Source organism: Mesobacillus foraminis (assembly GCF_004340465.1).
GTDB classification, from domain to species: domain Bacteria; phylum Bacillota; class Bacilli; order Bacillales; family Cytobacillaceae; genus Mesobacillus_B; species Mesobacillus_B foraminis.
In genome coordinates, this window is record NZ_SLVV01000012.1 from 112,843 (window position 1) to 212,464 (window position 99,622).

Genomic DNA, 99,622 nt, shown 5'->3' on the forward strand with positions numbered 1-99,622 from the left:
ATGAAATCATCAGTTATGCGAAAAAGGCTTTGGGGAGAAAGCTGAATGAAAGCATCTATGTGTCCCTTACCGACCATATCCATTTCGCAGTTGAAAGGCATCAGAAAGGCCTTGATATTAAGAATGCGCTTTTATGGGAAATTAAGCGGCTGTACAAGGAAGAGTATGAGGTTGGGGTCAAGGCGCTCCAAAGAATTAAGGAGAAGCTGAATATCTCACTGCCGGAGGATGAGGCTGGATTCATTGCTCTCCATATTGTAAATGCGGAATTGAATGATGAAATGACCAATATTGTGAATATCACAAAAGTCATGCAGGAAATTTTAAATATTGTCAAGTATCACTTTAAAATTGATTTTGATGAGGAATCATTGAATTATTATCGTTTCATTACCCACCTGAAGTTTTTTGCTCAACGATTATTTAACAAAACTTATATGGACAATGAGGACGATTTCCTTTATGACGTGATAAAAGAAAAATATCGTGAAGCATACCGGTGTACGGAAAAAATAAGGGAGTTTATATCTAAGAAATATAACTACGATATAAATGCGGAAGAAATGGTTTATTTGACTATTCACATTGCCCGTGTTGTAACGAGAAACTGACTAAGCTGAAATGAATTGAACTGAAAGCGTTGACAGCATTTTATGTTAATGTTACTATACCAATATAAATTAATACCTGATTTTTTAGGATTGTTACTGATCAGCAGGCAAAACCTAAATTGTCACTCTTATTTGCAGAATGAGGGCGTCAATTTAGGTTTTTTTATTTTATAAAACTCTGCAGCAGTGGCGGAAATACTGATCCGGACAGAAAATGCCGTTCCAATGCAGCCTAAAATAATCAGGGGAATGAAAATTCAATAAACATTAACAGGATTGTTACTGGTCAAGCAGGCAAAACCTGAGCAAAAGGATGAGGGTCTATTCCCTGTTCCTGTGCTCAGGTTATTTTTTTGCCAACAGGGAGACCATTAAGCCAGAAAAAGAGGGCAAAATAGACACCGGGGACGCATTCCTGATCCTGGTGTAGGTTTGGGGAAAAGTTACTATATGTCTGCGGGCAGAGGCAAGGTAACCCTGCCGGCAGACAGTTTTTAAATCGAACTATGATACTGTTAATACCATTTATGGAGGGATACATAATGAAGCATGCAAAGCTAAAGGATTTTCCAGATAACTTTTTATGGGGAGCATCAACATCCGCCTATCAGGTAGAGGGAGCCTGGAACGAGGATGGCAAAGGTCCTTCTGTGATTGACATGGCTAACCACACAGAGGGGGTTACGGACTTCAAGGTGACCAGCGACCATTACCATCATTATAAAGAAGATATTTCGTTAATGGCTGAGATGGGCTTTAAAACCTACCGTTTTTCGATTGCCTGGACCAGGATATACCCGGCTGGCTCTGGTGAATTAAATCCAAAAGGAATTGAATTTTACAACAACCTGATTGATGAACTGATTGATAAAGGAATTGAACCGCTAGTAACGATGTATCATTTTGATTTGCCCTATACCCTTCAGGAAAAGGGCGGCTGGTCGAGTCGTGAAACGGTTGACGCATTTGAAAACTACGCGAGAACGCTTTTTGAGAACTTTGGAGACCGTGTAAAATACTGGCTGACCATCAATGAACAAAATATGATGATCCTGCATGGAGATGCGATTGGAACAGTGGATCCGAATCTTGAAAATCCTAAAAAGGAACTGTATCAGCAAAATCATCACATGCTGGTTGCCCAGGCAAAAGCAATGAATTTGTGCCATCAGATGCTCCCTGGCGCGAAGATTGGCCCCGCTCCTAATATCGCCAATATTTATCCGGCAAGCTCAAGCCCGGAAGATATGATTGCGGCTGACAACTATGCCGCCATCCGAAACTGGCTTTATCTGGATATGGCTGTATATGGCCGCTATAATACAATCGCATGGAACTATATGGAGGAAAAAGGTTATATCCCTGTGATCCAGGAGGGGGATATGGAAATCCTCAAGAGTGCAAAGCCGGATTTCATTGCTTTTAACTACTATACTTCCCAGACAGTAGAAGCAAGCAGGGATAACGGTGAAGAAGCGGGTCATACAGGAGACCAGCAAATTTCGGTCGGAGAGCCTGGCGTTTATAAAGGGGCTAAAAACCCGAACCTAAAAGTAAATGAGTTCGGCTGGGAGATTGACCCTGCAGGTTTCAGGACAACGTTCCGACAAATTTATGACCGCTATCAGCTGCCTTTAATTGTTACCGAGAACGGGCTGGGGGCATTTGACAAACTGGAGGAAGGAGACATCATCAATGATTCCTACAGGATTGATTATTTAAGGCAGCACATTGAACAAATCCAGCTGGCAATCACGGATGGCGTAGAGGTATTCGGTTATTGCCCATGGTCTGCGATTGATCTGGTTTCTACTCATCAAGGTTCTAGCAAACGCTATGGGTTTATCTATGTAAACCGCGATGAATTTGACTTAAAAGACCTTCGCCGCATCCGGAAACAAAGCTTCTATTGGTATAAAGATGTGATTGCAACTAACGGAGCGAACCTTTAAGGGCCAGGAACCAAAGACAAGTAAAGCTTCTTGCGTAAAAATAGAAATGCCATTTGTGCAGCTGCTGCATGAATGGCATTTTTGTTGGGGGATGGGATGTGGTTTTGAATCCCTTCTATTGAAACCACTCTAATTAGGGCAGCATGGGTGGCAGGGGGGAAATAAATCGACTGCAATGCTTTATTCCCCAGAGAAAAGGCAATGTGACAACCTCTACAGTTAAGGAAGTTAAGCTTCTCAATGCCCGATGTTGAGGGTTTTCTTCTCTCGTACTCACAGGAAAGTTCATATGTAAAGCTGGTCTTTTTTATTGTTTCACAAGCAGGACACAGGTTTTTCAATAAACGGAAAGAATCGATGCATAAACAAAATTAATCGATGCATAACCGGGAAATCATCAATCGATAAATTGAAGGAACCGATGCATAATCGATGAGAAGGGTCTTTTTCCTCAGGTTATCTAGCTAAAATCAGATGGCAGGAGCATACTTATTCGAGTAACTGTTACCTTTTTAGTTGATAAACATAGTTTCTCGTTCCTTTTAAAAAAAGAAGCTTGTTTTTCCCTGCTTTCACAAGCAGGACACAGGTTTTTCAATAAAACAAGAGGTACCTTACATAACCCAAAATATTCGTTCGGCACCTGAGGATAATGGGAACAATATTTTGCAGGAAGGCTCCAGAAACGAATCAAGTCTGCCCCTTTGTAATAATCTATCGTAATTCCTATATTTGCTGCATAATCTTTTTCAAAACCTCTCCCCTTTGGATGAGATACCCTTTTAATTGGGGGATTTAAAATGGTAAGGTCCCCCAGCTAGTCATGTTAAGATATACCAGCAGGCTAAAATTTGTTATGATGGTTGGAGAAGATTATTAAACGGATTATTTGGAGGGACTATGAACGACTGGATTTTATCATTTATGGAAGAGTTCGGATATATTGGAATTATGCTTATCATCGCTTTGGAAAACCTTTTTCCGCCGATTCCTTCGGAGCTTGTGCTGCCGTTTGGCGGATTCATGACGACAACAACTAATTTGTCGGTTCCGGGTGTCATTATTGCCGCAACAATTGGATCGGTGCTAGGGGCCATCATCCTGTACTGGATCGGCAGACTGATTGATGTTGAGGTGCTGGAAAAATTCATTGACCGCTGGGGGCATATCCTTAGGATCACCAAAGAGGATATCCGATCCGCAGATAAATGGTTTTTAAAATACGGAAGCTGGACTGTTTTCTTTTGCAGGCTGATTCCGGTGGTGCGAAGCCTCATTTCCATACCAGCCGGGATGGCTAAAATGAAGTTCGGAACTTTTATCTTTTTTTCAACGCTGGGAACGATTATCTGGAATACGATTTTAGTGAGTTTAGGAGCAGCATTGGGTGCTTCCTGGGAGAATATCCTTGAATATATCGAGGTGTATAAATCGATTGTCTATGTCCTGATCGCCGCAATCGGCATCATTGTGATTGTCTGGTACATCAAGCGGAGACGAAGCTACCGTTAAGACCCGGGATTTGACATTTCAGATCTTCTGTTCTACAGTTAATGGTAGTAGATTTTTTTGTTTTTTAAAGGGGAGTAGCTATACAGTGAAGTCGTCATCCCGAGACTTGTTCTCCGGCTTTACTGGCAACAATTCCTGTTGTTTGCAAGACCTTTACTTTTTGGTAAAGGTCTTTTTTGCGTAGGGGCCTTTATTTTGGCAAGGCCCTATTATTTTTTAGACCTTTGCCTGACAGGTAAAGGTCTATTTATCGTTTTAGGGTGATGAGAATAGGAGGAAGCTAAAATGGAGGTTTCAATTTTGCTGGAATATGGGTGGGTACTGCTCGTCCTCATTGCTATGGAGGGTCTTTTGGCGGCTGATAATGCGCTTGTACTCGCCATAATGGTGAAACATCTTCCGGAGGACAAGAGGAAAAAAGCATTATTCTACGGACTGGCCGGAGCCTTTGTCCTTCGCTTTGGGGCACTGTTCATTATCTCATTCCTGGCAGATGTATGGCAGGTCCAGGCGATTGGTGCCCTTTATCTCTTGTTTATGTCAATCAATCATATTTTTCGGAAGTTCGTTATGGGGAATGGGATAAAGGGAACGAAGAAAAAAAAGGGCACGGACACAAGAAAGTCTGGCGGTTTTTGGCTGACTGTTTTTAAAGTGGAAATTGCGGATATTGCGTTTGCCGTAGATTCCATTTTAGCTGCAGTTGCACTGGCTGTAACCCTTCCCAATACAGATATGCTCCGGATTGGCGGGCTGGACGGCGGGAAATTCCTTGTGATTTTTGCAGGAGGGTTCATTGGCTTGCTGATCATGCGCTTTGCCGCCAGTGCTTTTGTGAAGATTTTGGAGAAGCGCCCGGGATTGGAATTGGCCGCTTTCATTATCGTAGGCTGGGTAGGGGTTAAACTGGCCGTCTATACACTGGCGCACCCCGCTTTAGGGATTCTGCCTGAATCCTTTGCCCATTCAACTGTGTGGAAAACAACTTTTTATATCGTTTTGATTCTAATCGCTTTAGGAGGCTGGGTCTTTTCCTCCAAGGAGAATACAAAACGTCTGAAAAACAACTCAAAGGCATCATGATTGGATAAACCGCCAGCTGGCGGGCATGGCGGTTTTACCTTCCTTTATGTTGGAAGGAAAAACCTTAGTGAAATAACGGTCAATAACATACTCTATGTTTGTGCAGACTGAATGAATGTATGTCCTCCCATGATTTATTTCCACCCGTTGAGGGTAGACAATTAATTACATATGACTTTTTATTAATTGGAGGTGTAGGCCCATTTGATGCGGGCTGCCGATTGATTATTACAAATCTGATATTAGTCGCCATTCTCATAGCAGTTACCGGTTTTTTTGTAGCGACTGAATTTGCAATCGTAAAAGTTAGAACATCGAGGATTGAACAGCTGTTAGCCGAAGGGAGAAGCGGGGCTGAGGCCGCCAAGCAAGTAACCACACATCTTGATGAGTATTTGTCAGCCTGTCAGCTTGGTATCACGATTACCGCGCTGGGACTCGGCTGGCTGGGGGAACCGACAGTAGAAGACATTCTTAATCCTTTATTTGTGAAATGGAATTTGAATCCCTCAATTTCCCATATCCTGTCGTTCGGCATTGCCTTTGCGTCAGTCACCTTCTTGCACGTGGTTGTTGGGGAGCTTGCCCCTAAAACCGTAGCAATACAAAAAGCGGAAGAGGTTACCCTGGCTTTTTCACGCCCTATTATCTTGTTTTATAAAATTATGTATCCTTTTATCTGGGTCCTTAATAATTCCGCACGCCTTCTCGCCGGCATGTTTGGCCTCAAGCCCGCTTCAGAGCATGAACTGGCACACTCCGAGGAAGAGCTTAGAATCCTTCTGTCGGAGAGCTTTGAAAGCGGAGAAATCAATCAAAATGAATTGACGTACGTTAACAATATTTTTGAGTTTGATGAACGGATAGCCAAGGAGATCATGGTTCCAAGAACTGAAATAACATCCCTTGATATTTCTGATAACCTCGAAATCGTGCTTGAAACCATACAAATGGAGAAGTACACCCGTTATCCTGTAGTGGAAGGAGACAAGGATAATATTCTTGGAATGGTTAATATAAAAGAAATCCTCACGGCTAAAATTACCAGAGAGGAAATTAATAGTGAAAAGCCATTAGAGGATTATGTCAAGCCCGTCATCCGGGTGATTGAAACCATCCCGATCCATGATTTATTGGTTAAAATGCAAAAGGAACGGATTCACATGGCGATTCTTCTTGATGAATATGGAGGGACTTCTGGATTGGTTACTGTTGAAGACATCCTGGAGGAGATTGTTGGTGAAATCCGTGATGAATTTGACGCAGATGAAGTGGCGGACGTCCGAAAAATAGGCACAGATCAATATGTGTTAAGTTCAAAAGTACTTGTGGAAGAAGTAAATGACCTTCTTGGTACCGAGCTATCTGATGAAGAAGTCGATACAATCGGCGGCTGGTTCATGACCAGGAATATCGATGCCAAACCAGGTGACAAAATTGAGGAACAAGGCTATATTTTTAAAATAAAGGAGATTGAAGGCCACCACATCCTTTTCCTGGAAGTGGCAAAAAAATCACTTTAAAAGCCCTTAGCCAGGGCTTTTTTTATGTAGATTCTATTATTTGTTAGACCTTATAAAATTACACCGGAAGAAGGATGACTCTGCAGAGTCAGGGAATTGCTGCATCATTTCAGGTTTTAAATGTATTGGCGCCAACAGGAAGGATTTCGCCCCATATGTTAAAAAAACAGTTGAAGTTCCATTAAAAAACAGAGTCCTTTCATTTATTATGACTATTTACCCTGAACAATTCAAAATAGTAAAACTATAATGGTTTCGAGATATGGAAGGGTTTACAAAAAAGAGAGAGGTGCATATTATATGTTTGCGAAGGGAAAACCTGCTTTTGCAAGGAAAGCATTAACCGCCGCACTGGCACTGCCAATGCTCCTGACCGGAATAAGCGGTGCATCTGCTGCTGATGTGAAAAACCAGGCACCGCGACACAGCAAGGAAGTGCAGCTTGAGTACTTGGACAGAGGGCTGGCGGCAACGAAGACATCTGAAGGAATATTCCTCAGCTGGAGATTAAAAGGGAATGAGGTTACTGGGTTCTCTGAAAAAGGAATGACAGGTTCAAGCTTTAATGTCTACCGTGATGGCAAAAAAATAGCAACCGTCACGGACAGCACCAACTTCCTGGATAAAGAAGGGACAGTAGCTTCGGGGTACCATGTAAGTGCGGTAGTGGATGGAAAAGAAGTGGATCAAAGTTCTACCATCAGTCCATGGGCGAATTCATATTATGACCTGCCGCTTAAAAAGCCGGCAGATGGTGTTACGCCTGCAGGTGAAGCTTACACTTATTCAGCCAATGACATGAGTGTCGGCGATGTAGACGGTGACGGACAGTATGAGTATTTTGTGAAATGGGACCCTTCCAATTCAAAGGATGTCTCGCAAAAAGGGTATACAGGGAATGTATATATCGACTGTTATAAGATGGATGGAACACTCCTCTACAGAATTGATCTTGGAGTGAATATCCGGGCAGGGGCCCACTATACCCAGATGATGGTTTACGACTTCGACGGCGATGGAAAGGCCGAATCGATGTTTAAGACCGCACCGGGGACAAAAATCATCAAATATGATAAAAACGGCAATATTGCATCTGAAAAATACATAACCATGCCGAAGGAAGATTTAAAAGCAGGATACAGTCATGAAGATGACTACAGGATGAGCGCGGAAGATTATTATGACCATTTAGTGGAAATGTTCATGAGCTGGCATGAGCATGAAGAAGTGGTAAACGGCAATTGGCCCGAGTCCCTGGAGGAAGCATTTGGGATCGATAAGAAGTACAGTTATCCGCTCTCAAAGGAGGATGCTGAAAGCCTTGCCGACTATTTCATCGACGTTTATGCACCAGGACGGAGCTCCCGTAATGATTTGAGGACGTTCGAGGGCTTTATCGTGGACGGGCCTGAATACTTGACTGTGTTTGAAGGAGCTACAGGAAACGAACTGGAAACCATCCATTATAAAGAGGAGCGCCATGATGATGGGTTAATGTGGGGCGACTACGCGATGTCCAGGATTGAGCCTGGCAACCGTGTTGACCGTTTCCTTGCCGGTGTTGCCTATCTTGACGGAAAAAAACCATATGCTGTTTTTGCCAGAGGATATTATACAAGGGCAACGCTTGTTACGTACAGCTGGGACGGCAAGCATCTGAAGGAAAACTGGAGTGTGGACAGCGGCTGGACGCCAATGACGAACCCATTCAATGACAGCCCCCATGGAAGGGATGGCACGGATAAAGAATTTGGAACACTGACAACACAAGGGGCTCATTCATTGAGCACAGCAGATGTTGATGGAGACGGGAAACAGGAAATTGTCTATGGAGGAGCAACGATTGACCATGATGGGTCCTTGCTGTACAGCTCAAAGGGTACACTTCCTGAAGGCAGTTCAGCTCCCGGGACCATTGCTAGAATCGGGCATGGGGACATGCTGCATGTAACGGATATCGACCCTGACAGGGAAGGTCTTGAAATCTTTATGGTGCACGAAGGTGCATCAGGTGCTCCTTATGGATATACTTTGCGTGATGCCAAGACAGGCGAAACGATTTATGGCGGGTATACAGGAAAAGATACAGGCCGGGGCATGATTGGCGATGTGGATCCTGCACGCAGAGGGCTGGAGACATGGGCAGTAGGTCTATGGACCGCCCAAGGAGAGAAAATCAGCGATAAGGCCCCTGGGACGAATATGAATATAAAGTGGTCAGCTGATATGACTACCCAGATTGTCAACGGATCAGGAAATAGTACACCTTCCATCGATGATTGGAACAAGGGCAGAGTTTTGACGGCTGCGGATACAAGAACGAATAATGGAACGAAGGGCAACCCTTCTTTGGTGGCTGATATCTTCGGAGACTGGCGTGAAGAACTGCTTGTCCGGAAAGCAGACAGTTCAGCCATCAGAATCTATCTTAGTACTGAAGTAACGGACCGTAAATTATATACATTGATGCATGATGTTCAGTACCGCACGGGAATTGCCTGGCAGAACACTACCTATAACCAGGCAGCCTATCCGAGCTTCTATTTTGCTTCCGATACAGACTGGTCAAAGGTTCCGGTTCCTGAATTCTGGGCACCCCGCTCCTTATTCTTGCTTGAGGATCACATCAGCCAGTATCAGGAAAGCGGGGAATTGTCAGGAGCTTTATCCGCTCAATTGGCAAATACCCTGAAGCAGGCTCAGCACCAATTAGAAAAGGGATCCAATCAGCAGGCAGTAAAATTCCTGGAAAAATTCATAAGCCAGCTAAATTCCGGCAGTAAACAGGATGATCTTTCAGCAGAAGCAAAGGAAAAACTGACAGAAACCGTTCAAGGTTTCACTCAACAGCTGAAAGAGTAGAGAAAAGCAGGGAAGATTGTCACCAAAATAAATACGTTAGAGCCGTCCTGGACTTTTAGTTCAGGCGGCTTTATTTAGTTTTGTTTGGAATGTATTTATGTTGAAAATTTTTTAAAAAATGTTTGAATTTATGTATTCAAAAACAAACAAACATAGTATATAATAAAACACAGGTAAACAAATAAAAATTTACATAAAAGCAATACGGAGGGGAATTTTATGGTTAAGAATTTATGGGATAATGAAACCGCTTCACAGGTTTCCAAAGGGGTAGAGGAGTTAGTTTATCGTTCCAACCTAATTGGGTCTGACCGTGCAGTCTGCAACTGGGGCGGCGGAAATACATCAATGAAAACGATCGAAAAGGACTTCCGCGGCCGTGATGTTGAGGTTATGTGGGTAAAAGGAAGTGGCTCGGACCTCGCGACAATGAAAGCACATAATTTCACAGGTCTAAATCTCGAGGATATCCGTCCATTAATTGAACGTGATGAAATGTCCGATGAAGATATGGTTGCCTACCTTTCACACTGCATGATCGACAGCAAGCATCCACGTGCTTCCATTGAAACCCTGTTACACGCATTCCTGCCATTCAAGCATGTTGACCACACACACCCGGATGCTATCATCTCGATCTGCTGTGCGGACAACGGCAGACAAATTGCAGAAGAGATTTTCGGTAACCGCTATGTTTGGGTTCCTTATGTACGCCCTGGATTCACCCTTTCTAAAATGATTGCTGAAGGTGTAAAAAACAACCCTAATGCAGAGCTGGTCCTCATGGAAAAACACGGATTGGTCGTTTGGGGAGAAACTGCGGAAGAAAGCTACAATAAAACAATTGATATCATCAATGAAGCAGAACAATACATCAATGCAAAAATTAAGCCAGAAGCCGTTTTTGGCGGTCAAAAATACCAATCTCTTTCCGACGAGGAAGCAGCGTCTATTCTAGCCAAAGTCTTGCCGGTCATCCGTGGAGCTGTCAGCGATGATAAGAAAATGATCCTGACTTACGACCGCGGTGAAGACGTACTTGAATTCGTAAACAGCGAGGACGCCCCTGTCCTTTCACAGGTGGGAGCTGCATGCCCGGATCATCTTGTGCATACAAAGCGCGTTCCTTTATATATCAACTGGGATCCACAAACAAAGGATGCTGATGCTTTAATTGAAAGCATTAAAGAAGGAATTGAAAGCTTCAAGCAAGAATACAAGGCCTATTTTGAAAAAAATAAAAATGAAGGCGACAAAATGTTCGAGCCTGCTCCAAGGGTGATCCTGATTCCAGGTCTTGGCATGGTCAACACCGGGAAGGATACAGCTAACTCAAGAGTGAGCGGAGCGCTATACCACCGTGCAATCGCGGTTATGAAAGGCTCTACAGCACTTGGCCAGTTTGTTTCCCTAAATGAAAATGAGTCCTATAATATTGAATATTGGCCGCTTGAGCTTTATAAATTGAGCCTTGCTCCAGCAGAAGCGGAGTTTTCACGAAAAGTAGCGTTTGTTACAGGAGGCGCTGGCGGAATCGGAAGTGAAACCTGCCGCCGCTTTGTATCAGAAGGAGCGCATGTCGTTGTTGCTGACCTTAATCTTGAAGGCGCAGAGAAAGTGGCTGCTGAAATCAATGAAAAATATGGTGAAGGCCGTGCCATTGCTGTAAAAATGGATGTAACCAAGGAAGAACAGGTACAAGCTGCCTTTGACCAAACAGCGCTAACGTTTGGTGGAGTGGATATCATCGTAAATAATGCGGGACTTGCAACATCGAGCCCGATTGATGAAACCACACTGCAGGAGTGGAATCTAAACATGAATGTTCTGGGAACAGGCTATTTCCTTGTTGCCCGTGAAGCATTCAAGCAAATGAAACAGCAGGGGACCGGCGGAAATATGGTCTTCATCGGCTCAAAGAACTCTGTTTACGCTGGGAAAAATGCCGCAGCCTACAGCTCTGTCAAAGCGCTTGAAACGCATCTTGCCAGATGTATCGCTGCTGAAGGCGGCGAATATGGAATTCGTGTCAACTCAGTCCTTCCGGATGCCGTCCTTCAAGGTTCTGCCATCTGGGGATCAAGATGGCGTGAAGAACGTGCTGCAGCTTACGGAATCGAGCCAGATCAGCTGGAAGAGCATTACCGCATGCGCACCACATTGCGAGTTAATATCTATCCAAGTGATATTGCAGAGTCAATTGCATTCTTCGCATCCTCAAAATCAGATCGGACAACTGGCTGCATGTTAACAGTAGACGGTGGAGTACCTGCCGCGTTTACAAGGTAAGTTTCCATGCAGGACAGATAGCTCTAAAAAGACAGTGCAATCCGCGCGGGGATTGCGCTGTCTTTTTATGTTTAAGCGGAAGCCTCTGGTTAACGGATTTATGTTATAATGGCGGGAAAAGTAAGGTATCCCAGCATAAAAAAAAGGCCTAGGAGTTTTATATGGAAGACAAACTGTTAACTGAATTGATGAAGCTCAACGAAGAGGAGAGTTCCATTCTTCAGCAAGAGAAGGAAATAAAAAAGGATCTCTACACCAGCCAGGCGAGCTTTGTAATTGAAAGCGAAAAGTTCCTCGGCAAAGACAGGATGATCATGCTCAGAAAGCATACCAGGTTCATCGATTTTCCCAGGCATCGTCATAATTATATTGAAATCAACTATGTCTATAACGGCAAATTAAAGCAAAGAGTGGGGAACGAATCCATTTGTTTGCAGCAAGGTGAGCTTTTATTCCTCAACCAGCATATTGACCATGAAATTGAGGCATGTGCAAAAGAAGATATAGTTATTAATTTCATCATTCAGCCGAAGTTCTTTGAATTCATCTTCTCCTATTTATCATCCGACAATTTGATGAGTAATTTTATCATCAACAGCCTTTACAATAATACACAGGACGGTCAGTTTCTCTATTATGCTGTTTCAGGAGTTTCCAGTATCCAGGAGCTTATCGGAAAAATGATTGACGAAATCATGGCTCCATCCCTTCTGTCCGAATCAACCCTCAAACTTTACATGGGGCTGCTGATGATTGAACTTATCAAGCACTCGGACAAACTGGGACAGAAACAGGAAAATTCCTCACGCCAGTTTTTGATCGTAGAAGCAATGAAATATATCGATGAGCATTATCAGAATGGTTCTCTGTATGAATTGGCAGAGAAATTGAACCAGCCTCATTATTCGGTAAGCAAACAGATCAAAAGAGCAACTAATTATACATTTAAAGAGCTGGTGCAGGAGAAACGTCTGACTAAAGCCAAGCAGCTGCTTGAAAGTACAGATATTTCAATAACAGAAATCGTCGAACTGGTTGGCTATGATAATATCAGCTATTTTTACCGCATCTTTAAAACCAAATATGGGTATACCCCTAAAAAATTCAGAGAGCAGGCTGCAGAATGATTTTTGCAGCTGCTTTTTCTATTTGGCAAATAAGGACAATAAAAAGTCGAATGCCGATATTTTTTTCTTCGGTATTTGCAAGTATTATAGAGATATAGGTAAACGCTTTCAGATAAGAGGGTGGTAAAGATGACAAAAAGCTGCATCGCAGTGGATATCGGTGCTTCCAGCGGAAGGTTAATCGCCGGAACTCTTGAAGAGGGAAAATTAAAGTTAAATGAAATCTATCGTTTTGAAAACAAAATTGTTAAAAAAGGCGAAAATTTTTGCTGGGAAGCGGATCGCCTATTTGAAGAAATAAAGACAGGAATCCATAAATGCCGGGAGATGGGCATCCAGCCGGAAAGCATCGGGATTGATACCTGGGCAGTGGACTTTTTGCTATTGGACGAAGAAGACAAGCCGTTGACGGAAGCTGTCTCCTACCGGGATCCAAGAACCGATGGAATGATGGAGGAAGTTTTTGACCTGATTTCAAAGGAACGGCTTTATCTTGAAACAGGGATTCAGTTTCAGAAGTTCAATACCATCTACCAGCTCTATTCATTAAAGAAGAATCAGCCTGAATTATTGAAGAAGGCAAAGTCCTTCCTGATGATCCCGGATTACTTCAACTATCTTCTGACAGGTCAAAAGGCAAACGAGTATACGAATGCGACCTCAACCCAGCTTGTAAATGCCTTCACTAAAAAGTGGGATAAAGAGCTCCTGGATATCCTTGGGATCAACAAGGAAATGTTCCATGAGATAAAAACACCCAAAACCGTACTGGGCACTTTATCAGAGGAGCTAGTTTCAGAGTTTGGGTTTGATATGAAGGTTATCCTGCCGGCAACCCACGATACAGGGTCGGCTGTGATTTCTGTACCTGAACAGGACAAAACCATTTATATAAGTTCGGGGACATGGTCTTTGATAGGAGTAGAGAATCGTTTTCCTATTTGTATCACGAAAGCGCTTGATTATAATTTTACAAATGAAGGCGGGATTGATTATCAATACCGTTTCCTGAAAAATATTATGGGGCTTTGGATGATCCAGGAAGTAAAGCGGAACTACAACGATGCATATTCGTTTTCAAAGCTGGTCGAGCTGGCCAGGGAGGCAACTGGTTTCAATGCGATTGTGAATGTCAACGACGACAGATTTCTGAAGCCGGAAAATATGATTAGGGAAATTGAGAACTACTGTGTTGAAACAGGCCAGCCGGTACCAGCAACTCCAGGGGAAGTGGCGAAGTGTGTGTTTGACAGTCTTGCATCGAGCTATAAGGAGGCAGTCGATCAAATTGAGGAAATCTTTGAGCAGAATTTTGATCGAATCAATGTGATTGGGGGCGGCTGCCAAAATGAAATGCTGAATCAGCTCATTGCCAATGTGACAAATAAAGAAGTATTTGCAGGTCCTGTGGAGGCGACGGCAATTGGGAATATTGCTGCCCAATTCCTGGCCCTTCGTGAGATTGAGGATATCAGGGAAGCAAGAAATATGATCAAGAACTCATTTGAAGTAAAAAGATATTTTCCAGAACAGCAGCTGGTGAAATAAAAAAGGAGCGAGTAGAATGACAGTTCAAGAAGGATACCAATACGCAAAGAAGGCTTATGAAAAATGGGGTATCAATGTTGATGAAGTACTGAACAAACTAAAGCAGGTGCCTATCTCCATCCATTGCTGGCAGGGGGATGATGTGGGGGGATTTGAGGTTAATGCAAGCGAACTTTCAGGAGGGATTGATGTTACTGGCAATTATCCTGGAAAGGCCAGGACTCCGGAAGAATTGCGCCAGGATCTCGAGAAAGCTTTAAGCCTTATCCCTGGAAAGCATCGTGTGAACCTTCATGCCATTTATGCTGAAACAGGCGGAGAAGCGGTTGACCGTGACCAGCTCGAACCGAAGCATTTTGAAAACTGGGTAAAATGGGCGAAGGACAATGGGCTGGGGCTAGATTTCAATCCAACTGTCTTCTCTCATCCAAAAGCGGAGGATGGCCTGACTCTCTCTCACCCGGATCCGGAAATCAGGGAATTTTGGATCAACCACTGTATCGCAAGCCGTAAAATCGGAGAGTACTTTGGTAAAGAACTTGGATCTGCGTGCCTTACAAATATCTGGGTTCCAGATGGATATAAGGATGTTCCCAGCGACAGGTTGACTCCGAGAATCAGATTAAAAGATTCATTGGATAGGATTTTTGCCGAGGAAATCGATGAAGCTTACAATATAGATGCTGTTGAAAGCAAGTTATTTGGAATTGGTTCGGAATCTTATGTAGTCGGGTCCCATGAGTTTTATCTGGGTTATGCTTTAAAAAATAATAAACTATGCCTACTGGATACTGGCCATTATCATCCAACTGAAACGGTATCAAACAAAATTTCAGCGATGCTGCTGTACAGCGACAAGCTTGCCTTGCATGTGTCACGTCCTGTAAGGTGGGACAGTGACCATGTAGTAACTTTGGATGATGAATTAAGGGAGATTGCCCTGGAAATTGTCCGCAATGACGCTCTTGATAAGGTGATGATCGGGCTCGATTTCTTTGATGCCAGCATTAACCGGGTTGCAGCCTGGACAATTGGCACAAGGAATATGATTAAAGCCCTTCTATACGCGATGCTTGTTCCGAATGATCATTTGAAGAAGCTTCAGGAAGAAGGAAACTTTACAGACAGACTGGCTTTGATTGAAGAATTTAAAACCTATCCTTTTGGAGCTGTATGGGATTACTACTGCGATCAGATGGGCGTCCCTGTGAAGGAAGGCTGGTTGGAAGATGTTAAGGCCTATGAACAGAGTGCGCTTGCTAACCGATAATCTTTAGAATGACAGATTCCCGTTGTTGGGAATCTGTTTTTTTTTCATAAAAAAAGATAAATCAAAGAATTGTGTTTTGGAATTTCAAAAATATGATATAATTTCAGTATCTATTCATTGTTCAAGTAAAAATAAACAGACATAAATAAAAGATCTAATTAAAAGGAAGGTGCCAAACGTGCTTGTAGCAGAAAGACAGCGGAAGCTGCTGGAACTGGTAAATGAACGATTAAGTATCAGGGTCTCCGAACTGAGCAAAATTTTTTCGGTGACAGAGGAAACAATCAGAAGGGATCTTGAGAAGCTTGAAAAGGAAGATTTGCTTCGCCGAAGCCACGGCGGTGCTGTGAGCATACAAAAGGAACAATCAGAGGTATCCTACCTCGAGCGCGAAATTACAAATGCAGCGGACAAGAAACAAATTGCGATGGAAGCGATCCTCCATATTGAAGCAGGGGACCAAATTGTGCTGGATGCAAGCACGACCGCCTGGTATATGGCAAAGGAACTGCCAGATATGCCCTTGACAGTCCTGACAAACTCCATAAAAGTCGCCGTAGAGCTCAGCAAGAAGGAGCAGGTTAAAGTCATTTCCACTGGAGGTCTCCTTCTGCCCCAATCACTGTCTTTTGTCGGTCCGCTTGCGGAACGGTCATTAAGTGCCTACCACGTAAACAAAGCCTTTCTTTCTTGTAAGGGTGTACATTTTGAAAGAGGGCTGACAGATGCCAACGAATTTCAGGCACTGCTGAAAAAGCAGATGATGGAGATTGCCGATAAAACCATTCTATTAGCCGATGCGAGCAAATTCGGGGTCCGAACATTTGTCCATGTTTCGAATATTGATCAGGTTGATCTGGTTATTACGAACGAAAGCATCGATGGTATCTTCGTTGATGGACTTAAGGACAGGAATATCGATGTGATTACCGTCTAGCCATTTTTGCTTAATAGGTCCTTTTATAAATAAAATTATAATGATTTAAAGCGTGTGAATTTCACACGCTTTTTGTTCGTATAAAACGATATTTAATGCTGCATTTTGTGTGGATAACAAAGCGCCCTGCATTCAGTCGGAGTCAGTGCTGCATACTTGAACTCGGGAAAACTGGCTTCTTCCTAATTTTTATCAGTTCTGTTCATATTCTCCTCAATTTACACGCTTATTTTCATCTTCCTAAAAAACTGCACTACTGCCGCCGGTCGTTTCCAATATATACAGCATGTACAATTGGTTGTTTTTTTGTTTTGTGAACAAATAGCGAATAAACAAAAATAAACAAAATATAATTCCCTTATAAATGTTGATTATCTTTTGTTTTGGAGTTAATATAAGGGTGTAAACAAAGAAGTTCAAAACTAAAACAATTACCCTTAAGAAAAGGTGATAATCATGAAACAAGATATTTTTAAATCAAAGTTTGTTATAGAGATGAAAGAGGCTACAGCCAATTTGTACCGACTGGGATGGGACGAACGGAATGGGGGGAATATCAGCTGCCTATTAACGACGGATGAGGTATATCCGTATCTGGATGGATGCCGGGAAACCAGAGTGGTTCCCATGACCTTCGATGCATCCCCTTTGGCAGGAAGGTATTTTATTGTGACTGGGTCAGGCAAATATTTTAAAAATGTCTGTCAGGATCCTGCAGTGAACCTGGGGCTGATTCGGATTGCAGAGGATGGACGAAGCTATGAAATCCTTTGGGGATTTGAAGACGGAGGGGTAGCTACAAGTGAACTGCCTACCCACTTGATGAACCATATTAAACGCTTATCCATAGACCCCGGCCACCGCGTCATTATGCACTGCCACGCCACTCATTTGCTCGGCATGACGTTCACCCACAGTCTGGATGAGATTAATTTCACCAAAACGCTATGGGAAATGTGCACGGAATGCATTGTTGTCTTTCCGGATGGAATTGGGATTATTCCCTGGATGGTCCCGGGGACAGATGCAATCGGTGAGGCAACTGCGGAGAAAATGGAGAAGGTCCGGCTTGTCCTTTGGCCGCATCATGGGATTTTCGGGGCTGGGGCTACGATTGATGAGACTTTTGGATTAATCGAGACTGCCGAAAAAGCCGCTGAGGTTTATACTATTGTTTGTTCCCAGGGGGGCAAAAGACAAAGTATTACAGACCAGCAGCTGCAAGATCTCGCCGATGCATTCAAGGTAACCCCTCGCAGCGGTGTCTTAAAACTATTTAGCCATAATTGAGCTGGGCGGACTGAAGTATTCTCGAATCCATTTACAGGACATCGTTTTGTAAATGGATTTTTATAAAAATTAATTTGTGAATTACTGAACATAAGGAGGAGATTTCAAATGATGTACTATTTACCAAGCAAAAATTTACTGGGGCGCGGCTGTATAAATCAGCTCGCAGGGGAAATCAGGGACCTTGGGTACAAAAAGGCTCTGGTTGTCAGTGATAAAGTCCTTACCGGAAATGGAATTGTCGAAAAAGTAACCGGACAGCTGGACCAAATCATGGTTGATTATGTCATTTATGATGAAGTAAAGCCCAATCCGACCTGTGAACAAGTTCATAAAGGAGTAGAAATCCTGAAGGGAAATGGATGTGATTTTATCCTTTCAATAGGCGGTGGTTCCCCTCAGGACTGTGCCAGCGGAATCAGCATCCTTGCAACAAATGGGGGAGATATCCGGCAATATGAAGGTGTCCACAAATCCCAAAGACCTGGATTCCCTACAATTGCTGTAAACACGACTGCAGGAACATCAGCAGAATTGACGATCAACTATGTCATCACCGATGAGGACCGGGGAGTTAAGATGGTATGTGTGGATAAAAACAGCCTCGCGGTCCTCTCAGTGAATGACCCGGAGCTGATGGTTGAAAAACCAGCGGGTCTGACAGCAGCGACTGGAATGGACGCGCTGACCCATGCAATCGAAACCATCGTCACTCCCGGCGCAACCACCGTAACAGATGCAACCGCCCTTGAAGCAGTTAAAATTATCTTTGATTATTTGCCTTCCGCTGTAAAGGATGGCACAGATATTGAAGCGCGGGAACAATTGTCCTATGCCTGCTTCCTGGCCGGGATGGCTTTCTCGAACGCTGGGCTTGGGTTTGTCCATGCAATGGCCCACCAGCTCGGAGGGGTCTATGATCTGCCTCACGGGGTGTGCAATGCGATGCTTCTGCCAGTCGTAGAGAAGGAAAATGCAAAATTCGCGCCTAAGAAATTCAGGTTACTAGCAGAAAGACTAGGCTTTGAGACAGAAGGGAGAACAGATGAAGAATGCAGTGCTTTTGTCCTGGATGAAATCGTGCTCCTGGCTGAAGAGGTAGGGATACCAAAATCATTGAAAGAGCTTGGTGTGGCGAATCCTGATCTTGAGCTGCTGGCAGAGAATGCATTGAAGGATGCGTGTGCGCCAGGCAATCCGTTCATGCCGACAAAAGAGCAAACGATAAAAATGTTTGAGGAAATACTGTAAAAAAACTATATTAAAACAAACTCTCCATGACTGTGGAGAGTTTATTTGGCAGGAGCGCAGCAGATGCAATACCTATTGGTCAGCAAGGTGTGTCAGCATCAATTGCTTTTCCTCGTTTGCAGCTCCCCTGGACCAGCAATTATCCCGGGCTTCCTTTAATTTGCTGTATACACATATAATCCTAAATGGATATAATATTGTTAAAACTAATATATATGCTAGGTGGTTCCGTAATTGGTTAAATATCAGAAGATTTCAAATGAGATTAGAAAGCGAATAGCAGATGGATATTATTCCTCCGATCAGCCGATACCGGATGAGATTACCCTTGCCAAGGAGTTCGGCTGCAGCCGGATGACGATGAAAAGGGCACTGGATATCCTGGTCTCAGAAGGAGTTTTGTTCAGAAAGCGGGGACACGGAACTTTTATCATTAAATCTTGCATGCAAAATACGATAAATGTGGTCGACAGGGAAACCCTCGGCCTGTCTAATTTGCTGAAAGGAAAAGATGTCACTAGCAAGGTCATAAAATTCGAAGTTAAATTTCCGTCAGAAGAGGTAGCAGAGCAGCTTTCCATTGACAGGACAACCCCTGTCTATGAAGTGATCCGCCTTAGAATTGTTGATAAAGAACCGTATGTGATTGAACAGACCTATATGCCAACTACTTTGCTTCCGGGCATTAACGAAACGGTCCTGCATTCTTCTGTTTATAAATATATTACTGAAACTCTCGGCCTGACGATTGCCGGATCCCACAGGAAAATAAGGGCAAGCAAGCCAACTCAGCTGGACCAGGAATATTTGGAATGTGCGCCGGATGATCCAGTTCTTGAAGTTGAGGCTGTTGGTTTCCTGAATAATGGAAGTCCCTTTGAATACTCCTTTTCACGCCACCGGTATGACAAGTTTGTTTTTACAACAGTGAATATAAGGCGATAGCCTGACAGGTTTCTTTCAGCCAAAGCCCTTTTAAAGGGGCTTTTTTTTTGCCATAAACAAATGCAAAGCTGCAACCTTAAAGGTGAAACTCTTAATCAATCTAAAAAAAATATAAAAGTTCATATTTTATTAAATAAATGTCTAGACATTTATTTTTAATTGTTTATAATAGCAAATGTAAGCGATATTAGAAAACGCTTAAAACGATAAAAACAGGAAAGGATTTGACAATAAATGAAAAAAATCTTGCTAGCTTGCAGTTCTGGAATGTCTACTAGTCTTTTGGTAACCAAAATGATCGACCATGCAAAAACAATCGGAGAAGAGACAGAGATCTGGGCTGTAGGACAGGATAAAGCAAAACAGGAAATGGCGAAAGCAGATGTTGTATTGATTGGACCGCAAATGAGTTTCTTAAAAGGTGAATTGCAAAAAGAGGCCCAGAAATACAATATCAAGGTGGATGTCATTGATATGATGGCTTATGGCATGGCCGATGGAAAAAAAGCTTACGAACAGGCTGTCTCCCTGATAGGTGATAAATGATGGAGAAATTGAATATTGAGGAATTGACAGCGGAACAAGTCAGCTTTCAGCTAATCCTGCACAGCGGAAATGCACGCAGCAAAATCATACATTCCCTTCGAGTTTACAGAGAGGGGAATATGGAGGAAGCCGAAAAGCTAATAGCCGAGGCGGAGCAGGATTTGAGTGTGGCCCACGACATCCATTTTCAAATGGTGCAGAAGGAAGCGCAGGGTCAAAAGACTGAATTTGGCCTCCTGCTTATGCATTCTGAAGATCACTTAATGTCAACACTCACCATGAAAGAGCTCGTTAAAGAATTACTAGAAATCTTTAAAACTAAAAATATCTAAAAAGAGAATAGGAGAAACTTCCATGTTTGAAAAAATCAGCGAATTCCTGTTGCCGATTGCAGGGAAGCTTAACAGCAATCGTTATTTGCAAGTTTTGCGTGACGCATTCATGTTAGCCTTTCCGCTGACAATTTTTGGTTCAATTTTCGTTGTATTAACCAATCTGCCATTTTTAAATAAAATGCTGAGCGAATCTGCCATTGCTACATTTCAATCGAGTTTTGGAATCGCATCGTCCGCAACGATGGGAATCATGTCTGTATTCGTTGTCTTTGGTATCGGGTATTATCTTTCAAAAAGCTATGACGTAGAGGCTATTTTTGGCGGGGCGATTGCACTGGTTTCCTTCCTGCTGCTCACGCCTTTTGTCCTCCAGCCTGAGACTGGTGAAGCTGTCACAGGTGTCATTCCTGTTGACCGTCTGGGAGCTAAAGGGATGTTCCTTGGCATGCTTACAGCTTTCACTTCAGCTGAAATCTACAGGAAGATTGTCCAGAAGAACTTTACAATCAAAATGCCTGCGGGCGTTCCGCCGGCAGTCGCCAAATCGTTTGCAGCTCTTATTCCAGCATTTATAACGCTTACTGTTTTTCTTTTAATCAATGTCCTTGTGACTCTTGCATTTAATACGAATATGCATGATGTCATCTACAATGCAGTTCAGGCACCGCTAGTAGGTTTGGGCAGCGGCATCATCCCGACTTTGATCGCCGTATTTTTCATTCAAATTCTCTGGTTCTTCGGTCTTCATGGACAGATCATCATCAACTCTGTTATGGACCCAATCTGGAATACCTTGCAGATTGAAAACCTGGAAGCCTATACGGCAGGAAAAGAAATCCCACATATCATTTCAAAGCCATTCATGGAAATTTATACAGTTGGAATGGGCGGAACAGGAATGACGCTTGCTGTCATCATTGCAATTCTCTTATTCATGAAGAGCAAGCAAATGAAGCAAGTAGGTAAACTGGGACTGGCCCCTGGTCTCTTTAACGTAAATGAGCCCATTATTTTTGGTTTGCCGATTGTAATGAATCCCATTATCATCGTTCCCTGGATCCTTGCACCGATGATTGTAACATTAGTGACTTATCTTGCCATGTCATCTGGACTGGTGCCGCCTCCAACAGGTGTTACGGTCCCATGGACTGTTCCAATTTTCATCAATGGAATCATGGCAACAAACTCCATCATGGGCGGAGTCATGCAGCTGGTGAACCTGCTGATCGTATTTGTTATCTGGTTCCCATTTTTAAAAGCCCTTGACCGATTAAATGTCCAAAAAGAAAAAGAGGCTGAAGCAAACCAGGCAAGTTAAGCCTTCCAGCACCGGAGGGGAGGGGGCATGACGACAGGAAACGCTCCTCCCTTTTTTTCCGTAATCTAATAGAAGGAGAGAAGAAAACATGACAACAAATAGAGTGAAATACAGCTTTCCAGATGGTTTCTGGTGGGGATCATCAGCATCGGGACCACAGACTGAAGGCGCCGCAGATGTAGATGGGAAAGGGAAAAATATCTGGGATCATTGGTACGAGGAGGAGCCTAACAGGTTTTTTAATGGCGTAGGACCGCAAAAAACATCCCAATTCTATTACAAGTACAAAGAAGATATTCAATTAATGAAAGAAATCGGCCATAACTCCTTCAGGATGTCCATTTCCTGGGCAAGATTAATTCCCGATGGAGCAGGGGAAGTGAACCCTAAAGCGATTGAATTTTACAACAATGTCATTAATGAATTCATAGCGAATGATGTTGAGCCATTTGTTAACCTGTTCCACTTTGATATGCCCTACGAGCTCCAAAAAATCGGCGGCTGGACAAACAGGTCGGTAGTGGATGCTTACGAAAGATACGCACGTATCTGTTTTGAACTGTTCGGAGACAGAGTGAAAAAGTGGTTTACTCATAATGAACCGATTGTGCCCGTTGAAGGCGGCTATTTATATGACTTCCATTATCCAAATGAAGTGGATTTCGGAAAGGCGGTACAAGTTGGGTTCAACACCATCCTTTCGAGTGCAAGAGCAATAAAAGCCTACAAAGAAATGGGCCAGGATGGTAAAATTGGTATTATCCTGAACCTTACCCCATCCTATCCGAGGAGCCAGCATCCGGCTGACCTGAAGGCATCTGTACTGGCTGATGCGATCTTTAACCGTTCTTTCCTGGACCCTTCCGTAAAAGGTGTCTTCCCGGAAGAGCTTGTCCAGATTTTAAAAGAGGAAGGATATATGCCCGAGTTTGAAAGCGGCGACCTTGAAATCATCAAACAGAATACGGTCGATCTATTAGGGGTCAACTACTATCAGCCACGGCGTGTAAAAGCAAAGGAAAATCTTCCGAATCCGGAAGCTCCGTTCATGCCGGACAGATACTTTGATAACTATGTAATGCCTGGCCGCAAGATGAACCCTCACAGGGGCTGGGAAATTTTCGAAAAGGGTGTTTATGACATTCTTGTCAACCTGAAGGAAAACTATGGGAATATTGAATGCTTTATTTCTGAGAATGGCATGGGTGTCGAAGGGGAAGAGAAGTTCAGGGATGAAAATGGCATCATTCAGGATGACTACCGTATCGAATTTATCGAGGAGCATTTGAAATGGGTGCACAAGGCCATTCAGGAAGGATCAAATGTAAAAGGGTATCATTTGTGGACCTTCATGGACAACTGGTCCTGGACGAATGCCTATAAAAATCGATATGGATTTGTTTCAGTGAACCTTGATAAGGATGGCGAGAGAACGATCAAGAAAAGCGGCCAATGGATCAAGGAAGTGTCGAGGAACAATGGTTTTTAAATAAAAGATGGTCTCTTGACCATCTTTTTTCAGGAGGGAATGAAACTTATGCTAGGCGGAATTGAGGCAGGCGGCACAAAGTTTGTTTGTGCAGTCGGTGAGGAAAATGGGACCATCTTGAATCGAATCGAAATCCCTACGACCATTCCGGAAGAAACGATGGCTAAGGTTATTGGCTTTTTCAGGATTTATGATGTTAAGGCAATTGGAATTGGCTCATTTGGCCCGATTGATGTCAACGAGGACAGCCCGACATACGGCTATATCACCTCGACTCCAAAGACGGCCTGGAAAAACTTTGCCTTTGTCCAGGCAATTCAGGAAGCCTTCGATGTACCAGTCGGGTTTAACACGGATGTTAACGCAGCTGCATTGGGTGAAGTGACCCTGGGAGCAGCAAAAGGATTGGACAGCTGTTTATACATCACTGTAGGAACTGGAATAGGAGCGGGTGCCATCGTCCAGGGGAGGCTGCTTCAAGGAATTTCACACCCTGAAATGGGACATACATATGTACGCCGTCACACCAGCGACCATTATGAAGGGAAGTGCCCCTATCATAAAGACTGCCTGGAAGGGCTTGCAGCCGGACCTGCCATTGAAGAGCGCTGGGGTGAGAAAGGCATACAGCTCGCCGGGAAGCAGGAAGTATGGGAGCTTGAGGGCTATTATATCGCTCAGGCTTTAATGCAATATATTTTAATTCTGTCACCAAAGAAAATCATCCTTGGCGGAGGGGTAATGAAGCAAAAGCAGATTTTCCCTTTCATTTATGAAAATCTTAAGCAGCTGTTAAATGAGTATATTCAATTTCCGGAGATTTCAACCGATATCGAAAGCTATATTGTCAGTCCGGGCCTGGGAGATCATGCAGGCATCACGGGCTCCTTGCTGCTTGCTAAACAGGCACTGGGGAACTAACTTTTTTTGGAGGTAATTAGTTTGCAGCCACTATTTTTGAAACCTGTTTTTCAAGAGCGGATCTGGGGAGGCACTGTGCTTCGCGAAGAATTTGGATACAGCATTCCGTCTGAAAAGACGGGGGAGTGCTGGGCTATTTCCGCACATCCAAACGGGCCTTCGATTATAGAGAATGGGCCACATAAAGGAAAAAGACTGGATGAATTGTGGAAAGAACAACCGGAATTGTTCGGCCATCCTAAAGAAGAGGTGTTTCCGCTCCTTACAAAAATTCTGGATGCCAATATGGATTTGTCTGTCCAGGTGCATCCGGATGATGATTATGCGAGGGTTCACGAAAACGGGGAGCTGGGTAAAACGGAGTGCTGGTACATCATTGACTGCAAGGAAGATGCAGAAATGATTTTCGGGCACAATGCAGCTACCAGGGAAGAATTGATGGATCAAATTGAGCAAGGGAATTGGTCAAGCCTGCTTCGCCGGGTTAAAATCAAACCTGGGGATTTCTTTTATGTACCGAGTGGAACGATCCATGCGTTATGTGAAGGAACCTTGGTTCTGGAAACGCAGCAAAGTTCGGACACTACCTACAGGGTATACGATTATGACCGAAAAGATGAAAACGGAAACACTAGGGAGCTTCACCTTGACAAGGCGATTGAAGTTACAGCCGTCCCGCATGAAGATATGATGAGCTCTCCCCGTGTTGAAACGATGGAAGGCCTATCTGTTACAACCTATGTTCAGTCAGGTTTTTTCTCTGTATTCAAATGGGATGTAAATGGCCTGGCATCAGTTCCCGAAAATGAAACATACAGGCTGGCCAGCGTGATCAATGGTTCAGCTTCCCTGGTTCATAAAGAGCAGGCTTACTCCATTAAAAAGGGTGACCATTTTATCTTGCCAGCCAGTTTTGGCGAATTCCAGCTCGAGGGAAACTGTGAGTTAATCATATCTCAGCCTTAAAAGAGGGATACACATGGAACTGAATGACACTTTTGTTTTTATTGGCGACAGCATAACAGAATCTGGAAGGTTTGAAGATCCTGAAGGGATAGGGAACGGCTATGTCAGATTAATCAACGATTATCTTTCCATTAATTATCCAGCCCTGCTTCCACAGGTCATCAATAAAGGAATCGGCGGCAATCATATCACCGATTTAGCTTCAAGGTGGCAAAAGGATGTGCTGGACCTGAACCCTGCATATGTTTCCATCTCCATAGGAATCAACGATGTCTGGAGACAGATCGATCATCCCTGGAAAAGGCTTGTGCTGCCTGATGAATTTGAAAGGATTTATAACGAACTGATTCTTCAGGCAAAGTCTCAGACGGGGGCCAGGCTTGTTTTGATGGAACCGACCATTCTCCAGGAAAATCCTGAATCCGAAGGAAACAGGAAACTTCAGGACTATGCCGATGTCGTCCGCCGCCTTGCCGGAAAGTGGAATGCCATATACGTTCCAACACACCAGGTGTTTATCAGTTATTTAAAATCTGCCAATCATAAAATGCTGACCACGGACGGAGTCCATATGAACTCTGCCGGGAGCATGCTTATGGCACAAACCTGGCTTCGTGCATTTTTTAATAAAATTCAATTCGATAGGGGAGCTAAAAATGGTTTACCAGGCTGAAGAAAATCGCTATAAAGAGATGAAGTACAATCGAACCGGACGTTCGGGACTGCAGCTGCCAGCTATTTCCCTTGGCCTCTGGCATAACTTCGGAGGTGTTGATACATACGAGAATGGACGTGCGATGCTGAGAAGGGCCTTTGATTTGGGCATTACTCATTTTGACCTTGCAAACAATTATGGTCCTCCAGCAGGTTCTGCAGAAGAAATGTTTGGAACGATGCTGAAAACAGACTTCGCTCCATATCGCGATGAAATGATCATCTCATCCAAGGCGGGTTATTATATGTGGCCTGGCCCTTATGGGGACTGGGGTTCAAGAAAATATTTGATTGCAAGCCTTGACCAAAGCCTTAAGCGCATGGGTCTTGATTATGTGGATATTTTCTATTCACACCGGCCGGATCCAAATACCCCGCTTGAAGAAACCATGGGCGCTCTAGACAGCATTGTACGCCAGGGAAAAGCATTGTATGTCGGCCTCTCCAATTACAGTGCCGAACAGACAGCTGAAGCAGTGAAAATCCTGAATCATTTGGGAACACCTCTTGTTATCCACCAGCCAAACTATTCCATGCTGAACAGATGGATAGAAGATGGCCTGCAGGACGTCCTTGAAGAAAACGGGGTAGGCTCCATTGCGTTCTGTCCGCTGGCCCAGGGATTGCTAACGAATAAATACTTATCGGGTGTGCCATCCGGATCACGGGCGTCCAAGCCAACAGGTGCGCTTGGGGAGGAACAGGTAACAGAGGAAGTACTGAACCGGGTAAAGAAGCTGAATGAGATTGCTGCTGAACGAGGACAAAGCCTTGCACAAATGTCGCTGGCATGGGTACTTCGCGGCGGCCGGGTAACATCGGCGCTGATTGGTGCGAGCAGGGTCAGCCAAATTGAGGAAAATGTTGCCGCTTTAGATAACCTCGATTTTACACAGGAAGAGCTGGCGAGGATTGAAGACACGCTGAACAGCTAATACCCCGTGAAAAGGTTGTTATCAATATGGTAAAAAAACGAACATTGCATCCTTGCGGGAGCAATGTTCGTTTTTGTTCATGCCATTCTATCAGCCCTTTAGTCTATTTTTTTGATTAAAGATATACAACTTTTTATATATGTATATAATTGCAGGGTGGGTAATTACTTCCGCTATTTTATGAGATTGGACTGAGTAATAATTATGGGAAAATCGGCATTTTCATCCTTCATAGAAAAAATTATTTTTGTTTGGAAGATCCCTTCCTTTCCGGTCTTGTACTTGACGAATTTTATTTTCGGTCTTGCAATGTCCTTTTTCGCTCCATTTTCTTCTTTGTTTGGCATCGATGAAGTTGGCATGAGCAATATAGGATTCGGCATTTTCATGACAGTCATGGCAGTCGGGGGAATTGTCCTATCCACTTATATTGCAAAAAGGTCAGATCTTCATATAGGTCGTAAAAAGCTGCTGATCATAACGACTTCAGCAGGGATCCTGGGCTATCTTTGTTTTGCTTTCATCCGTAACCCGTATATGTTGGGTGCCTCTGCTTTTCTACTATTAGGTACGGCTGCAGCAGCCGTGCCCCAATTATGGGCTTATGCACGCGAAGCGTTAAAGCATGCTGATGTGCCCAGCAGCCAAACTCCTTTTGTCATGAATATTTTCCGGATGTTCTTTGCCCTTGCCTGGACGGTTGGACCTGCCGTTGCTGCGTGGCTGCTTGTCATAGTTGGCTTCAGGGGACTGTTTTTATTTGTAGCAGCAGGGTATGCGCTGGGCTTGCTAGTCATCATATTCCTACTAAAGGATATTCCGAGGGTTAATCAATCAAGCCCTGAGCCAATCCGGATAAAAAGGTTCATTGCCAAGCCGCATATATCCGGAAATCTGGCTGCCGCCCTGCTGCTCGCCGCGGCTACCTCCGTCCATATGCTCAATGTGCCGCAATTTGTCACCAAAATACTGGGCGGTACAGAAATGGATGTCGGGATGATCTTCAGTGTTCCGCCAATATTTGAGGTTCCGATGATGGTTGGAGTTGGCTTGCTGGCAACCCGGTTTGATAATGGGCTGTTAATCAAGATTGGATTCGGACTGGCATTTATTTATTTTGCTTTATTTTATTTTGTCACAGAGCCATGGCAGATTTATCCTCTCCAAATTTTAAGCGCCGCACAGGTATCGATAACAGCAGGAATTGCCATTTCTTATTTCCAGGATTTTATACCTGACGCGCCGGGAACAGCAACCACCCTTTATATGAACTCAACCCAGATTGGGTCCACTGCTGGCTACTTATTGTTCGGTATCCTCGCAGAAGCCATCAGCTATGGCAATGTCATTCTTGTTTATGCCATTATTGCGGGAGTGGCGCTGCTGTGCCTCATTTTGTTTGGCAAAGAAAGGGTGAAGGCTGCTGAAACCGGTAAGGTCAGAGTCCGGAAGATATAGGAAGGTTCGGCGGATACTAATTTTTTTATGGCATTGGTACGAAGCCGGTTCTGCAAGTATATCAATTTATGGGATGTTTTCTGGCAGCGCCGAGAAACATCCCTTTATTTATAGAAGGTCTGTTTCTGGTTCCTCTATATAAATGGCTGCCCTAAGATCTAGTTGACGGAGATTAACAGGGAGAATATAATTAAGTTATCGTTTAAGTAAAAAACTTACAAACTATTAGGCTGTTTTGAAATGGAGGGCTTACCTGTGAAATTTGATCTACCTTTGTCAGAATTAGAAGAATATAAGGGCACAAATCTAAAGCCGAAAGATTTTAATGAATATTGGAATGATGCCTTAAATGAGCTGAGCCAGCTGCCGATGGATTATGAACTGATACCGGCTGATTTTACAAGTAATGTTGCGGACTGCCTCCATTTATATTTTTATGGTGCTGGAGGGGCAAAAATCCATTGCCAGCTGGTCAGGCCTAAAAGGCCAGGCAAGCAGGGGCCGGGATTATTATGGTTTCATGGCTACCACGTAAATAGTGGGGACTGGGTGGACAAGTTGGGCTATGCTGCGGAAGGTTTTACGATTCTGGCCATGGACAGCAGGGGCCAGGGCGGTTTATCGGAAGACAATCTGCAGGTAAGGGGGACGACTTTAAAGGGCCATATCATCCGTGGGATTGAAGAAAAAGACCCCCACAAACTTTATTACCGCAATGTATTTTTAGATACTGTACAAGCGGCAAGAATCCTATTTTCAATGGAAAATGTGGACCCGGAACGCGTCGGCGTCTACGGGGCCTCACAAGGCGGGGCTTTGGCCATTGCATGTGCCTCTTTGGAACCGAGAATTAAAAAAGCAGTTGCCGTCTACCCGTTTTTATCCGATTACCGAAGGGCCTGGGAACTTGACATCAGCAATTCTGCCTATGAAGAAATACACTATTACTTTAAGTTTATCGACCCAAACCATGAGAGGGAAGAAGAATTATTTAATAAGCTGGGTTACATAGATATCCAGCATCTTGCCGAAAGAATCAAGGCGGACGTGCTGTGGGCAGTTGGTATGGAGGATCAGATCTGTCCCCCTTCAACCCAGTTTGCGGCATATAACAAAATCCAGTCCAAAAAAAGACTGTTGGTTTATTATGAATATGGGCACGAACACATAAGGACATTGGGGGATAAAGTACATCCATTCTTCTGTGAGCTTTTGTAAAAATGCATCCTGAGGCGGTCAACAGAGGCCGCCTCTGTTCGAGTACGCAGTAATCATTATACTAATCTTGATAATGCACTGGTATAATTAAGTTAATAATAAGTGAAGTATTAAGTAATTCGGAGGGCTAGCTCATGAAGGGTAATATAACTATGCGTGACATTGCTGAAAAATTAGGAGTCAGCTCTGTGACAGTTTCAAAGGCACTTAATGATAAAGAAGGGGTAAGTGACGAATTAAAAAAACGAATTAAACAGGTAGCAGACGAAATGGGCTACCGTTTCAATACGCATGCTAAATCTATGAAGGAAGGGCTGTCCTATAATATCGGAATTATCATACCGGAGCAGTTCGCAGGGTCCACCCAGGCATTCTATCTGCAGTTTTACCAGCATCTTTCACAAAATATGGATGTGCATCACTATTCAGGGATCCTGCATATCCTCAGCAGGGAAGATGAACGCAATCTGGCCCTTCCCAGGATTTACACCGAGAAGAAAATAGATGGTTTTATCATGCTTGGCCAGATTAGCCCTGAATATGTAAAAATGATTCAGAATACCGATGTGCCAGTCATCTTCCTTGACTTTTACACAGACCAGACCAACATCGATTCGGTTTTGACTGACAACTTTTTTGGTGTCTATGAAATGACCAATTACCTTATTAGAAATGGCCATAAAAAAATCGCCTATGTTGGCAATATTCATTCCACAAGCAGCATCCAGGACAGGTTCCTGGGCTATTACAAATCACTGTTAGAATCGAGGATCGAACTGAATCCCGATTATATAATCAAGGACAGGGACGAATTGGGAAACTATATTCCGTTTGAACTGCCGGAGGATATGCCTACAGCGTTTGTCTGCAATTGTGATCAAGTGGCTTTTAACCTGATCAATGATTTAAAGAAAAAAGGGTATGATGTGCCAAATGATTGTTCTGTCGTAGGTTTTGACAATGATATATATGCTACTCTCACAGAACCGAAGCTTACAACAGTAGAAGTGAATATGAAAGAAATGTCAAAGGTCACGGTGAAGTTTATCATCGAAAAGATAAAGAACAGAAAGAAAACATATGGAAGAGTGATGATCAAAGGAACGATGATTTACAGGGATTCTGTCAAAAACATTCTTTAAAATTTTTCGTAAATAAAACACTTCAATTACCGCCTTCCGTTGTTTTTATAATGGAAGGTTATTTGCCGTTCCTTTCAAACCGACTAAAAAACGTAACTTAAGCAGTCATCTAATAGGTAAGAAATGGGTACTAAGAGGGAGCGATCAGGAATAAGTAGCTTTGCTCATTTCCTTCATGGAGTTTTCATTGAGCGCTATAAAATTAATGGCGTGAATCCTCTTGGATATCACGCCTGAATTGAATCGATTGACCGGTTATGCAATTGTCCGTTCGCTGTTGGGCCCTTGCCGCTGAAGATAATTGTAGAGCGCTCCGAGAAGGTTGGCATCGTTTCGGAACTGGCAGACTTCAATCACCGGTCGGACCTTGGCATTCTTGACCGAGTCAAGAATGAGATCCATTTTCTTGTAGATTTCGTCAATCAAGTCTTCACGGTTGCTGATGGCACCGCCAATAATAATCTTTTCGGGGTCGTATACATACTGAATATTAAAGATTCCTTTAGCTAAATTAAGGTAAAAATGATCAATAACCTCCTGGAAAATATGATCACCAGCTTCTGCACCTTCAAAAATGATTTTGCCATTCAGGCCAGTGCTGTCGATCCCTTTAGCCCGGGCAGCATGGCGGACAAGTGAAGCCGTTGCAGCTAATTCGCTCCAAGTCCGAAATTTCACCTTTCCATTTTCCATCACAGTATCCAATACCATATAGCCGATTTCCCCGCCATGTAAATGGACCCCTTTATGGATTTTGCGATCCTTCACCACGGCACCGCCTATGCCGGTACCGATTACTACAAAAAGTACATCAGAATTTTCTTTGCCAGCGCCCCTCCAAACCTCGCCAAGCGCTGCACAATTGGCGTCATTTTCAATTTCAACCGGCAATCCGGTCGCATTCCCGAAAATCTCTTTAAAATTAGGTCCGTGGATACAGGGAAGAGCACTTGCACCGCCTATAGTCCCTTTCTCGCTGTCAACGCCGCCAGGGGTGCTGAAGGCAAGGCCTGCCACTTGATATTCCAGCCTGTTCTCACTAGTAATTTCCAGCAGGTCTGATGTGAATTTTTCAAAATCATGCGGAGATGATGGGAACGAGCCTTTCTTCAAAAATTCGCCATTATTATTGATAACGGCATATTTAACCTCGGTCCCTCCTACGTCAAATACCATGTAATTCCTCATGGGGCCCCTCCTTTTTTTCTTGTGCTGCCTCTTTAAGAATGAATAATTTTGAAGAGAAATCGCCGGGTTTCTCTCTTTGCCAGTATTCGGATGCGCGGTCTGTAAAATCTTCTGCAAGGACAATTCCTACGTTCATTAATTCATCGCCATAATGGGTACTGCCAGTGCCTTCGAGGAAATAGAGCTTATCCGGATCCAGGCCTGTTAATTTAAGGCGGTAGTACTTATCGTTTGGCTTGGCAAGAACCTTGTAGTATCCAATCATTGCTTCCGTTTTATCCTTTGATACAACCATCCAGGATACTTCATTGGATTCAAAAGGGCTTAACAGCCGGTAGAAATCACCATTGCGAATTAACTCTCTTTTTTCTTTAAAAAAGGCTGTTTGTTGGTTTACTTTCACTTTTTCTTCATCGTTGATTTTTGTTACATCAAGTTCGTATCCAAAGGTGCCGAAGAAAGCTACATTTGCCCTTGATTCTATCGGGGTTGTTCGGCCGACCTGATGATTGGGCACAGCAGATACATGACTTCCGATGGAGTTCAATGGATACACCATCGATGTTCCATATTGTATTTTCAGCCTTTCAATGGCATCCGTATTATCGCTTGCCCAAGCCTGAGGGGCGTAATACAGCATTCCCGGATCAAAGCGCGCGCCGCCGCCGGCACAGGACTCGAATAATATATGTGGATATTTATTGATCAGCTGTTCGTATAGACGGTAGACGCCCAGGATATATCTGTGGCAGACCTCGCCTTGGCGGTCCGGATCGAGTGCCGTTGAATATGCCTCCGTTATATAGCGGTTCATATCCCATTTAATATACGAAATCTTGGATTCGCTAAGTACCGCGTCCATGAGGGAAAAGATATGATCAACCACTTCTTCTCTTGAGAAGTCCAGTATGAATTGGTTGCGGCCATGCGATGCTTTGCGTCCGGGTGTGGAAATGATCCAGTCCGGATGTTCGGCGAATAGTTTAGTATCCTTGCAAACCATTTCGGGCTCGAACCATAGGCCGAACTTCATGCCAAGGGCTTCAATCTTCTCAGATAAACCTTTAATGCCCTGTGGAAGCTTTTCTTTGTTGGGAAACCAGTCTCCCAGTGAACTGGTATCATCATGCCTTTCAGCAAACCAGCCGTCATCTAACACGAACAGCTCGATCCCAAGATCCTTTGCAGCTTTTGCAATGGTCAAAACCTTCTCCTCATTAAAGCTAAAATAAGTAGCTTCCCAGTTATTGATCAGGATAGGCCGTGGCTGGTCACGCCACTCTCCGCGGACCAGCCGGCTGCGATAAAGCTGGTGGTATGTTTGACTCATGCCATTTAGCCCATCACCCGAATAGACCATTACACATTCGGGAGTCTGAAACGACTCGCCGGGATTTAACTTCCATTTAAATTGAAAAGGGTTAATCCCCAGGGTCACCCTTGTGACTCCGTAGGTATCCACCTCTGCCTGACCAAGAAAATTCCCGCTGTATACGAGGCTGAATCCGTAGACCTCCCCGCTATGTTCTGTGGTATCAGGCCTTTTCAGCGCAAGGAAAGGGTTATGGGCGTGACTGCTGGCCCCTCTGGCGCTCTGGATGGATTGAATTCCCTTTGACAGCCTTCTGATCTCTACGTGGTTTTCTCGTGCCCAGGCTCCATGAAGGTGTACCAATTCGTAATTGTCATCCGGGAAATCAATGCTCGCGCTCATCGCCTGATTTAAATAGAAGGCTTCATCACCGGCATTAATAAATCTTGCATTGCGGCAAATCACACTGCAAGTCGAAAAGATGGTATAGCTAAGGATGAGTTTACTGTTTAAAACAGAATCCATAAGCGTAATTTCTAGGGTATCTGCTTCACTCCCGGCTTCAGTATATATAGCAGGCAAGTTTTCAAGAAGGGGTTTCCCTTCCAGAATTTTATAGCTTTCAAATTGGAAGTCGGTTATCCTGCTTCCAATTGTATCGGTAATCATGTGAGCAGGATAACGATAGTCAGTTGTTCCAAAGCTGGGATATTCCTGCTTGATGTGCTCAAGGGAAGAGGTATGGTCACCTTCAAACAGATTGCAGGATGGACGCACCTCGCGTTCGATCAGATGTCTGAAGGATTTCCGGTGCCTGATTTTCTTTCCGTAATATAAATGCTCCAGCTGGCTGCTTTTCTCTAAAACTCTGAAAATATAGCTTACCTTTCCATTAAATAGATGAAATTCTCTGCTTTCCTCATTAACCTTAATAGCCATTAAAATCACCTCGCGTTATTGGTTTAACTCTCCTTGGAAAACCCTTACATAAAGAAGGGAAGGAACGGTTTCAAAAATGTTAAGTAGTTAAATTGTATCAACATTAAAGTTAATTTACAATTAATTTTAAATAATTTTAGTTAATCGATTAATTTATAAACTATATGAAATACTGGGTGTTTAAAGTGGAATCGGGTATAACGTCAACATCTCGGCCTCGTGGGACGTGAGCAGGTGTGTTTAAGATTAGTTGTAAACGCTGTCAGTCTAATTGAAAAAATTTTTAAAAAGTATAGACATTTTTATTTTAGGGAGTATATAATGACCTTATTAAGTTAACGGTTAATATTTGTTAGGTTAATAAAAAGCTAATTTGCTATATTAACTTAAACAGCAAAAAAAAATTGAGGAGAGGTGCAGACCGGATACAGTGGAACAAGTTGTTTAAATTTTAATGTAAGGGGTTTCAATTGTTCTTAAGATTAGTTTATCTGAGGATTCATCATTAAGTATGAAGTAAGGCGGTGGAAAATGTTTAAGTCAAAAACTTTCTCATTTTATATGTTCATTTTACCCTGGCTGATTGGATTTTTTATATTCACAGCCGGTCCAATGATTTACTCCTTGTATATGTCCTTTACTGATTATTCCGGGCTAGGGGCAGCAAATTGGGTTGGAATTGAAAACTACCAAAAAATCTTTACCGAGGATCCTCTGTTTTGGCAATCTCTATGGAATACATTTTTTTACACCATTTTCGGTGTGCCGCTTGGACTGGTTGTTGGGTATTTGCTGGCGGTTCTCCTCAATGCAAAAGTAAAATTTATGGGGGCATTCAGGACAATCTTTTATCTGCCATCCCTTGTGCCGACGGTTGCCAGTTCATTGCTGTGGATATTGATCTTTCAGCCGGATTTCGGAATTGCAAACTCCATTCTTTCATTCTTTCATTTGCCGACCTCCAACTGGCTGCTGAGTGAGGAAATGGTTAAGCCTTCTCTCATTATTATGAGCCTTTGGGGTGCAGGAGGCGGCATGGTCATCTACCTGGCCGGCCTGCAAAGTGTTCCTGCAACGCTATATGAAGCAGCTGAACTTGATGGCGCAGGAAAACTGAGAAAGTTCTGGCATGTGACAGTTCCGATGACTTCAAATGTTATTTTCTTTAATTTAATCATGGGCTTGATTGGGGCCTTTCAAATTTTTACTCAAGCGTATGTTGTCAGTAATGGAAATGGCGGTCCAAACTATAAATCCCTGTTCTATGTATTCTATCTTTACCAGGACGCCTTTAAATTCTTTAAAATGGGCTATGCATCTGCACTGGCATGGATCCTGTTTATCATCATCCTGATCTTTACATTGATTCAATTTAAGGTGTTTGGAAAGAAAGTTTACTATGAATACGATGAATAGCCAGGAGGGGGAGTACCTTGGAAATCGCAGATGTTAAAGCAAAACCAGCTCTTAAAACGAAAAAAGAAAGCAGCATAAAAAGGGGAAAAATCCTGGAAAGGCTGCTTGTCTATGGACTTTTGATTGGATTGTCGATTGTCTTTATCTTTCCATTCCTTTGGCTGATTGGAACCTCCTTAAAGCCTGAAAATGAGGCTTTGACCTTTCCGCCGACACTTATTCCGAATGTATGGGACTTTGCCAATTATAAAGATGTCTTTACGATCGTCAACTTTGGACAATATTATATGAACTCTATCATTGTGACGGTTGGAACCGTGCTGGGAACCGTATTATCGTCCACTCTCGTAGCTTACGGGTTTGCACGGATCAAGGGTAAAGGCAGGGATGCATGGTTTGTCCTCCTGCTGGCCACGATGATGCTTCCGCCGCAGGTGACGATGATTCCAGTTTATATGATTTTCGCCAAGCTTGGGTGGACAAATACCTTTTTGCCGCTGGTTGTTCCGGCCTTCTTTGGGAACGCTTACTTCATTTTCCTCCTCCGGCAATTCTTTAGGACCATTCCAAAGGAACTGGAGGAATCGGCATATCTGGATGGCTGCAGTACATTAGGTATCTTTTGGAGAATCGTTCTTCCGCTTTCTGCTCCGGCCATCATTACTGTTGCTTTATTAAGTTTTATGTGGACCTGGAATGATTTCCTCGGGCCGCTGATTTATCTGAATGATGATGCCAAATATACGCTTGCACTGGGAATCCTTCAATTCAAAGGTGCATTATTAATTGAATGGGGACCAATGATGGCTGCAAGTGTGCTCATTATTCTTCCTCTGATCATTATGTTCTTTGTCGGCCAAAGGTACTTCATTGAGGGAATTGCCACAACAGGCGGCAAAGGATGATGCGGTGAAAAATGGGTTCGCCAGATAATGGCTCATCTCTATGAGGCATTATCTGTAACATTATATAAATCATTTTAAGGGGGTAGCAGTTCATGTCAAAGAATAAAAAAGGTCTTAGTATTCTGCTTTTAACATTTATATTTGCCCTGTCAGCCTTTTTGGCAGGATGTTCAGGCTCAGATTCAGAGAAATCCAGCGGGGATGCTAAAGGAGATGTAACGCTTCGAATCCTGGTCTGGAATAACAATCCTGAAGGCACAAAGTTAGAGAATGAGATATTCCAGGCATTTGAGAAAGAAAACCCTGGTGTAAAAGTAAAGATGGTGTATGCTCCGTATGATAAGTTTAATGATAAATTCCTGACGATGTCTGCCGGCGGAGACCAGCCTGACCTGGTTTGGATTCAGCCTGCTGCGTTTGGCCAATTTGTTGGAAAAGGTGTTTTAATGGATTTGTCGGACAAAGACATCAAAAAAGATGAATATATGCCAAATGTGCTTGAGCTAGGGCAAGTGGACAGCAAGCAATATGCGTTAATCCGCGATGCCTCCACATTCCAGATGGGCTACAATAAAGATATGTTCGATGCTGCAGGAGTTCCTTATCCAACAGACGAATGGACTTGGGATGATTTCCTTGCAGCTGCAAAGAAACTGACTAAAGTTGAAGGCGGCAAGACTGTACAATTTGGCATGGAAAACTACTATACTGGTGAACTATTAGTCCAGAACGGGGGATCTTTCGTAAGCCAGGATGGGAAGAAAGTAACAATCGACTCTCCTGAATCCATTGAAGCTGTTCAATTTGGATCTGACCTGATCAACAAGCATAAGGTCCAGCCAACATCAGCTCAATCACAAGGTATGTCCAACCTGTTCCTTTCTGGAAAAGCGGCTATGAAGCTGATGGGACCATGGGACTGGGCAGATACTGCAAAGAATGCAACGTTTAAATGGGATATTGTTCCGATGCCAGCAGGGAAAGCAGGCAATGTCTCAGCGGCTGCCTATTTGCCAATCGGTATCGGTAAAGGCACAAAACATCCTGAAGAGGCGTTTAAGCTGCTGGAATTCCTATCCTCTGGAAAAGGACAAGACCTGCAGATTGATACAATTTCTGCCGTCCCTGTAGTAAAGCGGAATGCTGAAAAGATCGTTGACATGAAAAATGCACCCGAAAATGCTGATTCATTGGCAACCCTTCTCCAGGAAGGCAAGACTGTGATGAACGCTCCTTATACTCCTGAATATGCGGAAATTCAAAGTAAAATCCAACCGGTCATTGACAATATTAACTTGAAGAATTTAGATGCGGAGAAAGAACTGAAGAAAGTCGCCGACCAGATCCGCAAGGAATATGGTCTGGAGTAAAAATGAAAAGAGGTACTTGCCAATTGCAAGTACCTTTTCTTAGAAGGTGAACAAATGAACAGAATGGCCAATATAAACAGCAAAATTGCAGGGATGATGGACATTGCTTTTAGCATGGCTAAAACAAGCCTATTCTTTTGGCTTTCCTTAATAAAGCGGGCTTTTATTCTAGGCCTTGTGGCTTCCTTTTGTGCATTGATCGAAACCATTAATGAAGTATGGAAGGGGAGCGGGAGGCCCGTAAGGCAATTATTTAAAGAAAACAGCCAGAAATACAAATCCACAAAAAAGGTATCACTCATGTGGTTTGTTTTCTTAATTTATGCAAGTTCATTTATTGTGCTTCCGTTTCCGGAATCGTTGCCATCAAATATAGGGCAGGTCATAAAATATGCGTTTGTTTATATGGTTTTATTGGCTGTTATTCTATTTACTTTTGTTTCTTTTAATATGGTAAAGCTCCAGTTAACCGTGAAAAAAGCTATTTTATATGGTTTTTATTTATTGGTGAAGAAGTTTACCAGCTCTATTTTCCTGCTGGCTGCATTTCTTGTCATCGCCTATCTAAGCCAGCAGAACCTGATTTTCTTCATATTCTTTGCCCCGGCCATGTATGCTCTTTCTGCAGTCCTGATTTTAGGAAAAGTATATGCGGGAATAGATAGCTGAGAGTGAAAGACGGAGTGCTGTGGATGAGCCCAGGCAAATCAACGTCCTTGCTGCGGTAATGAAGAAATTACGGGACAATTTGAAATTTATCATTAGAAAGGGGAGGGGCTTTACTAAAGTGAAGACGAAATTTGGGTAATTTTCTAATGTAATAACCTGACCCGGAGAACCATTTAAATCATCTATTACAGGAGGAGAATAAACAATGGCAAACACGAATGACAAAGTAATTCCAAAAGAATTCCTATGGGGAGGAGCCGTTACCTCATTTCAAACGGAAGGTGCCTGGAATGAAGGAGGCAAGGGTCCGTCCATCGTGGATGCCAGGCCTGTCCCGGAGAACCACTCAGACTGGAAAGTAGCTATTGATTTTTATAACCGCTACAAAGAGGATATTGCTCTATTTAAAGAATTGGGATTCAATGCCTATCGTACAAGCATTTCATGGTCAAGAATCATTCCGGATGGGGAAGGCGAGATAAATGAAGAAGGCTTGAAGTTCTATGATGACCTGTTTGATGAAATGCTGGCAAATGGCATACAGCCGGTCATAACCCTCTACCACTTTGATTTGCCGCTTGCATTGGCGGAGAAATATAATGGCTTTGCTTCCCGGAAGGTGGTGGATTTATTTGAAAGATATGCAAGAGTCGTATTTGAACGTTACGCCGGAAAAGTAAAATACTGGCTCACTTTCAATGAACAGAATCTGGTCCTCACAAATACGCATCATTGGGGCGCGACATTGCCTGAGGATAACCAGGAGGCCTTCAGGTATCAGGTCACACATAATGCTTTTATTGCTCATGCAAAGGCAGTAAAAGCACTGCATGAATTGGTCCCTGGGGGGGAAATGGCGGGAATGGTTACCTATCTCACTACGTACCCTGCTACAAGCAAGCCGGAAGATACCATCGCAAATCTGAAGGCGAAAGAGCTTCTGAATGATTTTTACTTTGATGTATTTGCCCACGGGGAATATCCGTCCTACATTACAAGCGATCTGCACAGTAAAGGAATCATGCCAGTATTTGAAGAGGGTGATGCGGAGCTGCTCAAGGAAAATACAGTCGACTATTTAAGCATCAGCTATTATCAAAGCCAGACGGTAAAGCACGTTCCCGGCAATGAAGGAGCACTCATATCCGGAGTGACACCGAACCCTAATCTAAAAACGAATGAATGGGGGTGGGCCATTGATCCAATGGGACTTCGTGTTGCCTTAAAAGATATGTACGCCCGTTACAGGCTGCCAATTTTTATCACGGAAAACGGAATTGGTGCAAGAGAGGAGCTGGATGAGAATGACACGGTCGACGACCAGTACCGAATCGATTACCTGAAAGGCCATATCCAGCAAATGAAATTGGCGATGGAAGAAGGAGTCGACGTTTTCGGATATTTGATGTGGGGTTCAACAGATATCCTCAGCTCAAAGGGGGAAATGAAAAAACGCTATGGGTTCGTTTTTGTCAACCGTGATGAAACCGATTTAAGAGACATGAAAAGGTATAAAAAGAAAAGCTTTGACTGGTTTAAGAAGGTAACAGCCTCAAATGGCACGGTGTTATAAATACATTCCTGCCCTTATAGGAGGGAATAGAACCGGACTGGGTATCCAGCCGGTTCTTTTGCAGAGCAGGGCTTCACTCTATTCATATAAATGAAAATCAGGTAAAATCAAGAATGATAGTTTTCTATAAAATGGAAATATTAAAAAGCCAGTTCTCAAAAGAGGGCTGCTGGCTAGTACGATGAATTTGGGAGGAGAGGTGTTTTAATTGATTAAGTGGGGAATTATTGGCCCGGGAAATATTGCCGCAAAATTTGCTGAGGCAGTAAAGCAAATGGAAGAGGCAGACCTTATAGCAGTAGCATCCAGGTCGAAGGAACGTGCAGAGGTTTTTGGAAAGGTTTACGGCCTGGAAGAGAGCAAATGCTATGGCGATTACCGGGAAATAGTCCAGGACGACAAGGTAGATGCCATCTACATAGCCCTGCCGCATCCTTTTCATAAGGAGGCTGCACTATTATCCATTCATCATGGAAAAGCGGTCCTGTGTGAAAAACCTGTAACCATGAATGAGGCAGAAGTAGTCGAAGTGGTTGGAGCAGCAAGGGAGAAGAAAGTATTTTTTATGGAAGCTATGAAAACCAGGTTCCTCCCCGTAAGCCGAAAAATCAAGGAGCTGATCAATGATGGTACAATTGGCGATGTCCGTTTGCTGCAGGCGGATTTTGGTTTCAATGCTCCTGTAGACCCTGCTGGAAGATTATTTAATAAAGAATTAGGCGGAGGTGCCCTGCTTGATGTAGGAATATATAATCTCTCCTATAGTTCCTATTACTTCGGAAATAAACCTGTCAGCATGAAAAGCGAGCTATACTACGGCACCACTGGTGTCGATGAAAGTTCATCCATCCTTTTAGCCTATGAAAATGGCGAACATGCGCAGCTATACAGCTCCATTACCCTGAATACACGGAGAGAGGCGAACTTCCTTGGTACAGAAGGAAGGATCTGCGTCCCAATATATTCGAATGCAGAACAGGCTTTCATCCATGTGAAAGGGGAAGAACGGAAAATCCATATTCCCTTTGAAATTAATGGGTTTGAGTACCAGATCCGGGAGGCTGTCCAATGTCTTCAGGAAGGGAAGCTGGAAAGTGAACTAATGAGCTGGGATGATTCGATTGAAGTGATGAGACTGGTGGATAGAGCCCAAAAATAGCTGGAGGTGAACGAACCTATGACTGTTTCGATTGGATTCATCGGTTTTGGGAAAAGTACAACAAGGTATCACTTGCCATATGTATTAAATAGAAAGAAGATCAGGGTTAAAACGATTTATTCGCGTACAAGGAAATATCAGCTTGAGCAGGAATATCAGGAATATGGAATACAGTTTACGGATGATTTGGACAATCTGCTTAAAGATGATGAAATTCAGAGTGTGGTCATTTGTACTCCGCATGAAACCCATTATGACCTGGCAAGGATTTGCCTGGAGCATAATAAGCATGTGATTGTAGAGAAGCCGTTTACTCCGACCGTTAAAGAAGCGCGGGAGCTTTATCGGATGGCACATGAAAGGAACCTGATTATTACCCCCTATCAGAACAGAAGGTTTGACGGCGACTTCCTTGCGCTTTCAGGAGGTGCTGGAGAAAGGATATATAGGTAAAGCTGTGGAGCTGGAATCCCATATTGATTATGATCGTCCGGGCATCCCGCTGCCTAAGGATCATGTCAACCGTGCTTTCTATGGCCTGGGTGTACATACCACGGATCAGATGGTTTCCATATTCGGAGCTCCCGAGAAGGTTTATTACGATATCCGTTCCCAAAGCGAAGGAAGCAATGATTACTATCACGTTGAGTTATTTTACAAAAATTTTAAGGCTATTGTTAAAACGAGCATGATTGTTAAAACTCCCTATCCCAGATTTATTCTTCATGGAACAAAGGGAAGTTTCATTAAATACGGCATAGATAAGCAAGAGGAATGCTTAAAGGCTGGGAGGATGCCGTGGGAAAAAGATTTTGGCATTGACCCGAAAGAAAACTATGGGAAAGTATCCTTTACTGATGAGGAAGGGAAGGATAGAAATTTGACGATCCCTACACCTTTGGGGGATTACGGGCGTTTTTATGACGTCTTTGTGGAGGCAATTGAAGGGAAAAAGGGCAGCCTGGTCACTGAGGAAGAAGCCTTGGCTGTGATTGAAATACTTGAAAATGGGTTTTCGGGGCAAAATCCAAGGGTTCACGCTTTTAATAAAAATAATAAAACTGAATAATTTAGATGATTAGTCATGCGGCACCTGCTGCATGACTTTTTTTATCAAATAATCAGACCTTTTTGAAAAGACCTAAAAATCTTAAACATTTATCTAAAAATTTTAAATTCCTTATGAAAGCGTTTCCGTTTACACTTTAGGAAAGAAAGGAGGATCCATACATGAGCTTGCGACAAGAAGTGAACGCCAGTGTAGTTTCCATGAAGAACAGTAAACCATCAAAAAAATTTAAAATCGATAAGTGGATCCCATATTTGTTTATATTGCCTTCCACATTGATGATTGTTACATTTCTATTTTATCCTATCGGAACGGTCTTTTACTACAGTGTCCAAAACTATGATGTGTCGGCTCCGTTTTATAATGGATTTGCAGGACTTGATAATTTTATAAAAATCTTTACCCAGGATAAATTATTTCTGCCAAGTCTGATGACCTCTTTTAAGTGGGTGATTTCACAGGTCGGCTTGCAGCTGATATTCGGTTTGGCGTTTGCCCTGCTCTTGAATCAGAAGTTTCGGTTCCGCGGTGCTGTCCGTGCCGCAGCCTTTATTCCATGGGCAATCTCCGGGGTGCTTGCCTCCGTTATGTGGTCCCTAATGTACAATGAGCATATGGGTGTATTCAATGACCTCCTGATGAGGCTGGGATTGATCAGTGAGAGCAAAGCCTGGCTCGCGGACAGCTCAACTGCTTTCGCGGCAGTGGTTATAGCGGAGCTTTGGAGAGGTATTCCCTTCTTCGCCATAACACTGCTGGCGTCTTTGCAAAGCATTCCCGAGGAATTATACGAAGCTGCAAGGGTTGACGGTGCAGGGAGATGGAAATCATTCATATTTGTTACTCTTCCTCAGCTGAAAAACACAATTGTCCTGACAACGCTGCTTCGGGTCATCTGGGAGTTCAATAACGTAGACCTGCTTTTCAATTTAACAGGAGGCGGCCCGGCCCACAGCACGACTACCTTAACGATGTACATTGCCGAACAGGCCGTGCACGGAAGCAACTTTGGATACGGATCCGCATTGACTGTCATCGCTTTCGGAATACTACTCGTTTTCGCGGCAGTTTACTTGAGGATTACACGGTTTGAGAGGGAGGATTAACCATGAATCGGAAATCACAGCAAAAGTTTGACAGACTCTTTACACTTAATATCCCCATCCTGGCGATGCTGATATTTACCCTGTTCCCGCTCTACTGGACAATTAACACCGCCTTTAAGCAAGAAGGGGAAATTGTTCAGCGGCCCCTGAGCTATCTGCCGGTGTCGCCAACGATCGATAACTTTGTTACCGCATGGACAAATGTCGGATTCTCAACTTACTTTAAAAATAGTTTACTAGTTGGTGTGTGTACTGTTTTAATAGTATTAGTCCTTTCGACTCTTTCAGGGTATGCATTAAGCAGGTATAAATTCAAAGGGAAACGGCCTTTTCTTTTGATGCTGCTGTGCACACAGTTCATCCCGAGGTCGATGCTGATTATCCCGTTGTTCATCATCTTCAAGAACATGGGACTGATAAGCAACCCGCTGTCCTTGATTATTACTTACGCTGCAGTTGAAATACCGTTCACGACGGTTTTGATGAATGGTTTTATCTCTAACGTTCCGCGTGAACTGGAAGAGGCGGCAATGATCGATGGATGTAATCGCTTGCAGGCAATCCGCCATGTCATCTTCCCATTGCTGATCCCTGGAATTGTGGCAACCAGCGTGTTTACCTTCATTTATACCTGGAATGAGTTCCTGCTCGCGTTAATGCTGACCAATCAGCAAGGAAGGTTTACCCTTCCGGTCGGTTTAAGCTATATGATGGGTGAATTCAATATAAACTATGGAGCTTTGGCGGCAGGTAGTGTAATCGCTTTAATTCCTGCTATTATCTTATTCGCTTATGCCCAGAAACACTTGGTGAATGGCATGGGCGGAGCAGTAAAAGGATGACTTTGGGATTTATGCAACAAAACATATATTCATAGATAGAGGGGGATTTATATGTACAAGAAGTTATCGAAAACCTTGCTTGCCTCTTCCATGGCTGCCGCATTATTGCTGGCGGGCTGCGGCGGGCAGGATTCAGCTGAAAAGTCGAATGCAGCTCCAAAGAAGGATGATCCTAATGAAGAAGTAACATTAACCTTCTGGGATGAAAATGCCGGCCCGCAAAGAACACCTATATGGGAAGAACTGATTAAGCGATTCGAAGAGGAAAACCCAAATATTGATGTAGAATATGTAGGGCTGCCAAAAGATTCTGCCAAAACGAAATATGATGCAGCCATTGCAGCGAATGATACACCGGATGTAGGCAGTGTCCAGACAAGCTGGCTGCCGGAATTCTCCCTTCGAGATGCCCTGCTGCCGCTGGATTCTTATTTCGAGGGATGGGATCAAAAAGATAAAATTAATGCGGGAGCCATTGATTTCAATAAAGATATCGTCAATGACAACAAGCTGTACGGAATCCCTTATACACAAAACCTTGATATTCTTTGGGTCCGTCCTGACTGGTTCAAGGAAAAAGGGACAAAGATTCCTGAAACCTGGGATGAATTCTTCACTGCCATCGAGGAGCAGACTGACAAGGCTAACAACAGGTACGGCTATACCATCCGGGGCGGAGCAGGCGGTTCCTTCCAGCTTCAGCGCTTGATGTATGCTTACTCTGGTGAAGAGGAGTATATCAAAGATGGCAAAAGTACAATCAACAGCCCTGAGCATGCAGAATTCCTTAAAAAGTACTTTGCCCTTTACAAAGAATATACACCGAAGAGTGATATCACAAATGGATATAAGGAAATGATTGCTGGTTTTGATACAGGTGCCGTAGCTATGGTCCAGCATAATATTGGGTCTTTCGGTGAACATAGTGAGGCTCTGGAGCCAGACCAGTTCCAAGCGATTCCGCTTCCTAAAACTCCGGATGGAAAATATGTAGCAGAAGGCGGCAATACAATCGGAGTGAGTATCTTTAAGGATACTGAACATCCGGAGGCAGCCTGGAAGTTTACAAGCTTCTTAAACTCAAAGGAAAGCCAAAGCTACTGGAATCAAGAGGTTGGCCAAATCCCTACAAACGCTGATGTATTAGAAGAAGCATGGGTTAAAGAATCTCCTCATATTCAAACGGCATTTAAAGTATATGACGATCCAAATACAATTCTATATAAGCCGCCGTTCTATCTTCCTGAATACAGGTCCATCCTTGATTCAACAGTTGACTCTGGTACTCAGGCCGTCTTAAGCGGGAAGATGTCGGTAGAGGACTTCCTGGACGAATGGGCAACTGCCGTCGAGGAAGCACAAAAGAAATACGACGAACATTTCAAGAAATAATCACTCAGATAAAGCCGTCTGGAAATCGACTCATTTCAAGGCGGCTTAATCTCTTTAAAATCATTTATTCCTAAGAAGTAAGCTAAATCATTTTACATACAGGAGGGTTCTTTCCATATGAGTTATTCCGATACAACACAAACTGAAGTGACTTCTGAAACAGCGATTGCAATGGCCGAGCTTGCGTGCGACACCTTAATGCGCAATTTCACTCCAGCTCAGCTGCCGCCTGCCAATGTGTGGCATTATCACCAGGGCGTTTTCCTTTATGGCATGCAGCGTGTTTGGGAAAAGAATGGGGAAGCACGGTATTTCGACTATATAAAGAGCTATATTGATAATCTTTTGGACGAGGAAGGAAATTTTCTCTTTGAAAGAGACCAGCTTGATTCAATACAGGTAGGTATTCTCCTTTTTCCTCTGCTCAATGAAACGAGAGAAGAGCGGTATCGCAAAGCTGCGGTTAAGCTAAGAAATTTATTTGGCACTCTCAATACAACAAAAGAAGGCGGCTTTTGGCATAAAGATAAATATCCATATCAAATGTGGCTTGACGGATTGTTCATGGCAGGTCCGTTTGCCTTGATGTATGACCAGGCTTTTGGAGATCCTCAATTAGTGGATCAGGTTTTATATCAAGAAAAACTGATGAGGAAAAACATGAAGGATCCAGATTCTGGGCTGCTTTACCATGCATGGGATGAAACAAGGAGCATGGCCTGGGCCGACAAGGAAACAGGCTGTTCTCCCGAATTTTGGGGAAGATCGGTGGGATGGTATGGCACAGCCTTGATTGATATCCTTGACCTGCTGCCCGAAGACCATAATGGAAGAGCAGACCTGATCTCTGCGTTAGAGGGACTCATTCAAAGTTATTCCGACTATCAGGATGAAAAAACCGGACTTTGGTATCAAATTGTTGATAAAGGTAGCCAGGAAGATAACTGGCTTGAATCCTCCTGTTCTTCTCTATTTGTCTATACAATTGCGAGAGCGGTGGAAGAAGGCTATGTAGATAAAAAGTACTTGGATACTGCCAGGAAAGCATATCAGGGCTTGCTGGCCCAAATGATTGAAACCACCGAAGATTCCCTGACAATGAAGGGAATTTGCATTGGTACCTCCGCAGGGGTCTACGACTATTACGTATCCCGGCCAGTGTCAGAGAATGATCTTCATGGGGTTGGAGCATTTATACTGGCCAGCATGGCACTGGCCAATATCATCGAATAGGGAGTGGGGAGATGAAAAAAACGGTCAGCAGTATTCTCGCAGCTTCTATACTGGCTTTGGGAATTTCATCCGCGTCCGCAGCGTCAAATGATCTGGGGAGACAAACGTTGCCGCAAAATGATGGATGGGCTTCCTATGGAGAAGGGACTACAGGCGGAGCAGATGCAGCTAACAGCCAGATCTTTACCGTATCCAATAAACAGGAACTAGTGAAGGCCCTGGGTGCCGGCGGTAAAAATACTCCTAAAATTATTTATGTTGACGGCGCCATTGATTTCAATGTTGATGAAAACAATCAACCGATAGGCCCTGAATATTATGCGGATGAAGAATACGACTTTAATGCCTATCTCGCAGCCTATAACCCTGAAACCTGGGGGCTTGACAGAGAAGTAAGCGGTCCTCTGGAGGAAGTCAGGGCCCGCGCCCAGAAGAAGCAAAAGGCAGAGGTTGTGGTCAATATTGGATCCAATACTTCTATTATCGGACTTGGGAGCGATGCCAAAATCATTGGCGGAAGCTTCATAATGAGCGGTGTTGAGAATATCATCATCCGGAACATTGAATTTGAAGCGCCCCGGGATTTCTTCCCGCAATGGGACCCAACCGATGGCAGCTATGGTGAGTGGAATTCAGAATATGACAATGTGACGATTACAAATGGGTCTCATCATGTATGGCTTGATCATAATACCTTTAGTGATGGTGAACACCATGACGGAGATTCAGGCAAAATATTTGGACGTACCTATCAGCAGCATGATGGTCTGCTTGATGTTACAAATGCGTCCGACTATGTGACTATCTCTTACAATGTTTTCCATGACCATGATAAGGTTTCGCTCATAGGATCCAGTGACAGCAGGACATCTGACCGCGATCATTTAAAGGTCACTCTTCACCACAACTATTATAAGAATCTAACTCAGCGATTGCCGCGCGTCCGCTATGGACAGGTGCACATATACAACAACTATTATGAATTCTCGAAGGAATCCGGATATAAGTTTGACTATGCTTTGGGTGTCGGGATTGAATCTAAGATTTATGCTGAAAATAATTTCTTCCAATTCGATTATGATATCGATCCAGGGAAGATCATCAAGGATTGGAAAGGGACAACCATTTACGAGGATGGTTCCTATGTTGGCGGAAAGAGCAGCGCCCGGCAAGTAGACCTGGTAGACGCGTTTAATCATTCCCATGACCTTCAGCTTAGCGAAAATGTAGGCTGGAAGCCATCTTTAGTTACGAACATCCATCCAACGCAGGCTGTGCCTGCTATAGTCAAAGCGAAGGCAGGAGCAGGAAACGCAAGGTAAGGAAACAGTCCGTGGATACCCAATCCACGGACTGTTTCTATTTTTCTTAAATAAGAATTATATGAATTTTCCCCATTTACCGCCAAAGGGTTATGAGGTATCGTATAATAGGATAATCCTATAATAATAGAAAGGATTGGGCCATCAAACAGCCTGGGAGTTCATATGTCCAAATATAAAATAGGTCGTCTTATTCGAAAATACTTTTTATTTTCCTTCCGGTCAACAATCATTTCTTTGTTCCTGCCTGTCATGATTTTCTTTATTGCGATAACAGGGTTCTTATCCTACAGAGTGGCGGTAACACAGCTGGAAGAGAATGCATTCAAAAATATAGAGGACACCGTCTTCCAAACCAAAGGGTATTTGGAGAATCGGCTTTCGGACGTGTTCGAACAATTGGTGGCGTTTTCAAATGATCCAAGGACGCTTTCCATTATCAATTCGGAGCAGTTTGAGGCTGACCCGGAAGATTACATTGAGATGAACAGCTTTTTAAAAACAATTCACTTAAATTATAATTCCATCATTGAATCCATCTACGTAGATATGAATCATGGGGCGTTCACTCTATACCAAAGCCAGTATCCTACTAAAATTAAAGAATTTCCCTATAAAGAATATGAAGATCTATACAAAGGCAATGATGAAGGTTTCTATTGGCACAACGTACATAAGGATGACATTTTTAAAAGTGAAAGCAAAGTTGTAAGCGTTTTTAAATTGGTTGGGAACCAGGCTTCCGACGCAAGTGGAGTCCTGCTGTTTAATTTGCGGAATGATTTTTTTGAGAAGGTCCTCAACAAATCCTTGATTGGCGAACACGGTTATATTGCACTGGTAAGTCCGGACGGAACATTAAATTCCAAGGATATGGCGGATGAATATCTTTTGAGCGAAGAGAATCTGAGATATCTGAAGGATTTACAAGAAGACAGCGGAAGATATGAATTCCAGAGTGATGATGGCCGAAAAATGATGGTTATTTACGAGACAATCGGAATCAATAAGTGGAAGGTAGCGGCTGTTTTTTCAACCGATGCAATCACAGAAAAAGCTGACTATATCAAGTATATCACCTTAATTGTAATACTCGTTTTAGTAGGAATCGCTATCCTGATTGCCAACTTTTTCGCCCGGTATATATCTAGTCCTGTTTCCACATTGGTGGAACAGTCAAAATCAATTAATGAAAATAATCTGACAATGAACTATAACCATAACGGGCCCCGGGAAATAAAAATTTTAAATAATGCAATGGAGGATTTATTAACCCGCGTTAATCATTTATTGGATCAAATTAAGCTGGAACAGGAAGAAAAACGGCAGTTGGAGTTCGCTATTCTTCATTCCCAGATAAATCCCCATTTCCTGTACAATACGCTGTATTCAATAAAAGGGCTATGCGATATGGGTCTCAATGGAGAGGCCAGTTCCATGATAACGGCATTGTCCAACTTTTTCAGGATCTCAATCAGCAAAGGAAAGGAGATCATCTCCCTGGAGGAAGAAATCACCCATATCAGAAATTATCTTGTTATCCAGGAAATGAGATATGGAGACGACTTTTCCTATCAAATAGAAATGGATGAAAAGATTTTAAACTGGGAAATTGTTAAATTGACACTCCAGCCATTAATTGAAAACGCAATCTATCATGGTGTAAAACTAAAGCGGGAAAAAGGGATCATTGCCGTCAAGGGGTATGAGAAGGGAGAAACCATCGTGTTGGAAGTCATGGACAATGGAGGCGGAATCAGCAAGGAAAGGCTTGCTGAAATAAGGGCTGAGCTGGAAAAAACGAGTGAACATTCCTCAACTATTGGAATCGGCCTGAAGAGCGTCCATGAAAGAATCCGCATGCATTTCGGTTCGCCATATGGACTGGTTCTGGAGAGCGAAGAAGGAAAGGGAACAAAAAATACGGTAATAATTCCAAAAACCAGGGGGGGAGTTTAAAAGATGTACAAGGTGGTAATTGTTGATGACGACCGTATTATCCGCAGGGGACTAGCTACTGTGGTGCCCTGGGAAAAACATGGGTTTCAGCTGGTTGGTGAAGCAGCAGATGGCGAACAAGGCCTTGAGCTTATTGAACGGGAGAATCCCCATATCGTTGTCTCTGATATCAAGATGCCGTTCTTGGATGGATTGGAGATGGCAAAGGAAATAAGAAAGAAAAACAACAGGACAAAGATTATCCTGCTGACAGGGTATGAGGATTTTAAATATGCTCATGAAGCCATCAAAGTCCGGGCATTCGATTATCTGCTTAAGCCTGTAGAGACAGAAAGCCTGCTTGAAAAGGTAAAGCAGGCTTCACGGGAATGGGAGGATGAGTACCTGCGGGAAAAGCAAATCAGTGAAGGGAGCCAGGCAATCGAAAAGGAGTTTCTTAAAAAACTGTCCAACCCGTTGTCAGGAGCAATAGAAGTGCCGCGGTTCGAAGAGGAATGCATCCCGCTGATCAAACTGGGATTATCCGAAAAGGTATCAGGATATCTGGAAAATACTCAAAACAATCTGATGAGCAAGGATATTTCCCTGGAGGATGTCAAGCTGATGGCCATCCGCTTAATGAGCCTGATTATTCATGAATCTTCAAAGTGGGCAAAAACCTGGGACCATTCCAGATTCATAGATGCACAAAATGAAATAATGAGCATGGAAACCATAACGGAAATATTTGAAACGCTGGAGAAAATGGCGGTGAACCTCGCAGCTTTCGTAAACGGATTGAACAAAAACCAAAAACATTCCTTGGTGGACAAAGCGATCGACTATATTAAACAGAATTATCATAACGAGGATTTGTCCCTGCAAACAGTAGCAGAAAAGGTACATGTCAGTCCAGCCTATTTAAGCAATTTATTTAAGGTGGAAAAGGGCTTTAACTTCGGGGAATTTTTATTGGAGACCAGGATGAAAGCGGCAATGGAAATTTTTCGTCAAAGGGATTTTAAAACCTATGAAGTAGCCGAGCAGGTTGGTTACGCGAATCCGCAATATTTCAGCAGCAGCTTTAAGAAATACACAGGCTACTCACCCGCTGAGTTTAAGAAGCTTAAATAGTGAGCTTATAAATCTCGATGCAGGATACTTATGTTATATGGTTTTCGGCTTTACTCTATCACTCTAGCTCAATAATTGGAGGTGTGTTGCTGATCGACACCAAAACAACAGCAGATTTTGGATTAATGAGAATGCTGGCCTTTTTTATTCCGCTTGGTTTCTCCGCAAGCCTGACATCCATCTCACACGTGATCATAAATGGCACATTGGGCAGGGCCGACCAGGCCGAGCTCATTATTGCCAACTACGCCCTTGCTTTATCCCTTTTTGGGATTATTGAAAGGCCTGCCCTGGTTTTCCGGCAAACTAGCTCCGCCCTGGTAAAGGGAAAATCCTCTTTTAAAATGCTGGGAGCTTTCTTTATTAAAGTAACGCTCTTGATATCAGCGGTTTGTGCTGTACTGGGCTTCACCCCATTGGGGAATTGGGTGTTCCTTCACGCTTTCAATGCAGATTCAGTTTCCCTGGAATCTTTGCTGGCTACCTTCAGGGTGATTTCACTGGTGATTATTTTTTCCGGGCTTCGCTGCCTGTACCAGGGAATCATCATTAACCACTTAGAGACAAAATGGGTGACCATCGGTGTCATTTTCAGACTCGCTGGCATGTTTTTGGTCGCTTACTATTTCATCTTGACGGATTCAGTTGTCTCAAGCATGGTCGGAGCTGTGATCTTTTTGACAGGAATGGCGATCGAGTGCATGGTGAGTGTTTGGAGGGGACACTCGATCATGAAATCTGCGCAAGCTGACAGTGGTCCATTGCTGAAACAGAAAGATATCTTCTCGTTTTATACTCCGCTTGTCTTTTATCTTTCCTTTCAGACAGTTATTATTCCAATACTGTATGCCTTTCTTGGCAAAGTACAGGATGCTCATATGGGGATTGCTTCTTTTGCACTGGCATTTAGCATTACGAATCTGGTTTTAAGTTTCTTTATGTATACTCACCAGATTGTGCTCCAATTTTACGAGAACAATCGTCACACAGTCGTGAAATGCATCATTGTATTTAGTATCGTTCCTTCCATGCTGCTGGCCATTCTCTGCTTTACACCACTAGGAATGATTTTTATGGAGAGTGTTATGGGCACTAACCAGATTCTTGCGCAAGAAACCCTGCTGGTACTAAAATTCTTCATTGTTAAAACCTTGGTGTTTCCGTGGGTAGATTACTTTGGAGGCATCCTGATGTTAAGGAAGAATACTAAGTCGCTGCTCAAGCCTCAATTGTTCAATATGACTGCAGTGATTGTCGTTATTGTTCCACTGGTTTATTTATTTCCCCATTTGAATGGAAGCACAGGTGCCATCGCTGCGTCTGCAGGGGAGCTCATTGGCTTAGCAGCTGTATATTTGGTTGTGACCCGTAAAAATAAGGCCCTGCAAGAAGAAAAACGGAATGCTGGATGAAAGAATTTATGGAAACCGCTTGCAGAGGCAGTGTGTTAAAAGTAAAATAAAAGTAGAATGTTCACGTTAACAAAAGGAAGGTCACAACAATGGTCACGATTAAGGATATCGCAAAACTGGCAAATGTTTCACATACTACTGTATCAAGGGCATTAAATAACAGTCCCTTGATCAAAGAGCCGACCAAAAAGAAGATCCTCGAGATTGCTGCACAGATGAATTATACGCCTAATTTTAATGCAAAAAGCCTGGTGAAACAGAAATCCTATACAATTGGATTATTTTATACCAGCATCAGCAACGGGACTTCTCCCAGCTTCTTTGCCGATACCCTGAAGGGAGTCAACAGCGTAATCAGCCAGGAGTATAATTTATTCGTCCGCGGCATTGACGATTACAGCGATTATTCCTCAATCGGCCGTCAAAGGTATGATGGCATTCTTTTAATGAGCCAGAGTGTAAACGACAATGCCTTTATTTATCATGTTATGGAGAAAAATATTCCATTTGTGGTTTTGAATAGGGATATTGAAGAAAAAAATATCATCAATATTCTTTCCGATGATAAGGAGGGCGCCCGGCAGGCAGTCGAATATCTCATCGAGCACGGCCACTCAGATATTGCCATTATTGAAGGAAAGCAAGGGTTTAAATCTTCACAGCAGCGCAAGGAAGGATATATTTCAGCCTTGATCCAGCATGGAATTCAAATTCGCAGTGAATACTCTGCTAGTGGAAATTATGATATGGAAAGCGGGTACAGGGCGATGGAACAGCTTTTGTCACTGAATACACGACCTACAGCCGTTTTTTGCTCCAATGATGACATGGCGATAGGAGCCATGAATGCCATCTTTGCAAATGAGCTCAAGGTACCGGATGATGTATCGGTAGTAGGCTTCGATGATATTGGATTTGCCCAGTATACGATGCCAAGGCTGACCACAGTAAAACGCCCGGTGGAGCAAATCAGCGTCGAAGGGGCCAAAAAGCTGTTATCGCTGCTTAATGGAAATGAACAGAGGAAGGAAAAGATCCTCGCGAATACAGAGCTGATGATCAGAGATTCTGTAAAAACACTGGCGAAATGTTAATTGTTTGTTTTTTTGAAGATTTGTTCACGTGTGCAAATATTAGGAGGGTGGATTATGAAAAGCCTTAATAAAGAGATTTATAGAAACTATGAAACTTATCCGGAAAAAGTGCTCCAGTTCGGTGAAGGAAATTTTTTAAGGGGATTTGTGGACTGGCAGATTCAAGTTTTGAACGAAGAGGCCGATTTTAACGGAAGTGTTGTCGTCGTTCAGCCAAGAGGATCTGAAAAAATTGAAAGACTTAACAAGCAGGATGGGCTCTATACGCTTTATCTGCAAGGAATGAAGGATGAACAGGAAGTAGATGAACACCTGGTCATTCACTCGATCAGCAGAGGAATCAACCTGAATGCAGATTATGATGCATATATGGAGCTTGCAGCGAGTCAGGATCTTCGATTTGTTGTCTCGAATACCACTGAAGCCGGCATTGTATTCAACTCGGAAGACAAGCTGGAGGACAGGCCGCAAAGAACATTTCCCGGCAAGCTTGCTGCCTTTCTGTATTACAGGTATAAGGCTTTTAAAGGTGACGAAAGCAAAGGATGCATCATCATTCCGTGCGAGTTAGTCGAAGATAACGGCGGTAAAGTGAAGGGAGCAATCCTTCAGTATGCAGCCCATTGGAATCTTGAGGAGGGATTTGTCAATTGGATCCATGAGGCAAATACCTTCTGTTCAAGCCTGGTTGACCGCATTGTCCCCGGTTTCCCGAAAGATTCCTATCAAGAAAAAACGGAGCAGCTTGGATATCTTGACGAACTGATGGTCACAGGGGAGCAGTACCATCTTTGGGTGATTGAAGGGCCGGCTTGGGTGAAAGATGAACTGCCATTTGAAAAAACGAAACTGAATGCAAAAATTGTAGACGATTTGACTCCTTACCGGACCAGGAAGGTGAGAATCTTAAACGGCACTCATACGGCCATGACGCCTGTAGCTTATTTATGCGGCTTGGACAGTGTAGCAGATGCCGTCAACCATAAGGAGGTCGGAGCATTTGTCAGAGAGCTGATTGCCGAGGAAATCCTGCCAACTCTTGAAGGGTCGGCGGAGGAGCTCAATACCTTTGCCATAGATGTTCTTGACCGCTTTAAAAATCCATATATAAAACATTATTTAATGAGTATATCCCTAAATTCAATTTCCAAGTTCAGAACCAGGGACCTTCCTACATTGCTGGAATACGTAACCCGGAGGAAAGCCGTTCCAAAGAGAATGACCTTTTCCCTTAGTGCGCTCATCTACTTTTATAAGGGGAATAGAAACGGAGAAAAAATAGAGCTTCAGGACGATCAAGAGATCCTGCAATTCTTCAGTAATCTATGGGAGAAATATAATAGAGAAGAGATTGCTATAAAGGAGCTGGCAAGAACAGCGTTGGCCGAGGAATCTCTTTGGGGTCTGGACCTTACTTCCATCCCACAATTGGAACAGACGGTGACAGCCTATCTGGAGGACATGGAGCAATTAGGGATGCAGAGGGCCCTTGAAGAATTAACAGGTGCATCCATAAAATAAGGGGGAGAAAAACATGAAAGCGTTTTTGAAAATAAATGAAAACGATAACATCATTCTGGCATTGAGGGACCTGGAAAAAGGAGAAATCCTCCATATTGACGGAGAAACTGTTCAATTAAAAGAAGATATACAAAGGGGGCATAAAATTGCCTTAACAGAAATCAACGAGAACGATCATATAATCAAATACGGCTTCCCTATTGGCCATGCACTCACGACTGTATCTCCTGGGGAGCATGTGCATACCCACAATACCAAAACAAATTTATCAGGAACCCAGGAATATCATTACACACCAAAGCAGTCAGCAAATCCGTACACAAATAAAAATCGGATGTTTAAAGGGTACAGGCGGAAAAATGGCAAGGTGGGCATCCGGAATGAACTGTGGATTGTCCCAACAGTGGGATGTGTAAATGGAATTGCAGAAAAAATCCTGAAGCGGTTTGAAAAAGAAGTCGGCGATATCTCCCCATTTGACAATGTACTCGTCTTAAAGCATAACTACGGCTGTTCCCAGCTGGGAGATGACCATGAAAATACAAAGCAGATTTTGCTGAACGCTGTTAACCACCCGAATGCAGGAGGTGTGCTGGTTTTAGGACTTGGCTGTGAAAATAATGAACTTCCCGAATTTAAAAAGGCGCTCGGCGAAATAAATGAAGATCGGGTGAAATTTCTTGTTTCCCAGGCCGTTACCGATGAAATTGAAGAAGGAGTAAAACTTGTCAAAGAAATTTATGAAAGTATCCAAAATGACAAGCGTGAGGATATCCCTCTGTCTGAGTTGAAAATCGGCTTGAAATGCGGGGGATCTGATGGATTTTCAGGGATTACGGCCAATCCGCTCTTGGGTAAATTCTCCGATTACCTTATAGCACAAGGCGGCACAACCGTGCTCACCGAGGTTCCTGAAATGTTTGGAGCGGAAACGATACTGATGGAACGGGCTGTCAATGAAGAGGTATTTCATAAAGTCGTTGATTTGATCAATGATTTTAAAGACTATTTTATCAAGCATGACCAGCCAATCTATGAAAATCCATCACCTGGCAACAAGGCAGGAGGCATAACCACCCTGGAGGACAAATCGCTCGGATGTACACAGAAGGCCGGCATATCGCCTGTCGTCGATGTATTGAAATATGGCGAGGTTCTCAAGCGTAATGGATTAAATCTGCTGAGTGCGCCAGGGAACGATCTGGTTGCTTCCACAGCCCTGGCTTCCGCGGGATGTCAAATCGTGTTATTTACAACAGGGCGTGGGACGCCTTTTGGGACATTTGTTCCGACGATGAAGATATCTACGAATACACAAATCCATGAGGCAAAACCTCACTGGATTGATTACAATGCCGGAATGATGCTTGAAGACGGGGTTTCCTCTGAATGGGTTCTGGACGATTTTGTAAACTATATCATCAAAGTTGCAAGCGGAGAATGGGTTAATAATGAAAAGAACGATTTCAGGGAAATAGCCATCTTTAAAAGCGGCGTAACCCTGTAGTATATTTTCCTTACGCCAACCCCAATGAGAGAAAGGTTCCAGGTGAGACAGGCGTCTGCAGAGCAGTGAGGGAATTGGAAGGTCAATATAAGTAACGGCGAACCAAGAAGGGAGTAAAATCAATGTCTCAAAAAAGGCTGAAGGATATCCATTTACGGGATCCGTTCATCCTCGCAGATGATGACAGCAAAAAATATTATCTATATGGTTCCATTGGCCAAAATGTCTGGGAAGGAAAAGCAATTGGATTTGACGTATACATTAGTGAGGATCTTGAAACTTGGGAAGGTCCCTTGCCGGCATTCAGGCCTTCTCCCGAATTTTGGGCAGATCGGCACTTTTGGGCTCCGGAGGTTTACTGCCTGAACAGTCGTTACTATATGTTCGCCAGCTTCAAGGCTGATCATGCTGGACGTGCCACGGGTGTCCTTGTTTCTGATCATCCAGCCGGTCCGTTCAAGCCGTATGTCAGAGCGCTGACGCCAGAGAACTGGGAATGTCTGGATGGAACATTGTATATAGAGGACGAAAAGCCCTGGATGGTTTTTTGCCGCGAGTGGGTAGAGGTGAAAGATGGAGAGATGTATGCAGTCCGTCTTCTCCCTGATTTGTCGGGACCGGCGGGTGAGCCTGTTCTCCTGTTCAAAGCATCAGAGTCAAAATGGGCCGAGGGTGTTGGAGAGGGAAATGAAAATTATGTTACGGATGGGCCATTCCTGCATGTGTTAAAAAATGGGGACCTTGCGATGCTATGGTCAACCATCGGGAAGAGCGGATATACAATGGGGCTCGCCCGTTCTGCCAGCGGTTCTGTCGAGGGGCCCTGGGTGCAGGACCAGGATCCTTTATTTTCGGAAAATGGAGGGCATGGAATGCTGTTTACAACATTTGAAGGGGATTTGATGCTTACTATTCATCAGCCAAATCAACATCCAAATGAGCGCCCGGTTATTTTCAAGGCATTTGAAAAAGATCAAAACCTCAGAATATACATGCAAGGAAAGGAGGAAAAGACATGCTGAACATTGGAATCATCGGGACAGGCTGGTTCAGCAAAGTGCACGCAAACATTTTGTCCGAGATCGAAGGGGTGCGTGTAAAAGCGGTTTGTGGGACGAGTACAGAAAAAGCCGAATCCTTTGCGCTTGAATTTGATGGTGCGAGAGGATATGGAGTCTTAGAAGAGATGCTTGAAACAGAGAACCTGGATGCTGTTTATGTATGTGTCCCGCCATTTGCCCACGGGGACATCGAAATGGAGCTGATTAGCCGGGGAATCCCTTTTTTCGTGGAAAAGCCATTAGCCGCTGATCTTGAAACCCCTGGGCGCATCATTTCCGCTCTTCGGGAAAAGCCTGTGATTACTTCAGTGGGATATCATTTCCGATACCGGGATGCTGCAATCAAATTAATGGAGGAATTAAAAGGATGTCAGCTCGGAATGGTAACAGGCTATTGGATGGGATCAATGCCAGCCGTCCCTTGGTGGAGGAACCAGGAAAAATCAGGCGGACAATTCATCGAACAGACGACTCACCTGCTGGACCTGCTGAGGTATTCAGCCGGTGAGGCAGAAGAAGTTACAGCCGTATTTGGGAACAAAGTCATGCATGAAAAGCATGAAAACGTAACAGTTTCCGATATAGGCTCCGTGATTGTGAAAATGAAAAATGGGACTATAGCAACGCTGACAAACACTTGTATTCTTCCTGATGGCGTTTCTGCTATCGGACTGGACTACTATCATGACAACGGAATATTAAAGCTGAATCAAGAAGGATTAATTAAAAGTGAGCGGGACGTAACTATTAAATGGAAGGACCGGGATAATCCCTATATCCGGGAAAATCGTGCGTTCATTCAGGCGGTTGAGAGTGGAAATTCTTCTGGTATCCTATCAGACTATCATGATGCATACCAGACTCAAAAGGTGGCGCTGGCTGCCTTAAAATCCGCTGAAACAGGGGTCACAGTCAAACTGGAAGATATAAATAAAAATATAGTATAACCAATAACAAGAACCGATATCACTGTTTTTTATACAATGATGTCGGTTTTTTATATGGGTAAAAAGTAAATATTCATTACACTAAAATAAGGAATTACCGGAAAAGCGGTTTCTTTATTTCGGAAAGCGCTTTAAAATGTAGGTAGACCAAGTTTCTAGTCCGCAGCATCGAGAGGGGTCCATGCACGATAAAGGGGTTTACCATTTATTGTACCTGAATGTAGTCAAAGAGTGTACGACCGCTGTTAAAGCTGTCAGCCTGGTACATGCCAATGACACTTCAGCTTCAACAGCTGCTCCTCCACTTTTGCCTGTTGCGTGTCATTGAAAAGGAATCAAAGCAGCAGGCTGTAAACGACTTAAAATCCATTGATCAGCTAAGGAGCTTTATAATTTACATGAAAAAAATTTGGTCCTACATTTCAACGATCTATAAAAATTCAAAGCTGAATGTAAAACTTTTTATTACCATAACCCTTATTATGGTGATTACATTAGTATTTGTACTGGCAGGTTTGCAATATGCATTTTCTCTGTATGATGAGCAAATTTATGCGAAATCATCCCAGGTCCTGATGATGTCGTCCAATAGTATTGAAGAGGAGCTTAAAAGGGTTGAAGAGGTTAGCTTTAATATAGCGATGGATCCGCAGATACAGAAAAACCTATTGGAACTGCAAGGAGACGTCAATGGCTACGATTTTTACCGGATTGAACAGGATATCGAAGAAGAACTGGCGAGCTATGTTGGATCAGAAAGGTATATTCAGTCGATTTATTTATATGATGCCGGTGGCAGGGAATTCTTGGCAGGATCGAGCAGCAATCCAATAAGAGAAATCGATAAGTATCTCGCGCTTAACGAGGCAGTTAAGTATGAAGGAAAAAATCATTGGATGGAACGGGACGGGTATAACCAGTATTTAAGCTCAGTCCGCCTTATACGTTCGTATAAGAACCTTAACTTTGAAAATATCGGAAAACTATTGATTCGTGTTGACCTGGACCAGATTATTAGCAGTCTGCCAAAAACACGGGGAGAAATTGCGGGCAATATTGTCATGACAAAAGGCGAGCAGGTTTTCTATTCTGAAAAAGAACAAATGAACGTGGTAAGTAACTTTCCATTCCGGACGAAGAAGGAACAAGGCTACCATATTGAAAATATCAAAGGTGAAAGATATTTTGTCAACTACATCACTACTGATTTTGAGAACTGGACCTATTGGAGCATCATCCCTTTCAATCTGATGTTCTCTAAGGTGACAGCTGCCAAATATTCCTTGGTGCTGGTTTTTATGTTAATGTTCGTGATTCTCATATCTCTAGGTTTTAAGTTTTTAAGGAGAATAACCAATCCGATTGAGGATTTGGTTACGACCATGCAGGATGTACAAAGAGGAAACTTTAATGTAGCAGGTTCATTGAATCCATCACTGGTTTATGAAGATGAAGTTGGAATTCTGTACAGGAATTTTAAGACCATGATCGAGAGAATCGATGAACTGATAAAAGAGAACTACTCTAAACAGCTTTTAATAAAAGAAACTGAGTTTAAAGCATTGCAGGCTCAAATAAATCCTCATTTCCTCTACAACACACTAGAGTCGGTGAATTGGCTGGCGAAATCAAATAAGCAAAAGCAAATCTCCAGCATGGTGGAGGCATTGGGCCACCTTTTGCGAAATTCCATTAACTTTAATGAAGATATCATTACATTGGAGAAAGAGCTCGAGATAGTCAACAGCTATCTAACGATTCAAAAATACCGGTTCGAAGACCGTCTCGAATTCCAAATGGATATCCCGTCAAATGTAATACAATGCAAGATTCCAAAGTTAACCCTGCAGCCGCTCCTTGAAAATTCTTTCATTCATGCGGTTGAGCCTTCGCTCGGTTCCTCTGTCATAAAATTAACCGCTTACCAGGAGGAGGATCATCTTTGCATTCGAATTGAAGACGATGGTCCAGGCATTGATCCATTAATTATTCAAAAAGTAAAAGAAGGCAAGGTTAAACCAAAAGGAACTGGAATAGGGCTGAATAATATTGACGAACGAATCCGGCTTGGCTTCGGTGAGCAATATGGGCTAAAGGTTGAAAATCTTTCGGGCAAGGGGACTGTGATAACGGTTGTCCTGCCTTTTGAAACGAGGTGTTAAGATGGCTTATAAAGTATTATTGGCCGATGATGAAAGAATTATAGTAGAAGGAATTTCAAGTGTAATAGATTGGGAGGCACTGGATACTGAACTGGTAGCGACTGCCAGGAACGGGATTGATGCGTACGAGAAGATCGTCCAGCACCGGCCGGACATTGTGATAAGTGATATCAGAATGCCAGGAATGGACGGCCTCAGTCTCGTAGCTAAGGTTCATGAAGAATATCCTTCTATTAAATTTATCCTCTTATCAGGATTCAGTGAGTTCGAATACGCGCGGACGGCGATGCAGTTTGGCGTAAAAAGCTATCTGCTGAAGCCCTGCAATGAGGATAGAATCACAGAAGCTTTAACTGGAATAATTGCAGAATTAAAGGATAAAAAAGAAAGTGAGACCTTTATACAGAAGCTACGGGAAAATTATAAAAAAGCCCAGCCCTATATTAAATCCCAGCTGTTAACGGAATTCCTGTCCACAAAGATTCATTCCAATAGGGATCTTTCCTACTATCAGCAGCTATTTGACAGCAATATTGATGAACTGCAGGTAAGGCTTATCCTGTTTCGGCTCGAAGGCGATTTTTCCTATGAGCATATTTTTGCAGTGAAAAATATAGGTGCGGAAATATTTGATTCCCCCCTACTCAATACAAATATAGGTGAATTGGCTGTGTTTCTGCTTGAGGATGAGCAAGGCACCGACAGCCTCCAGGAGCAAATTGACCAGATAAGAGAGCGCCTTCATGAGTACTATAAAATCGATACCACTGTTGCAATTAGTGAAGGAAATCATATCCAAAATGCCCGGAGGCTCTATCTTGAGGCGCTGGAGTGTCTGGAACACCGTTTTTATTTAGGGGAAGGAAGCATTATTACTAAAAAGGATATTCTGCATGGGAATCCGGAAAGCCATAATGACATCATCGTTGATGAGCAGCAGATCAGCATAAAGGTTAAGTCCGGTCATGTTGAGGACGTATGTGAGGAGATAGATGCATTCTTTCAAAAGATGGCGGAGTTCAGGTTGGGCATACCTATGACAAAATCCTATTGTGTACAGCTTTACCTCGCCATTGTTCAGACAGGAGATACAGATCGTATGCAGGACTATCTGATGGGGACATCGGCGCTTCTGGCAATGGATACGGTACAGCAAATGAAAGACTATATTGAAGCAAGGGCAAAGGAATTGACTCTGGAGTATTACAGCCGCTATAAATCAAAACAATCATCGGTAATCAACAAGGTCATTAGCATAGTTGAAGATAATTTTGGGAATCCCGACCTGTCTCTTAAAATGATTGCAAATGAGATTTTGTACATGAATCCCGACTATCTTGGAAAGCTGTTTAAACAAGAAACCGGGCAGCGTTTTTCATCCTTCCTCACAAAACTGAGAATTGAAAAAGCAGTTGAGTATATTCAGGAAATGGACGATGTCAAAGTTGTTACTCTAGCAGAAATGATTGGATTTGGTGACAACCCTCAATATTTCAGTCAAGTGTTTAAAAAGCAAACCGGGTATACTCCTTCTGAATATCGGAAGGTTACCTAGAAGCCGGGCAGAGCATATTGGGATGATAAAGACATAAGTCCTTTTATAGCAAAAATTAATAATTAAATTGGAGGGCAAAGCACACTTCACTGTTTTTTAAACGAGGATATCGGTTTTTTACACCAGGATATCTGTTTTTTTGATTTTAAATTGTCGGAATATCTGTAAAATTAGGAGTGTAAGCACTTTCAAAGGGGATTTATAATGAGAAAGGTTTACTTGTCATTAATATGCTTTTTCCTGCTTCTTTCAATTGCTGCCTGCAGTACGGGCAGTAATGGGAACTCTGGAAGCCAGGAAGGGGCGGTAGCAGATAAATTAGTAACCCTGCGTGTAGCCTGGTGGGGAGGGCAGCTCCGGCATGACTATACGATGAAGGTTATTGAACTGTATGAGAAGGAGAACCCAAATATTAATATCGAGGCTGAGTTTTCCAACTGGGATGATTACTGGAAGAATCTTGCCCCAATGGCCGCAGCGAATCAGCTGCCGGACATTATCCAGATGGATACCGCCTATCTCCCGCAATATGGCAAAAAGGGCCTGCTTGAAGATTTAACCAAATATATTGACAATGGAACAATCAATGTAGGTTCTATTGATGAAAATAAGATTTCAGGCGGAAAGATTGGCGGCGAATTGTATGGCTTTAACCTCGGATCCAATGTTCTGTCCGTCATCACCAATGATGAAATGATAAAATCAGCGGGAGTCAAGCTGGATGATACAACATGGACCTGGAAGGACTTCGAAAAAGTGGCTGTCGCTGTCCAAAAGTCGACAGGTGAGTATGGTACTAACGGAATGAACCCTCCGGATGTCTTTTTCCCTTATTACCTGCGGACACAAGGCGAACGGTTCTATAAGGAAGATGGCACAGGGCTTGCTTACAGTGATGACAAATTATTTGCAGATTACTTCAAGAAACAGCTTCGCCTCGTGGAAGCAAAGGCTTTTCCCACTCCGGATGTCCAATCACAAGTAAAAGGACTTGAAGATGACTTTATCGTAAATGGGAAAGCCGCAATGACATGGAACTGGTCAAATCAATATTTGGGATTTGCCCAATTGACTGATTCATCATTATCGATTAAATTGCCTCCCGAGCAGGAGGGAAAATCAGCATTATTCCTGAAGCCGAGCATGTACTTCTCAATCCCGAAGAGCTCGGAGCAAAAAGAGGAAGCTGCTGAATTCATTGATTTCTTTGTAAATAATATAGAAGCTAACAAGCTGCTCAAGGGCGAACGCGGTGTTCCTGTATCGTCAAAAGTAATACGTGCGATAAAACCCGGGCTGACTGAAGACGAAATCAAAATCTTTGATTATGTTGAAAAGGTTTCTAAAAATATCAGCAAGGCAGATGCACATGACCCACTGGGCAGCGGAGAAGTGATGAAAGCTTTGAAGGCTGTTTCAGAACAAATTTTGTTCAAGGAAATTTCTCCTGAAGAAGGGGCCAGGAAATTTAGAAAACAGGCTGAAGAGATTTTGGGAAGAAATAAGTGACCAGCAGGCAGGGATGCAGCCGAAGAATCCAGCCATTGCGTACAGGAATTGGCTCTTCTTCCTCGTTTGTCTATTTATTTAAGAGTAAAATATATGAAAACCTATTAAGCTTCTATCACTTCGACCGGGTTGTCCTGTATAGTGGCAATCCGTTTTTATTTATAAGGGGTTGCTTTTAACCATCTTGTGCGCCTCGGGCTTCAATGACTCGCTTTCGGTCAGGAAGGGAAACTGTACCTCTCTTATGCCTGGTTTAGAGCAATCAGGCCCCTGTTCATTGTATTGATCGGTATATATTTTTAGAAAATTGACAGCGATTACATCATTCGGCGTATGATTTAACCTCTTATCTTTCTTTTTTCTACTGCCGAAGTCCATGTTTACTTTTTGCCTTGCAATGCCTTATGCGACAGTCTGTTTTGTATTTAGGAGGAGGGTTGAGAAGATGCTGAAACAATTCCAATTGAAGCAGAAAATGAACAAGTCAATCTGGAAAGGGAAGTATTATCAAAAAAGTTTCATCCTCATTTTGCTTATTACGAGTGTGCCGGGTTTAGTCGTTGGTGTCGGGACCTATTGGTTTGGTGTTGACAATGTGGAAAATGATCTGAGAGAAGACCATCAACAGCATGTTGAACAGCAGGCCAGCCATATAAACAAGCAGTTTGAAGATTTGGAAATGACGATTTCTCATTGGGGATTTGAATCATTTTTTAATAATGAATTAGGCAGCGTCAATTTTGTACGGGACTTTAAGACGTCACGCAACCTTACTCAAAATATTTTCTTGTTACAGGAAAGCAACCCTCTCATTGAAAACGTTGCTTTTTATATCAAATCGGATAGACATCTCCTATTTAATCCGGAGTATTCTGTGTTAAGCAAGGAAGATTCCACAACCTATGAATCTCTTTTGTCAAACTCGAAAAACATCTACTGGCATTTAGAGACTGACCGGCTGCCAGGACAAAAAGGGCCTGGCCAATTTTCCCTCTCTTTGATCAACACCATTCCAGCAGGAAGCCCAAATCCTTATGGATCCCTGATTGTCCGTTTAAACCGTGAAAAAGTAAATCAGATTTTAGAGTCATTAAATCCCTATCGTGACGGGGGAGCCTTTCTGTTTGACGGAAACAAAGTCATTGCTTCCTCCAGTGGTCTGCATGAGGCATCGCTGGAACAGGAGATTAATGCTAAAATAGCACAGCAAAGCCATCCTCAAGGTTCTTTCATCTATAAACTGGATGGTCATAATTACTCGGTTTCCTATGGGAAGATTAACAGGCTGAACCAGGAATGGACATATGTCTCTGTCTCGCCGATGTCTGCCATCATTGAACCGATGGTTATTTTATCAAGGATGATTTTAATGATCTCAGTCACTGGCTTGCTATTGTCTGTCCTGATGGCGTGGCTTGCGTCGAGAAAAATATATGCACCGGTAGAAAATCTACTGAAAGTTTTTACTGATGAGGATCATGCATTAAGAAACCAGACCAGTGATGAATTTCAGATTATAAAAGATAAATGGAGAACATTGTTCCAAGAGAGTCAGCAGCTTCATGAACAGGTGAAAAATTATGGGCCGGAACTTAGCCAGGGATTCCTGACACAGCTGATACAAGGCCATTTGTCCCATTACAATGAGGAAGGCTTGCGTGAGCGTCTTGAAAGCTTCGGCTGGGAAACGGAAAATCTTCATTATCTCATCATGGATGTCCAGCTGACAGGGCTGGAGGATATACAGGGAAGATTTGAGGCGAGCGATGAAGGGCTGATTACTTTTGTTGCTTCAAATATTGCCGAAGAGCTAGCTAAAACCAAATTTAATAAAGTTCATATCATGAACTTTCATGATCTTTCCATGGGTCTGTTCATTGTTGAAAATAATAATCTTTCGATTGACAAGGAACTGTTAGAGTTCGGCGAAGAACTGACAAATGCAATTAATCAGATCCTGAACATGAAAGTCAGTATTACAATTGGCCGAAAAACAGAGAGTTTAACAGAGATACCATATTTATTTGAGGCAGTGAAACAAGGGAAGTATTTCAGAACGTTTGAGAACCAGAACCAGATCATTAATTTGCAGGATTTTCAGCACAAGCGGAATGAATATTATTATCCTTTTACGATAGAAAAAGAGATTGTCCAGGCACTCCGGGTCGAGGAAAAGGAAAATCTAAACGATTTGATCAGGCAATTTATTGAAGAATTAGTTATGCGGAAGATGAAAGAAAATGAGATTCAGACCGGTATTATTCAGCTTTTTAGCTCTATACAGGGAGAAATCCTGCATTCAGGAATCCATCCTTATGAATTGTTCGATGGAAGGGATATGGTCAAAGAGCTGTCTCAGCTCCGTGAACCTGAAGGAATCATTAAATGGTTCATAAATGATGTGATTGCTCCATTTCTCCAAAAACTCGAGGGAAGGAAGAACCGGGAGCAAAAAAGGATTGTCGAACAAGTCATACAAAGCATGAAAGAGAACTATATGAATGATATTTCCCTTGAAAGCTATGCCGATATGATTGCCACAAACCCATACACATTAAGCAAGACATTTAAACAAACGATTGGAATTAATTTTATTGATTATTTAACAGAACTCAGGATGGAAAAGGCGAAAGAAATGCTGACAGGAACCGAAATGAAAATCAATGAGATAGCTGAACAGGTTGGGTATCGCCCGAGTTACTTTAATCGGATTTTTAAAAAGAATACCGGACTGACGCCCAGCAGTTTCAGGCAAAACCAAAAGCTGCAGGAAATGCAAAATGACATGGGTTCTAAAAAACTGCCAAAGTAGAACCTCTGACATTTAGCGGAGAAACCGAAAGATGATAAAGACAGGCCAAGTTATCTTTCCGGCCGCCTCAATATCTGCCAGCAAACGGAACATAAACCCCATGCGGCTGGCGATGACCTGCACGAGAAATGCTTGGCTAAGATCATGCGCAAACCGTTCTACAAACGAAGGCAGGCTAAAGCTAAAGCAATAAAATCAAAATCATTTATTGGCCGCTGAAAGGAGTTAAAAGAAGGTGGAACTGAAAGGACTTACAGGAAAGTTTTATCGTGTGTCGGAATTTATCATGAATCTTGCTTATATTAACCTGTTATGGATCTTCTTTTCATTGGCTGGGGGAGTAATACTGGGGTGGGCCCCAAGCACTGTTGCGATGTTTACTGTTATTCGCAAATGGATTATGAAAGAAGAGGAACTGAAGATTACGAAAACCTGGTGGCAAACCTATAAGGCTGAATTTGTAAAAGCCAATGCCCTGGGATACGTATTATTGGCTATTGGATTTGTCCTCATCGTGAATTTTCGCTTCTTCCATGCTCAGGAAGGGCTAGTCTTTTTAGTCCTCCAGACATTTACCGTCTTTATCATCTTTCTTTTTTTACTGACCTGCATCTATATTTTTCCGGCTTATGTACATTATCACTTGAAGTTCTTCCAATATTTCAATCAAGCCATGATCATTGGCTTGATAAGACCCTTGTACAGTGCTGTTATCATAGCAGCATTGCTGATCATATCGTATATCTTGTTTACACTTCCTGGGTTGGTTCCATTTTATGGCATTAGCCTGGCAGGCTTCATTATAACCGTTTTGGTGTGCCAGTGCTTTGCAAGAATGGAACAGCAGAGCCAGGAACAACAAAGTTAAAAATTCAGGAGGCTATATGGGGAAGAAATTATATCATGGTGCAGCATATTATCCTGAGCTCTGGGACAGCGTCGTCATTGACCAGGATCTTCAGCTAATGAAGGAGACAGGAATCAATATCATAAGAATGGGGGAGTTTGCCTGGTCCACTCTTGAGCCGGAAGAAGGAAAAATAGATGTTTCCTTTTTTGCTGAACTGATCAATAAGTTTTATGAAAATGGAATTGAAACGGTCATGTGCACGCCAACACCCACTCCGCCAATCTGGATGACGCACGGTTTTCCTGAACGCCTGTTTGTGGACATGGCGGGGAGAAGGATGGGGCATGGATCAAGGCAGCATATTTGTAGCAATAACCAGTATTTTAGGGAGAGAGCTGCGATTATTGCTGAAAAACTGGCCAAAGGGCTGGGGAGCCTGCCCGGGCTAATAGGCTGGCAGCTTGATAACGAGTTTAAAGCCCATGTGAACGAGTGCACCTGTGCTACCTGCAAAGAGCTGTGGCATAAATGGCTTCGGGAAAAGTATCGAACGATAGGCAGTCTAAACAATGAGTGGAAGATAGGTGCCGGGCAGCCGGCCTACCGAAGCTTTGAGGAGGTCCCAGTGCCGGAAAATACAGCCTCTTTCAGGAGTTTGCCATTAAGAATGGCGTATCGCCAGTTCTCAATGGAAAAAATCGCAGAATTTGCCGATGAGCAGGCAGAAGTCATTCGTCAGTATTCCAAAGCCCCGATCACTCATAACAGCAGTATCGGGTTCCATGTTGATAATGAACGGCTGTTTAAGAATCTCGATTTTGCCTCATTTGACACCTATGCGACGATTGAACATGCAGGAGCCTATCTAATTAACTGTGATATCTGGCGGAACCTGAAAAAAGACAAGGGCTTTTGGATAATGGAAACGAGTCCCTCCTTTTCAGCTTCACTGGAGGGAACAGCCACACCGCATCCAAATGGCTACCTGAAAGCCGAAGCGGCTGCCGCCTATGCTTTGGGATCTGAGGCTTTTTGCTACTGGCTGTGGAGACAGCAGCGAACAGGCTGCGAACAGCCTCATGGCTCCGTCATCTCTGCATGGGGCAAACCTGCAATCGGATATGAAAATGTGCTTGAGGTTGAAAGGATGAGAGAAGCCCTCGAACCCATCCTGCTCTCATCCCAATCTTGCCAGGCGGAAGTGGCTTTGGTCTACTCGGATCATGCTAAAGCATACTTCCAGAATGGTCCTTTTAAGAAGTTGAATTATCGAGGGTTTATCACCGAATTCTATCAACAGATTCTATCAAATGGAATTCATCGTGATGTTATCCAGCCAGGAGCGGATCTGGAGGGATATAAACTATTATTTACACCTTATCTTCCCTCCCTGCCCGAAGATGCTGCTGAAAGGGCCAGGCAATTTGCGGAGAAGGGAGGGATATGGATCACAGGTCCCCTGACAGGAGACGGTGGCACAGCTATTCCGGAGGATGACGATGAACTTGTCTTAGAGCAAAAATATGGGGAAGGCAAAATAGTGCAGCTCCATTTCATTCCGAGATCAGAGGAAGAAAAGAAACGGCTCGAAAAGATCATTGATCAATATGCAAATGAAGCGGGGGTTGACCTTAGAATGGATATTTCCCCGGGAACGATAGCCATTCCAAGGAAAGCAGAAGGAAACCAGATATGGGTGATGGTTAACATGGACGGAAACGGAGGCGAGATTGATCTTCCTTTTAAGGGATACGATCTGATATCCGAATGCGCCGTTCCATGTGGAAAAACGGAAATAGGAAAGTTTGAATATAAAGTCCTTCAGTCTTTTGAAAGCCATTCCCCTGCAGTTTCGTGAAATTATGGGGAAACTGGAGATTTCGGGCGGTGTTAAGGCAAAAAGAAACCAGGCAAAAATGTATGATTGAAGGAAAAATTTAATCCTTGTATGGTAAAAGAAATATGGAATCGCAGCTGCATGAATCTTCAAGAAAGAAGGAGACATGAATGGAGAAGGGGAAAATATGGGCAAGTGAAATGAAGGTTTTTCAGGATCAGATTACAGGTGCAAAAATAACCCAGCTGACAGACTATAAGGCTCATTCTTACCATCTTTATTTTACAAATGATGGCTGGTATGATGGCGGCACCAAACTTCTGGTTGGTTCAGACAGGGAAAATGCAGCCAATCTGTACAGCATTGATTTAGTTTCGGGTGAACTCACCCAGCTTACGAATATAAAGTCGGGGACTCCGAATGGCATCCAGGGGACATTTATCAATCCGACTAAAAATGAAGCCTATTTTACACTGAATCGAAGCATTATAGCCTTGAACCTGGACAGCCTCGAAGAGAAAGATATCTACCAGCTGCCTGAAGGCTACAATTTTAGCAACTTAAGCTGTACGGCAGATGGAAAGTACTTGTGTTTTGGTCAGTCCGAGGATCTCTCCGGGAAAATTCATACTAATCTTTCAGGAGGGTATATCGGGTTTGAAGAAACAGAAGCAGCAAGACCCCACTGCCAGATTTGTAAATTAGAATTAGACACAGGGGAAATGGAAGTTGTTCACGAGGAAAACCGCTGGATCGGCCATGTAAATGCTTCACCGGCACAGCCTCACCTGGTTACTTTCTGCCATGAAGGGCCATGGGAAAATGTCGACCATCGTATCTGGGCGATGAATCTGGAAACGGGAGATATCTGGAAAATCAGGGAAGGTGGATCTAACCAGTATGCAGGCCATGAATACTGGCTCGCAGATGGCATACACATCGGCTATCATGGCTATACGGAATCACTTGATCGGGAGGATGGCAAGTTCCTGGGAACTATTCGCTATGATAATCGCAATCTCTCTGAATTTGAATTCCCTTATCAGAATATGCATATTCATTCCAATGACCAGGAATACATAGTGGGTGACGGCCAGCAGGCCAGTGCCTATCACGGGGAGCGGTATCAGGACTGTATTTTTATATGGAAAAAAACTCCTGAAGGCATGGAAGGGCCTCGAATTCTTTGCAAGCATCGCGGGAGTTTCCATATTCAGCAAGTCCATGTTCATCCAAGATTCAGCCTCGATGGATCAAAGGTTTTATTTACCAGTGATATGAATGGATATGGAAATGTCTACTTGGCAGAGGTTCCTGAATTTGAACAGCTTCCCGGATTGACGGAAGGCAAATTAACCAGAGATTAATTCAGAAAAAGACGGACTGTTCTCCCAAGAATTTGTCCGTTTTCTTTTTATAAAAATAATCGAAACAGGGGTGTAAATATGAAACTAACATGGCTGAAAAATAAGCCTTCAAACTCTGCAGGGATCACATGGGGAGTGCCCTGGGGACAAGGGAAACTAAATCGGGATGAAGGTATTTTCTTAAAGGGCGCTGGAGGGAATATTCCTCTGCAAAGCTGGCCAATGGCTTATTGGCCGGACGGCAGTGTAAAGTGGACGGGACATGCAGCGGTCCTGAGCGGCCAGGAAGAGTTATTTGAGCTGGAAAAAGGCGAAAGGCACACGGATGATGGAATAGGAATGAAGGTCCTGTCAAGGGAAGACAAGATTGTGATCGATACCGGTCGTTTACAGTTCATCATCAATAAAAAAGGGACAAACATCATTGAAGAAATAGTGGATGACGGAAATGTTGCAGCACTTCACGGCAAGCTGATTGCTTTACAGGAAAGGAGCAATGTTAATGAAGGGATAAAAACAACCATAGAGGAACCATTGGAGAGTGTCATTGAACATGCCGAAATTGAACAGGCAGGCCCAGTAAGATGTACAGTAAAAATCGAAGGGAGGCATCAGGGCGTTTTAACAAAAAGCAGGCAGTGGCTCCCTTTCACACTTAGACTGTATTTCTATGAGAATACCTCTTCTGTCAGAGCGGTACATACTTTTTTCTATGATGGAGACGCAAATCTGGATTTTATTAAAGGGCTGGGGATGGAGTTTTCCGTTCCTCTAAAGGGTGACCCCTGGAACAGGAATATCCGTTTTGCAGGAGATGAAGGCATTTATTCTGAACCAGCTCAGCTTCTGCTGACAAGAAGGCATTGGAAGGGTAATGTCCAATATGAAAAACAAATTGCCGGGGAAATCCTGGACGTTTCCAACGCAGAATATTCGCAGTTGATGGAACATGCCACACAAAACGCGATATGGAACGACTTCAAATTGACCCAGGATTCAGCTGACCACTATCGGATGGTCAAACGCACAGACGAAACATGCTCCTATGTGAATTCCATCCAGGGAACAAGAGCAAAGGGGATGGTTTACGTCGGTGGGGAAGCGGGAGGCATTGCAGTTGGCGTACGAAACTTTTGGCAAAAGTTCCCCTCCTCTCTGGAGGCAAGGGACTTGAGCAAATCCTTAACTAAAATTAAGGTTTGGTTTTGGTCACCTGATTCTGAATCGATGGATTTAAGGAGCTACAGTCAGGGGACTCATGTAGTAAGCGCATACGAAGGATTTGACGAAATGCGGTCTACTCCCATTGGAATTGCCAATACCAATGAAGTTTATCTGCAATTCTATAAGTCCCCTCCTTCACATAAAGAATTAATCGAAAAGGTAAACGAGTGGCAGTCACCATTATTGCTGGTATGTGAGCCGCAGCATTATTACCATACAAGAGCGCTCGGTGTCTGGAGCTTGCCGGATGCAAGCACTCCTTTAAAGGCAGAATTAGAAAAACAGCTGGATGCTGCAATCGATTTCTATAAAAATGAAGTGGAACAGCGGAGATGGTACGGCTTCTGGAATTATGGCGACTTTATGCATACCTATGATCCGGTCCGGCACCAATGGAGATACGATCTTGGCGGATTTGCCTGGCAAAACACTGAACTTGTTCCGAATATATGGCTGTGGTATTCGTTCCTAAGAACTGGACGCGAAGACATTTTTATCTTGGCCGAGGCTATGACACGCCATACCAGCGAAGTTGACTGCTACCACTTTGGTGAATATGCTGGACTTGGTTCAAGGCATAATGTCGTGCATTGGGGCTGTGGCTGTAAGGAAGCAAGAATCAGCATGGCCGGACTGAATAAATACTATTACTTCCTGACTGCCGATGAGAGGACGGGAGACCTGTTGACAGAGGTACGGGATGCGGACAAGGCACTGCTTGAATTAAATCCAATGCGGGAGTTTTATTCTGATCCTCAATTTCCGACCTATGCACGTTCCGGTCCAGATTGGGCAGCATTTACTTCCAACTGGCTATCAGAATGGGAACGGACCGAAAATCCACTCTATAGGGACAAGATCATGAAGGGGATTCATATCTTGAAGAAGCTTCCAATGAGACTCTTATCGGGTCCAACGTTTGGTTACGATCCTGAAACAAGCTCCCTGATCCATATGGGAGACGGGAATGAAGGCGGGTATCATATGGTGGTAGCATTTGGCGGTCCCCAGGCCTGGATGGAAATTGCCCAGTTGATTGAGGACGATGACTGGAAGGAAATGCTTGCAGAGTTTGGAGAATTCTATGTCCTGACTAATGAAGAAAAAAAATCAAGGACCAATGGCGAATTGCATGACGGATTGTTCAGCCTGCCGATGCTGGCATCAGGTATGGTCGCCTATGCAGCAGCGCTGAAAGATGATGAAAATCTGGCTAAAAAAGCATGGAACCTTTTAATGAATGAAGAAATAAGTCAGATGGTGCTGCCAATTGAATCGCAAAAGGCAGAAGTGTGGAGGAATTTAATGGAAATTCCGCAAATTACGACGAATACAACTGTTCAATGGTGTTTAAATACAATCATAGCACTTGAATTGATTGGCAAATATTTGCCAGAGGCCGACAGCAAAAAAGTATGAAGGGGACAAAAAAGTGTTAACCCTTCTGAAAGTGGCGATTTTAAAGGTTTTTTACTTAGGCAAAATGATGCAATTGACGGAAAATTACTAATCTTTTAAATTGCAATTAAGACATCCAAAGGCAGCCACTTAAGTGCCGATCTTTGGATGTCCATACTGAAATCATATATAGGGGGAAATCAAATTGAAAAAAGGAAAGAGGCCATTAACTAAAAAAATAGCAGTTCCTCTTGCAACAGCTGTTCTGCTTTCATCATTAGTTGCGTGCAGCAGTGACAAAGCGGGCAGTTCCGAAAAATCCAAAGGTGGTACCAATGAAATTAAAATCATGACGACAGCTTATTCAACGGAGCCTCCAAAAGAAAACAGCCCAGCCTTAAAAGCATTGGAAAAGTACACGAAAACTGATATAACTGTCAACTATGTGGTGGATGCATATCCAGATAAATTGAATATTACCCTTGCTTCCGGCAACCTTCCTCATATCCTTATGATTCCGGATAAAATCCCAAGCTTTGTAAGCGCTGTCAGGGATGGGGCATTCTGGGAACTCGGCCCGTATTTAAAAGATTATCCGAACCTGAAAGAAGCGAACGAAGTAACCTTGCAAAATAGTTCAATAGACGGAAAAGTTTATGGAATCTACCGGGCCCGTCCACTGGGAAGAAACGGAATAACCATGAGAAAAGACTGGCTGGATAACCTTGGGCTGGAAAAGCCTGAAACGGTTGAAGAGTTCTACAACGTCTTAAAAGCGTTCACTCAGGATGACCCGGATGGAAATGGCAAGAATGATACTTATGGAATGGTTATTTCAAAGTACTTCGGTCCTTTTGATATCATGCAGCTTTGGTTCGGGGCACCAAACAAATGGGGCGAGGATCAAGATGGTAAGCTATATCCAGATTTCACAACTGATGAATACCTGGAAGCACTCAAATTCTTCAAGAAGCTTTATGATGAAAAGTTAATCAATGAAGATTTTGCCGTCATGGATCCTTTAAAATGGGGCGATCCAATGATGAATAATCAGGCAGGGGTCATTGTTGACGTTCTTGACCGCGCTTATCGTACACAAGAGGACATGATCAAAGCCAACCCGGACTTGAAGGATCCAATAACTGTCCTGCCTGGCGTCGAGGGTCCGGATGGACTGAGACTAATGCCGACAGCGGGTTACTCAGGTATGCTTGCTATTCCTAAAACTAGTGTAAAAACGGAAGAAGAACTGAAAAAGGTTCTAACATTCATTGATAAGTTAAGTGACAAGGAAGCCCAGATTATAGCTTATAACGGCATTGAAGGTAAGCATTATGAAATGAAAGACGGCAAGTTCGAATCTCTTGCAGCTGACGATAAAGCGCTGCAAAACGAATATACCGACCTGAACCAATTCTATACCGGGATTCCTGAAAATAGGTTCCTTGAGGCTGAAAAGACTCCTTTAAGAAAAGAAGTAGAAGCCATGATGATTAAGAATGAAGAGAACATTGTTCCGAATCCAGCTGCAGCATTAATTTCAGATGTATATGCAACAAACGGGCAGCAGCTTGACAACATCATTAATGATGCCCGAACGAAGTTCATCGTAGGGCAAATTGATGAAGCCGGCTTTAAAGATGCGATTGAGCTGTGGAAAAAGAGTGGCGGAGACAAATATGTAGAAGAGATCAACAAGCTTCATAAAGAAGCCCAAAAATAAGTAATTGGGCAAATGTTAAGAGCAGGCGGTATCTTAGCACCGCCTGTTTGCCCATTGATATCAAGAAGAAAGCGAGGCGATCCTATTGGCTGGCACGAAAACAGAAATGGTCAAACCTGAATATAGTGTCCCTTCAACCATTAAAACGAAAAAGCAAATAACCTGGATGCAGCGCCTAAAAAAGGACAAGTGGCTATACCTCCTATTATTGCCAGGATTACTGTACTTCCTTATTTTTAAATACCTCCCCATGTGGGGAATTGTCATCGCCTTCCAGAATTATTCCCCTTTTCTCGGTGTACTCGGAAGTGAATGGGTAGGTTTTGAACACTTTAAGAATTTCTTCCAGAACCCTGACTTTTTCAGGCTTTTAAGAAATACGTTTACGTTTGCCGTACTGGACCTTGTGTTCTTTTTCCCAGCCCCTATTATCCTGGCGCTGCTATTGAATGAATTGCGAAGCCAGCTTTATAAAAGGACGGTCCAAACGTTAATTTATGTACCGCATTTTATGTCCTGGGTCATTATTGCAAGTATTACGTATATTTTCTTCACGACAAGCGGTGGAGTAGTGAATGAAATTGTTTCCTATTTTTACGGAAAAGAAATCAACTTCCTTTCTGCACCTGAATGGTTCCGACCATTAATCATGGGCCAGATCATCTGGAAGGAAACAGGCTGGGGAACAGTCATTTTCCTTGCCGCTCTTGCCTCCGTTGACCAGGAGCTTTACGACGCAGCCATTGTTGATGGTGCAGGCCGTTTTCGCAGATTATGGCATGTGACTCTTCCAGCTGTCAGAAGCACGATTATTGTCTTACTGATTTTGCGCCTGGGGAACTTCCTTGACACTGGATTCCAGCAGATTTACCTGATGACGAACTCCCTGAATCGTGATGTGGCAGATGTATTCGACACATACGTTTACTTCGTCGGTGTCACTCAAGGTGCCTACAGCTATAGTACCGCTGTTGGATTATTTAAGGCAGTAGTAGGGATCATCCTCGTGCTGGGAGCAAACAGGCTGGCTAAAAAGATGGGGCAGGATGGAATCTTTTAAATCTAAGGAGGTGCTGCTTGATGTTAAAGATGCATAATACTCCGGCAGGAAGAGTGTTTGATGTATTCAATACGATTGTTCTTGGTTTGATTGGAATTGTAACAGTCCTGCCATTCCTTTATATCGTGGCAGGCTCCTTTGCCACAGAAGCTGAATTGACCAGAAGAAGTTTCTTTATCTTCCCGGAAACCTTCTCGCTTGAAGCCTATAAATATATCTTTTCAACGGATACCTTTATTCGCAGCTTGATGGTGTCGATCGGTGTTACTAGTGTTGGAACGCTCATTTGTTTATTCTGTACGTTTTCAATGGCGTACCCATTATCACGCAAACATTTAATGGGCCGCAATTTCTTTATCAATCTCGTTGTTTTCTCCATGCTATTCAGCGGAGGGATGATTCCAACGTACCTGGTAGTCAAGAGTCTTGGATTACTGGATTCCTACTGGTCGTTAATTTTGCCGCTTGCCATCAATCCATTTAACTTAATCATTGTAAAAACCTTTTTCCAGAACATACCGATTGAGTTAGAAGAGGCAGCCAAAATGGATGGGGCTACGGAGTTCGGCATATTCTGGAGAATCATGCTGCCGCTGTCCAAACCTGTACTTGCTACTTTTGCCTTGTTCTATGCTGTAGCAATCTGGAACGATTTTTTCAGCGCACTTTTATATATCAGTGACGGTACAAAGTGGCCGGTCCAGGTATTGCTTCAGCAAATCATCATCCTTTCTCAAAGCATGACCAATGATGCTGCGTCGATGGGAGCCAATTTTGTGGAGCCGCCAGACCAGTCATTGAAGCTCGCAGTTGTTGTCATTGCCACGCTTCCAATCCTCATTATCTACCCTTTCCTTCAAAAGCATTTTGCGAAAGGGATGATGCTTGGCTCGGTTAAGGGCTAAGATTGTCACGAAAAAATGATGGTGATAAAGCCATCATTTTTTGCGTTGAGAAAAGGTTAAGAATCCAAATTTTTTAAATTTGGGTAAGAAAGCCATAGGGAAGTAGACTAGTAAAATAATCATTCCGCTTTCTGTATTAAGAGATGGACTACAGACAGGTTTTATAAATGGAGGGCAGACATGAAAAAGGGAAAACGAATTTACCTGGCGGGAGATTCAACAGTACAGACCTACGAAACTAAAGATATCCCTCAGGCGGGCTGGGGGCAGTATATCGCAAAGTATTTCGGGCAAGAAGTGGAATTCGTTAATCACGCCATTGGCGGGAGGAGTTCGAAAACCTTTGTGACCGAGGGGCGTTTGGATGCGGTCCTTAACATGCTGCAGGGACTGGACTATCTTTTAATCCAAATGGGCCATAATGATGCTGCAGCAGACAAGCCTGAGCGGTGGACCGATGCATTCACCACCTATAAGGAATACTTGAAGAAGTATATAAATGGAGCAAGGAACCGAGGGGCTGTTCCAGTCTTGATTACCCCCGTCGCAACCTTGCATTTCAAAAACGGGACTTTTGTTAATGACTTCCCGGATTATTGCCAGGCAATGACCCAAGTGGCTAAAGAAGAGAGGGTAGAGCTTATTGATTTGATGAACAGCTCCCTGAGATTCTATTCATCGCTAGGTTACGAGAAAGCAGCCCAGCTGTTCATGGGTTCCATTAATGGTACCGATTGGACTCATTTTACAGAATCAGGAGCCAATCAGATAGCAAGACTTGTGGCTCTGGGAGTAAAAGAGCTGGAAAGCGGTATTTCCAGTTATGTGAAGGCGGAACGTTCTGTAATCGACTATTAATTTCTGGTGTGGGACTTATACAAATAAATCACTGTTTTTTTAACCTGGAACACTAATTTTTACATTGGAAAATTGAAACAGGGTTATACAATTAGTATGAAAACACTTACATGTCGGATATTTTAAAGCAATCTACTAATCTGCAAAGTTGGGAGAACTTATGGTGAATCAAAAACTATATCATGGTGCCGCTTATTATCCTGAACTCTGGGATGAAAAAACGATTGAAGAAGATATTAAATTAATGAAAGAGGCGGGAATCAATGTGGCCAGGATCGGAGAGTTTGCCTGGTCTCAAATGGAGCCTGCAGAAGGGGACATCAACCTTACCTTTTTTGAGGAAATGATTAACAAACTATATGAAAACGGGATTGATACAGTCATGTGCACTCCAACTCCCACCCCGCCAATCTGGCTGTCCCACGGGCATCCGGAACGAATGTATGTTGAGAGTGACGGAACTGTAATGGGGCATGGTTCGAGGCAGCATGTCTGCACTAATAACAGGTACTTCCGGGAAAGGGCAGCCATCATCACGGAGCAGATTGCACAAGCTCTTGGCAATCTGCCAGGACTGATTGGCTGGCAGATTGATAATGAATTCAAATGCCATGTGGCGGAATGCATGTGTGAGACATGCAAGGAGCTATGGCATGAATGGCTCCAGCAGCGGTACGGAACGATTGAACAGCTGAATGAAGCATGGGGCACACAGATCTGGAGTGAATATTACCATAGCTTTGAACAAGTTCCGCAGCCAGGACCTGCTCCGTTCTTGCATAACTCATCATTAAAGACTATGTACCAAATCTTTTCCACAGAAAAAATTGCGGAATTTGCAGATGAACAGGCAGGGATTATCAGGAAGCATTCAGCAGCGCCCATTACTCATAACAGCACTGTCTTCTTTTCTGTAGACAATGAACGTCTTTTTAAGAATCTAGATTTCGCTTCCTTTGACACCTACGCGACATCAGACTCCTATCAAAATTATTTGTTCAACTGTGATCTTTGGAGGAATCTGAAAAAAGGGCAAAGTTTTTGGATTATGGAAACAAGTACATCCTACAGTGCCTCACTAGAGAGCTATGCGACTCCGCATCCCAATGGTTATTTAGCAGCAGAAGCAGTGGCTTCTTATGCGCTGGGGGGGCAGGCGTTCTGCTATTGGCTCTGGCGCCAGCAAAAAGCGGGATGTGAACAGCCTCATGGATCCGTCATCAGTGCCTGGGGCAAACCAACTGTCGGCTACCAGAATGTACTGGAAGTTGAAAAGGCCAGAAAGGAAATCGAGGGAATTATAACAGACTCCATACCATTACAGGCGGAAGCTGCCATTACATATTCCGACCGTGCAAAAATTTTCCTGAAAACAGAGCCTCATAAAAATTTGAATTATAGAGACCTGATAACAGACTTTTATAAACAAGTTCTCAACTCGGGCATCCACCGTGATCTCCTGCCGGAAGGAGGAAATCTGGACGGATATAAGCTCTTGTTTACTCCTTTTGTGCATTATCTTTCACAGGATTATTTACAGAAAGCCAAGGAGTTTGTTGATCAGGGGGGAGTCTGGATTGTCGGACCAATAACTGGAGGCAGGACAGAGCACCATACCATCCATACAGATGCAGCATTGGGGATGGAGCTGGAAGATTATGCAGGAGTGGAGACTCTTTATACCTTCCCTATAGAAAATACGGGATCCGTTGGAGAGGCTTTTAACTGTTCTGCTCCTCTCGGGTTATGGAGCTCGGTATTTGAACCCAAAAATGCCGTTTCGGTCGGAACAATTTCTGGAGGATTGACACCAGGAAAATCATTCTTGACAGAACATGAGCAAGGGAAAGGAAAAATTGTCATGCTGGGCTCTCTTCCAATGGGGAAAGAAGGAGAAAAACTTCTTCAGGAGCTCATCCTAAAATATGCAAGTGATGCAGGCATAAACCGCAGGACCGATGTATCAGAAGGCACCATTGTTGCACCAAGGGAAAAGGATGGGCGCGAGATCTGGGTAATGGTCAATATGGATGGACAGGGAGGAAGAGTCTCCCTTCCGCAGAAAGCTGTTGACATTCTCACCAAGGAAGAGGTGCCCCAGGGAGAATTAAAGCTTGAAAGGTATGAATACCGAATCATTCAATTCTAAAGCGCCGGGAAGAGGCAAAATAGTAGGAGTGCCCAGCAAACGGAATCTTGACTGACTAACAATTCCAGATAAAACAAAAAGCCAGCCAAAAGCTGGTTTTTTGCCTTTTTATGCAAGCTCCCCGAGGATTTGCCGGCGGCACGTTTGAAGAGCGCCGATCATTTCCTGAAGGAAGTCTTCGGTCACCCTGTATTGAGGGACACTGACTGAGATTGCTCCATAATTTTTATTGTTGGTGCTCAGTGTTGTGCCAACACAAAAAACACCGTCTTCGTTTTCACTGTTATCGAATGCATACCCAAGTGCCCTGATTCTGGTGATTTCCCGCAGGAAATTCTCTTTAGATGTAATCGTATTGGCCGTTCTCTGTGTTAAGGGGGTATCCCTCAGGTATTTTTCAATCTCTTCATCTGAATGCTCCGCGATTATCGCCTTGCCCATGGCAGAGCAATACAATGGGACATGTTTTCCCAGCTGGGAATACAAGCATATTGGATTTTTGCTCTCTATTTTTGAAACATAGACTATGCTTGAGTCATCCAGGATTCCCAAATGTACGGTTTCAGTAGTTTTTTGCTGAAGATCAACCAGATAAGGATGGGCAATCTGTTTAATATCCAGCTGATTGATCGATTTGTTAGCATATTTTATCAGTTTAGTCCCCAAACTGAATTTTTTCGTTTCGGGGTCCTTATGGACATATCCAATCAAAAGGAGTGTATCCAGTATTTTCAAAGCAGTGGAGTTGGTCAGCTCGGTTTCTTTTGCAATTATGTTTAATGGCTGCGGTTTTTCGCAGCTTGAGAGGAAACCTAATATCCGATCCGCTTTTATCAAAACCGTTCCGTAGGGCTGTTTGCTTGTGTTCATAAAAGCTCCTTTCAAAGCCGATAGGCAAATCCTTTCTCCTATTATATTCTCTAATCGAACAGTTTCCAAATAGTATTTCGAATTTCTTATTAAGAAATAAGCGGAGGAGTTTCTCCTTTTACTTTCCAAAACAATCTTGCTTAAATCCAACAGAAAACAACTTTTTTCAAAGGAATTATCAGAAAAAAATATGTTTTTTTAACATAAACCTCTGTTATTTTAATTGTTCCTGAGGGGCGGCTTATTTACAATTAATATATAAATGTTGAAAGCGTTAACAGAAGTACAGGGCGATAAAAGTTCAATTTGGAGGGATAACGGTTGACACAGGCGAATGTAATCGAAAAGAAAGAAATTATTCAATACATTAATTTACTAATGAACAATTTAACCGAAATCAAAGATAATACCGGTGAATTTTTGCTTAATTTTGACGGTTTGATTGTAGACGATAAAAGCTGGCATGTTTGGAACTGGCCTCAAGGTGTCGGGCTTTATGGAATCTATAAATATTGGAAACTAACAAATGACCAAAAAGCTTTAGATATTATCAATCAATGGTTCGAAGCCAGATTTGAGGAAGGTGTGCCGCCGAAAAACGTAAACACAATGGCCCCTTTTTTAACATTGGCCTTTTTATATGAAGATACGAGAAATCAAACCTTCCTGCCATACCTGGAGGATTGGGCTGAATGGGTGATGTACGATATGCCCCGTACATCAGAAGATGGTCTGCAGCATATGACATATGGACCGGAAAATAAGAATCAGCTCTGGGATGATACCCTGATGATGACAGTTTTGCCATTGGCAAAGATCGGCAAGCTCTTGAACAGGCCGGAATACTTGGAGGAAGCAAAGAAACAGTTCTTAATCCACATCAAGTACCTAACCGACAGAAAAACCGGATTATGGTTCCATGGATGGACGTTTGAGGAAAATCACAATTATGCCGAAGCGCTGTGGGGAAGAGGGAATTGCTGGATAACGATTGCTATTCCGGAGATTATCGAAATATTGGAACTGAAGAAAGGCGACTTTCTTCGTGAATTCCTCATCGATACACTGAACAGGCAAATAGAGACCCTTGCTAAATATCAGGATGTCAGCGGGCTGTGGCATACGCTCATAAATGACAAGACATCTTACCTGGAAGCCTCCGCCTCAGCAGGATTTGCCTACGGAATTCTGAAATCTGTGCATAAGCGATATATCAGCCAGGAGTATAAGGATGTCGCCTATAAAGCCATCAGGGGAATCATCAGAGAAATTAATGATGATGGGGCCTTGCAAAAAGTCTCGGTAGGAACAGGGATGGGGGATACGCTCGATTTTTATAAGGAGATCAAGATTACGACAATGCCATATGGACAATCGCTTGCTGTCCTTGCTCTGTCAGAGTTTCTGCACTCCTATATCTAATTTATACAAGTCCTGATTATTGAGATGAGATTGGCAGGCTTTTGTTCACGGAAGCCTGCCAATCTTCAAATGAATGGCCAGAATTTTATGGAGGACAAAAGAATGAAAAAAACATTCGCACTTATTATTGTAAGTCTTATGGCTCTGATCGTGATTACTGGATTCAATACAAAACAAAACGATCAAACTGTTCTTCGGTTTGCCTATTCCAGCAACAGTCAGCCTGTTAAAGACTCCATGGCCGAGTTTGGAAGGCTGCTGGAGGAGAAAACAAATGGTGAAGTGAAGGTTGAGTATTTCCCGGACTCCCAATTGGGCGGGGAAAGAGAGCTCATTGAACTGACCCAGACTGGAGCAGTTGATCTCACAAAAGTGAGCGGTTCTGCTTTGGAGAGTTTTTCTGACCAGTATTCCATCTTTGGTCTGCCTTACCTATTTGATGATGAAGCTCACTTTTATAGAGTAATGGACAGTGATATTGTCAAGCCCATCTACGAATCCACTGAGGAACTGGGGTTTATTGGATTAACCTATTACGATTCAGGGCAGAGAAGTTTTTATATGAATGACGGGCCAGTGACAAAGCCGAGTGATTTGAAAGGAAAAAAGATCAGGGTCATGCAAAGTCAAACAGCAATAAAAATGGTTCAGCTATTGGGTGGTTCTCCTACACCAATGGGAAGCAGTGAAGTATACACTTCTCTGCAGCAAGGAATACTCGACGGTGCCGAGAACAATGAATTCGCCCTGACAGAGGCAGGTCATGGAGAAGTGTCAAAATACTATTCCTATGATGAACATACAAGAGTTCCGGATATTGTTCTCATAAATAAGGAAACCATTGATAGCTTGCCTAAAGAACATAGGAAAGCGGTCTATGAAGCGGCTAAAGAATCCACAGAATATGAGAAAATGGTTTGGAAGAAAGCCGTTGAGGAAGCGAAGGCAAAATCAGAGCAGGACTTTGGCATTACTTTCAATGAAGTGGACAAAAAGCCATTCCAGGAAGCGGTTGCACCTCTGCACGAGGAATTTAAAAACAAGGATGGCCTGAAGAATATTTATGAAGAAATTCAAAAGAAGAGACAAGGATCGGAGGGAAATCAATGAGCAATGCAAAAAAATATTGTGATAAATTGATTGAGTTTATCACATGTACTTTATTCCTGTTGATGGTAGCGGTTGCATGCTGGCAGGTACTCAGCCGTTATATCCTTCAAAGTCCAAGTGCTGTCACTGAGGAATTTCTTCGATTCAGTTTAATTTGGCTTTCCATGCTCGGTGCTGCCTATGTGGTTGGCAAAAACGCTCATCTTGCCATTACGTTCATGCGGGACCGTTTGCCTGAAGATTCAAGGATTAAGCTGGATATTGTCATCCAATCAATTTTCCTGCTGTTTGCGGCGGTGATAATGGTGTTTGGTGGAGGAAAAGCCGTATCACTGACTATGTCCCAGGTATCGCCATCGTTGCAAATACCAATGGGCTATATCTATCTATCCTTGCCAGTGTCAGGTTTGTTCATCCTGTTCTACAGCTCTGTAAATATCAAACAATTGCTTGACGCAAAGAAAAGAACGTCAGGAGATCTTCAGAAAAAAGCAGCTTGATGAGTTAGACCCGAAATAATACAAAGCAGGTGAACTTTATGGTTATACAATCAAGTCTAATATTGTTTGGGGTATTTGCAGTGTTGATGGCGATAGGGATTCCAATTGCAATCAGTATTGCAGCAGCGTCCCTTACAACCACGCTATTGCTTTTGCCCTTTGATGTATCGGTTTTTACATCAGCCCAAAAGATGGTTACCAGTCTTGATAGTTTTTCATTAATCGCTGTTCCGTTTTTCGTTCTATCCGGCATTATCATGAACAATGGGGGAATTGCGATTAAACTGGTTAATCTCGCCAGGCTGTTGGGCGGCCGGATTCCAGGCTCCCTTTCACATACCAATATCATGGGAAATATGCTGTTTGGCTCCATTTCAGGATCGGCGATTGCGGCTTCGACCGCTATCGGAGGAGTTATGGTTCCTTTGCAGGAAAAAGAGGGCTATGGAAAGACCTTTTCGGCAGCCGTCAATATCGCTTCCGCTCCGACCGGCATGCTGATACCGCCTAGTTCTGCCTTTATCATTTATTCATTAATAAGCGGCGGGACGTCGATTGCGGCCTTATTCATGGGCGGGTATGTCGTTGGAATTCTATGGGGTCTAGCCACTATGGCAGTCGCTTTTATCATAGCGAAAAAAAGGAACTATCCTGTTGCTCCAAGAGTGACAGCTAAAGAAGCGGGGAAAATCATTGTTGAAGCCATTCCGAGCATTCTGCTGATTGTCATCGTAATCGGCGGCATTTTGACTGGTATCTTTACAGCCATTGAGGCCTCGGCTGTTTGTGTAATTTACTCTCTGTTTTTGGCGTTGATTTACTATAAGTCAATCACACTGAAGGATATGCCAAATATTTTAATCCAGGCGATGCAAATGACAGGCGTCATTATGTTTTTGATTGCTGCATCCTCCGGAATGTCTTTTGTCATGGCTTTTACAGGCCTGCCTGATGCAATCAGCAATGCTGTTTTAGGAGTTTCCGACAATAAGTTTGTTATTCTCCTGATTATAACGGTCATTCTATTGTTTATTGGAACATTTATGGACATAGCTCCAGCCATTTTAATCTTTACCCCAATCTTCCTGCCGATTGCACAAAATCTGGGAATTGATCCTGTACATTTCGGACTGTTCTTTGTCTTTAATTTATGTATCGGGACCATTACGCCTCCTGTTGGGACAGGGTTATTTGTCGGGGCGAGTGTCGGTGGTGTAAAAGTGGAACAGGTCATTAAACCATTGATTCCCTTTTATATCGCAATCATTGCGATCTTGCTGCTGATTACATTTGTTCCGCAGGTTAGTCTGTTCCTGCCAAATATGTTTGGTTTATAATTCGTTTGAGATGGCTGTAGATATGAATTTACAGCCATTTTCTAAAAATACTAGCACAATTTGATCTAGTTCATTGTTCTACAGGGAAAAAGGGGTGTAGGAATTGCTGGCATTTGAACGACGGGAAAGGATTCTTAATATCCTTCAGCAAGAGCGGAAAGTATATGTGTCCCACCTGAGCAAACAATTTAAAGTTACAGAGGAAACCATTCGCAGGGATTTAGAGAAACTGGAAAGAGATACGCTTGTAACCCGGACTTATGGGGGGGCTATTTTGAACGGCCCTGCAGCTGAAGATCTATCCTATCAAATGAGACAAACAAGGAATTTGGAAGAAAAAAAATTTATCGCATCAAAGCTCTTGCCATTAATCAACGATGGGGATACATTGATGGCGGACCCGAGTTCAACGGTATTCGAATGTTTGCGAAGCATCATACCGAATAGAAGGAAATTGACAGTAATCACGAACTCCAGTACCGTCCTTCAGGAATTCTCAAGCTCATATTGCAACATCATCTCTACTGGAGGAACGTTAAGGCCGGAATCAAATTCACTTGTGGGTTCAATCGCGAATGATACAGTAAAAAAGTATATCGTGGATGTAGCAATCTTCAGCTGCAAAGGACTTTCGCCGGGATTAGGGATTATGGATTCAAACGAACCAGAAAGTGAATTGAAAAAAGTCATGCGGAAGCAAGCGAATAAAATAGTCCTTGTGGTCGATCATTCGAAGTTTGACAGAGCCTCTTTCGTGAAGCTATTTGATTTTATTGATATAGACTATATTGTGACAGACCGAAAGCCTGCTGATCCTTGGCTGAAATTATTTGCACAAAATGAGGTTGAGGTTATCTGTTAGTTATTATTTTGGAAGCGTTTGCGGAGTGTTGTAATTCATAGGAGAGGGAGAGTATGACAATGATTAGAAAAGCATCTATTATGTTTGTCAATAAGGACAGTTACGAGGAATACCAAAAGAGGCACGATGATATTTGGCCAGAAATGTTAAAAGAATTAAAAGCACATGGGGCGCACAATTACTCCATTTTTCTTGATAAGGAATCTGGAAGGCTCTTTGCCTATTTGGAGATTGAAAGCGAGGAAAAGTGGAAGCAGATGGGGGAAACAGAAATCTGCAAAAAATGGTGGGCGTATATGAAACCTTTAATGGATACAAATCCTGATAATAGTCCAGTCAGTATTGAACTCTCGGAAGTATTCTACATGGCATAAAATAAAGACCTTTAACTATCAACCGCTATACAAGGTTGGTAAATGCATAATTTGGGAGCGTTTTTATTTTTCACAAATCATTATTTTTGAATTTGTTGTAATATTGATTTTCGTTTTATATAATAGACTTGTAGTTTCCAAATGAAAAATTAAGTTTCCAAATAGGAAAAGTGATTAGGTTTTGCAATAGAAGGAGGGTACTATGAACAAGCTTCAGGTATTAACTAAAATAGCGGATTGTGGAGTTGTCGCAGTCGTAAGAGCAGATTCAAAAGAAGAAGCCATACATATTTCCGAAGCATGTGTAAAAGGCGGAATCCTTGGGATTGAGGTTACGTTTACCATAAGTGATGCAGAGGATGTCATAAAGGAATTAGCCGCCCACTATGCCGGCAATCCCGAGGTTGTCCTCGGAGCCGGGACGGTACTTGACGCAGCCACTGCAAGAATCGCCATTTTGGCAGGTGCCCAGTTCATTGTCAGTCCAAGCTTTGATGAACAAACTGCAAGACTATGCAATTTGTATCAGATCCCATACATGCCAGGCTGCATGACAATTACAGAAATGAAAAATGCACTGGAACACGGTGTCGACATCATAAAATTATTCCCGGGCAATGCATTTGGGCCGGACTTTGTAAAGTCGGTAAAAGCCCCGCTTCCTCAAGTAAACATTATGCCAACCGGAGGAGTAAGCCTCGAAAACGTCGATCAATGGATTAAAAATGGATGTGTGGCTGTGGGGGTTGGCGGAAATTTAGTTGCTCCAGCCAAAACCGGGGATTACGAAAAAATTACAGAATATGCGAGCCAGTATATTAAAAAAGTAAAAGAAGCGAGAGAGGGCCTATAAATGAAAAAGGTTGTCACTCTGGGCGAAATTATGCTTCGCTTCTCGACACTTGAAGGAGAACGCCTTAGCGAGACAGGGCATTTAACCGCCAATTATGGTGGAGCGGAAGCGAATGTTGCCGTGTCATTATCGCATTTTGGCCATGAAGCGTATTTCGTCAGCAAGGTGCCGGACAATCCTTTGGGTAGGGCAGTTGAGCGGCATCTGAAATCAAATGGTGTCCAGACAGATTATTTGCTAAAAGGCGGAAACCGGCTTGGAACTTATTATCTGGAAGCCGGGGTTGGCGAAAGAAGTGCCCAGGTAACGTATGACCGTGCTTATTCAAGCTTTTCGCAGCTTTCTCCAGAAGAGATTGACCTCGATGAAGTACTGGATGGGGCTGAACTATTGCACATCTCAGGCATCACACTGGCTTTATCGCCTGCCTTAAGGGAGCTTGCACTATTGGCTTTCAAAAAGGCAAAGGAAAAGGGAATCACAACCAGCTTTGATTTTAATTACCGTGCAAAACTTTGGACACAGCAGGAAGCTTCCGAAGCGATTAAGCCATTGCTTCCATACGCGGACATTTGTTCTTGCGGGGAACTGGATGCTGTTTACCTGCTGGGCCTGGATAAAGAAGATGAGGCGCTGCCGAGGGAAGACAGGCTGAAATCCTATTACAAAAAAATAAATGAAATGTATCCTGATATCCAATATATATTCTCCACTTTCCGTACTGTATTATCGGCTACCAGCAATAAGCTTCAGGGAAACCTGTTTACTGATGGAGAGCTGTATCAATCAAAAGTTCACCATATAGAGCCAATTGTGGACCGTGTCGGGGGAGGAGATGCCTTTGCAGCAGGAATCTTAACAGGGATTCTAGACGGGCTTTCAGCTGCACGGACTATCTCTTTCGCTACTGCCGCTTCAGCATTGAAGCATACCATTCATGGTGACTGCAATGCCTTTTCAAAAGAAGAGGTACTGCAATTTGCAACAAATGAACCTGGTAAAATTGTTCGCTAAAGAGTCGTGGACTCTTTCAGCATATAAAATTCTTAATGAAAAAGGAGAAATGACTAATGGAAACACGTTATGCGATCCATCCCGAAGATATGAAAAAATACACAACAGATGATTTAAGAAGAGAATTTTTAGTCGAAACCCTTTTCGAAGCTGGTCAGGTTCATTTGACCTATACCCATAATGACCGGATGATTTTTGGTGGTGTGACTCCAGCCGAAGAGGAATTGACCATCACGCTCGATAAACAATTAGGAGTCGATTACTTTTTAGAACGGCGTGAACTGGGCATCATCAATATTGGCGGAGACGGGACTGTTATCCTTGACGGAACCGAGTATGATATGAAGGCCCGTGATGGATTATACGTCAGCAAAGGAACGAAGGAAGTTTTATTCCGTTCAAAGGATGCAGGCAACCCAGCTAAGTTTTATATTAACTCTACTCCTGCACACCATGTCTACCCAACAGTGAAAATTGATATTAATGAGATTAAACCTCTGGAAATGGGTGAGCCGGGAACTCTGAACGAGCGTAAAATCTATCAATATATCCATCCGAATGTGTGTGAAAGCTGCCAGCTTCAGATGGGCCTGACCATGCTGTCCCCGGGAAGTGTCTGGAACACAATGCCATGCCATACACATGAACGCAGGATGGAAGTTTATCTGTACTTTGACATGGAACCTGAAACCAGAGTTTTCCACTTTATGGGGAAACCGGACGAGACAAGGCATCTGGTAATGAAAAACGAACAGGCTGCAATTTCTCCTAGCTGGTCCATCCATACTGGTACAGCGACAAGCAACTATACTTTTATCTGGGGAATGTGCGGAGAAAACATTACTTACACAGACATGGACCATGTAAAAATGGAAGAATTGCGATAAACACAATAAATATAAATCATGCTTTGCTTAGGAGGAAATGAAAGTGACTAACGACTTACAGGCTTTTTCACTGGATTATTTTAGTCTTGCCGGAAAGGTCGCAATTGTGACTGGCGGAAATACAGGTCTTGGGCAAGGTTATGCTGTAGCGCTTGCTAAAGCAGGGGCCGATTTATTCATCGTTGCCCACAATGAGGATTGGGAAGAAACAAGGGGTTTAATAGAGGGAACTGGCAGCAGAGTCGAGTTTTTTCAGGCAGACCTGACTGATAAGAATGCAATAAAAGAAGTTGTAGCAGCTTGTTTAAAGGCATATGGCAAAATAGATATTCTCGTCAATAATGCTGGTACCATCCGCCGTGCTCCTTTGCTGGAGTACAAGCAGGAGGACTGGGATGCTGTAATGGATATCAATCTTAATGCCGTTTACCTACTGAGCCAGGAAGTGGCAAAGGTAATGGTTGAACAAAAAAGCGGCAAGATTATTAATGTTGCTTCCATGCTATCATTCCAGGGAGGAAAATTTGTTCCGCCTTATACAGCAAGCAAGCATGCCGTGGCAGGTCTTACAAAAGCATTTGCAAATGAACTGGCAGAGCATGACATCCAAATCAATGCGATTGCTCCGGGATATATTGCTACAGCTAACACCGCTCCTATCCGTGCGGATGAAAAACGAAATGCAGAAATCCTGTCACGGATTCCTGCAGGGCGCTGGGCTGACCCTTCGGACCTTCAAGGTGTGGTTGTCTTTTTAGCCAGCAAGGCATCTGATTATATGAATGGCCATGTTTTGGCTATTGACGGCGGCTGGTTGGCGCGATAAGGGAGAATAAGGCCTAAAATATAAAGCCGTACCATAAAAACATGGTGCGGCTTTATGATTATAAAATATATTAAGACAGGTGATGAAAATGAATATAGGAATCAGAGCGCATGACATTGAAAATCGCCCCCTGGAGGAGCTGATTGAAGAGATTTCCAGCAAAGGGCTCACTTCAGTCCAATTGGCACTAGCCAAATCCCTTGACTACGTGAATACAGGGCTGGGAAGTCTTTCCCCCGGATTCGCCCATCAGGTTGGACAAGCGTTTCGAAAAAAAGAGGTACAAATCGCTGTTTTAGGCTGTTATTTTAATATGATTCATCCAGACCAGACGGAAAGAAAAAAAGGTATCGAACGTTTTAAGGAACATATCCGTTTTGCCAGAGATTTTGGCTGCAGTATTGTTGCAACCGAAACAGGGAATGTAAATGCCGAAATTTCGTATACTGTTGAGAACTTTAATGAAAAGCCCTTCATGGAAGTAGTGGAGAGTGTTAAGGAACTTGTATTAGAAGCAGAAAAGTTTGGCGTAATCGTCGGGGTAGAAGCGGGAGTCAATCACCCTATTTATTCACCGAAGACAATGAAAAGGCTGCTGGATGAAGTAAATTCCAATAATCTTCAAGTTATTTTGGATCCAGTAAACCTATTAACGGCTGAAACCTATCAACAGCAGGAAGAGATTGTTCAGGAAGCATTTGACCTCTTTGGGGATAGGATCGTCATTCTCCATGCTAAGGATTTTGTCATCGAGAATGGAACTTTAAAATTCGCACCAGTGGGCCAGGGACTGCTGAATTATGATTTCGTCCTGAAATTAATTAAAGCGAAAAAGCCAATGATTAATATATTGATGGAGGATACGAGGGAACCATTTATCGATGGAAGCATTGACTTTTTAAAGGAGAAGTACCAGCAAGCTTAATTATTCGCCGCTTTATTAAGGTATAGTAATGGATTAAATAGAAAATCTGCCATAGCAAAAGCCCTTCTATCAGAAGGGCTTTTGACTCACACTGCTCGAGGAAACTTCGACCAGGGCTAGAGAACACGGTCAGGAGAGAGTCTTCTTTTTTTTATTAATCTTTCCCGCTTTTTTACTCTCCAAATATCCGCAATCAAGGCTAATCCACAAACAATAGCAATGGTTTTGGCTCCTCCTGTTACTAGGTCAATAGCCATGACAACAACCCCCTCAGTGAAGAAAACAATCACTAAGTCAATGAGTAAATAAGTCAGGTAGCCAAGTAAGACAAGCTCCAATAAAGCCAATGCTCTCATATTTAGCCTCCTTGTTATGTAGATTTTTCATTTAACGCTTACCCCGTATGATAGAATTCAAACTTTATAAAACTGATAGAATCGGTTTACTGATAGGAAGACAGGCCATCTATAATGACCTGCCGTTTTCCTAAAACCTTTTTGTATAGAAGTTTTCAGTATAATAGGGCTGGGATTTTGAGTTGAAGGCGACCCCGACGCCCAGCAGCTTAAAATTTTCTTTTAGTATGTTCTCTCGATGGCCTTTTGAATTCATTAATCCTTCATGTGCAAAAACACTGCTGGTTTGGCCGTAAGCAAGATTCTCTCCCGCAACGGAGAAAGAAATGCCATCCTCTGCCATTCTGTCAAAGGGAGATTGTCCCTCCAGATTTGTATGATTAAAGTAATTGTTTTCTGCCATATCCAGGCTGTGACTGCGTGCTGTTTCCCTGACTGCTTCATCCCAGGCAAGGGATTGCAGCCCGTGCTGGACTCTGGCCGCATTCGTTAAATCAAACAACTGATACTCGAAGCCTGAAATTAGTGCGTTGCTTGCTTCTGTATAAAACTGCTGTCTCTCATTCTCAAGAGTGGTGCTGACCACTTGAATGGCTGTAACACTATTGTTTTTATGTTTATCATAAAAAATAGTGGTATAGCTGCCATCTAGTAAAAATATATCATAATCCCGTTCTTTTGGAAGCTGATAATAAACTAAACCTTTTTGGATTTTTTCCAGCGGCTCACCCATTTTGTCTAGAACATTCTCTTTTGGTGTGCCATAAGCTATGCCGTTCTTTGCTTTAATCAGATCCTGGTTGGAGTAAATTCCCGCAACTTTATTGTCCTGGTTGAAGGCAACCATCAGAAAGTTATGATAATGGTCATGATAGGTGTGCCATTCTGTCCCATACTCGTTATGGGTAGATCGTTTGGCGGAACCTAATTGTTCCTCTACCTCTGTTTTTGTCTCTCCAAGTTCAATATTGGCAATTGAAAAAGATTGATCAGTCGGTGTCTTTAGGTCAGGCTTTTCTATCTTGATGGGCTGTTCGGGCTGCAGATCCTTTGGGACCGACTCAAGTGTCTGGGTAAACAAGTTTTTTAGCCGGGAAATTTCTTCAGTCAAACCAAGAAATTCTGGATGCTCTTTTAAGGATTCCATTTCCGATTTCATTTTGTTAAGTACGGGCTGGTCTTCTAACCCGAGTTTATGTTCAATCACAGGCCATGCAGTATATAAAAGAAAACCGGCAATTAAAAGTAAAATAAACCTCACTTTCGTCCCCGCCCTCTATAAAATTCTTATTTCCATCATACCCTTACACGGTTCACTGCAAAACAAAGAAATTGAACTTGCATAGCCGAAATGAAAAGAACAGGCAATTTTTTAATAGCCTGTTCTAACGTCAATTCTAACTGCAGCTAACGATACTGGAGATGAGTTCATACGACCTTACTCGTGCTTTATGGTCAAAGATTTGGGCATTTATCATGATTTCATCAGCTTGAGTTTCGTTCAGGAAAGCATGAAGCTTCTCCTCCACCTTTTTTGTGTCTCCTATAATAGATGAATTTAGCTGATTCTGAAGGATTGCTTTTTCGTAATCGCTCCATAGGTCATCCATGTTTTCAACCGGGGGCTGCAAAGGAACAGGTTTATTCCGCACCAGGTTCAAAAATTGCTGCTGCATGGAAGTTGCCAGCCTTTGTGCTTCGAGGCTGCTGTCAGCAGCTATGACATTTATTCCTACCATCACATAGGGCTCAGAAAGAACTTCGGATGGACTGAAATTCTCACGATAAATCGAGAGAGCAGGCAGCGTGTTTTCAGGTGAGAAGTGACTTGCAAAAGCAAAAGGCAGGCCTAGCTGGCCGGCAAGCTTTGCGCTGAAACCGCTTGAACCCAGAAGCCAGATTGGAATGTCCAGACCTTCTCCAGGTATGGCCCTGACATGTTTCCTGCCATCCTCCAACGCAGGGGAGAAATAAGACCTAAGCTCTTTTAACTGTTCAGGAAAATCCTGGCCGTCACTTCTGCTTTCCCTTCGCAATGCATAGGCTGTCAATTGGTCAGTACCGGGAGCCCGCCCCAACCCTAAATCAATCCGGCCGGGGAAAAGAGATTCAAGCGTGCCGAATTGTTCTGCTATGACCAGCGGCGAATGGTTAGGAAGCATGATTCCCCCGGATCCGACTCTTATAGTTGAAGTTCCCGCGGCAACATGCCCAATGACGATAGAAGTGGCGGAACTAGCGATGCCAGGCATGTTATGGTGTTCGGCAAGCCAGTAGCGGTGGTACCCTAATTTTTCCGCATTTTGTGCCAAATCCAATGTATTTCTGTATGAATCGGATGCTGTCCCGCCTTTTATGATAGGGGACAGATCGAGAACTGATAATTTAATGTCCTTTAGATGTTTTTCTATTCGATTGCCTTTATTGTTGTCTGACATTTTATCCACCTTTTTATAGTGTTATTGATGAGACTTGGGAAGTATACCTAAGATATTCTAACAGTGATTCTCAAATGGACAAAATAAATTGATTCCGGTAAAAAACTCTTGTAGGCTGATTCTTTCATTACAATATAAAGGGCTGATTAAGATGTTTTGTTTGGGATCAACTGTTTGAGAACCTCTAACTTTTCGGCGCAAACTGTTTCTCATCAACTAGCCGATTGATTTTTTATTTGCAGCCATGCCTGCATATGTGATGAAATTCACAAAATGTTCATCATTGCACACTAGGAAAAAAGGATTACTAATGTATATTAATACTATGGTTATGTTGTTATATCAACAAGGAGGACTACGCATGAAGAAATTTCGATTACTTTTTCCCATATTGATCTTAATAGGACTTATTATGACGCCTTTTATAACGGAAGCTCATGTGAAATGGTTCACAGAGGTGGCTCCAAAAAAAGAGGCTATTGAAAATATTCTATCTCCATTATTTATGTCACTGGCTCTGGCTGCAGCAATTGTTTTGGGGGTCCTGACTCTTATCATTCCCAAAACGGCTGACTGGAAATTTATCCGGGAATGGGATAGTAAGCTATCTGGATTAAGAAAATACTCCAGATTTATTCTTAAATATGGAACGGCAGCTGCAATACTTATTCAAGTAACAAATGGTACGCTGTTCGCACCTGAACTTCACATTCAACATGATGCTGCAGTTATATTAGCATGGATAACAATTGGATTATTATTGGTTCCACATCACATTGCCACCAAAGCAGGTGCACTTACTTTACTTGGATTATTCATTTATATAACAACCCAGCATGGAGTGTTCTATATGCTGGATTACGGCTTTTACGTAGCAATCATTGGAGTTCTGCTCGCGGGGAACACCAGGTTTGAAAATATGGGCTTTCCATTTTTATATTTAGGAACTGGCCTATCCCTTTGCTGGGTAGCGGTAGAAAAATGGGTATTTCCTAGTATGTCCTTGGACATCGTAGTAAATCATCATGTGCCAACATTTGGATTCGCTCCTGGGGCTTTTATTGTAATGGCTGCATTTATCGAATTTGTGGTGGGCTATTTACTAGTAGTGGGAATATTAAACAGGGTACTGGGGATGGTTGTCACCTTAATTTTTGTCTCAACCACTATGTTATTTGGTTTCACCGAGATTATTGGACATTTCATGGTTCATATCGTCCTTATTATTTTTATCATTGAAGGGGTATCTTTTTATAATCCTCCAATTAAAATGCACAAGACTAAAGTCGACCAATTTATCTTTGTATTTCTAAATTTTTTGTTCGTACTTGGAACTTTTATTTTGATTTACTACCGGTTTGCCTAATGGAGCAAATAAAAGAGCCTGAAGAATGGGATCAAACTTTCTTTTTCAGGCTCTGTACATTATGCTGTCGTTAGCTGTAGTTCCTCTTCAAAAAAGAATGTGCCGGGATGCTGTTTGACAACGTAAGAATATCTTTTCATGTTTTTAACGTATTCCCATTTCATAATAGTGACTAACTCTCCCGTAGCTTTAATTTGCACAGACTCACCATATTGAAATTGATTTTTGGATGATTTCAAAGTGGGCACTCCCTTTCATATTCACTCTTATCATAACACAACCTAATGATCATGTTATTAAAATTATAGAAGTGGCGATTTATGTACATGCGTTTCGACGATGAAAAGTGCCGAGTGAAGATAAAAAAACATTTTTGACAAAGGGAGCATAAAAACAGAAGATCTTGAAAAAATATAAATATCCCCGGCACAAAGTATTGGTGTAAGTCTAGCGTAGAGGCTTGAGTACTGAAGGTTTGATTAAGCTCGTCCAAACATCAAGATAAAATTAGGAACAATAATTTCATTCTGGTTGGACTTGCTTAATCTTTCAAATTCTGTTATTCTATAGAAGACTTATTTTTGTTCGGTATGTAAGGGAAGAACAAATATTGGTTTTCGCCTGATACGCTAAAGAGCAAGAATAGTAATAAAAATGTGTGCTTGGCACACTAGGAGGCAACAAAAATGGAAAATGGTAAAGTAAAATGGTTTAACGCAGAAAAAGGATTTGGATTTATCGAGCGCGAAGGCGGAGATGACGTATTTGTTCATTTCTCAGCTATTCAAGGCGAAGGCTTCAAGACTCTTGAAGAAGGCCAAGAAGTTACTTTTGACGTTGAGCAAGGAGCTCGTGGACCACAAGCTGCTAACGTTCGCAAAAACTAATTTCAATCATGAAATTACAAACAGACTCATTTTTAATGGGTCTGTTTTTTATTTATCCAGGAAAGTAAATGGTAAATTTAAGTATAGCATAATAAAAGGTGGAAAATTGTATTAGAACAAATGAAATAGGATTTTGCTCAAAGTGTTCGTTGGTAACTGACTTGCTATGGAACCAGCGGACCATTTGGGCATATAACAGGAATGTTGCTGCCTAAGTAGGTATAGATATCGTATATTAAAAAAACTGCGGAAATTGCTGCCGCAGATTCTGTACAAATAAAAAACCTTGCTGTAAAAGCAAGGTTTTAGGATGGAGAATAGGGGGCTCGAACCCCTGACCTCTTGCATGCCATGCAAGCGCTCTCCCAGCTGAGCTAATCCCCCGTAATTTCATTGGGTACAAGAAAAATTATAGCCGCTAAAGGAGAGAGTTGCAAGTGTTATTTTGAAAAAATATAAAAAAATTATAGTCCTTCTATTTTTACCCTTTTTATTTCTTTGATAGCAGAAACTGTTTCGTAAACATCGGTTGTTTCTCTTCGGTTGTTTACTGCCACCACAAGTTGAACATGCTGGTCTCCTTCTTCAAGATCTTTGATTCTTATCTTGTTTATAGAAATTTTCTCTCCTTTAATCTTTGACAGTACCTCCGCTATTCCTTTCTTATTCTTAACGTGGAATTCCAGCAGTAGTTCTTTTTCTCTCAGCTGTCTTGGTCCAATTAAACTCATAAAATAAGGCATCACCTCAACGCTGAAGATCAGCAGAGCAACTCCGGCTATCGCTTCCATGTAGAACCCAGCGCCTACTGCTATGCCGATGCCTGCCGCTCCCCAAATCATCGCTGCAGTAGTTAATCCTGAAATGGTGTCATTTCCTCTTCGCAAAATAACTCCTGCCCCCAGAAATCCGATCCCTGATACAATCTGCGCGGCTAAACGGAGCGGGTCCATTGTGATGTTTACATCTTTGTCTCCCGGAAACATATAGGCGGATTCGCTTGAGACAATAGTTAAAAGGCAGCTGACAATGCTGATGACCAGACTTGTTTTCAAGCCGACGGGCTTACGTTTAAGCTCCCGTTCAAGGCCGATGATCAGACCGAGGAAAGCAGACAAACCTAAACGAATTAATATTTCAGAGTCAATAGTGTGTATAATCATTATATTCCCACCCTGCAAGAAGACGTAAGTAGCATAAAAAATAATAAATATTAAAAATTTCCGACTTTCTTTATAAAATAGTATACACTTTCTATTAGTAGAAAATGGACTAGGAGAAGAAAATATGGAAAAACCCAACATCAACCCCGCTCTAGTACTGGCAATAGGAGTGGCAGCAGTGTCTACTTCTGCGATTTTGGTGAAAGTATCGACAGCCCCCGCTGAAGTGATTGCTTTTTACCGCCTGCTTTTTTCTGTACTAATCATGCTTCCGTTTTTTATTCTAAAATATGTTTCAGAGCTAAAACATATTACGAAACAAGACTGGTCATTATCAATTGTTTCAGGAATCTTTTTGGCTTTTCACTTTATCCTCTGGTTTGAGTCTTTAAACCTCACATCAGTGGCGAGCTCGACTGTACTAGTTACATTACAGCCGTTATTTGCTTTTCTGGGGACCTATTTATTTTTTAAAGAGCGCTTCTCAGTAAAAGCCTTATTTGCCGGCGGGGTTGCCATAACAGGTAGCGTAATTATCAGCTGGGGTGATTTCAGAATCAGCGGGTCGGCATTTATGGGGGATATACTAGCCCTGGTTGCCTGCGCCCTTATTACCATTTATTTGATGTTTGGCCAATCGGTTCGAAAGCGTGTTTCGCTGGTTGCCTATACCTTCATTGTATATGCCGTCAGCACCGTAACTCTTTTCATTTATGTCCTTTTTTCAGGAGAAGCGTTACATCCGTATCCGCCCAGTGATTGGTTATATTTCCTGCTGCTCGCATTGATTCCAACTCTGCTTGGACACACTCTCTTGAATTGGTCTGTTAAATGGCTGAGTACTTCAACCATATCAGTTGCCATCCTTTTCGAGCCTGTAGGTGCCACCATACTGGCATATTATTTAATTGGAGAAAAGGTGTTATGGACCCAGGTTATTGGAGGGTTGATTGTCATGGCGGGAATTAGCGCCTTTTTACTTGATAAGCGGATGGCAGCAATAAGATTGCAAAAGGAGAATCCCCTTCAATGAAGGGGATTCTACATAAATGTATAAGTAAAGCCGGAAAATATAAATGCGCAAATTACCGAAAAAATAAATGTCCCCCCGTTTACTTTTCCTTCCGTGTTCACGAGCTTAATTCCTTCTATATATGAAAAGGCGAATAAGAATACAGCCATAATAAAAGAAAGGTATTGGGCAAAGAGTTCGATTTTTCATCCCTCCAAATTCACCGTGCTTGTCTAAGACAATTTATGTTCCGGGTTATTAGAATATACATATACCTTTTTGTCTTATGAATAGATTTAATACAGCAATAAGTTATATTGCAAACATGCTTGGTCCATGGTATATTAAAAATTCCTTTTAAAGAGGAAAGGGCATCAGAAAAGTTAGACATCAAAAAAAGAAGAATTTTATCGAATGGTGTTGACACTGTTTTGTCTGCATGTTATAGTAATAAAGTCGCCTCGGGGCGATGGGTATTAAAGAGTTGTTCTTTGAAAACTAAACAAACAAGCGTCAACAAACAATAAAACTTAGTGATTTCAAATCACTAGCCAACGTTTTTTCTAGTAAGGATCGTCGACTAAGAACGCCACATCCTGTGGCAACATCGACGTCAGCGCATCCTTGCGCAAGTGAGCTTAACTCATACTCTTTATTGGA

Annotated in this window: 79 protein-coding genes, 1 tRNA gene and 1 pseudogene (1 of these 81 cut by a window edge); 72 read left to right on the forward strand and 9 right to left on the reverse strand. The window is 42.9% G+C overall.

Going from position 1 to position 99,622, the window contains the following annotated elements:
- From licT to EV146_RS21410, 25 genes are all read left to right on the forward strand, one after another.
- A protein-coding gene (gene licT / locus EV146_RS21290; RefSeq protein WP_132010537.1) for a BglG family transcription antiterminator LicT crosses the window boundary here: on the forward strand, nucleotides 1-611 show its 3' portion. The gene continues 223 nt to the left of window position 1, outside the view; 611 of the gene's 834 nt are visible here — the last part of the coding sequence; its start codon lies off the left edge, out of view; it ends in the stop codon at nucleotides 609-611.
- Between the two features lie 542 nt (nucleotides 612-1,153).
- On the forward strand, nucleotides 1,154-2,563 hold the full coding sequence (locus tag EV146_RS21295) for a glycoside hydrolase family 1 protein (protein WP_132010539.1): 1,410 nt from the start codon (nucleotides 1,154-1,156) through the stop codon (nucleotides 2,561-2,563).
- Between the two features lie 900 nt (nucleotides 2,564-3,463).
- Nucleotides 3,464-4,075, forward strand: a complete 612-nt coding sequence (locus EV146_RS21300) for a DedA family protein (RefSeq protein ID WP_132010541.1) — start codon at nucleotides 3,464-3,466, stop codon at nucleotides 4,073-4,075.
- Between the two features lie 285 nt (nucleotides 4,076-4,360).
- A complete protein-coding gene (locus EV146_RS21305) occupies nucleotides 4,361-5,158 on the forward strand; it encodes a TerC family protein (RefSeq protein ID WP_132010543.1) in 798 nt (265 codons plus the stop codon).
- Between the two features lie 221 nt (nucleotides 5,159-5,379).
- Complete coding sequence (locus tag EV146_RS21310) at nucleotides 5,380-6,681, forward strand: hemolysin family protein (protein ID WP_132010545.1); 1,302 nt, start codon at nucleotides 5,380-5,382, stop codon at nucleotides 6,679-6,681.
- Nucleotides 6,682-6,981: 300 nt separating this feature from the next.
- Nucleotides 6,982-9,543: a rhamnogalacturonan lyase gene (locus EV146_RS21315; protein WP_132010547.1), complete on the forward strand. Its 2,562-nt coding sequence runs from the start codon at nucleotides 6,982-6,984 to the stop codon at nucleotides 9,541-9,543.
- Nucleotides 9,544-9,762: 219 nt separating this feature from the next.
- Nucleotides 9,763-11,832: a bifunctional aldolase/short-chain dehydrogenase gene (locus EV146_RS21320; RefSeq protein WP_132010549.1), complete on the forward strand. Its 2,070-nt coding sequence runs from the start codon at nucleotides 9,763-9,765 to the stop codon at nucleotides 11,830-11,832.
- Nucleotides 11,833-11,993: 161 nt separating this feature from the next.
- Entirely contained in the window at nucleotides 11,994-12,959 is a 966-nt protein-coding gene (locus tag EV146_RS21325) for an AraC family transcriptional regulator (RefSeq protein ID WP_132010551.1), read from the forward strand.
- Between the two features lie 129 nt (nucleotides 12,960-13,088).
- Entirely contained in the window at nucleotides 13,089-14,507 is a 1,419-nt protein-coding gene (gene rhaB, locus EV146_RS21330; RefSeq protein WP_132010553.1) for a rhamnulokinase, read from the forward strand.
- A gap of 16 nt (nucleotides 14,508-14,523) precedes the next feature.
- The gene (rhaA, locus tag EV146_RS21335) at nucleotides 14,524-15,777 is read left to right on the forward strand and encodes an L-rhamnose isomerase (RefSeq protein ID WP_132010555.1); all 1,254 of its coding nucleotides are present in this window, start codon (nucleotides 14,524-14,526) and stop codon (nucleotides 15,775-15,777) included.
- A 178-nt stretch (nucleotides 15,778-15,955) separates the two neighbouring features.
- On the forward strand, nucleotides 15,956-16,714 hold the full coding sequence (locus EV146_RS21340; RefSeq protein ID WP_121611270.1) for a DeoR/GlpR family DNA-binding transcription regulator: 759 nt from the start codon (nucleotides 15,956-15,958) through the stop codon (nucleotides 16,712-16,714).
- A 456-nt stretch (nucleotides 16,715-17,170) separates the two neighbouring features.
- A complete protein-coding gene (gene rhaD, locus EV146_RS21345) occupies nucleotides 17,171-18,004 on the forward strand; it encodes a rhamnulose-1-phosphate aldolase (protein WP_132010557.1) in 834 nt (277 codons plus the stop codon).
- A gap of 108 nt (nucleotides 18,005-18,112) precedes the next feature.
- A complete protein-coding gene (locus tag EV146_RS21350) occupies nucleotides 18,113-19,255 on the forward strand; it encodes an iron-containing alcohol dehydrogenase (protein WP_132010559.1) in 1,143 nt (380 codons plus the stop codon).
- A gap of 234 nt (nucleotides 19,256-19,489) precedes the next feature.
- On the forward strand, nucleotides 19,490-20,200 hold the full coding sequence (locus EV146_RS21355) for a GntR family transcriptional regulator (protein ID WP_121611273.1): 711 nt from the start codon (nucleotides 19,490-19,492) through the stop codon (nucleotides 20,198-20,200).
- A gap of 234 nt (nucleotides 20,201-20,434) precedes the next feature.
- Complete coding sequence (locus tag EV146_RS21360; protein WP_132010561.1) at nucleotides 20,435-20,746, forward strand: PTS sugar transporter subunit IIB; 312 nt, start codon at nucleotides 20,435-20,437, stop codon at nucleotides 20,744-20,746.
- Nucleotides 20,746-21,078: a PTS sugar transporter subunit IIA gene (locus EV146_RS21365; protein ID WP_132010680.1), complete on the forward strand. Its 333-nt coding sequence runs from the start codon at nucleotides 20,746-20,748 to the stop codon at nucleotides 21,076-21,078. Before EV146_RS21360 ends, EV146_RS21365 begins: the two co-directional genes overlap by 1 nt.
- A gap of 22 nt (nucleotides 21,079-21,100) precedes the next feature.
- A complete protein-coding gene (gene celB / locus EV146_RS21370; RefSeq protein ID WP_132010563.1) occupies nucleotides 21,101-22,399 on the forward strand; it encodes a PTS cellobiose transporter subunit IIC in 1,299 nt (432 codons plus the stop codon).
- Nucleotides 22,400-22,487: 88 nt separating this feature from the next.
- Nucleotides 22,488-23,888 carry a glycoside hydrolase family 1 protein gene (locus EV146_RS21375; protein ID WP_132010565.1) on the forward strand — a complete coding sequence of 467 codons (1,401 nt, stop codon included), beginning with the start codon at nucleotides 22,488-22,490 and terminating at the stop codon, nucleotides 23,886-23,888.
- 48 nt (nucleotides 23,889-23,936) lie between these two features.
- The gene (locus EV146_RS21380; protein WP_132010682.1) at nucleotides 23,937-24,809 is read left to right on the forward strand and encodes an ROK family protein; all 873 of its coding nucleotides are present in this window, start codon (nucleotides 23,937-23,939) and stop codon (nucleotides 24,807-24,809) included.
- A 21-nt stretch (nucleotides 24,810-24,830) separates the two neighbouring features.
- The gene (gene manA / locus EV146_RS21385; protein ID WP_132010567.1) at nucleotides 24,831-25,775 is read left to right on the forward strand and encodes a mannose-6-phosphate isomerase, class I; all 945 of its coding nucleotides are present in this window, start codon (nucleotides 24,831-24,833) and stop codon (nucleotides 25,773-25,775) included.
- A gap of 13 nt (nucleotides 25,776-25,788) precedes the next feature.
- Nucleotides 25,789-26,448, forward strand: a complete 660-nt coding sequence (locus EV146_RS21390) for an SGNH/GDSL hydrolase family protein (protein WP_132010569.1) — start codon at nucleotides 25,789-25,791, stop codon at nucleotides 26,446-26,448.
- A complete protein-coding gene (gene mgrA / locus EV146_RS21395) occupies nucleotides 26,432-27,424 on the forward strand; it encodes an L-glyceraldehyde 3-phosphate reductase (RefSeq protein WP_132010571.1) in 993 nt (330 codons plus the stop codon). The genes EV146_RS21390 and mgrA overlap by 17 nt, the downstream gene beginning before the upstream one ends.
- Nucleotides 27,425-27,706: 282 nt before the next feature.
- Nucleotides 27,707-28,882 carry a sugar efflux transporter gene (locus tag EV146_RS21400; protein ID WP_158287161.1) on the forward strand — a complete coding sequence of 392 codons (1,176 nt, stop codon included), beginning with the start codon at nucleotides 27,707-27,709 and terminating at the stop codon, nucleotides 28,880-28,882.
- 255 nt (nucleotides 28,883-29,137) lie between these two features.
- Nucleotides 29,138-30,100: an acetylxylan esterase gene (locus EV146_RS21405; RefSeq protein WP_132010575.1), complete on the forward strand. Its 963-nt coding sequence runs from the start codon at nucleotides 29,138-29,140 to the stop codon at nucleotides 30,098-30,100.
- A gap of 134 nt (nucleotides 30,101-30,234) precedes the next feature.
- Entirely contained in the window at nucleotides 30,235-31,242 is a 1,008-nt protein-coding gene (locus EV146_RS21410; protein ID WP_132010577.1) for a substrate-binding domain-containing protein, read from the forward strand.
- 255 nt (nucleotides 31,243-31,497) lie between these two features.
- Here EV146_RS21410 and EV146_RS21415 read toward each other — a convergent pair whose 3' ends face one another.
- The gene (locus tag EV146_RS21415; RefSeq protein WP_132010579.1) at nucleotides 31,498-32,430 is read right to left on the reverse strand and encodes an ROK family protein; all 933 of its coding nucleotides are present in this window, start codon (nucleotides 32,428-32,430) and stop codon (nucleotides 31,498-31,500) included.
- Nucleotides 32,408-34,681 (reverse strand): alpha-galactosidase, encoded by a 2,274-nt coding sequence (locus tag EV146_RS21420; protein WP_132010581.1) that lies wholly within the window; start codon nucleotides 34,679-34,681, stop codon nucleotides 32,408-32,410. Before EV146_RS21420 ends, EV146_RS21415 begins: the two co-directional genes overlap by 23 nt.
- 531 nt (nucleotides 34,682-35,212) lie before the next feature.
- On the opposite strand from EV146_RS21420, the gene EV146_RS21425 reads away from it, so the two are divergent.
- The 33 genes and pseudogenes from EV146_RS21425 (at nucleotide 35,213) to EV146_RS21585 (ending at nucleotide 80,760) form a co-directional block, all read left to right on the forward strand.
- Nucleotides 35,213-36,097 carry a carbohydrate ABC transporter permease gene (locus EV146_RS21425; protein WP_121611287.1) on the forward strand — a complete coding sequence of 295 codons (885 nt, stop codon included), beginning with the start codon at nucleotides 35,213-35,215 and terminating at the stop codon, nucleotides 36,095-36,097.
- 17 nt (nucleotides 36,098-36,114) lie between these two features.
- Nucleotides 36,115-37,002 (forward strand): carbohydrate ABC transporter permease, encoded by an 888-nt coding sequence (locus EV146_RS21430; RefSeq protein WP_241994001.1) that lies wholly within the window; start codon nucleotides 36,115-36,117, stop codon nucleotides 37,000-37,002.
- 92 nt (nucleotides 37,003-37,094) lie between these two features.
- On the forward strand, nucleotides 37,095-38,372 hold the full coding sequence (locus tag EV146_RS21435) for an ABC transporter substrate-binding protein (protein WP_132010583.1): 1,278 nt from the start codon (nucleotides 37,095-37,097) through the stop codon (nucleotides 38,370-38,372).
- 54 nt (nucleotides 38,373-38,426) lie between these two features.
- Nucleotides 38,427-39,041 (forward strand): hypothetical protein, encoded by a 615-nt coding sequence (locus EV146_RS21440; RefSeq protein ID WP_132010585.1) that lies wholly within the window; start codon nucleotides 38,427-38,429, stop codon nucleotides 39,039-39,041.
- Between the two features lie 205 nt (nucleotides 39,042-39,246).
- Nucleotides 39,247-40,614, forward strand: coding sequence for a glycoside hydrolase family 1 protein (locus EV146_RS21445; protein ID WP_132010587.1), 1,368 nt, complete (start codon nucleotides 39,247-39,249; stop codon nucleotides 40,612-40,614).
- A gap of 208 nt (nucleotides 40,615-40,822) precedes the next feature.
- Nucleotides 40,823-41,773 (forward strand): Gfo/Idh/MocA family protein, encoded by a 951-nt coding sequence (locus EV146_RS21450; protein WP_132010589.1) that lies wholly within the window; start codon nucleotides 40,823-40,825, stop codon nucleotides 41,771-41,773.
- An 18-nt stretch (nucleotides 41,774-41,791) separates the two neighbouring features.
- Nucleotides 41,792-42,842, forward strand: a pseudogene (locus EV146_RS21455) (oxidoreductase).
- A 161-nt stretch (nucleotides 42,843-43,003) separates the two neighbouring features.
- The gene (locus tag EV146_RS21460) at nucleotides 43,004-43,948 is read left to right on the forward strand and encodes a carbohydrate ABC transporter permease (protein WP_132010591.1); all 945 of its coding nucleotides are present in this window, start codon (nucleotides 43,004-43,006) and stop codon (nucleotides 43,946-43,948) included.
- A 2-nt stretch (nucleotides 43,949-43,950) separates the two neighbouring features.
- Nucleotides 43,951-44,790, forward strand: a complete 840-nt coding sequence (locus EV146_RS21465) for a carbohydrate ABC transporter permease (protein WP_132010593.1) — start codon at nucleotides 43,951-43,953, stop codon at nucleotides 44,788-44,790.
- 51 nt (nucleotides 44,791-44,841) lie between these two features.
- On the forward strand, nucleotides 44,842-46,182 hold the full coding sequence (locus tag EV146_RS21470) for an ABC transporter substrate-binding protein (protein ID WP_132010595.1): 1,341 nt from the start codon (nucleotides 44,842-44,844) through the stop codon (nucleotides 46,180-46,182).
- 117 nt (nucleotides 46,183-46,299) lie between these two features.
- Nucleotides 46,300-47,415 (forward strand): glycoside hydrolase family 88/105 protein, encoded by a 1,116-nt coding sequence (locus EV146_RS21475; protein WP_132010597.1) that lies wholly within the window; start codon nucleotides 46,300-46,302, stop codon nucleotides 47,413-47,415.
- Nucleotides 47,416-47,426: 11 nt separating this feature from the next.
- The gene (locus tag EV146_RS21480) at nucleotides 47,427-48,737 is read left to right on the forward strand and encodes a pectate lyase family protein (protein WP_132010599.1); all 1,311 of its coding nucleotides are present in this window, start codon (nucleotides 47,427-47,429) and stop codon (nucleotides 48,735-48,737) included.
- 165 nt (nucleotides 48,738-48,902) lie between these two features.
- Entirely contained in the window at nucleotides 48,903-50,696 is a 1,794-nt protein-coding gene (locus tag EV146_RS21485; protein ID WP_132010601.1) for a sensor histidine kinase, read from the forward strand.
- A 3-nt stretch (nucleotides 50,697-50,699) separates the two neighbouring features.
- Nucleotides 50,700-51,809, forward strand: a complete 1,110-nt coding sequence (locus tag EV146_RS21490) for a response regulator transcription factor (RefSeq protein WP_132010603.1) — start codon at nucleotides 50,700-50,702, stop codon at nucleotides 51,807-51,809.
- Between the two features lie 86 nt (nucleotides 51,810-51,895).
- Entirely contained in the window at nucleotides 51,896-53,221 is a 1,326-nt protein-coding gene (locus tag EV146_RS21495; RefSeq protein ID WP_132010605.1) for a multi antimicrobial extrusion protein MatE, read from the forward strand.
- Nucleotides 53,222-53,310: 89 nt separating this feature from the next.
- Nucleotides 53,311-54,315, forward strand: a complete 1,005-nt coding sequence (locus tag EV146_RS21500) for a LacI family DNA-binding transcriptional regulator (protein ID WP_132010607.1) — start codon at nucleotides 53,311-53,313, stop codon at nucleotides 54,313-54,315.
- Nucleotides 54,316-54,369: 54 nt separating this feature from the next.
- Nucleotides 54,370-55,836, forward strand: a complete 1,467-nt coding sequence (locus tag EV146_RS21505; RefSeq protein ID WP_132010609.1) for a tagaturonate reductase — start codon at nucleotides 54,370-54,372, stop codon at nucleotides 55,834-55,836.
- A gap of 13 nt (nucleotides 55,837-55,849) precedes the next feature.
- Nucleotides 55,850-57,343: a UxaA family hydrolase gene (locus EV146_RS21510; protein ID WP_132010611.1), complete on the forward strand. Its 1,494-nt coding sequence runs from the start codon at nucleotides 55,850-55,852 to the stop codon at nucleotides 57,341-57,343.
- 122 nt (nucleotides 57,344-57,465) lie between these two features.
- Nucleotides 57,466-58,365 carry a glycoside hydrolase family 43 protein gene (locus EV146_RS21515; protein ID WP_132010613.1) on the forward strand — a complete coding sequence of 300 codons (900 nt, stop codon included), beginning with the start codon at nucleotides 57,466-57,468 and terminating at the stop codon, nucleotides 58,363-58,365.
- Nucleotides 58,359-59,351: a Gfo/Idh/MocA family protein gene (locus tag EV146_RS21520; protein ID WP_132010615.1), complete on the forward strand. Its 993-nt coding sequence runs from the start codon at nucleotides 58,359-58,361 to the stop codon at nucleotides 59,349-59,351. Before EV146_RS21515 ends, EV146_RS21520 begins: the two co-directional genes overlap by 7 nt.
- Before the next feature lie 266 nt (nucleotides 59,352-59,617).
- On the forward strand, nucleotides 59,618-61,513 hold the full coding sequence (locus EV146_RS21525) for a sensor histidine kinase (protein WP_241994002.1): 1,896 nt from the start codon (nucleotides 59,618-59,620) through the stop codon (nucleotides 61,511-61,513).
- 1 nt (nucleotide 61,514) lies between these two features.
- Nucleotides 61,515-63,068 carry a response regulator transcription factor gene (locus EV146_RS28245; RefSeq protein ID WP_132010619.1) on the forward strand — a complete coding sequence of 518 codons (1,554 nt, stop codon included), beginning with the start codon at nucleotides 61,515-61,517 and terminating at the stop codon, nucleotides 63,066-63,068.
- 204 nt (nucleotides 63,069-63,272) lie between these two features.
- Nucleotides 63,273-64,577, forward strand: a complete 1,305-nt coding sequence (locus EV146_RS21535; protein WP_132010621.1) for an ABC transporter substrate-binding protein — start codon at nucleotides 63,273-63,275, stop codon at nucleotides 64,575-64,577.
- A 445-nt stretch (nucleotides 64,578-65,022) separates the two neighbouring features.
- Nucleotides 65,023-67,389, forward strand: a complete 2,367-nt coding sequence (locus tag EV146_RS21540; protein ID WP_158287162.1) for an AraC family transcriptional regulator — start codon at nucleotides 65,023-65,025, stop codon at nucleotides 67,387-67,389.
- A 235-nt stretch (nucleotides 67,390-67,624) separates the two neighbouring features.
- Nucleotides 67,625-68,257: a YesL family protein gene (locus EV146_RS21545; protein ID WP_132010625.1), complete on the forward strand. Its 633-nt coding sequence runs from the start codon at nucleotides 67,625-67,627 to the stop codon at nucleotides 68,255-68,257.
- A 16-nt stretch (nucleotides 68,258-68,273) separates the two neighbouring features.
- A complete protein-coding gene (locus tag EV146_RS21550; protein ID WP_132010627.1) occupies nucleotides 68,274-70,097 on the forward strand; it encodes a beta-galactosidase in 1,824 nt (607 codons plus the stop codon).
- 149 nt (nucleotides 70,098-70,246) lie between these two features.
- Nucleotides 70,247-71,443, forward strand: a complete 1,197-nt coding sequence (locus EV146_RS21555; RefSeq protein ID WP_132010629.1) for an oligogalacturonate lyase family protein — start codon at nucleotides 70,247-70,249, stop codon at nucleotides 71,441-71,443.
- Nucleotides 71,444-71,521: 78 nt separating this feature from the next.
- Nucleotides 71,522-74,086: an exo-rhamnogalacturonan lyase family protein gene (locus EV146_RS21560; RefSeq protein ID WP_132010631.1), complete on the forward strand. Its 2,565-nt coding sequence runs from the start codon at nucleotides 71,522-71,524 to the stop codon at nucleotides 74,084-74,086.
- Nucleotides 74,087-74,270: 184 nt separating this feature from the next.
- Nucleotides 74,271-75,788: an extracellular solute-binding protein gene (locus EV146_RS21565; protein WP_132010633.1), complete on the forward strand. Its 1,518-nt coding sequence runs from the start codon at nucleotides 74,271-74,273 to the stop codon at nucleotides 75,786-75,788.
- A 106-nt stretch (nucleotides 75,789-75,894) separates the two neighbouring features.
- Entirely contained in the window at nucleotides 75,895-76,848 is a 954-nt protein-coding gene (locus EV146_RS21570) for an ABC transporter permease (RefSeq protein WP_121613912.1), read from the forward strand.
- Nucleotides 76,849-76,868: 20 nt separating this feature from the next.
- Entirely contained in the window at nucleotides 76,869-77,753 is an 885-nt protein-coding gene (locus EV146_RS21575; RefSeq protein WP_132010635.1) for a carbohydrate ABC transporter permease, read from the forward strand.
- Between the two features lie 180 nt (nucleotides 77,754-77,933).
- Nucleotides 77,934-78,611 (forward strand): rhamnogalacturonan acetylesterase, encoded by a 678-nt coding sequence (locus EV146_RS21580; RefSeq protein ID WP_132010637.1) that lies wholly within the window; start codon nucleotides 77,934-77,936, stop codon nucleotides 78,609-78,611.
- 160 nt (nucleotides 78,612-78,771) lie between these two features.
- Nucleotides 78,772-80,760, forward strand: a complete 1,989-nt coding sequence (locus EV146_RS21585) for a beta-galactosidase (RefSeq protein WP_158287163.1) — start codon at nucleotides 78,772-78,774, stop codon at nucleotides 80,758-80,760.
- 108 nt (nucleotides 80,761-80,868) lie between these two features.
- Here EV146_RS21585 and EV146_RS21590 read toward each other — a convergent pair whose 3' ends face one another.
- Nucleotides 80,869-81,630, reverse strand: a complete 762-nt coding sequence (locus tag EV146_RS21590) for an IclR family transcriptional regulator (protein WP_132010639.1) — start codon at nucleotides 81,628-81,630, stop codon at nucleotides 80,869-80,871.
- Nucleotides 81,631-82,008: 378 nt separating this feature from the next.
- On the opposite strand from EV146_RS21590, the gene bglB reads away from it, so the two are divergent.
- The 11 genes from bglB (at nucleotide 82,009) to EV146_RS21645 (ending at nucleotide 91,740) form a co-directional block, all read left to right on the forward strand.
- Nucleotides 82,009-83,052 carry a beta-galactosidase BglB gene (bglB, locus tag EV146_RS21595; protein WP_121613915.1) on the forward strand — a complete coding sequence of 348 codons (1,044 nt, stop codon included), beginning with the start codon at nucleotides 82,009-82,011 and terminating at the stop codon, nucleotides 83,050-83,052.
- A 102-nt stretch (nucleotides 83,053-83,154) separates the two neighbouring features.
- A complete protein-coding gene (locus EV146_RS21600; RefSeq protein ID WP_132010641.1) occupies nucleotides 83,155-84,162 on the forward strand; it encodes a TRAP transporter substrate-binding protein in 1,008 nt (335 codons plus the stop codon).
- Entirely contained in the window at nucleotides 84,159-84,662 is a 504-nt protein-coding gene (locus EV146_RS21605) for a TRAP transporter small permease (protein ID WP_132010643.1), read from the forward strand. The genes EV146_RS21600 and EV146_RS21605 overlap by 4 nt, the downstream gene beginning before the upstream one ends.
- 38 nt (nucleotides 84,663-84,700) lie before the next feature.
- On the forward strand, nucleotides 84,701-85,999 hold the full coding sequence (locus EV146_RS21610) for a TRAP transporter large permease (protein ID WP_121611318.1): 1,299 nt from the start codon (nucleotides 84,701-84,703) through the stop codon (nucleotides 85,997-85,999).
- A 103-nt stretch (nucleotides 86,000-86,102) separates the two neighbouring features.
- Nucleotides 86,103-86,861, forward strand: a complete 759-nt coding sequence (locus tag EV146_RS21615) for a DeoR/GlpR family DNA-binding transcription regulator (RefSeq protein WP_121611319.1) — start codon at nucleotides 86,103-86,105, stop codon at nucleotides 86,859-86,861.
- A 59-nt stretch (nucleotides 86,862-86,920) separates the two neighbouring features.
- Nucleotides 86,921-87,235, forward strand: coding sequence for an L-rhamnose mutarotase (rhaM, locus tag EV146_RS21620; protein ID WP_132010688.1), 315 nt, complete (start codon nucleotides 86,921-86,923; stop codon nucleotides 87,233-87,235).
- 202 nt (nucleotides 87,236-87,437) lie between these two features.
- Nucleotides 87,438-88,088 (forward strand): bifunctional 4-hydroxy-2-oxoglutarate aldolase/2-dehydro-3-deoxy-phosphogluconate aldolase, encoded by a 651-nt coding sequence (locus EV146_RS21625; protein ID WP_132010645.1) that lies wholly within the window; start codon nucleotides 87,438-87,440, stop codon nucleotides 88,086-88,088.
- Nucleotides 88,089-89,102, forward strand: a complete 1,014-nt coding sequence (locus EV146_RS21630) for a sugar kinase (RefSeq protein ID WP_132010647.1) — start codon at nucleotides 88,089-88,091, stop codon at nucleotides 89,100-89,102. It abuts the gene before it with no gap.
- 56 nt (nucleotides 89,103-89,158) lie between these two features.
- Entirely contained in the window at nucleotides 89,159-89,989 is an 831-nt protein-coding gene (kduI, locus tag EV146_RS21635) for a 5-dehydro-4-deoxy-D-glucuronate isomerase (protein WP_132010649.1), read from the forward strand.
- Between the two features lie 37 nt (nucleotides 89,990-90,026).
- Complete coding sequence (gene kduD / locus EV146_RS21640; RefSeq protein WP_132010651.1) at nucleotides 90,027-90,815, forward strand: 2-dehydro-3-deoxy-D-gluconate 5-dehydrogenase KduD; 789 nt, start codon at nucleotides 90,027-90,029, stop codon at nucleotides 90,813-90,815.
- 82 nt (nucleotides 90,816-90,897) lie between these two features.
- Nucleotides 90,898-91,740: a sugar phosphate isomerase/epimerase family protein gene (locus EV146_RS21645; protein WP_181215959.1), complete on the forward strand. Its 843-nt coding sequence runs from the start codon at nucleotides 90,898-90,900 to the stop codon at nucleotides 91,738-91,740.
- Between the two features lie 116 nt (nucleotides 91,741-91,856).
- Here the strand turns inward: EV146_RS21645 and EV146_RS21650 are convergent, their stop codons facing one another.
- The 3 genes from EV146_RS21650 to EV146_RS21660 form a co-directional block, all read right to left on the reverse strand.
- Entirely contained in the window at nucleotides 91,857-92,096 is a 240-nt protein-coding gene (locus tag EV146_RS21650; protein WP_132010655.1) for a hypothetical protein, read from the reverse strand.
- A gap of 130 nt (nucleotides 92,097-92,226) precedes the next feature.
- Nucleotides 92,227-93,357 (reverse strand): CAP domain-containing protein, encoded by a 1,131-nt coding sequence (locus tag EV146_RS21655; RefSeq protein WP_181215960.1) that lies wholly within the window; start codon nucleotides 93,355-93,357, stop codon nucleotides 92,227-92,229.
- A gap of 136 nt (nucleotides 93,358-93,493) precedes the next feature.
- Entirely contained in the window at nucleotides 93,494-94,534 is a 1,041-nt protein-coding gene (locus EV146_RS21660) for an LLM class flavin-dependent oxidoreductase (protein ID WP_132010657.1), read from the reverse strand.
- Between the two features lie 361 nt (nucleotides 94,535-94,895).
- On the opposite strand from EV146_RS21660, the gene EV146_RS21665 reads away from it, so the two are divergent.
- The gene (locus EV146_RS21665) at nucleotides 94,896-95,900 is read left to right on the forward strand and encodes a hypothetical protein (RefSeq protein WP_132010659.1); all 1,005 of its coding nucleotides are present in this window, start codon (nucleotides 94,896-94,898) and stop codon (nucleotides 95,898-95,900) included.
- 59 nt (nucleotides 95,901-95,959) lie between these two features.
- On the opposite strand, the gene EV146_RS21670 is transcribed toward EV146_RS21665, so the two are convergent.
- Nucleotides 95,960-96,139: a hypothetical protein gene (locus tag EV146_RS21670; protein WP_121611328.1), complete on the reverse strand. Its 180-nt coding sequence runs from the start codon at nucleotides 96,137-96,139 to the stop codon at nucleotides 95,960-95,962.
- Nucleotides 96,140-96,586: 447 nt separating this feature from the next.
- Between EV146_RS21670 and EV146_RS21675 the strand changes: the two genes are divergently transcribed.
- Nucleotides 96,587-96,787 carry a cold-shock protein gene (locus tag EV146_RS21675; protein ID WP_043932249.1) on the forward strand — a complete coding sequence of 67 codons (201 nt, stop codon included), beginning with the start codon at nucleotides 96,587-96,589 and terminating at the stop codon, nucleotides 96,785-96,787.
- A gap of 311 nt (nucleotides 96,788-97,098) precedes the next feature.
- On the opposite strand, the gene EV146_RS21680 is transcribed toward EV146_RS21675, so the two are convergent.
- Both EV146_RS21680 and EV146_RS21685 read right to left on the reverse strand, forming a co-directional pair.
- A tRNA-Ala gene (locus EV146_RS21680) sits at nucleotides 97,099-97,171 on the reverse strand.
- An 80-nt stretch (nucleotides 97,172-97,251) separates the two neighbouring features.
- On the reverse strand, nucleotides 97,252-97,950 hold the full coding sequence (locus tag EV146_RS21685; RefSeq protein ID WP_162990213.1) for an MgtC/SapB family protein: 699 nt from the start codon (nucleotides 97,948-97,950) through the stop codon (nucleotides 97,252-97,254).
- Nucleotides 97,951-98,074: 124 nt separating this feature from the next.
- Between EV146_RS21685 and EV146_RS21690 the strand changes: the two genes are divergently transcribed.
- Nucleotides 98,075-98,983 carry a DMT family transporter gene (locus tag EV146_RS21690; protein ID WP_132010661.1) on the forward strand — a complete coding sequence of 303 codons (909 nt, stop codon included), beginning with the start codon at nucleotides 98,075-98,077 and terminating at the stop codon, nucleotides 98,981-98,983.
- The last annotated feature ends 639 nt before the right edge of the window (nucleotides 98,984-99,622 follow it).

What these genes read in the sequence shown, in the direction of transcription:
- EV146_RS21675 (WP_043932249.1), top strand. Translation starts at nt 96,587, where the DNA reads ATGGAAAATGGTAAAGTAAAATGGTTTAACGCAGAAAAAGGATTTGGA.
- EV146_RS21295 (WP_132010539.1), top strand. Translation starts at nt 1,154, where the DNA reads ATGAAGCATGCAAAGCTAAAGGATTTTCCAGATAACTTTTTATGGGGA.
- EV146_RS21600 (WP_132010641.1), top strand. Translation starts at nt 83,155, where the DNA reads ATGAAAAAAACATTCGCACTTATTATTGTAAGTCTTATGGCTCTGATC.
- EV146_RS21505 (WP_132010609.1), top strand. Translation starts at nt 54,370, where the DNA reads ATGAAAAGCCTTAATAAAGAGATTTATAGAAACTATGAAACTTATCCG.
- EV146_RS21380 (WP_132010682.1), top strand. Translation starts at nt 23,937, where the DNA reads ATGCTAGGCGGAATTGAGGCAGGCGGCACAAAGTTTGTTTGTGCAGTC.
- EV146_RS21665 (WP_132010659.1), top strand. Translation starts at nt 94,896, where the DNA reads ATGAAGAAATTTCGATTACTTTTTCCCATATTGATCTTAATAGGACTT.
- EV146_RS21305 (WP_132010543.1), top strand. Translation starts at nt 4,361, where the DNA reads ATGGAGGTTTCAATTTTGCTGGAATATGGGTGGGTACTGCTCGTCCTC.
- rhaM (WP_132010688.1), top strand. Translation starts at nt 86,921, where the DNA reads ATGATTAGAAAAGCATCTATTATGTTTGTCAATAAGGACAGTTACGAG.
- EV146_RS21605 (WP_132010643.1), top strand. Translation starts at nt 84,159, where the DNA reads ATGAGCAATGCAAAAAAATATTGTGATAAATTGATTGAGTTTATCACA.
- EV146_RS21630 (WP_132010647.1), top strand. Translation starts at nt 88,089, where the DNA reads ATGAAAAAGGTTGTCACTCTGGGCGAAATTATGCTTCGCTTCTCGACA.
- EV146_RS21350 (WP_132010559.1), top strand. Translation starts at nt 18,113, where the DNA reads ATGATGTACTATTTACCAAGCAAAAATTTACTGGGGCGCGGCTGTATA.
- EV146_RS21420 (WP_132010581.1), bottom strand. Translation starts at nt 34,681, where the DNA reads ATGGCTATTAAGGTTAATGAGGAAAGCAGAGAATTTCATCTATTTAAT.
- EV146_RS21510 (WP_132010611.1), top strand. Translation starts at nt 55,850, where the DNA reads ATGAAAGCGTTTTTGAAAATAAATGAAAACGATAACATCATTCTGGCA.
- EV146_RS21500 (WP_132010607.1), top strand. Translation starts at nt 53,311, where the DNA reads ATGGTCACGATTAAGGATATCGCAAAACTGGCAAATGTTTCACATACT.
- EV146_RS21475 (WP_132010597.1), top strand. Translation starts at nt 46,300, where the DNA reads ATGAGTTATTCCGATACAACACAAACTGAAGTGACTTCTGAAACAGCG.
- EV146_RS21460 (WP_132010591.1), top strand. Translation starts at nt 43,004, where the DNA reads ATGAGCTTGCGACAAGAAGTGAACGCCAGTGTAGTTTCCATGAAGAAC.
- EV146_RS21540 (WP_158287162.1), top strand. Translation starts at nt 65,023, where the DNA reads ATGCTGAAACAATTCCAATTGAAGCAGAAAATGAACAAGTCAATCTGG.
- EV146_RS21690 (WP_132010661.1), top strand. Translation starts at nt 98,075, where the DNA reads ATGGAAAAACCCAACATCAACCCCGCTCTAGTACTGGCAATAGGAGTG.
- kduD (WP_132010651.1), top strand. Translation starts at nt 90,027, where the DNA reads ATGAAAGTGACTAACGACTTACAGGCTTTTTCACTGGATTATTTTAGT.
- EV146_RS21570 (WP_121613912.1), top strand. Translation starts at nt 75,895, where the DNA reads ATGGTCAAACCTGAATATAGTGTCCCTTCAACCATTAAAACGAAAAAG.
- EV146_RS21375 (WP_132010565.1), top strand. Translation starts at nt 22,488, where the DNA reads ATGACAACAAATAGAGTGAAATACAGCTTTCCAGATGGTTTCTGGTGG.
- EV146_RS21480 (WP_132010599.1), top strand. Translation starts at nt 47,427, where the DNA reads ATGAAAAAAACGGTCAGCAGTATTCTCGCAGCTTCTATACTGGCTTTG.
- EV146_RS21525 (WP_241994002.1), top strand. Translation starts at nt 59,618, where the DNA reads ATGCCAATGACACTTCAGCTTCAACAGCTGCTCCTCCACTTTTGCCTG.
- EV146_RS21435 (WP_132010583.1), top strand. Translation starts at nt 37,095, where the DNA reads ATGTCAAAGAATAAAAAAGGTCTTAGTATTCTGCTTTTAACATTTATA.
- EV146_RS21470 (WP_132010595.1), top strand. Translation starts at nt 44,842, where the DNA reads ATGTACAAGAAGTTATCGAAAACCTTGCTTGCCTCTTCCATGGCTGCC.
- EV146_RS21610 (WP_121611318.1), top strand. Translation starts at nt 84,701, where the DNA reads ATGGTTATACAATCAAGTCTAATATTGTTTGGGGTATTTGCAGTGTTG.
- bglB (WP_121613915.1), top strand. Translation starts at nt 82,009, where the DNA reads ATGAACAATTTAACCGAAATCAAAGATAATACCGGTGAATTTTTGCTT.
- mgrA (WP_132010571.1), top strand. Translation starts at nt 26,432, where the DNA reads ATGGTTTACCAGGCTGAAGAAAATCGCTATAAAGAGATGAAGTACAAT.
- EV146_RS21515 (WP_132010613.1), top strand. Translation starts at nt 57,466, where the DNA reads ATGTCTCAAAAAAGGCTGAAGGATATCCATTTACGGGATCCGTTCATC.
- EV146_RS21535 (WP_132010621.1), top strand. Translation starts at nt 63,273, where the DNA reads ATGAGAAAGGTTTACTTGTCATTAATATGCTTTTTCCTGCTTCTTTCA.
- EV146_RS21415 (WP_132010579.1), bottom strand. Translation starts at nt 32,430, where the DNA reads ATGAGGAATTACATGGTATTTGACGTAGGAGGGACCGAGGTTAAATAT.
- EV146_RS21575 (WP_132010635.1), top strand. Translation starts at nt 76,869, where the DNA reads ATGTTAAAGATGCATAATACTCCGGCAGGAAGAGTGTTTGATGTATTC.
- rhaB (WP_132010553.1), top strand. Translation starts at nt 13,089, where the DNA reads ATGACAAAAAGCTGCATCGCAGTGGATATCGGTGCTTCCAGCGGAAGG.
- EV146_RS21315 (WP_132010547.1), top strand. Translation starts at nt 6,982, where the DNA reads ATGTTTGCGAAGGGAAAACCTGCTTTTGCAAGGAAAGCATTAACCGCC.
- EV146_RS21590 (WP_132010639.1), bottom strand. Translation starts at nt 81,630, where the DNA reads ATGAACACAAGCAAACAGCCCTACGGAACGGTTTTGATAAAAGCGGAT.
- EV146_RS21440 (WP_132010585.1), top strand. Translation starts at nt 38,427, where the DNA reads ATGAACAGAATGGCCAATATAAACAGCAAAATTGCAGGGATGATGGAC.
- EV146_RS21445 (WP_132010587.1), top strand. Translation starts at nt 39,247, where the DNA reads ATGGCAAACACGAATGACAAAGTAATTCCAAAAGAATTCCTATGGGGA.
- rhaD (WP_132010557.1), top strand. Translation starts at nt 17,171, where the DNA reads ATGAAACAAGATATTTTTAAATCAAAGTTTGTTATAGAGATGAAAGAG.
- EV146_RS21560 (WP_132010631.1), top strand. Translation starts at nt 71,522, where the DNA reads ATGAAACTAACATGGCTGAAAAATAAGCCTTCAAACTCTGCAGGGATC.
- EV146_RS21360 (WP_132010561.1), top strand. Translation starts at nt 20,435, where the DNA reads ATGAAAAAAATCTTGCTAGCTTGCAGTTCTGGAATGTCTACTAGTCTT.
- EV146_RS21555 (WP_132010629.1), top strand. Translation starts at nt 70,247, where the DNA reads ATGGAGAAGGGGAAAATATGGGCAAGTGAAATGAAGGTTTTTCAGGAT.
- rhaA (WP_132010555.1), top strand. Translation starts at nt 14,524, where the DNA reads ATGACAGTTCAAGAAGGATACCAATACGCAAAGAAGGCTTATGAAAAA.
- EV146_RS21650 (WP_132010655.1), bottom strand. Translation starts at nt 92,096, where the DNA reads ATGAGAGCATTGGCTTTATTGGAGCTTGTCTTACTTGGCTACCTGACT.
- EV146_RS21520 (WP_132010615.1), top strand. Translation starts at nt 58,359, where the DNA reads ATGCTGAACATTGGAATCATCGGGACAGGCTGGTTCAGCAAAGTGCAC.
- EV146_RS21660 (WP_132010657.1), bottom strand. Translation starts at nt 94,534, where the DNA reads ATGTCAGACAACAATAAAGGCAATCGAATAGAAAAACATCTAAAGGAC.
- EV146_RS21325 (WP_132010551.1), top strand. Translation starts at nt 11,994, where the DNA reads ATGGAAGACAAACTGTTAACTGAATTGATGAAGCTCAACGAAGAGGAG.
- kduI (WP_132010649.1), top strand. Translation starts at nt 89,159, where the DNA reads ATGGAAACACGTTATGCGATCCATCCCGAAGATATGAAAAAATACACA.
- EV146_RS21685 (WP_162990213.1), bottom strand. Translation starts at nt 97,950, where the DNA reads ATGATTATACACACTATTGACTCTGAAATATTAATTCGTTTAGGTTTG.
- EV146_RS21465 (WP_132010593.1), top strand. Translation starts at nt 43,951, where the DNA reads ATGAATCGGAAATCACAGCAAAAGTTTGACAGACTCTTTACACTTAAT.
- EV146_RS21585 (WP_158287163.1), top strand. Translation starts at nt 78,772, where the DNA reads ATGGTGAATCAAAAACTATATCATGGTGCCGCTTATTATCCTGAACTC.
- EV146_RS21645 (WP_181215959.1), top strand. Translation starts at nt 90,898, where the DNA reads ATGAAAATGAATATAGGAATCAGAGCGCATGACATTGAAAATCGCCCC.
- EV146_RS21625 (WP_132010645.1), top strand. Translation starts at nt 87,438, where the DNA reads ATGAACAAGCTTCAGGTATTAACTAAAATAGCGGATTGTGGAGTTGTC.
- EV146_RS21410 (WP_132010577.1), top strand. Translation starts at nt 30,235, where the DNA reads ATGAAGGGTAATATAACTATGCGTGACATTGCTGAAAAATTAGGAGTC.
- EV146_RS21580 (WP_132010637.1), top strand. Translation starts at nt 77,934, where the DNA reads ATGAAAAAGGGAAAACGAATTTACCTGGCGGGAGATTCAACAGTACAG.
- EV146_RS21490 (WP_132010603.1), top strand. Translation starts at nt 50,700, where the DNA reads ATGTACAAGGTGGTAATTGTTGATGACGACCGTATTATCCGCAGGGGA.
- celB (WP_132010563.1), top strand. Translation starts at nt 21,101, where the DNA reads ATGTTTGAAAAAATCAGCGAATTCCTGTTGCCGATTGCAGGGAAGCTT.
- EV146_RS21365 (WP_132010680.1), top strand. Translation starts at nt 20,746, where the DNA reads ATGGAGAAATTGAATATTGAGGAATTGACAGCGGAACAAGTCAGCTTT.
- EV146_RS21300 (WP_132010541.1), top strand. Translation starts at nt 3,464, where the DNA reads ATGAACGACTGGATTTTATCATTTATGGAAGAGTTCGGATATATTGGA.
- EV146_RS21320 (WP_132010549.1), top strand. Translation starts at nt 9,763, where the DNA reads ATGGTTAAGAATTTATGGGATAATGAAACCGCTTCACAGGTTTCCAAA.
- EV146_RS21390 (WP_132010569.1), top strand. Translation starts at nt 25,789, where the DNA reads ATGGAACTGAATGACACTTTTGTTTTTATTGGCGACAGCATAACAGAA.
- EV146_RS28245 (WP_132010619.1), top strand. Translation starts at nt 61,515, where the DNA reads ATGGCTTATAAAGTATTATTGGCCGATGATGAAAGAATTATAGTAGAA.
- EV146_RS21550 (WP_132010627.1), top strand. Translation starts at nt 68,274, where the DNA reads ATGGGGAAGAAATTATATCATGGTGCAGCATATTATCCTGAGCTCTGG.
- EV146_RS21485 (WP_132010601.1), top strand. Translation starts at nt 48,903, where the DNA reads ATGTCCAAATATAAAATAGGTCGTCTTATTCGAAAATACTTTTTATTT.
- EV146_RS21425 (WP_121611287.1), top strand. Translation starts at nt 35,213, where the DNA reads ATGTTTAAGTCAAAAACTTTCTCATTTTATATGTTCATTTTACCCTGG.